Raw genomic sequence first — 115,343 nt, 5'->3', positions numbered from 1 at the left:
TATGGTGGCGGGCGGTGTAGCCCACGTTCTCCAGGTCGTTGTGCTTGCCCCCGGCGCGCACGCTGCGCTGCGACGAGGTGGCTCGCGTGTACGACCGCGATTCCTTGCCCGTGAAGACGTCCTTGAACTGGACCATGCCCGAATTGGTGAAGAGCAGGGTCGGATCGTTGCCCGGGACGAGCGACGACGAGGGAACAATGGTGTGTCCCTTGGACTTGAAGAATTGCAGGAACTGCTGGCGAATCTCGGAGGATTTCATCGTGGATGAAGCAGAATTTAGGGCGAATCGCCAATTATAGAGGGTTGGAGGAAATACGCGGGGAATGGGCTGGACGGCGGTTACCGGACACAGACGTAACCGATGGTCCAGCCTTCGGTTCCCTTCCAGACGCCGCCCGAGGACACGACGACGCTCTCATAGCCCGTCGGGCATGCGCACTGGCCGGTGCGGGGGTTGGCCGTGGAGATGCCCGTGTAATGGAAGCAGCCTAGCGGGTAATTCACGCTGAAGGCGCCCCCAAACCCGCCGCTGGCCTGCATCCAGACCCCCGATTCGCAGGAAAGCAGCTGCCCGGCGGCGGATTTGGCCAGAGCGCCGGGCTGCGCCCCGCAGGCGTGGCCCGGGACTTCCCGGGCGCCCACGTTGACGTATCCGCCCGCCTCCACGCTGCCAGCCACTGTCAGCCCGCCTTGCAGGTCTGGATCGCGCGTGTCGCGCATTTTCACGTAGCCGCTCAGGTCGGGCACCCCGGCGCCAGCGCCCGCCCACAGGGCAAGCGTGCCCGGCGCATGCGTGGGCGCGCCGGCGGCCAGGGGATTGGGAAACCCATACGCGGCGCCGCGCAGTTGGGCGGGCGCCTGCGGCCACACCGCCCCGCCGTAGCCATCCGTGGATGCAACGACGGATGCCATGGCGACTTCGTCCGGCACTTGCGACCCTTTTTTCAGCAGGGGCTTGTCGGCGTAGACGATGCCGTCCAACCGGCAGGGATCGCCCGGGCAGGTCTGGCTGCGCGCGATGTGGATGTCCGCGCCGAAACCCAGCGCCGACTGATTGGGAAAGTCGGCGGGCAACAGCCCCTGGGCGCGCAATTCCGCCAGGCTGGGTCGCAGGGCCTGCGCGAACAGCGGCTGGCCTTCGCCATCCAGAGGCGGCTTGCCTTCGGACAGGGCCTCGGCATGCCGCGACAGCATCTGCGTCACTGCCAGGCGGATCTGCGTCATCCAGACGCCCGTGGACCGGGCCGCGGACGCTTCGATGCGGTGAACGACTTCGTTGGAGGCCCAGATGGCCACGGCGGTGGCGATGGCCAGCGCCAGCGCCATGCCGATGAGCGAAAAGCCCCCCTGCCGCCGCCGGACGGCGGGCGGCCGCGGGCGCCATGCCGGCTTGCCTGGGGCGCAGCGAGGCGCGCTCATCTTGCAGTGAAAACGAAAGTGTTCACGTCGCCCTGGCTGCATTGCGCCTGCGCCTGTGCGGCGCGGTACGGCGTGGCGGGAGTGGCGATCGAGTCCTTGACGACCTTGGCGCCGCTGCTGCCGCTGATGGAAATGATTTCGGAGACCCGCTGCAGGACGGACGCCAGCGCCGGGCAGGCGGCATGGCTGACGTTGGTGAGCGTCAGGGTGAACGCGGACCCCATGCCCGCCCCGTCAACGGAGGCCGGTTCAACCTGGACCACACCGCTGCCGCTGGTGCCGCTGCCTCCCAGGCCGTGGGCCACGCTTGCCGCCGCGCCCGTTCCTTGCACAGACAGCACGGTGGAGTCGCGCAGCGCGTTGGCCAACGCACCGGTATCCAGTCCGGTGTAAGGCGTCACGCCGCCGCCCTGGGCGTTGATTTTCATGCTGGCGACGAAGCGCTGCAGTTCTTCGCCTACCTTCGGCACCTTGTTTTCTATGACGTAGCCGCCGATGGCCGGGATGCCGACGATCGCGATGAGCAGGACGATCGCTGTGACGATGGACACCTCCATCAACGAAAACCCCTGCTGCTTCCACCGGGCGCATCGAAACACTCTGACTCTTTTCATGAAGATCCTCTTTGATAAAAGCGCGCGGCGAGCCGCGCAGTTGCCGCCAACCGGCGATCCACTACTGGCTGGCATAAAAATTGGTCAACGCCAAGCGCAGCTCGTCGATCACCGCGTAGTGCCACAGCGTGATGCCCAGCACCGTGGACAACGAGGCAATCAGCAATGACCAGCGCAGCACCAGCGCCTGCCGCCGCACTCGGGCCAGCAGGCGGACCTCCACGCGCTGGCGCACGCGGGCCAGACCCGGCTCGACGCCCAGCGCATCCATCAGGTCCGCCATGTACCACCAGGTCTGGGCATCCAGCAGACCGGTGCCGAAGATTTCCGCGCCGCTGGCGCCGCCGTCGATCCGGCTCAGCATGGCCTGCAGGTGCGCCAGCAGCCACGGCGAGGCGTCGCGCGCCTGCACGGACAGCGCGTGGCGCAAACGCGTGTCGGCTGCGCCGTGCTGTCTGATGAGCACGGCCAGCAGCGATAGAAAGCGGATCGCCTGAAAATCGCGATACAGCCGCCAGAGCAGCCAGCGGTCGAGCACGGCGCGAATATCGCCAGTGAAGTTGGCGAGCGACCAGAGCGCCAGCATGACCGCGCCGAATATCAGGACAACCCACAGCGCAAGCCATTGCTTCAAGCCGCCGGCCAGCGCGAACAGGCCACGCGTGAGCGGCGCATAGTCTTCGGCGGGCACGGCCTGGAAAACCTGCTGCAGCCTAGGCACGCTGAAAAACGGAATGGCGCACAGCAATGCGAAAGCGACGATGGCGGCGATCACGCCCGTGGCCGCCGCCGACAGCAATGCCGACCAGGCCTCGGACGCCAACCTGACGGCGCGCGCCAGATCGCGCAGTGCAGCGGCCAGATCGCCGCCTTCCTCCTGCACGCAATTGAGCAACAGGCATTCGCCGTGCGGCAGCGTGTCTGACCACGCAACGCCCAAATCGCCGCCAGCGCCCAGATAAGCGGCGGCCCAATGCTGGCAGAGGCGCCCGCGCACGGTGTCAGGTCCGTAGCGGCTGGCGTCGTCCTCGAAGATGTCTCGCAGGCTCTTGCGCCCTTGCGTGCCTTCGACGACATCGGCCAGGTATTCGTAATAGTCCGCACGCTGCGCGCGAAATCGCAGCGCGTCCAGCCGCAGCCGGTGCTGGCCGGCCGACGACGCAGACCAGCGCGATGCGCGCGCTATGACGTCAGCCATGACGGACTCCCTTGGACACGGCCGCGCGGGTCGGCGCAGGCGCTGCGGCCAGCACTGAAACGGCCGCCACCGAACCCAGCGTCGGCAAGACGGGCAGTTCGAAGCGGCGCAACAGCGTGCGCGGATCGATTTCTCCGAGGCTCGTCCGGTACAAGGCGCAATCCAGCGCTCGCGCGCCGCGCAAGGCGGCATCGCGCCAGGCGCCGCCTATTGCGGGCTGGAACTGCTGCTTCAAGCCGTGGTTGTCGCGCCGCCGCACTTGCTCAAGAAAGCCCCGCACGCGGTCCGGCTCGATCATTTCGGCCGCGACACTGCGTCCCGCCGTGCCGTTCAGCTCCGGCATGTGGTCGCGCCGGCACGCGGGGCAGCCCGCCTCGTTCCTGACCTTGAGCAACGCCGCGTCCAGGTCGAAGGTGTCTTGCATCGCGCGCACCCAGCCGCGCCAGTCCCAACCTTGCGCCTGCCGCGCCGGGACGCCCGACCACAGGCTGTCCACCGGTAGCGCGCAACCGGGACACAGGCGTGGCAGCAGGGTCTGGTAGATGAGCAGTTTCAGGATGCCGGGCGAAGCCAGAAACTCTCGCGACACACCGATGGCGTCGGAGGCCAGGCGTTCGGGAATCATCGCGGCCGACCCGGCGTGCGTGGTGGCGTACAGGCTCACCCCAGAACTGGCGAGGTCCATGAAGGCGCGGCCCGTCTGGATATCGCGGACCTCGCCGATCAACAGGTCGTTCATGGCCGAGCGCTTGATGGTCTTGAGCTTGGCGTCCAGCGTGGGCCACGCCGCGTCCGCCAGCGCGCCGCTCAACGTGTTCTGCAGCGCGTTGCCGATGTGGTATTCCACGGGATCTTCAAGCGTGATGACCTTGCGTGTTGGCGAGATGCCTCGCATCAGCGCGGCGATGGTGGTGGACTTGCCCGAGCCGACCACACCCGCCAGCACGATGGCGCCGCCCTCGCGCTCGCGCGCCCGCAGCAACGTTTCGGCCTGAGCCGGCAGGTAACCCAAGGCCAGCAGGTCGCCGTTGACGGTCGCGTCCAGCCGCAGGATCCGCAGGCACACCGAAGGCCCCGCGTCCGCGGCCAGCGAGGCCCAGCGCAACACGATGGGCGCGGCGTCCACGGTCAGAGAAATGCGCCCCTGTTGCTCGAGCGCCGGATCGAACACCGCGCCGTTGCCGCCGCGCACGTCCATCCACGCCACGGCCAGGACCTCGAGCAGCGTGGCGCTGGAAAGACCCGCGAACCGCTCGGCGCCGACATACTCGCCGTGGATGGTGTAGCGGATGTCGCCGCCGTCGCGTCGCTGGTCCACGTTGATGTGCACGTCGCTGGCGCCCTGCACCACACCCCAGCGGATGATGTCGAGGAACAACGCAGCCAGCGCCGAGGCGCGTTCGGCCGGGTTGGCCTTTGCCAGGCGCCCCGGCCCGGACGCCGTGTACTGGCCTCGCGCGATCATCAGCAGAAGCGGCGCGGGAACGGCGTAGCGCGCGGGCCGCGCCATGCGGTAACCCGCTGCTTTCACCATCCGTTCGACCTCATCGATCGGGTCGCCAACGGTGTACTCCTTGACGGCGAAGATCGCAGCCTGGCCGCCTTCAAGCAACACCGGGCAGAGGCGGCCGGCCAGCGCCGCCAGATCGAACTGGCGGCTCAGCGCGCGCACGAAGGCCGGCTCCATGCCAGCAACGTCTTCAGGCGTATGCAGTTCGGGCGGGCAAGCAGGCAATGCCGAAGCGGGCAAGGTGTGCATCGTCATCACTGGCCCCTTGCTGCGTCCAGACACGCCGAGTGCTCGCGACCGTCGCGCTGCAGGCGAACGCAGGCGCCGTCGACGGCCAGCAGGCGATACGGCGCCATCCGTGCGCCGCCTGCCACGGGATCGGCACGGCCGGCCCGGTAGCGCAGCAAGGTGCCGTTGACGACGATGTCCACGTTCAAGGCGCGCGCCGTGCCGAATATCGCGGTCACGCGGATGTCGTCTGCGCCGTGTGCGACGGATGGCGCCGAGGCGCTCTTGCCTTCGCCCACTCCGCAAAGGCCCGGCACCCGGCAGTCCGCCAATGCGGCCGCGGCGTCCGCCCGCAACAAGGTGCGGACGGTCTCGACCTCTGGCCAGGGTTGGGGCGTCTGCGCGTGATCCGCAGCCCGGGCTTGGCCTGCCGACAGCGCCGCGGCGCTCAGTGCAATGCGGGCCAGCATGCGCCCGGTTGCGCGTCTGCGCTGGATGCAAAACTTATTCCTGTTCATAAAGATCCCCCTGCAATTCAGCGACAAGCGCACTCGCGACGAGGCTGGGCCGCGGTTGCGGCTGCACATTCACCACGAGGCGCGACCAGCGGGCAGCAGGCACTGGCCCCGGCAGCAACGCCATGGAGCGCAATGGCCCATGCAAGACCAGGCTGCGCCTGCGAACGAGTGGCGTCCCCCATCCGTCAGCGCTGCCGGGCGACGCAACGGCACGCGCCGCGGCAGGCAGCCGCGGCATCAGCGGCACGGCCGGCGACAGCGCAACGGAAGCGAATGCGGGACGCAGCCCTTGCAGTCCCCCTGCCACCCGCGTGTCCACGTGCAGCGACGTGGGCAATGCCAGGTCGGCCACACGGATGGGCGCCGACGCCACGCGCCAGGCCAGCGTGGCTTCCTCGAGCGGCTTGAACGACACCCGCCAGCCGGCGGGCAGCAGCGCGTGCAGCCCGTGATTGGTGGCAAGCGGGTGAGCCCTGGCGTATACGGCCGCGCAGTCCCATTGCTGCGCGGCGGCCTCGCATTGGGCGCGGCGCAGGGCCCAGCCCTGCACCTGCACAGGCAACGCCGCCACGCTGGCGAGCAGGCGCGTGAGGTCCGTGGCGGGATGGACCGTCGTGCCTTGCAGCATCGCCTCGTACGCATCGGCCATCGGGTCTCGAACCGCGGCGGGCTCGGGTGGGGCAGCCGGTTTGCGCGCGAACGGGGCGACGCTCGCGTTCCACAACGGTGGCGCGATGGCGGCAAGACCGATGCAGGCAAGAAATAGACGCAGCGCGGCAGGCAGTTCGGCCCAACGCGAAGGCAGCACCGTCAGCGCGGCGCCAGGCTCCGCAGTCTGCGCCAATGCCGCCCACACCTGATCCGGCGAATGTTCCGTCAGCGACGGACGCTGCGCGAGCAGCGCGCGCTGTTCCGACTGTGCATCGTCCAGCGAGTCGAACACCCTGTCCGTCTGCGACAGGACGGCGCCGCCATGTGCGGCAACCAGCCAATGGCGTCCATCCGGCAGGCGAACCAGACTATGGCCGCCCTCGGGATACAGCAGGGCGAACAACTGCGCGGCCGATTGCGGCGGCGTGGCGCCCGGTGACCGCGCGCGGCGCCAGGGCCGCGCCGCCCGCCGGCCCGGCCGCCCCCGCCCATACCCCGCGACCATCGCCGGCGATCCGCCCACAACGTAGTGCGTGGCGCGCAGGCGGCGCCCCCGGGATCGTGCGAGCTTGGGGACGTTGGAGCCGATGAGCGCAAACCATCGCAGGCCAAACGCCAGCACGCGATCCGCACCGGGGCATTCGATCAGCAAAAATTGAGGGGCCCGGTTCACGATCAATACCCTTCCTCGACCTGGGCTGTCACCAGGATGAGGGTGGTATGGCGTTCGGTGGCCGCACTGTCCAGCCCGCCGGCCACGAGCGGCAAGCCGGGGGCCAGCCGTTGGCGATCATGCTGATCCTGCTTGCGGTCAAAGCCGGCCACGATCATGGGTTGCCCTGGGCGCAGTTCGATCTGCTGCACCGTGCCACTGCCATCGATGGTGATCTGCTGCACCTGAACCTGATTGGCGCTTTCACCGAACGTGATCGTCTTCAGAGGCTGCGCGACCGCGTTGTCATACGCGATCGAAAGCAGGATCTGCCCGTCTTCCTGGATGTCCGGCACCAGCGTGAGGAATGAACCGACGGTTTCTTCCTTTTGGCTGATGGACACCGCAGGCAGCGATCCATTTGCGCCAGTGGAGGTCATGCCGGGCATTGCCGTGCTCTGCACGCGATCGATGTACGAGAACGTGGTTCGCACGGCGTGCGAGACCGGCCGGCGGTTCAAGGTGAGAACCGGGATCTTGCTATGCCGCACGACCGCCCCCATCGTGCTGAGCGCGGAGACGATGGCCTGCGAGCCCTGGAATGGCCCTTGGGCCGATGCGGCCTGAAGCAGGCCCGCGCCAGTGACGGGCACGCCCGGCATGGCCAGTCGTGCCGTTGCGCCCGCGGCCGCGTACAGCGCGTTCCAGTCCAGGCCGCCGGCGGCCTCGGAGCTGGCAATGAGGGTGATCTCCTCGAAAAGGAGGCGGACGCGGCGTGTCAGCGCCTTGTTCTCGCGCTCGAGGTAGCGCGCGACCCGGTCCAGCGCGTCGGGCGTATCGGTAACCACCAGCGCGGCCGCGCCTTCCACGGGCTCTGCGATCGCGCCGGATCGCGTGAGGAATGGCAGGATGTTTGCGCGCAGGATGGCCAGCGCGTTGTGCTCGCCCGCGGAGAGCGTGGTGTTGGATGTGCTTTCGAATCCCTCGCCTTCCGCGCTGCCGGACCGGCCGAGCCGCACGTCGACCTTGCTGGCCAACGTCAGCGCGCGCAGGTCGAAGACACGCGTTTCGGTGCGGTAGAACTCCAGCGCGTTGTGTTCGTAACGCCAGTGCACCGAGAAGCGTGCGGCCAGCGCATCGAGCAGATCGGCGAGCGGTTGCGGATCCGCGCGCACTTCGATGCGCGCGGGCGCGGCCAAGGCTACTGAGCCGCTGACGGCCAGACGCGGCAGGAAATGGTCTTGGGCAAGCAGCGCGTCCGGACGCACGCGCACCGCGATGCCGGTAGCGGCGGTCAGACGCTGTGCCAGCGTGGGCAGGTCCGCGTCGTCAGCCAGCATGAGTGTGGTTTTCACGTTCTCGCGCAATGCAGGCGGCAGCGCGACCTCGCGCGCAAGCGGTTGCGGCTTGCCCGCAAGCCAGGGCGTGGCGACTTCCTGTGCGGCGATGCGCGCCTGACGATCGGTCAAGCCGTCGGCATAGGCCGCGTGTCGGGAAGCGGCATCCGCATGCTGGGCGGTGGCCGCGCGTCGCATGTCGGTGACCCGTTCAGATACCGAGCATCCGGCGAGGACGCACGAGAGCGACACGCACGCGAGAGCCCTGCATTTGCGCAAACGAGCGGTGCAGACAAACAGGCTGAGGTTCATGCCGCGGCTCCTTTGGGCGTGGCCGCGCGTGAGCACGATTGCGCAAGCGGCACCACACGCAGAACACGGTTGCCGTAGAAACAAGGTTGCAGGGGCCGGTCCGCCAGTTCGGTTGCGCCAAGCAGGCCGCGCACGGCGGTCTTGAAGTCACCGGGAAATTCGGCCGTGGCAGCCAGCGGAATGTCGACGTCAACCGCCCAATGCTGCGGTTGGAAAGTCCAGCCGGCCGAGTCGGCCCAGCGTGCCAGGACGGCGCGCAGCGTGGCGTCGGGCGGTGCCGCGCGGAACGGGGCGGCTTGCGGGGCCACCAGCGCGCCGGCGTTCCCGGCCTCGTGCGCGGTCGGCGGTGCGATACCGGCGCCTTGGGTATTCAGCATCTGAGGGCCGCCCAGCGCGTGGCCGTCCGATCGCGCGGGCGTGTCAGCCGAAAGCGTGATGGCCGCGCTGGCATCTTGCGACGGACGCTGCGATGGATCGGGTCCTGCCGCCGTGGACAGCGCCAGGCGGGACGTGGGTGCCGGTTCGCGCGCCGGGTTGGCCGCGGCATGCGCGCGCCGGGCCCGCGCGGTCAACCTGCCGCCGCGAAAGGAAAGCCCATTCCATGCGCCAGCAACCACGACGTAGGGGTCGCGCCGTACGTACGGCAAGGGGTGCTCGCCACCGTCGCCCATGCTGAAGATGGCCGGCAACGGTTGGCCCGGCAAGAACTGCAACCAGGTCTCGCGGCCGTCGTCGAAGACCTGCAGCGGAGCAACGGCGGGATCGCCGGACAGTTGCCAATCGAAGCGGAACCCCTGAGAAGACGGGATGCCGGACTGCCAGGAAGATCCGCCCGCCGGACCGGGGCCCGACCACGAGCATGCGCCAAGGCAAGACAGCCCGGCCGCCAGGAAAAAGATTCGTACCATGCCTCACCGCGAACAAAGGGCGCATCGGAAGCGACACGCATGAGCGGCATGGTGGCCGAGCGCGGAAGGCGCCGCCAGACTGGCATGTACGTAGGGATGGATTCATCCCCACTGACGGAGCTACGAATTCAGGCGCAAAAAAAAGCCCGGTCCGAAGACCGGGCTTTGCTTGCCGCACGGATGCGATCAGCGCTGCGTGGCGATGGTGCGGGCCTGCGCGGCAGCGTTGTTCAGTGCGGCAACGGGCGGCACCTTGCCGTCAAAGGCGTCGGTGAGCTCCTTGTTCAGCACGGGCTCGATGCGATCGTAGTTGGCCATGCGGAAGCCGCGGCTGTTCTGGACGGGCTTGGCGCTCATCGAGGCGACAACAGCCTGCGCGCCCGGAATCTTGCTGTAGAACGACACGTCGGAAGCGCGGAACGCGGCTTCCGTCAGCGGCAGGTAACCCGTGCGCTGGTGCCATTCGGCTGCGACGACCGGCTTGGACAGCCATGCCAGGAACTGCGCGGTGGCTTTTTCCTGCGCCTGCGGGTGGCCTTCCAGCGCCCACAATGCCGAGCCGCTGACGAAGGGCTTGCCGCCTTCCTTGGTGACTTGCTCGTAGTAGGGCAGCGGCGCGACGCCGAAGTTCAGCGACTTGGTGGCCAGGAACTGGCCAAACGCGCCCGAATTGGCCGTCAGCACGGCGCATTCGCCCTTGGCGAACAGCTTGTCGTTGGCGTTGTCGCCGGAGTAGGCAGTGAACAGCAGCGAACGCTTCCAGCTCACCATCAGCGAGATGTGGCGCATGTACAGCGTGTCGAACTGCATGGCGGGGGCAGCGGACTTCTTGGTGACCGCATCCAGGCCATTGTTGTTGCTGGTGAACTGCTGGTTGTTGATGGGCGCCAGGTTTTCAAGGTGGACCGCGACCTGGTCGCTGGACGCGTAGGGGCAGTCGATGTCGGCCACGTCGCGCAGCTTCAGCAGTTCAGCCTGCAACGCGGTCCACGTGCGCGCCGGCTTGTTGGGATCGAGACCGGCCTTCTTGTAGGCGGCGGTGTTGTAGAACATCACGGGCACTTCGGCCATCCAGGGGAAAGCCAGCAGACGGCCCTTGCTGTCGCGCGTGAAATTGCTGGTGGCCGGGATGAACCAGTTCAGGTCCTTGATCGGATACTTGGCCAGCAGTTCGTACAGCGGCAGCACCGCCTTGTGCTGAGCCACGATTTCGGGCGAATGGTTATCGGACAGTTGCAGCAGGTTCGGGCCCTTCTTGGCCTTTACCGCGGAAACGGCCTCTTGTTCCAGGGCGGACGGCGAGGCGAAGCCGCGCAGCGTCACTTTGACGTCGTCCTGTTCCTTGTTGTATTGCTTGGCGAGCTTTTCGAACTCGGCCTTGTTTGCGTCTGTCAGGGTGTGCCAGACCTGGATCTCGACGGGTGCGGCATTTGCCACGCCGGCCATCGCCATCGCGGCGCCAAACACCCATGCGCGCCGGCTGGCGAACATCGCGCGGGCAACGCCCGCCAATTGCAGTTTCTTCATAGGTTCACAGACCAAGAAAAGGGAATTCCGGTTCTGGCCGCCGTCCACTGATCAGATCGGCCAATGCCCGGCCCGAGCCAACACCCATCGTCCAGCCAAGCGTACCGTGTCCTGTATTGATATACAAATTCGGAATGCGGCTGCGGCCAATGATGGGTACGTTCGAGGGGGTGGACGGGCGCAAGCCCGACCAATAGCTGACGCGCCCGAAATCGAGCGCGTCGGGAAAGAGTTCTTTGGCGAGGCGGGTCAAGGCCTCGCAACGGCCGGTATTCAGACTGCGGGAATAGCCGGACAGTTCCGCCGTGCCCGCCATGCGCAGCCGATCGCCCAAGCGCGAGAAGACGATCTTGTGGCTGCTGTCGGTCAGGCTGACGGTGGGGGTCGCACCCGGATTCAGCACCGGGAAGGTAGCCGAATAGCCCTTTGCCGGATACACGTTGCACGGGATTCCGAGGGGACGCAGCATCGCGGGGCTGAAGCTACCCATGGCGACGACATAGGTGTCGGCCGAGAGCGTGGCATACCGGCCATCGGGCTGGATGATTTCGATGCCCGTGACCGCGCCGCCCTGAGTCAGGAGCCGGGTCGCGCGCGTGTTGTATTGGAATTCGACGCCCGCGCGCGCGCAGTGTTCAGCCAGCGCGACGGTAAAGAGGTGTACGTCCCCGCTTTCGTCTTCGGGGGTGTAATCGCCGCCCACGATGGTGGCGCGATGCGGCGCCAGCGCGGGCTCGATGGCGATGACTTCGTCGGCGGTCACGACACGGCGTTCCACGCCGAAGTCGCGCATCAGGCCGGCGGCGCGCTGCGAGTTTTCGAATTCGTGGGGATCGCGGTAGAAATTCAGGATGCCGCGCTCGAGGTGGTCGTACTGGATGCCGAGTTCGGCGCGCATCCCGCGCAGCGTGGCGCGGCTGTATTCGGCCATGCGAACCATCGCCCGGATATTGGGAGCGAGCCGGCTGGGAAGGCATTCGCGCAGGAAAGCCAGACCCCACATCCATTGCCGCCAGTCGAGTTGCGGGCGGAACAGCAGCGGCGCGTCGTCGCGGAACATCCACCTGAGCAGCTTCATCGGCGCCTGGGGATTGGCCCAGGGTTCGGCGTAGGACACGGAAATCTGCGCGCCATTGGCAAGGCTGGTTTCCTGTGCGGGACCGGTGCAGCGGTCAATGACCACGACGTCATGACCCGCCTGGCTGAGCCACCAGGCGCTGGAGATGCCGATAATGCCGCTACCCAATACCGCTACTTTCATGCCTGCATCGCTCCTTGCATGCCGGTTGCGTGCGCGGACCCGATGTCCGCGTACCCCCGGCAGGCCGCTGCCAAAGCAGTTTACCTTGCCGTTTTGCAGCCGCCTAAGTAATAAAAAAACATATTACTTACGACCCGGCCTTCGCCAGATCGGCCTCGGACGTGAACGCGTCCGCGTAGAACTCTTCGGGTGGCAGGCCGTTCTGCGCGCTGAACTCACGGCGCGCGGCATCGACCATCAGCGGGGTGCCGCAGGCATAGACTTGATGCCCGGACAGGTCCGCAATGTCTTGCATCACGGCTTCGTGGACAAAGCCGGTGCGGCCGGTCCAGTTGTCTTCCTGCAGCGAGTTGGACACCACCGGGACGTACCGCAAGTTCGGCAGCTGGGCCGACCAGGATTGCGCCAGCGCGTCCATGTAAAGGTCTTGCGGACGGCGGCCGCCCCAGTACAGCGCGACGGGCCGGGTGATGTTCTTGTGGATCATGTGTTCGACGATCGCCTTGACCGGCGCAAAGCCCGTGCCGCTGGCCAGCAGCACGATGGGCTTGTCGCTGTCTTCGCGCAGGAAGAACGATCCGAAGGGCCCTTCCAGGCGCAGGATCTCGCGTTCCTTCATCTGCGTGTCGCCGGCGCCGAAGACGTGATCGGTGAAGAGCCCGCCCGGCATGTGCCGGATGTGCAGCTCCAGCGGGCTGCCGGTGTGCGGCGCGCCGGCCATCGAATAGCTGCGGCGGCGGCCGTCCTTCATAATGATTTCGACGTACTGCCCGGCGTAGTAGCGGAACTGCTCGGAGGCCGGCAGTTGCAGCTTCAGGACCGTGACGTCCGGCGCCACGCGCTCGATGGTCTGGACACGCGACGGCAGCTTGCGGATCTGGATGTCGCTGGCCAGCCGGACCTCGGTGGACTCGACCACGAGGTCGGACTCGGGGCGAGCCTGGCAGAAGAGCGTGTAGCCGTCGGCCAGTTCCTCGGGCGACAGGATCTGCGCGGGGTACTGGCCGGCGTCGAACTCCCCGGAAACCACTTTGCCCTTGCAGGTGGAGCACGCGCCGTTGCGACAGCTGTAAGGCAGGACGATGCCCGCCGCCAATGCGGCGTCGAGCACGGACTGGCCGGGCTCGACCGGGAATTGATGCTTGCTGGGTTGAATGATGACCTGGAAGCTCATGATGAAACGGTTCAGAGGCGACGAAGCGCTATCCGGGTAATGCCGGAAAGGCGCCCCGCCCGGCCCGGCGTCATGCCGGGAACTTTCGGATTTCCTTGACGCGGTTGGCGTCGTCCACCAGCACCACCTGGGGCTTGTGCGTGGCTGAATCTTCTTCGGACATGGGGCCGTACGTGCAGATGATCAGCAGGTCGCCCACCTGCGCCCGGCGCGCCGCCGCGCCGTTCAGCGAGATGGCGCCGCTGCCGCGCGCGGCCTTGATGATGTAGGTGTCGAAGCGTTCGCCATTCGTCACGTTGTAGAGTTCGATGCGTTCGAACTCGCGCATGCCGGCAGCGTCGAGGAGGTCTTCGTCGATGCCGCAAGACCCTTCGTAGTGAAGGTCGGCTTCGGTGACCGTGACGCGGTGCAGCTTTGCCCGCAGCATGATGCGTTGCATAAAAAATTCCTGGTTCCGCGGCCCGGACCGCGAAGTGTTGCATGGTTGATGCCCGGCATCCGGATTTGCCGTCGAAAGCCGGTATTCTATAATTTTTGCCGCAACGGGACGGCCCGTTGCTGCGCACAGTCAAACGGCTGGCGCGTTTTCCGGGGACGACCCCATTTATGCCGGCGGCTTGCCGGCAGCGTAACTTGGGAGTCGTGAATGACCTGGATCATCCTGGTATTGGCCGGCCTGTTCGAAATCGTCTGGGCCGTCGGCCTGAAATACACGCACGGATTCACCCGGCTGTGGCCATCCGTTGGCACCGTGGCCGGCATGCTGGCCAGTTTCTGGCTGCTGGCCTTGGCCATGAAAACCCTGCCGCTGGGCACCGCCTACGCCGTGTGGGTGGGGATTGGCACGATCGGCGCCTTCGTGGCAGGCATCGTGCTGTTCGGGGAATCGGCGAACTGGCTGCGCATTGCCAGCGTTGCGTTGATCGTGCTGGGTCTGGTTGGCCTGAAGCTGTCCACGTCATAAGGCTCAGGCCGCTCAAGGCATAAGGCTCAGGCCTAGCCCAGGCCCATCGGGGCGGCGCGTCAGAAATCCAGTTCGATCTCGACCGCGTCGCCCACCTTCAGCCGCGCGCCCGCCGGCGCATCCAGAATGGCGTTCTGGCCGAACACCACCCCGATGTCCAGATTGCGGTAACCCGCCAACGTGCGGCCCGGCTCCTCGTATTGCTTGGCCGTGCGCTGGTCGATGTCGGGAATCGAGCAACGCGTGCACGGCTTGACGAACGCCATGCGCACGCCAGCCGCCGTGATCATGGCGGTGTGGTCTTCCTCGAAGGCCTCCCATTCGCCTTCGACCACGATGTTGGGACGGAAACGGTCCATCGGCACCGGATCCGCCCCCTTGGCCTTCAGGCGGCTATTCAGGTCGTCCAGCGACGCCTGGTTGGCGATCAGCAGCGGAAACCCGTCGGCAAATCCGAAGCAGTGCTCGCCGACGAAAGCGTCGGCCAGATCGGGGTGTGCATCAACCCAGCGTGACACCCAATCGGGCTTGGCGTCGCGGCGCGCCGCGGCGTCCACCTTGAGCAGGCCGCACGGGGTCTGCAGAAACTGGGACAGCCACTGGGCGGCAGCCTCGCTTTCGCGCCGGGCCGTGGTGGTGTCGCTCCAGACGCCAACCGAGAGCGGCTCGCCGTGCAGACCCGACCCGTCCAGCGCGACGTCCAGGTCCGCCATGCCGGGCGCCGACAGCCGCAGCGCGTGCGCGGTGAGCGCCGTGCGGATGAGCGCCATGGCTGGCCATTGCCGCTGCGTCATGAACTGGCCCGCCGCGTCCACCACCATCCAGCGCCGGTCATTAGCCAGCCCCGACCGGTCGATGGGCGATTCGGTCAGGTCGATGCCCGCGCAGGATTTGACGGGATAGATATGCAGGCTGAGGATACGGGCGGACATGGCGGCGATGGCTCAACGGGTGACGGATGCCGCAGAGAATACAAGAAATGCGGCACGCCGGGCCGCCCGAAAGAGACAAAAAAAGCCCGGGACAAGCCCGGGCCAGATCAGGTGGCGGTTGCTCAGCCGCCCACCAGCTTCAAGGTGTCAAGCGGGGTCACCGCCTTGAACCCCTTGCGCGTCGCGATGTGCTCGGGACGCGGGGTCAGCCCGTACTTGGGCGGATTCAGGGTGTTCTCCATGCTGTTGTAGACCATGAAGACGTTGGACCGCGGCCACGGCGAAATGTTGCTGTTCGAGCCGTGCATGGTGTTGCAGTCGAAGAACACCACCGAGCCGGCCTTGGCCGTCATCGTGCGGATGCCGCCCTGCTCCACCAGCAGCTGCAGGCTGACGGGATCCGGGACCCCGTACTCCTGCTTCTTCAAGGACTGCTTGTAGTGCTCGTTCGGCGTCTCGCCGACGCACGAAATGAACTGGCGATGCGAGCCGGGCACCAGCATCAGCGGGCCGTTGCACTCGTTGTTGTCGGTCAGCAGCACCGAGCAGCTAAGCGCGCGCATCGACGGCATGCCGTCCTCGACGTGCCAGGTCTCGAAATCGGAGTGCCAATAGAACTCCTTGCCCTTGAAGCCCGGCTTCATGTTGGCGCGCGACTGGTGAATGTAGACCTCGGAACCGAGAATCTGGCGCGCCACGTTGACCAGGCGCGGATCCCGCACCAGGCGGGCCAGCATGGGATTGAGCACGTGCACCATGAAGATGGAACGCACGGCGTTGCTGCCCGGCTCGGTGATGGCCTCTTCGCGGCGCACAATGGACGGGTCGCGCGTCATGCGCTCGACCTCGGCCGACAGCGCACGCACTTCGGCCTCCGAGAACAGGTCTTCCAGCAGCAGGAAACCGTCGCGGTCGTACTGGCCCACCTGCTCGGTGGTCAGCGCGCTGGCGTACTTGCCGTCTTCATAGACGACGGGGTCCTGGCGGGAAATGATGGCGGAACTGCGATCCGTACGGGAGGCGTACGGATCCTGCGCGGGTGAGATCATGCGTACCTCCTTGTTCAGGCCGCGACCGCATCGGGTAGCGCGTAGACACCTTCCTTGTCGTGCACTTCCTGGCCGGTCAGCGGCGGGTTGAAGACGCAGATGACGCGCAGCGGCTCCTTGCCGCCGCACAGCCAGTGCTCGTCGTGTTCGTTCAGGGCGTAGACCACGCCGGGGCCCAGGTCGTACTTCTTGCCGTCGGCAATGGTCTCGATCGAACCGTCGCCCTCGATGCACCAGACGGCCTCGAGGTGGTTCTTGTAGTGAATGTGCGTGCGGCCGCCCGGAAAAATGGTGGTCTCATGGAACGAGAATCCCATGCCATCCTTCTTCAGCAGCACGCGGCGGCTGACCCAGGTGTCGGTACGGACTTCGTCGGCGGTGCCGATCACATCTTTGACATTACGTACGATCATTGACGTTTTCCTCCAAATTTCAGGATGCGGGCGGACTGCCCCTCATCGGCCAGCGCTTCTGCCACGCTGGCCTCGATCAGATCCAGGCCCTTGGCCAGCAGCTCTTCCTCGATCGTCAGCGCGGGCAGCAGCTTGAGCACTTCATCGTGCGCGCCCGACGTTTCGATCACGACGCCCTTCTTGAAGGCGCATTGGGCGATGCGGTTGGACAGCGCCGGATTGCCGTTGGAAACCAGACCCTGGATCAGGCCGCGGCCGCGAGCCGACAGGCCGGCGTTGGGATAGCTGTGCACCAGGTTTTCCAGCCAGTCGCCCACCAGGCGTTCCTTGCGCTGGATATCAGCGGTGAACGCGGCGTTGGTCCAGTAGGTTTCCAGCGCCTGGGTTGCGGTGACAAACGCGAGGTTGTTGCCGCGGAAGGTGCCGCTGTGGGCGCCGGGCTTCCAGATGTCCAGCTCGGGCTTCATCAGCACCAGCGACATCGGCAGGCCGAAACCGGATAGCGACTTGGACAGCGTGATGATGTCCGGACGGATGCCGGCGGTCTCGAAGCTGAAGAACGTGCCGGTACGGCCGCAGCCGACCTGGATGTCGTCCACGATCAGCAGCATGTCGTGGCGCTTGCACAGCTTTTCCAGTTCCTTGAGCCAGCGCAGCGTGGCCACGTTGACGCCGCCCTCGCCCTGCACCGTTTCCACGATGACGGCGGCCGGCTTGTCCATGCCGCTGCTCGGATCTTCCAGCATGCGTTCCATGTAGGCCATGGTGTCCACGTCCGGACCGAAGTATCCGTCGTAGGGCATGAACGTCGTGTTGCCCAGCGCGTAGCCGGCGGCGTCACGGAACTTCATGTTGGCGGTCGCGGCAAGCGAACCGCCGCTCACGCCGTGAAAACCGTGCGTGAACGAGATCACGTTGGGACGGCCCTTGACCTGGCGCGCGATCTTCAGCGCGGCTTCGACGGCGTTGGTGCCGGTCGGGCCGGTGAATTGCAGCGTGTATTGCCAGTTGCGCGGCTTGAGCAGCACGCGATCCACCGTCTCCAGGAAACGCTTCTTCGCGCTGGTGGCCATGTCCAGGCCGTGGACGACACCGTCCGCCTGCACATACTCCAGCAGCTTTTCCTTGAGAACAGGATTGTTGTGGCCGTAGTTCAGCGTGCCTGCGCCGCTGAAGAAGTCGATGTATTCGGCGCCATCCTCATCGATGAGCGTCGAGCCCCGGGCCTGATTGAATATCACGGGAAACGACCGGATGTAGCCCCGCACCTCAGACTCCATACGGTCAAAGATCTTCAAGTCCATGATTAATCCTCCCTTTTCATCTCATAAATTGACGGACGGCCTGATCCACCCGGGTGCGGCAAGCGCACCCGGACAGCAGAATCGTCCCGGTAAACCGATAAGACCGTCAGGCCTGTACCACCCCTACGGGGATGGCAAGGCGAACGGGCCTATCCTCAAGAGCATCTCGTCATCGTGATCCGCGCCGCCGAACAATTGCCGGTCGAAGAACGGCTGTTCGGAAACGTGGGCGCCCACCTCGGCGGCCAAGCCGGCGAAGGTGCGGCGCGAAGCCTGGTTGTCAGGCCCCACCGTGGTTTCAAGATAGCGGACATGCGCCAGGTTCTTGCGCTGCAAGAGTTCCCGGAGCATGGCGCGGCCAAGGCGTTGGCCGCGTGCGCGGGCGTGCACCGCAACCTGCCAGACGAACAGAACGTCAGGGCGGGACGGGTCCACATAGGCGGAAATAAAACCGTTGATACGTCCTCCGGCGCTTTCAGCCAGGACGCAGGTGTTGCGAAAGTGCTCGCACAGGAGCAGGTACGCGTAGAGGGAATTCAGGTCGAGTGGCGGGCACTCGGAAATGAGGCGGTGGATCGCGGCGCCGTCTTTGCGGTCGGGCAGACGCATGGTATGGGTCTGCGCGCTGACCGCCGGCGCCACGGCACTTGAGAGTGTGGGGGTGTCCAGTTCGTTTTTCTTCATGCGACGATTCCCGATTCTGGTGGTGCCCCGCCCGTGGGCACTTCTAGGATGGGCGACGACACGTCTCCATGCGTGTCGACTGCGGCCTGACCTTCCTGTTCCATGAGCGTCACGATGCGCTCCAGGGACAGGGTGATGGTGGCCTGTTCCAATTCCGGCAAGGCATTGAGCGCGTCAGCCAAATGCTTTTGCAGCGGCGACGGCGCGCCTTGCGCCAATTCACGTCCCGCCTCCGTGGCGGTGACAAATACGATGCGGCGGTCTTCACGGCCCCGCTCGCGGCGGATCAGCGCCTTGTCTTCCAGCCGATCCAGGATGCCGACCACCGTGCTGGGGCTGACGTGCATCTCGCGGCTGATCGCCGTGGCCGTCATGGGGCCATTGGCGATCACGGTGCGCAGGCACATCAGCTGCGGGGCAGTGATGTGGCTGACCGCGGACAACTGTCGCGAATGCAGCGCGATCGAACGCGTGATGCGGCGCAGGGCTCGCAAAATGCGCAGGTCGTACTGCTGAGATGTTTCGGATTTCGCGGCGTCAGTCATGGGTTGCGATGGGTTCGGACAAAATCATTTCTACACGAATGATATGCGCCCGATTTATTCGAGTCAAACAAAAACGCCGGCACGATGTAAATAAATGAACGCTGATTTGGCGAGGATGACGGCACTATGACTGGACTTGGCACCCAGCGGAGCCAACGTGGATGCGGCTCAGCGCGGGATCCGGCCCAAGTCTTACCCGGATAAAAAACATATGTTTTGTTCAAGATGTTTTATTTATCATATGTTTTTACGCGAACGAACGACGCTGCCCTCTCATGCCTCTGCCCTCCTCCCTGCTTGCTGCCCTACAGGAAAAGCTGGAACATCTGCCGCCCGAATTGCAGCGGGCGGCGAAGTGGGTAGTGGCCAATCCCGCGCAGGTGGGGCTGTGGTCGATGCGCCGGCAGTCGCAGGCGTTGGGCGTGGCGCCCGCCACGATGTTGCGATTGGCCCGTGCGGTGGGCTACGCCAGTTACGAGGATTTCCGCCGGCCGTTTCAGGACGCGCTGGCGGGACGCGACGAGCCGGGAATGCGCGACCGCGCCGCCGCCCTGCAGGCCGCGTCAAGCGACAACCCGGAACCGGGCCCGGGCACGTTGACCGACCTCCAAGTCCAGGCCCTGTCCTCGGTCTGCGCGCTGAACTCGACGCAAGCGTTCGACGCGGCCGTGCAGACCCTGCTGGACGCGCGTCAGGTCGGTTTCCTGGGAACGCGCTCGGCCTTCGGCATCGCGTTCCAGATGCGATATGCCTATCAGCTCGTGCGACGCAACAGCGTCCTCATTGACGGGCTGGGCGGCGCGCCCGCCGAGCAGGCGGACAACCTGGGCGCGGGCGACGCGCTGATCGTCATCTCGCAGGCGCCCTATCCCACGGCCACCGTCCAGCTCGCGCGCCAGGCGGCTCAGCGCGGTGTGGCGCTAGTGGCGCTGACCGACGATCCGCTCTCGCCGCTTGCGCTGGACGCCCGCCACACCCTGCGGTTTGCCCCGCCCGACCTCGACGGCGTGCGCGCGCAGCCCGCGCGCCAGGGGCCGGGCTCGTTCCTTCACACGACGGCCGGGCTCTTGGGACTGGCCGAACACCTGATCGCCCGCCTGACGGCCCGCGGCGGCCAAGCCGTGCTGGACAGGCTGGCCGAGGTGGAACAGCGCCTGCAAGCCGACAACGTTTACTGGAATGGCGCGCTCGCGCGCCGCCCGGGCCGGGCCTTCGGGCCGGCAACCTCCTCAACCTGACCTAGGAACTTCGCAGCATGAGCCAATCCCGCGTCCTGCATCGCTCCCTTCGCCATACGCCTGCCGTCGCCGTGCGCGGCCAGGGTGTCTGGATCCATGACAGCGCCGGCCGCGCATATCTAGACGGCTCCGGCGGCGCGGCAGTGTCGTGCCTGGGGCACAACCACCCCGACGTCCAGGCCGCGCTGCACGCGCAGGTGGACGCGCTGGCCTACGCCCACACCAGCTTCTTTACGACCGAGGTCGCGGAAAAGCTGGCGGCCCGGCTCGTGGCCGACGCCCCGGCAGGCACATCGCATGCCTACTTCGTGTCCGGCGGATCAGAAGCGGTGGAAGCGGCGCTGAAGATGGCGCGCCAGTATTTCGTCGAAATCGGCCAGCCGCAGCGCCGCCACATCATCGCGCGGCGGCAGAGCTATCACGGCAATACGCTGGGCGCGCTGGCGGTCGGGGGCAATGCGTGGCGGCGCGCGCAGTTCGCGCCGCTGCTCATCGAGGTCGAACACGTGTCGCCCTGCTATGCCTATCGCGACCAGCACAGCGGCGAGACCGCCGACCAGTACGGCGAGCGGCTGGGCAAGGAACTGGAAGCGGCCATCCAGCGCCTCGGCCCCGACTCGGTGATGGCATTCGTGGCGGAACCCGTGGTGGGCGCCACGTCCGGCGCAGTGACGGCCGTGCCCGGCTATTTCCGCCGGATCCGCGAGGTCTGCGACCGTCACGGCGTGCTGTTCATCGCCGACGAGGTCATGTGCGGCATGGGCCGGACCGGCACCCTGTATGCCGTCGAACAAGAAGGCGTGACGCCGGATCTCATCACCATTGCCAAAGGCCTGGGCGGCGGCTACCAGCCCATCGGCGCGGTCATGGCGCAGCAGCACATCGTGCAGGCCATGCAGCAAGGCAGCGGCTTTTTCCAGCACGGCCACACCTATCTTGGCCATGCGCTGGCCTGCGCGGCCTCGCTGGCGGTGCAGGACGTGATCCGGCGCGACGGGCTGCTGGAGCGGGTGCGGGTGATGGGCGCAGGCCTTGCGCAGCGGCTGCAGGAGGCGCTGGGCGACCATCCGCACGTCGGAGACATCCGTGGCCGGGGCCTTTTCATGGGCGTGGAACTGGTCCGGGACCGCGGCACCAAACAGACCTTCGATCCCGATCTGGCACTGCATGCGCGGATCAAGCGCGAGGCCATGGCGCGGGGCCTGATGGTCTATCCCATGGGCGGCACGATCGATGGCCGCCAAGGTGATCACGTGCTGCTTGCGCCGCCCTTCATCATTTCCGAGGACGAACTGGACCAGTTGACCGAACGGCTGACCGGCGCCATCGACGCCGCCATCGCGCAATCGGGCGACTAGACGCCGGCCGTTGAAGCGGAGTCAAAAGGCCCGCTTCGCGCAGGTTCGGTCAGCCTGGCGCCACGCGGCGCCAGGGCGGCCAGGCGCCGATCGTGAGCGCGCGCAGGAACCATTCGACGGGTCCGTAGGCGTGGCGCCGCAACCACCATGCGGACAGCGGCAGCTGGGCGGCAAAGATGGCCACCGCGGCAAGGAATGCGGCCAGGGGCGGCACAGCGGCATACAGCCGCAAGCCCCAGGCCGTGAAGAGGAATGCGCAGACGACCGACTGCATCAGGTAGTTGCTCAGCGCCATCCGTCCCGCTGGCGCCAGCCACGCCCCCAGGCGCTCGCCCGGCCCCGTGCGCAGCGCCAGCAGGAACGCCGCACCGTACGATAGGCTCAAGAGCGGCGCCGTGAAAAGGCCCACGGCCAATCCCGGCAGTTCCCACACCACGCGGGCCTGTGGCAAGGCGCTGGTCGCGTAGGCAGCGGCGCCGGCCAGGCCCGGTAAGAGGCCCAGCGCGCAGAGCAGCCCAAGCGCGCGGCGCGAGCGCCACGGGTCCGCCAGCGCATTACGCCGCCCCAGCGCATAGCCGGCCAGGAACATGGCAAAGACGAAAGGCCCCTGCACGAGCAGCACGGTGAACCAGATGGTTTCCGTGAGCTCTTTGATGTGCTGCGCGATCGTGGTGCCGATGGTGCCGCGATACGCCTCGATGGAGGCCAGCGCCTCGGCCTTGTACAGCGCGGCGTATCCAGCGGGCGCCGGATCCAGGAATGTCAGTGCGCCCAGGATCGCCCACACCGCCGACGCCAGCGCGATCAGCCACAGCGCCACGCGCAGCGCACGACCCGGATCCATGCGCCGGCACAGCAGCAACGCGAAGCCCAGCAAGGCATAGGTCACCAGGATGTCGCCCTGGTAGAACAGGATGGCGTGCGCAAAGCCCAGGACGGCCAGCCCCGCCAGCCTGCGCAGGAAGCGCGGCGCGAAGGCGGCATCGGCCTGTTCAGCGGCCGTCATCTGCAGGGTGAAGCTGTAGCCGAACAGGAAGGAAAATAGCAGGTAGAACTTGGTCTCGAATAACCAGGCGATCAGCCACCGGACCGTCACGTCGACCGGGCGCGAATAGACCGGGTCGGCCACGCCCCCGCCATAGAACGGAAAGGCGAACACGCCGATGTTGACCACCAGGATGCCGAAGAGCGCAAAGCCGCGCAGGGCATCGACGTGGGCAAGCCGCGGCCGGACGGCGTGGCCGCCGGTCATGCCCGCCCCCGGATCGCATACCGGCGGCGCAACACGCGCGCGCCGCCGGGCCTTTGCTGCGTCAGGCGGCGGGCAGGCCTCAACCCAGCACCGGAGACAGCAACGGCTGCTTGGGCCGCACGTCCAGTGCGCGCCCCTTGCGGGCCCGCTTGCCGACGTAGACCGCCAGGTCCGCACCCGCCAGGATGTCCTCGGTCATCTTGTTGCGGTAGATGCCGGTGGCGCGCAGCCCCAACGTGCCGATCGGCACGGTCTGATCGAGCTTGTCCGCGCCGTCCAGCCCCATCAGGATGGTGCCGCGTCCGCCGCCCGCCAGCGACTTCACTTCGTCCAGGCCGAAGACCAGGAACTTGCCCTTTTGCGACAGCAGCGCCAGTTGCTGGGCGCCGGCGAACAACGGCACCGGACGCAGCAGTTCGTCGCCCGTCTCAAGGGTGATGAACTGTTTGCCGGCCCGCTGGCGGCTGACCATGTCGGACAGCTTGGCCGCGAACCCGTAGCCGCCGCGCGTTGCCAGCAGCCACCGGCTGTCGGCCGAGGCCGCGATGGTGTGGACGATGCGCGTGCCCGATTCCAGGTCGATCATCGTGGTGACCGGCTGGCCGTCGCCACGCGCCGACGGCAGGCCGGACACCGGCACGGAATAGACCCGGCCGTTGTCGCCAACCGCGATCAGCGTGTCGGTGGTGCGGCACTCGAAGGCGCCGTACAGATCGTCGCCCTGCTTGAAGCCGAATTGCGCGGCGTCATGGCCGTGGCCCTGACGGGCCCGCAGCCAGCCCTTTTGCGAAACGATCACGGTGACAGGCTCGTCCAGCACCTTGGTTTCAAGCACGGCGCGCTCGGCCGTCTCGATCAGGGTGCGGCGCTCGTCGCCATATTGCTTGGCGTCGGCTTCGATTTCCTTGACCAGCAGGCGCTTGAGCGTCGTGGGGTTGTCCAAAAGTTCTTGCAGCGAGACCTGTTCCTTGCGCTTGTCGGCCAGTTCCTGCTCAATCTTGAAGCCTTCCAGGCGGGCCAGCTGGCGCAAACGCATTTCGAGGATGTCCTCGGCTTGCCGTTCGGACAGCTTGAAGCGTTGCATCAACGCGGCGCGGGGCTCGTCGGATTCGCGGATCGTCTGGATGACCTCGTCCACGTTCAGGTAGACGACCATGCGCCCTTCCAGCACGTGGATGCGGTCAATGACCTTGTCCAGGCGGAAGCGCGTGCGGCGCACCACGGTATTGGTGCGGAACGCCAGCCATTCGACCAGGATGTCGCGCAGGCCCTTCTGGCGCGGACGGCCGTCGGTGCCGATGCACACCAGGTTGACGCTGGCGCTGCCTTCCATGCTGGTCTGCGCCAGCAGCGTGTTGACGAATTCGTCGCGGTCGACCCGCGAGGTCTTGGGCTCGAAGACCAGACGAACGGCGGCGTCCTTGCCGGATTCGTCGCGCACCGCATCCAGCAGGTTCAGCATGACCGCCTTGGCCTGCGTCTGCTCCGGCGTCAGGCTCTTCTTGCCCGTCTTGACCTTGGGATTGGTGATTTCCTCGATTTCTTCCAGCACCTTCTGGCCCGAGGTGCCCGGCGGCAGCTCGTTGACGACCAGTTGCCACTGGCCGCGCGCCAGTTCCTCGAACTGCCAGCGCGCGCGCACCTTCAGGGACCCGCGGCCCCCACTGTAGATCTGCGCGATGTCGGCCGCCGGGGTGATGATCTGGCCGCCGCCCGCGAAGTCCGGGCCGGGGATCATGGCGTACAGTTCTTCGTCGGGCAACTGCGGCTGCTTGATGAGCGCCACGCAGGCCTGCGCGACTTCGCGCAGGTTGTGCGGGGGGATCTCGGTGGCCATGCCCACGGCGATGCCCGAGGCGCCGTTCAGCAGCATCACGGGCAGGCGCGCCGGCAGCATCTGCGGCTCTTGCTGGCTGCCGTCGTAGTTGGGCACGAAATCCACCGTGCCCTCGTCCAGTTCGTCGAGCAGCAGCTTGGCGATCGGCGTGAGGCGCGCTTCCGTGTAACGCATGGCGGCGGCGTTGTCGCCATCGCGCGAACCGAAGTTGCCCTGGCCGTCGATCAGCGGATAGCGCAGCGAAAAGTCCTGCGCCATGCGGACCATGGCGTCGTACGCCGCCTGGTCGCCGTGCGGATGGTACTTACCGAGCACGTCGCCCACGACGCGCGCCGATTTGACGGGCTTGGCGCCGGAGCCCAACCCCATTGCCTGCATGGCGAAAAGGATGCGGCGCTGCACGGGCTTCTGCCCGTCGCCCACGTCGGGCAGCGCGCGGCCGCGCACCACGGACACCGCGTAGTCCAGATAGGCCTGCTCCGCGTAGCGCGCCAGCGTGATGGCGGCGTTGCCATCGCCGTCGCCGCCGGGCGGATTGGAGTCGAACAGGCCGGGTTGATTGGTGTCGGTCATGTTGTATTCAGGTAGACAATTTCATCGAAACGGCGTCAATGCGCCTCAGGCGGACGGGGCCAGGAACTGCGTGTCGGCGACATGCGCGCGCATCTGGGTGCGCACAGCCTGCAGCGTGGCGGCGTCCTGCCCGCGCTTGGGGATGATCACGCCTTGCAACGTGCCCAGGATGACGTAGAGGTGCTCGGGGGTTTCCTCGACCCGCCGCACGTCGGACCACGCCATGTGCCCGGAGGCGGTGGCAGTGGTGTCCGTGACGCCGTCCGGCCCGAAGTCCAGCTCGTGCCGCCCCAGGTAAAGGGTGTCGGGCTGCTTGGCCAGCATGCGGCGCGTGTTCATCTTCACGAGGCCGGGCAGCACGTATTCGTACGCCAGGGCCAGCAACGCGAGGATGCCCAGGCCCACCGCCAGGCCCTGGAAATACACCGGCAGCAGCGCACCCCAGTTGGGCCCCTTGCCGTCCCAGGTCTGCCAGATCAGGTAGGCAAGCAAGGCCACGATCATCAGGACGCCGAAGCGCAGATGGGACCGGTAACGGCGGCGGCGCAGTTCCGGCCGTTTGTACACATAGGCGGCGAAATCCGCGTAGTCGTCGGCGGTCAGGTCGACGACCATGCGGGCTTGCCCGGGCACGGTCGCGGTCATCAGATGTCGAGCTCCGCCAGGTTGCCCTTTTCCTCGATCCACGCGCGGCGTTGCGAGGACTCGCCCTTGCCCATCAGCATGTCGAACATGCGGGTGGTGTCGTCGGGAGTCTGGTCGCCATAGCCCACCGGCAGCAGGCGGCGCGTGTCCGGATTCATGGTGGTTTCCCACAACTGCTCGGGGTTCATTTCGCCCAGGCCCTTGAACCGGCTGACGGCCCACGCGCCTTCGCGCACGCCTTCCTTGCGCAGCTTGTCCTGCGCGGCCTCGAGCTCGCCTTCGTCAAGACAGTAGATCTTGCGGGCGGGACGCTTGCCCTGCGCCGGCACGTCCAGACGGAACAGCGGCGGCTTGGCGACGTAGACGTTGCCGGCCTCGACGAGCTTGGGAAAGTGGCGGTAGAACAGCGTCAGCAGCAGCACCTGAATGTGCGAGCCGTCGACGTCCGCGTCCGACAGAATGCAGATGCGGCCGTAGCGCAGGCCGGACAGGTCGGGCGTATCGTTGGGCCCGTGCGGATCCACGCCGATCGCCACGGAAATGTCGTGGATCTCGTTGTTGGCAAAGAGGCGGTCGCGGTCGACCTCCCAGGAGTTGAGCACCTTGCCGCGCAGCGGCAGGATGGCCTGGAATTCCTTGTCGCGGCCCATCTTGGCCGAGCCGCCGGCCGAATCGCCCTCGACCAGGAATACCTCGGTGCGCGTGGCGTCGCTGGACTCGCAGTCGGTCAGCTTGCCGGGCAGGACCGCCACGCCGGAACTCTTGCGCTTTTCGACCTTTTGGGCGGAACGCTGGCGCGCCTGCGCCTGCCGGATGGCCAGTTCGGCAAGCTTCTTGCCGTATTCCACATTGCTGTGCAGCCACAGATCGAGCGCGCTCTTGGAGAACCCGCCCACCAGGCGCACGGCATCGCGGCTGTTCAGGCGTTCCTTGATCTGGCCCTGGAATTGCGGATCGAGCACCTTGGCCGACAGCACGAAGCTGGCGCGGGCAAAGACGTCTTCGGGCAGCAGCTTCACGCCCTTGGGCAGCAGGCTGTGCAGCTCGGCAAACCCCTTCACGGCGCCGAACAGGCCTTCGCGCAGACCGGACTCGTGCGTGCCGCCGGCCGGCGTGGGGATGAGGTTGACGTAGGACTCGCGCACCGCGTTGCCGTCCTCGGTCCAGGCCACGACCCATTGGGCGCCCTCGCCCTCGGCGAAGTTTTCGTGGTCGGCGCCGGCGTATTGCGCGCCTTCGAAGAACGGCACCATCAGCTCGGCGCCCGCCAGGGCCTCGGCCAGGTAGCCGCGCAGGCCGTCCTGGTACTGCCAGGTCTTGGTGTCCCCGGTTTTCTCGTTGACGAGCGTGACCTTCACGCCCGGCAGCAGCACGGCCTTGCTGCGCAAGAGGTGGGTGAGCTCGCCCAGCGGAATATTGGGGCTGTCGAAATACTTGGCGTCCGGCCAGACGCGCACGCGGGTGCCGGACTTCTTGCGGCCGCCCTGGTCGTAAGGCGCCAGGGGCTCGGCGACATCGCCGCCCTTGAACACCAGGCGGCTAACGGCGTTGTCGCGCCAGACGACGACTTCCAGGCGGGTGGCCAGCGCGTTGGTGACGGACACGCCGACGCCGTGCAGGCCGCCGGAGAAGGCGTACGCGCCGCCGCCGGCCTTGTCGAATTTGCCGCCCGCGTGCAGGCGCGTGAACACGAGTTCGACGACGGGCGCGTTTTCTTCGGGATGCAGGCCGACGGGAATGCCGCGGCCGTCGTCTTCGACGGACACGCTGCCATCAGCGTGCAGCGTGACCTGGATCTGTTTGCCGTAGCCGGCCAAGGCCTCGTCTGCGGCGTTATCGATGACCTCCTGCACGACGTGCAGGGGGTTTTCGGTGCGGGTGTACATGCCCGGGCGCTGCCGCACGGGTTCCAGCCCCTTCAGGACGCGGATGGACGCCTCGTTGTAACGTGGAGTGGCCAAGTTATCCCCAACATCTGTGGAAAAAAACCGACATTTTACGGACAAGCCTAGATTCTGCGCGGCTCCGGGTGGGATGCGCACGACCTGACCAGGTCCGATTTCGGTAGGATGATGACAGTCACAACCGCCGTTCCGGACTTTGACCGCCCGGATCGCGACAGCTGCGCCGCAACATCCTACACAAAATCCTGCAAACCCTGTTGTTATTAACAGTGGTATGCCTGTTGTTATTGACAGTGGTATGCTTGAGTCCATTCCACAAACAAGAACAACGGCAAGGCGCGTCTTAACGCGCCTTTTGCTGCCGAACCGAGAATCACCATCATGAGCGACCAAATCAAGAACGTCAGTGACGCCAGCTTCGATGCCGATGTGTTGAAATCCGGCCAGCCGGTGCTGGTGGACTACTGGGCTGCCTGGTGTGGCCCCTGCAAGATGATCGCCCCCATCCTGGAAGAAGTCGCCGCCGAATACGCAGGCCGCTTGACGATCGCCAAGCTGAACGTGGATGAAAACCAGGGCACGGCCACCAAGTACGGCATCCGCGGCATTCCCACCCTTATGCTCTTTAAAGACGGCCAGGCTGCCGCCACCAAGGTTGGCGCGCTGTCGAAGTCGCAACTCACCGCATTCCTGGACGGCGCGTTGTAAATCGCGTGCTGTAACCGAGGGCGCCGCCGCATAGGCGGCGCTCATTCAGTACCGCGCGAGCCCGTCCGTGGCGCGCCGCCAGAGCCCTCCTTTACTTTTCCCCCAACACCCACCGCGATGCACCTCAACGAACTGAAGGCGCTGCACGTCTCGCAGCTGCTCGAAATGGCCGCTGGCCTGGAAATCGAAAACGCCAACCGCCTGCGCAAGCAGGAACTGATGTTCGCCATCATGAAGCGGCGCGCCAAGCAAGGCGAGCAGATCTTCGGCGACGGCGTTCTTGAAGTCCTGCCCGACGGCTTCGGTTTCCTGCGCTCGCCGGAAACCTCGTATCTGGCCAGCACCGACGACATCTACATTTCTCCGTCGCAGATCCGCCGCTTCAATCTGCACACCGGCGACTCCATCGAAGGCGAAGTGCGCACCCCCAAGGATGGCGAGCGCTACTTTGCCCTGGTGAAGGTGGACAAGGTCAACGGCGTGGCGCCCGAGGCGATCAAGCATCGCATCATGTTCGAGAACCTGACGCCGCTGCACCCGAATCGCGTCATCCGCCTGGAACGCGACATCAAGAGCGAGGAAAACCTCACTGGCCGGATCCTCGACGTCTTCGCCCCCATCGGCATGGGCCAGCGCGGCCTGATCGTCGCCAGCCCCAAGTCCGGCAAGACGGTGATGATGCAGCACATTGCGCACGCCATCACCACCAACTACCCCGACGCGGTCATGATCGTCCTGCTGGTCGACGAACGCCCGGAAGAAGTGACCGAAATGCAGCGCACGGTGCGCGGTGAAGTCGTGGCCTCGACCTTCGACGAGCCCGCCACCCGTCACGTGCAAGTGGCCGAAATGGTCATCGAGAAGGCCAAGCGCCTGGTCGAAATGAAGAAGGACGTCGTGATCCTGCTGGACTCGATCACCCGTCTGGCCCGCGCCTACAACACCGTCGTGCCGGCCTCCGGCAAGGTGCTGACCGGCGGCGTGGACGCCAACGCCCTGCAGCGCCCGAAGCGCTTCTTCGGCGCGGCGCGCAACCTGGAAGAAGGCGGCTCGCTGACCATCCTGGGCACCGCGCTGATCGAAACCGGCAGCCGCATGGATGAAGTCATCTATGAAGAATTCAAGGGCACCGGCAACTCCGAAGTCCACCTCGAGCGCCGCCTGGCCGAAAAGCGCGTCTACCCGTCCATCAACCTGAACAAGTCGGGCACCCGCCGCGAAGAGCTGCTGATCGCCCCCGACCTGCTCCAGAAGGTGTGGGTGCTGCGCAAGTTCATTCACGACATGGACGAAGTCCAGTCCATGGAATTCATCCTGGACAAGATGCGCGCCACCAAGACCAACGCCGAATTCTTCGACATGATGAAGAAGAAGTAAGCGCACCGTCCGCGCCCACGAAAAAGCCGCCTTCGAGGCGGCTTTTTCGTGGGCGGCTGGCTCAGTGCTCGATGAACTCCGGCATCCGGCGCGGCGAGGAATTGGCCGGCCGGGGCGTCTGCTTGTCCGGTTCCTTGCCCGAGGCGTCGATGGGTTCGATGCGCGGGTCGTCCCAGCTTCCCGTGACGGCGTATTCCATCGTCATCGCGCGCGCCAGCGGCTGCTTGAGGAGCCACTGCGTGACGAACGCGCCCAGGCCGATCAGCGGGTTGACCGCCAGCGCGGTGACCATTGCCGCGCCGCTGGCGTCCAGATTGGGAATCACCACCGCCTTCATGTCCCAGCGCTCCTTGACGAGGTTCACGCCGCCCGCCAGGACGATTGCGGCCACCGGACCGTTGATCTTGTAGCCTTCGGTATTCAGCGTGCCGTCGGCCACCTTGACGTTGCCGCGGATGGTGTCGAACGGAAACCCGTCCCGCAGCAGGTTCGTGGGATTGACGTCCAGCCGCGCCAGCCGCTGCAGCGACTGCAGCGACAGCAGCTCCAACAGGCGCGCCGTGCGGGAGTTCACGTGCATGAAGCGGCCGTTGTCCAGGCTGACGACCACATCGCCCACCACGTCGGCGATATCGTGCGTCCACGGCAGGTTGCGCCAGGTCGCCTTGCCCTGAATCGTTCCCTTGCCGTTGGACACGACGTTCTCAAAGCCGATGCGGCTCATGAAGTCGCCGACGTTTTCCAGCTTGAGCACGGCATCGACGGTCAGCCCCCGGTTCGGCCCTTCAAGCCCCCAATTGCCCGTGGCGTTCAAGGCCGCCGAATCATTGGTGATGGACAGCTTGTCCAGCCGCCATTGCCGCCCCCGCTCCAGGTTGGTGCCCGTCACCTGCAGCGCCCCCAGGTTCTTGCCATACAACAAGAATTGATTGGCCTGCAGATCGATCGCGGGAATGTCGGACAGGTCGTTGCCGGAGGCCAGCGCCTTGTCGGCCTGGTTGGAGTCGCCCTCGCCCGCAATGGACAGATGCTTCAGGCGGGCGGTGATCTGCCCGGCGATGGCGCCCTGCGCCTCGCGCCATTCCAGCGTGCCTGCCGCCTGCCGCGATTCCAGTTCAACGCGCCAGCGCGCCGGCGCGGGGCGCGTGGCATACAGCGTCAGGTCATTGAGGGTGTAGCCGCTGGTGTGCAGCGCGCCGGCAGCCAGACTGATGCGCTCGGGCTGCGGCAGGATGGGCTTGGAAGGCGGCCGCCCCTTCGCGGGCGCCACGTTGAATCCCTCGGAGACGGCATCCCAGGCGTCCATGTCCAGTTCGGGCAGGCTGGCGTTAAGGCTCAGCCCGCGCTCCGGCAGGCTGGCCGGCCGCCCGATGCCCAGCGCGCCGCGCGAAAAGTAGGCGGCCGAACCCTCGGCGGGATCCCGTTCGAACAAGGCGTTGACGTTATCGCCCAGGCTGGCCGTCAGCCAGCGCCGGTCGCGGGCGCCGCGGTCCTGCGCCGGCGACCATTGCAGCTTCAGCAACTGCGCGGACTTGGCCGGCTTGCCGGCGGGCGCCGGCATGTCGATCGCCATGCCAACCAGGTCGGACTCGGCCGATATGTCGATGGCGCCGCCTTTCAGGTAAAGCAGCCGGCCTTTGTAGGCCGCGCGGCCGGTGAAACGCGACATCGATGCGGCGCGGCTCAACTGCGCCAGCCCGGTCCCCGACAGGGTGCCGTCAAAACGCAGCGCGTCCGTGCCTTGCGCCAGCGTGCCGTAGATGTTGGCGGGTCCGCCCAGGAATTGCGCCCGGATGCCCTTGGTCTGCACGCCCTTTTCTGAAAACTCCAGGTCACCGTGGATCTGGCTGAGCGGCGGGATCTCGGGCATGAAGGTAAAGGAATTGTCCGAGAAACGGATACGCCCCTGGACCTGAGTGTCATCGGTATTGAGCAGCGGCACCTTCAGGTCGAGCGGCATGCGCCAGTCGCCGGTGCCGTGGGCCTCGTCCAAGGCCCCGTCCAGCAGCTCGCCCAACGGAGAATTCGCGGCCAGCGCCAGATAGGCCGCCACCGGCCCCGAGGTGTCGCCGGTGACCCGCAGTTCCGAGTCATGCTCCATGTTGGGAATGGCCGCCTTCACGGCGCCCAACGTGACGGTGTGCCCCTTGCCGGTGTGCGCCACCGCGCCGCCCGCGCTGTCCAGCGCCAGGCTCACCTTGTCGATGCGGAAACTGCCCGACAGGTTTTCCAGCATCGGCCAGCCCTTGCGGTTCTCGCCCGCCGGCGCGTAGTCGACCTTCGCGCCGGAATACGCGCCGGCGATGACGAATTCGCCGGTGGCGCCCGGCGCACCGAACGGGAAGTCGTCCAGATCCCCCTTGAGCGTGATGGCCGCCGAATGCATCTGGCCGGCAGGCAAACCGGTCGCCAGCCATTCACGGGCGTCGGCGTTCACCTCGAGCGGCAGATAACGGTGGATGGCGGGCATCGACCCGCGCACCATCGTGCCGCGCACGTCGGCGCTGCCCGCCGCGGTCTTGCCCTCTTTGCGCCACTGGCCTTGCAGACGCACATCCATGTCTTCATTGGCCAGGCGCATCTGGGCCACGTCCACGAACCAGTTGTCCGCATCAGGCCCCTTGACCTGGGCGTCGAGCTCCAGGTCGTCGGCCCGCAGCGTCGGCGTCTCGAAGACGCCCGGAAGCGTCACGCGCAACTGGTGCACCGCGCCCTTGACCGTCACGTCGGCCGCGCCGGGGCTGCGCGCCATCGGCAGGCCATCGATCGTCACGAAATCGCCCGGCAGCGCGGCAATGCGCAACTGGCCCGAACCGCCCTGAAAGGCGGGCCCGTCCGGCGACGCGCGCCAGGACACGCCGCGCGCGGCGACGTCGCTCGTCAATTTGGTGAACTTGCCGTGGTCGAGCTGCCACCACGCGCGCGCGGCGATGCGGCCGGCTAGCCGGGCCACGTCGATCCAGGGCGCCCAGGCCAGCGGTTCCACGTCATCGACCTGGGCAAAGATCTGGCCGCTCCAGTTGGCGGGCTTCTTGGCGTCGGCGGCAAACAGGCTGCGGTTGAATTCGCCGCGCAGCTCCAGTTTGTGGGCCAGCGCCGGCCCCGCGGATGCCTGCAGCACGAACCGATGCGAGAGACTGCCGTTGCGCACCAGGAAGTCGACGCCTTCCAGCGTGAGCTCGGGCGCCTGGCGCAGTTCGTCCTGCCAGCGCAGCGTGGCGTCGCTGACCAGCAGCTCGCGCTGCGCCGCCAGCCAGCGCAGGCCGGGATGGTTCAGGTCGGAAGCGTGGTCGCTGGTATTCAGGTCGATATTCTGGCCAGCGACCCACAGATGGTTTGACGTGTCCCGCCGCAGCGTCAGTTCCGGCTTTTCGAGCCGCAGCCGCACCAGGGTGGGCGACAGGGACAGGATGCTGCGCCATGCCACGACCGCGGACACGGACGGCAGGCTCAATACCGGATCCGTCTCGTCGTCGTAGACCTGGACGGCGGCGAGATCGAGCCGGGGATTGAGCCCTTGCCAGTTGGCCTTGATCGCGCCGATCGTAACGCGGGCGCCCAACGCCTGGCTGGCGTAGGCTTCAATCTGAGGGCGCCACTGATCCACCCGCGGGAGGACCCAATAGCGCACGCCCAGAAACCCGATGGCGACAACGCCATAGACGGTCAGCGCGGCCCAGTACAGGCTGCGGAGCACTTTTTTTGGAACAGACACGGATCAGTGGGCAGGAGGAGATGTCTTGCAGTATCGTCCCCACTTATACCTGAAACACGTCCATCCGTCTGCCGCCCTTTGCACCATGTCGAAACCATCACTTATCGCCCCTGCCCTCGCCTGGTCCGGCCATCTGCGCCGCCGTCTGGACGCTCACCCGGATCTGGCCGCGTGGCTGGACGAGGCGGTGAAACAACCCGTCACACCGGCGTTGATGGCGCAATGGCAGAACGAACTGGCCGGCACGGCCGTGACCGGCGCCTTGCCGGTGGATGTTTGCCGCATGGTGCTGCGCAAGCTGCGCGAACGCGTCTTCAGCGTGCTGATCGTGCGCGACCTGTCCGGACAAGCCCCGCTTGAAGAAGTGGTGGGCGCCATGACCACGCTGGCGGACATGGCGGTGGCAGCCGCCTACCGCAGCGTGGCCGCCGAACTGGCGGCCGTGCACGGCGTGCCGCGCGACCCGGCCACGGGCAAGCCCCAGGAAATGCTGATCGTGGGCATGGGCAAGCTGGGCGGGTGCGAGCTGAACGTGTCGTCCGACATCGACCTCATCATGCTCTACGGCGAGGAAGGCGAAACCGACGGACCCCGCCGCATCAGCCATCACGAGTTTTACGGCCGCCTGACGCGCCGCATGATGCCGGTGCTGTCCGAGGTGGACGCCAACGGCCAGGTGTTCCGCACCGACCTGCGCCTGCGCCCGGACGGCGACGCCGGCCCGTTGGCCTGGAGCCTGGACGCGCTGGAGCACTATCTGATCGGCCAGGGGCGCGAATGGGAGCGTTATGCATGGCTGAAGGCGCGCCTGATGCCGGCGCAAGCCTTCGAAGACAGCGACAGCGCCGCGCAGGCCCGCCAACTTGAAAGCCTGCGCGTGCCCTTCGTCTACCGCAAGTACTTTGACTTCGATGCGCTGGCCGCGCTGCGCGCGCTGCGCGAACGCATCCGCCAGGACTGGCAGCGCCGCGCGTCGGCGCGCAATGGCATCGACAGCGCCAACAACATCAAGCTGGGCGACGGCGGCATCCGCGAGATCGAGTTCGTGGTGCAACTGGCGCAGCTGATCCGCGGCGGCCGCATGCCGGCGCTGCAAAAGCGCGGCTTGCTGGAAGCGCTGCATGCCGAATGCGTGGCCGGCCTGGTGCCGCAAGACGACGCCCGCCGGCTTGAAGAGGCCTACCGGTTCCTGCGCCGCACCGAGCACGCGCTGCAATATCGCGAAGACGAGCAGACCCATCTGCTGCCCGGCGACCCCGCCCTGCGGGCCGCCCTGGCCGAGGCGCTGGGCATGACGCCCGACGCATTCGAGAGCACGCTGGCCGCGCACCGCGACTTCGTGTCGCAGACCTTCCGCAACGTGTTCCGCATGGTGGGCATGGGCGAGGAAGAAGCGGCGCCTGCCCCCACGCCGGGCGAGGCGCCGTCCAGCCAGGAAGAACCCGATAGCGAAAGCGAGCTTACCGACCAGATCCGCCAGGCGTTTGGCCAGGACGCGGACGACCTGCTGCGCCGGGCCCAGACGCTGTCCGGCAGCCACCGCGTGCGCAGCCTGCCCGAAAGCAGCCGCCGCCGCATGGAGGTCCTGCTTCCGGCCGCGCTGCGCGCCGCGCTGCAGACGCCCGCGCCGCACGAGGCCGCGGTGCGGCTCTTTGACCTCATAGAAAAGATCGCGCAGCGCAGCGCGTACCTGGCGCTGCTGGCCGAATACCCGGACACACTGGCGCGCGTGGCGCGCATGGTGGCCGCCAGCCCCTGGGCCGCGCAGTACCTGACGCAACACCCATTGCTGCTCGACAGCCTGATCGACTGGCGCACGCTCTTTGAACCGCTCGACTTCGGCCAGATCGCGCGGCAGCTCACGGCGGACCTGGACGCCTGCCGCCTGCCGGACGGCGCCCCCGACATCGAGCGCCAGATGAACCTGATGCGCGACGTGCAGCGCCAGGCCAGCTTCCAGCTGCTGGCGCAGGACCTGGAGGGCGAGCTCACCGTTGAAAAGCTGGCCGACCAGTTGTCGGCGCTGGCGGATCTGTTGCTGACCGAGACCATCCGCCGCGCGTGGCCGCTCGTGAACAAAGCCGAAGGCGCCGAGCCGCGCTTTGCCGTCATTGCGTACGGCAAACTGGGCGGCAAGGAGTTGGGCTACGCCTCAGACCTGGATCTCGTGTTCCTCTTCGACGACCCGCGCGACGATGCCGCGGAGGTCTATGCCAAGCTGGGCCGGCGCATGTCGTCCTGGCTGTCGACCATGACCTCGTCGGGGCGGCTGTACGAGACCGACCTGCGCCTGCGCCCCGACGGCGACGCGGGACTGCTGGCGGTATCGATCGAAGCCTTCGAGGAATACCAGCACAAGCACGCCTGGGCCTGGGAACACCAGGCGCTGACCCGCGCGCGTTTCGCGGCCGGCGACGCCAACGTGGGTGCGCGTTTTGAAAAGATCCGCGAGGACATCCTGGTGCTGCCGCGCGACACGGCAGCGCTGCGCGACGAAGTGCTGGCCATGCGCGAAAAAATCAATGCCGGCCATCCGAACACCTCGGACCGCTTCGACTTGAAGCACGACCGCGGCGGCATGGTCGACGTGGAGTTCGTGACGCAATACCTGGTGCTGTGCCACGCGGGCACGCACCCGGTGCTGGTACGCAACCTGGGCAACATCACGCTGCTGCGCCTGGCCGCCGAAGTGGGGCTGATCCCGCCCGAGCTGGCCGCGCGGTCGGGCGACGCCTACCGCACCCTGCGGCGCGTGCAGCATCAGTTGCGCCTGCAGGGCGTGGAAAAGGCCCGCGTGGCGCCCGATCAGCTCCAGCCGGAACGCGCCGCGGTGCGGGAACTGTGGACAACGGTGCTGGGGTGACGGCAACTCGTCGTAAAATAAGGGTTTTTCCGCTTTTGCCCCACCGCCATGTCTGAACTCGTCCGCCCCAAACTCGACCTGCCCGCCGGCCGCAGCAAGGTGCTGATGCATTCGTGCTGCGCGCCCTGTTCCGGCGAGGTCATGGAGGCCATGACGGCCTCCGGCATTGATTACGCGATCTACTTCTACAACCCGAACATCCATCCGGTCAAAGAGTACGAAATCCGCAAGCAGGAGAACATCCGCTTCGCGGAGCAGCACGGCATCGAATTCATCGACGCCGACTACGACATGGACAACTGGTTCGACCGCGTCAAGGGCATGGAAGACGCCCCCGAGCGCGGCGAGCGCTGCACGGCGTGCTTTGACATGCGCTTCGAACGCACCGCGCTCTACGCTCACGAGCATGGCTTTGACACCATCACCAGCTCGCTCGGCATCTCGCGCTGGAAGGACATGAACCAGATCAACGGTTGCGGCGAACGCGCCGCCGCGCGTTACGACGATCTGATCTACTGGACCTACAACTGGCGCAAGGGCGGCGGTTCGGCCCGCATGATCGAAATCAGCAAGCGCGAGAACTTCTACCAGCAGGAATACTGCGGCTGCGTCTATTCGCTGCGCGATACCAACCGCCACCGCCGCTCGCAAGGCCGCGAGCGCATTCACATCGGCGTGAAGTTCTACGGCAAGGAAGACCTCATCAACCAGGAAAAGCTCTGATCAGCGGCTGATTAAAAAAAAGCCCGGCAGTCCGCGCATCGCGCGTCCTCCAGGCCTGTCGCGGCGCCCCACGGGGCGCCGCCTTGCTTTGTGGTGCGATCAGTACTGCAATCAGTCCAGCGTCAGCACCGTCGCGCCCGTCGTCTTGCGCGACGCCAGCGCCGTCTGCGCTTCGCCCGCCTGCTCCAGCGCGTAGCGCTGGTCGATGCGAACCTTGATCTTCTTTTTCAGCACCAGGTCGAACAGCTCTTCAGAGGCCGATTGCAGCTTCTCCAGCGTGTTCACGTGGATGCCCAGCGAGGGGCGCGTCACGTACAGGCTGCCCTTCTGGTTCAGCACGGCCAGGTTCACGCCTGCCACGGGACCGGATGCGTTGCCGAAGCTGACCATCAGGCCGCGCGGCTCGATGCAGTCCAGCGAGGTTTCCCACGTGTCCTTGCCCACGCCGTCATACACGACCGGCACCTTCTTGCCGCCCGTCAGCTCCAGCACGCGTTCGACCACGTTTTCGCGCGAATAGTCGATGGTTTCCCAGGCGCCATTTTCGCGAGCCAGTTCCGCCTTTTCGGGGCTGGACACCGTGCCGATGAGCTTGACGCCCAAGGCCTTGGCCCATTGGCAAGCGATCAGCCCGACGCCGCCGGCTGCGGCATGGAACAGGATGGTTTCGCCACCTTGCAGGCGGTAGGTCTGGCGGAACAGGTACTGCACCGTCAGGCCCTTGAGCATCAGCGCGGCCGCTTCGTCAAAGCCGATGCCCTTGGGCACCTTGACGACCTGCAGGGCCGGCACATTGCGGGCCTTGGCGTACGCGCCAATGGGGCTCTGGCCGTAGGCGACACGGTCGCCTTTCTTCAGGTGCTTGACGTCGGCGCCCACGGCGGTGACCACGCCCGCGCCTTCAAAACCCAGGCCATGCGGCAGCGGATGGGGATACAAGCCCGTGCGGAAATAGATATCGATGAAATTCAGGCCGGCGGCGTGCTGCTCGATCGTGACTTCGTTGGCGGCCGGCGGCGGCACTTCCACCTCGACCAGCTTCAGGACTTCGGGACCACCGTGCTGCTCGATACGAATTGCCTTGACGAGATTGCTGGCCATGCTGGCCTCCTTTCATTGGAAATAACGCGAATTGACCAAAATTGCAGACTTCACCGGGGGGATTGCCTGCCGTCCTGTCCCGCGGGCGCGCGGGCGGCGCCGCCGCCCATCAACGCAAACACCCCCGCCAGCACCAGGACGGTTCCGCCCATTTGCCACACCGTGATGGGCTCGTCCAGGAACCACGACGCGAGAAACAGCACCGACACCGGTCCCACCATGCCCAGCAGCGACGCGGTAGGCGCGCCGATCAGCGAGACCGCCCACATCAGCATGAACACCGGCACCACCGTATTCAGGGTGGCGTGAATGATCGAGTAACCGTAGACCGCGGCGGGCTGGATCAGCATCGATGGCGGATGCACGACGAAGAACTGGATGATGCAGGCCACGCACGACACGAGCATGGCATAGGCCACCAGCCGCGTCGGGCCAATCCGCTTGATCAGTTCCCCGGAACAGATGAGGTACACAGAATAGCTTGCGGCCGAGCCAAAAACGAACAAAGACCCTAACAGCACCTCGCTGCCCCCGCCGAAGGACAGATCGTGCGCGAACACCAGCACCACGCCCCCGTAGGACAGCACCATGGCCAGCCATTGCCGGCGTTCGATCGGGCGTTTGAACCAGAGGGCCGACAGCAGCACGACGAGCGAGGGAGACAGAAACAGGATCAGGCGTTCGAGGCTGGCGGTGATGTAACGCAGCCCCAGGAAATCCAGGAAGCTGGACAGGTAATAACCCAGAAGGCCCAGCACGCACACCTGCAGGCGTTCCTTCGTGGTCATCGTCACGATCTCGCCCCGCGCCGCGCGGCGCGACTGGCGCCACGCCACCACCGCGAAGAACGGCATCGCGAACAGCATGCGAAACGCGATCAGCGTGACCGCGTCGATACCGTAGCGGTAGGTGAACTTGACGACGATGGCCTTGGCGGAAAAGAGGATCGCGCCAAGCACCGCCATGGCGATCCCGGCAGCGCGGCTGGACGCCAGCGGGAGCGCCGTAAGCTTGGCAATACGATTCATGCGATGATTTTAAATTCACCGCAAAAATAATTGCACGCCTTCTCTGATGCAATCCGCTTCTTTCGCAGCATGACTCGACACCGCGCGCTCACCTATATTCATCTTGCCGCCGTGCTATTCGGCCTGACCGGCGTGTTCGGCGAACTGATCCAGGCCAGCGCCGCGGTCATCACGTTGGGACGGGCGGCATTCGCGGTCGTGTCGCTGGGCATCTTTGCGCGGATGCGCCGCAAACCGCTGCTGGGCGCGCTGACGCCGGCCCAGTTGTTCGTGCTGGTGATCGCGAGCGCGCTGCTCGCGGCGCACTGGGTCACTTTCTTCATTTCCGTCAAGGTGGGCGGCATCGCCATCGCGACGCTCGGCTTTGCCAGCTTTCCCGCGTTCATCACGCTATTCGAAGGACTCCTTTTCCGCGAGCGAGTCCGCCTGGCCGAATGGCTGCTGCTGGGTCTGGTGACCGCCGGGCTGGTGCTCGTCACGCCGTCGTTCGACCTCGCAGACCAGGGCACCATCGGGCTGGCGTGGGGCATTCTGTCCGGCCTGACCTTTGCTCTGCTCGCCTTGAGCAACCGCCGCTCGGCCTCCGGCATGGACCCGATGCAGGTGGCCTGCTGGCAAAACGTGGTGGTCGCATTGGTGATGGTGCCGTTCGCGGTCGGCCAGTTGCCCGCCGTGCACGCGCTGGACTGGTTCTGGCTGGCGCTCCTGGGCGTTTTCTGCACCGGGCTGTCCCATTACCTGTTCGTGTCCAGCCTGACCCGCCTGAATGCCCGCAGCGCGGGGCTGGTCATCGCCCTGGAACCCGTCTACGCCATCGCATTCGCCTGGATGCTTTTCAGCCAGCAGCCCACACCGCGCATGCTGGCCGGCGCCGCGCTGATCGTGGCGGCCATCGTGTGGTCGGGGCTGCGCAAGCAGGCGCCGGCGCCAGAGCCGGCCCCGAAAATACAGCCTTGACAATAACTGACTAGGCAGTAAAATTCGGCGCATGACTGTCGCGCCTTTCCCGCCCTCGCCCGTATCCTCCGAGCCATCCGACGCTCCCATCCATTACCGCAACGACACGCGGTGCATGGCGGAAGAGAACGCGGGCTACCTCATCAAGCTGGTCTACCACTCCCTGACCCGAATGCTGGACCAGGAGATGGCGCCCCTCGATCTCACCGCGATGCAATGGCGCCCCCTGGCCATGGTATTCCTGGGCCGCGCCGACACGCCCGCCGAACTGGCCCGCCTGAACGACATGGACACCGGCGCCATGACCCGCGCGCTGGACCGCCTGGAAGCCAAGGGCCTCCTGCGCCGTAACCGCAGCCAGGAAGACCGCAGGGTGGTCAAGATCGAACTGACCGAACTGGGCGAGGCCAAGGCCCGCCTCATCCCCGCCAACATCGCCCGTGCGCTGAACCACCACCTGCGCGGCTTCTCCACCGACGAAGTCACCCAGCTCATGCATTTCATGCGCCGGATGATCGCCAACGGGTCCGCCTCCGGCGCCGCCCCCGAGCGCTGACGCCACACCCCGAGCGGGAGCCGGGGTTTTTATTTGGCATAATCGTTGCCTAGGCAAATACAGATCAATCAATTACTTTCAGCTAACAGTCAGGATGAAACGCCTTTTATCTATCGCATTGGTGCTCGCCCTCACCGGTTGCGCGTTGATGGAGCCGGCGCCAAAGCCCGTCGCCGAGCTTGACGCCGCCAAACTCGGGCTGACCGGGCAGGCCACCGAATGGCCCGCCGCGCAGTGGTGGGAACGCTACGGCGATTCGCAGCTCAATGCGCTGATGACCGAAGCGCTGGCAAACAGTCCGTCGATGAGCGCCGCGCAGGCGCGCCTGGCCAAGGCCAACGCCGCTGTCGGCATCGCGCGCGCGCCGCTGCTGCCGCGGGTGGACGCAGGCTACACGCTCAATCGCGAACACTTGTCCAAGGACTACATCTACCCCGCGCCGCTGGGCGGCTCGGTCGTCAGCGACAACCGGCTGGCGCTTGATTTCAGCTATGAACTGGACTTCTGGGGCAAGAACCGCTCACGCCTGCAGTCCGCGGTGTCGCAGCAGGAAGCCGCCAGCGCCGATGCGCAGGCCGCGCGCAACCTGCTCGCCAGCGCCACCGTGCGCGCCTACCTGAACCTGCAGAACGCCTTCGCGCAGCGCGACGTGCTGAACCGGGTGATCGCGCAACGCGCCGAAGTGCTGTCGCTGACGCAGGGCCGCTATTCCGCGGGCCTGGACACCCAGGTCGAGGTCAAGCAGGCGGAATCGTCGCTGGCCTCCGGCAAGGTCGAACTGACCCAGACCGACACGACGATCGCCCAACTGCGTAATCAGGTCGCCGCGCTGGCCGGCGCCGGCCCGCAGCGCGGACAGGATCTGGTTCAGGTGACGCTGACCGCGCCGGCAGGCGTCGTGCCGGCCAGCGTTCCGCTCGACCTGCTGGGGCATCGCCCCGACGTCACGGCCGCCCGCTGGCGCGCCGAGGCGGCGCGCCATACCATCGACGCGGCCAAGGCCGAGTTCTACCCCAACGTGAACCTGGTCGCCTTCGTCGGCTTCCAGGCCATTGGCACCGGCAACCTGCTGGGCGCCGACGCCCGCATGGCCGGCATCGGTCCGGCGATCACGCTGCCCATCTTCCACGGCGGCGAACTCAATGCCAACCTGGCGGGCCGCCGTGCCGACGCGGACCTGGCGGTGTCGGACTACAACCAGACCGTGCTGGACGCCGCGCACCAGGTCGCCGACGCACTGGACGGCCTGCGCCTGCTGGATCAGGAAAAAGCCCAGCAACGCCAGGCGCGCGAGGCCATCGAGGCCGCCTACGCGCTCGCCGTCGACCGCTACAAGGCGGGCATGGGCAACTACATCTCCGTGCTGATCGCCCAGACCGGCGTGCTGACGCAGGCGCGCCTTGACACGGACCTGCGCATCCGCGCCTATCAGCTCGACGCCAACCTGGCCACCGCCCTGGGCGGCGGCTACGCGGCCCCGGCCGAGCCGGCCCCGAACTCCATTCATTGAACGATCCCGGATTCAGACGTCATGAACGCTGCCACTCCCACAACCCATCCCGCCCGTAAACGCCTGCTGCTGCTCGCGACCGGAGCCTTCATCGTCATCGCGATCGCCTATGGCATCTGGTGGGCGTTGTTCGGCGCGCACTTCGAAAGCACCGACGACGCCTACGTGCACGGCAACCTGGTGCAGATCACGCCGCAGGTGCCCGGCACCGTGGTCGCCATCGAAGCCGACGATACCGAAACCGTCACGGCCGGCCAGCCGCTGGTCCGCCTCGATCCCGCCGACACCGACGTCGCCCTGCAGCAGGCGCAAGCCAAGCTGGCGCAGACCGTGCGCCAGGTGCAGACCTATTACGTGCAGAACGATGCGCTGGCGGCCGACGTCGACCTGCGCAATGCCGACATCCTGCGCGCCCAGGCCGAGCTGACCCGCGCCCAAAGCGACGTCAAGCGCCGCCAGCAGCTCGCCAAGTCGGGCGGCGTCAGCGGCGAGGAAATCCTGCACGCCGAGGTCGCGCTCAAGTCGGCCCAGTCCGGCGTCGCGCAAGCCAAGGCGGCGCTGGCCGCCGCGCAGGCCAAGCTGGCGACCAACCAGGCCCTGACGCAAGGCACCACGGTGGCGAACCACCCCGACGTGCGCCAGGCGGCCGCCGAGCTGCGCAATGCGTGGCTGGCCCAGTCACGCACCGTGCTCCCCGCCCCCGTGGGCGGCGTGATCGCGCGCCGCACCGCGCAGGTCGGCCAGCGCGTTGCTCCCGGCGCCGCGCTGATGACCGTGGTGCCGCTGGACCAGGTCTGGGTCGAAGCCAACTTCAAGGAAGGCCAGTTGCGCAAGATGCGCATCGGCCAGCCGGTCAAGATGGTGGCCGATCTGTACGGCAGCTCGGTCACCTACCACGGCACCGTCGCCGGCCTGGACGCCGGCACGGGCAGCGCCTTCGCCCTGCTTCCCGCCCAGAACGCCACGGGCAACTGGATCAAGGTGGTGCAGCGCGTCCCCGTGCGGATCACGCTGGACCCCGAAGACCTCAAGCAGCATCCGCTTCGCGTGGGCTTGTCGATGGACGTGGAAGTCGACGTGGGCAAGGACGACGGCGCCCCGCTCACGCAAGTGGCGCGCAAGGAACCGGCCTGGTCGACCCGCGCCTTCGAACCCGCCCACAATGAAGTCGATGCGATGATCGCGAAGATCATCGCCGCCAACATCGCATCATGAGCACAGCCGCCCAGCCCGCGGGCGCCGGCGCGCCCCCCGACGCCGCCCGCCCGCCGGGAACCCATCCGCCTCTGGAAGGCGCGACCCGCATCATCGGGTCTATCGCCCTGTCGACCGCGGTCTTCATGAACGTGCTGGACACGTCGATCGCGAACGTCTCCATCCCCACCATCTCGGGCGACCTGGGCGTAAGCACCAGCCAGGGCACCTGGGTGATCACGTCGTTCGCGGTGGCCAACGCCATCACGGTGCCGCTTACCGGCTGGCTCACCCAGCGATTCGGCCAGGTGCGCCTGTTCCTGATCTCCACGCTGCTCTTCGTGCTGGCCTCCTGGCTGTGCGGCTTCTCGCCGTCGCTAGAGGCGCTGATCGCCTTCCGCGTGTTGCAAGGCGCCGTTGCCGGCCCGATGATCCCGCTGTCGCAGACGCTGATGCTGGCCAGCTTTCCGAAGTCCAAGGCGGGCATGGCGCTGGCGGTCTGGTCCATGACCACGCTGGTGGCGCCGGTGGCCGGCCCCCTGCTGGGCGGCTGGATTTCAGACAACTACACCTGGCCCTGGATCTTCTACATCAACGTGCCGGTGGGCCTGTTGGCCGCATGGATCAGCTGGCGCATCTACGGCAACCGGGAATCGGTCACGCGCAAGCTGCCCATCGACAAGCTGGGCCTCGTCCTGCTCGTGGTCTGGGTGGGCGCGCTGCAGATCATGCTGGACAAGGGCAAGGAGCTGGACTGGTTCGCCAGCCCCACCATCATCGCGCTGGCGGCGATCGCCTTCGTCGCCTTTGTCTTCTTCCTGATCTGGGAGCTCACCGACGCGCACCCCGTCGTGGACCTGCGCCTGTTCAAGGTCCGCAACTTCACGGTTGGCGCACTGACGCTGGCGGTGGCGTATGGCGTCTTCTTCGGCAACGTCGTGCTGCTACCGCTGTGGCTGCAAAGCAATATGGGCTACACGGCAACCTATGCGGGCCTCGTCACTGCCCCCGTGGGACTTCTGGCGATCCTGCTGACGCCCATCGTGGGCAAGATGCTGGCCACGCGCGATCCGCGGCAACTCGTCACGGTCGCCTTCCTGATCTTTGCGCTGGTCTGCTTCATGCGCTCGGGGTTCAATACGCAGACGGACGTGCGCACACTGATGATCCCGACGATCATCCAGGGTGCGGCGATGGCGGCGTTCTTCGTGCCGCTCACGTCGATCACCCTCTCGAGCATCGAGCCCTGGCGCATCCCGGCCGCGTCGGGCCTGTCGAACTTCCTGCGGCTGACGGCGGGCGCGTTCGGCACGTCGATCTCCACGACGTTGTGGGAAAACCGAGCCACCCTGCATCACGCGCAGCTGACCGAAATCGCCAAGCCTGGCCAACAGGCGTTCGACCAGACCATGAATACCTTGCAGAACGGCCTGGGCGTCTCGCACCAGCAGGCGCTTACGATGGTGGACGGGATGATCAACGCGCAGGCCTTCACCATGTCGGCGACGGACGTGTTCTATGCGTCGGCGATCATCTTCCTGCTGCTGACGGGCCTGGTGTGGTTTGCGCGGCCGCGGTCTTCCAAGGCGGGTAGCGGCGGCGCGGCGGAGGCGGCGGCGGGCGCGCACTGATCCGCGCGGCATGCCCCCATGAAAAAGGCGCCGCGAGAGGCGCCTTTTTCTTTTGATCCATGCGGCTCAGTCCCTGAGCAGCGTTTGCCAATCCTTGCGTTCGATGATGTCGGCCGACAGCGCGCTGACCGGAGACAGATTGAACACGGACACCCCACGCTCGCGCCACAGCGGCGACGCAAAGCGGAATGACGGCTCGATGAACTTCGGAAAGTTGCGCGTCAGCCGGCTGGTCTGCGGCTTGCCGCCTTCATCGTAGAAACGCAATCCGCCCTGCACGGTCAGGTCCAGCCCATGCACGTAGACCTCGCGCGCGCCGCCGGACATCAAGACCTGCAGCGCCGCATAGGCCACGGTATCGGCATCGAACACGCCCAGCGACGCATCGAAGCTGTAACCCAGCCCCTGCTTGGCGTCCAGCAGTTCAACATCAGGCGAGGCGGCGGCAATGCGCTTGAGCACTGCTGGCGCAACGCTGCGCTCGTAGGCGCGCCGGGAGATCAGCTCGATGATGCAGATGCGGCAGCGGATTTGCTCCTGTGGAATGCCCTGCATGATGTAGCGCAGAACCTCGGGAAACACATACAGCGTCAGGTCGCGCCCGACGATATCGCGCACCAGCTCAATGCGGTCCCGCACGAAGTTCTGGTCGATGATGCAGTAATACTTGAACTGCAGGTTGAACTTGCGCGACAGCGCGATGGAGCCATTGACGCCCATCGCCACGCCGATATCCATGCGGTCATACGGGATCTCGGAGATCGAAGGGCCGCTCAGGATCAGGTGCACCACCTTGTCGGCAGGGTCGTAGCCCTGCGACAAGGGAGTGATGCGCAATGAACGGCCGAATGCACGATAGGCGCTGATCGCGCCATCCTTGTCCCGCCAGATCCGCACGAACGGCCAAAGGTGCTGATTGTGCCGCTGCGTGCGCGAACGCAGCATGCGGAAAAGCTTGCGGACAAACCGGTCGGCCCGCCCGCCGCCCACGTGATCGGAGGGAGGAGAAAACATCGAGTCGTTCATCTACTAACCAGACAGGCCTGCCCGCAACTGCACTTAACCGCCCCGGACCAGCGAAGCAATGGCGTCACCGACCTCGGCTGTCGAAGCGTTGCCTTTCATATCCCGCGTCCGCGGGCCATCGGCCAGCACGGTTTCGATTGCCTTGACCACGGCGGCCGACGCGTCGGGATACCCCAAGAAATCCAGCATCAATGCCCCGCTCCAGATCTGTCCGATGGGGTTGGCGATGCCCTTGCCATAAATGTCCGGCGCAGAGCCATGCACCGGTTCGAAGAGCGACGGAAATTTCCGTTCCGGGTTCAGGTTCGCCGACGGCGCAATGCCGATGGTGCCCGTGCAAGCCGGCCCCAGGTCGGACAGGATATCGCCGAACAGGTTGGAAGCCACCACCACATCGAACCAGTCCGGATGCTGCACGAAGTGCGCGCACAGGATGTCGATGTGATATTTGTCCCAGCGCACATCGGGATAGTTCCCGGCCATGTCGGCAACGCGCTCGTCCCACCAGGGCATCGAGATGGAAATGCCGTTGGACTTGGTGGCGGCGGTCAGGTGCTTGCCGCGCTTTTGCGCCAGCTCGAATGCGAACTTCAGCACGCGCTCGGCGCCGATGCGCGTGAAGACGCTTTCCTGGATGACGACTTCGCGGTCGGTGCCCTCGAACAGGCGGCCGCCGCTATTGGAGTATTCGCCTTCCGTGTTCTCGCGCACGATGAAGAAATCGATCTCGCCAGGCTTGCGATCGGCCAGCGGCGAGGGCACGCCGGGCATCAGCCGCACCGGGCGCAGATTGATGTACTGATCGAATTCACGGCGGAACTTGAACAGCGAGCCCCACAGCGCCTCGTGGTCGGGCACCGTGGCGGGCCAACCGATCGAGCCGAAGAAAATGGCCTCGTGCTGGCCGATCTGGTCCTTCCAGTCGTCCGGCATCATCTTGCCGTGCTTGGCGTAGTAGTCGCAGCTCCAGTCGAAATGGTCCCACTGGAAGTCGATTCCGAACCGCGCCGCCACGGCATCCAGCACCTTCAAACCTTCCGGCACGACCTCCTTGCCGATTCCGTCTCCTGGGAGCACTGCAATTTTGTGTTTCTTAGCCACCGTGTCTTCCTTTGGTTTTCATTGATACATCGCCCGCAATCTTAGGCATAAATGTGCGCAACACAAATACCCCGCCCCCAAATGGGTGGCGGGAATGGACGGCGGCATGGGACGATCAGCGTCCATGCGGCTCAGCGCCGGCCCTTCGATCCCAGCAACGATCCCAGAATGCCGCGCGTCAGTTCCCGCGCGATGGACCTGGCCGAGCTTTTGGCGATGGTCTGCACCACGCCGTCGCGCTTGCCGCCGCGCGGTCCGGTCGATCCGAACAGCACGTCCTTCAGACTGTCCATCAGCCCGCCGCTGTCTGAGGCTGGCGGCTCGCCTGTCTTGGGGGCCGGCTGCCCCGCCCGGGCCGGCGCGTCCTGGGCGGCGCCCGGTTCGGCGGGAACCGCCGCGCGGCCCGCCAGGATTTCATAGGCGGACTCCCGGTCGACCGCCTTTTCATACTTGGCCGCCAGGGGGTTGCCCTGGCGCAGCGCCTGCCGCTCGGCGTCTGTGGCCGGTCCGATGCGGCTGCCCGGCGGCACGATGTACGCCCGCTCGGTCGGCATGGGCCGCCCCTTGGCATCCAGCAGCGACACCAGCGCCTCGCCCACGCCCAGCTCCGTGATGGCGGCCTCGATATCCAGGCCCGGATTGGGGCGCATGGTCTGCGCGGCGGTCTTGACGGCTTTCTGGTCGCGCGGCGTGAACGCCCGCAGGGCATGCTGGACGCGATTGCCCAACTGCCCCAGCACGGTGTCCGGGATATCCAGCGGATTCTGCGTCACGAAATAAACGCCCACCCCCTTGGAGCGGACCAGGCGCACGACCTGCTCGATCTTCGTCAGGAGCGCCTGCGGGGCGTCGTTGAACAGCAGATGCGCCTCGTCGAAGAAGAAGACGAGCTTGGGCTGGTCCATGTCGCCCACTTCGGGCAGCTTTTCGTAGAGGTCGGCCAGCAGCCACAAGAGGAAGATGGCGTACAGGCGCGGCGCCTGCATCAGCTTGTCGGCCGCCAGCACGTTGACGATGCCCCGGCCCTGCGCGTCCACGCGCATCAGGTCAGCCACGTCCAGCATCGGCTCGCCAAAGAACTTCTCCGCGCCCTGGGATTCCAGCGCCAGCAGGCCGCGCTGGATGGCGCCGACACTGGCCGCGGACACATTGCCGTAGCGGGTCTTCAGCTCTCCCGCCCGGTCGGCCACGTTCTGCAGCATCGCCCGCAAGTCCTTCAGGTCCAGCAGCAGTTGCCCTTCGTCGTCTGCCACCTTGAAAACCAGGGTCAGGACGCCTTCCTGCGTGTCGTTCAATTCCAGGATGCGCGACAGCAGCAACGGCCCCATGTCGGTGATGGTCGCCCGCACGGGCAGCCCCTGCTCGCCAAAGACGTCCCACAGCGCGACGGGGCTGGCGCCCCAGGCGGGTTCCGCCAGGCCCAGGTTCTTAAGACGTTCCTGCAGCTTGGGGCTGGGCACGCCGGCCTGCGAAATACCGGTCAGATCGCCTTTCACGTCCGCCATGAAGACCGGCGTGCCGATCCGGGAAAAGGATTCGGCCAGGACCTGCAGGGTGACGGTCTTGCCCGTGCCCGTGGCGCCGGTGATGCATCCGTGGCGGTTGGCCAGCGCCGGTAGCAGCGCCAACTCGGTCTGCGCGTTCTTGGCGATGACAAGGGGGGTGGGCATGAGCGGCTCCGGACCAGGGATCAAATGGATGCCCAAGTGTAGAGCCTGCCGCGCGGCTTGTGCGCGTGGCTATATGGACACAAGCGGCCCTCTTGCCGCACGGGAGGGCCGCCGGCACGGTAAAATGCCGTCTTTGCAGACACATTTTCCTGGGAAGCCATGGCCGGACACAGCAAATGGGCCAATATTCAGCACCGCAAAGGGCGCCAAGACGCCAAGCGCGGAAAGCTCTGGACCAAGATCATTCGTGAAATCACCGTGGCGGCGCGCGCCGGCGGCCCCGACCCGGACAGCAACCCCCGTTTGCGCATGGCCTGGGACAAGGCGACCGACGCCAACATGCCCAAGGACAACATCCAGCGCGCCATCCAGCGCGGCGCCGGCGGCGCCGACGGCGAGGCCTACGAAGAAGTCCGCTACGAAGGCTACGGCATCGGCGGCGCGGCGGTCATCGTCGACTGCATGACCGACAACCGCACCCGCACCGTCGCCGAAGTCCGCCACGCGTTCTCCAAGAACGGCGGCAACCTCGGCCAGGAAGGCTCCGTCGCCTTCATGTTCAAGCACTGCGGCCAATTCGTGTTCGCCCCCGGCACCCCCGAAGACAAGGTCATGGAAGCCGCGCTCGAGGCCGGCGCCGAAGACGTCACCACCGACGAAGAAGGCGTGATCGAAGTCGTCTGCGCCCCGTCCGACTACGCGGCCGTGCGCAAGGCCTTCGACGACGCCGGCCTGAAGGCCGAAGTCGACGGCATCGTCATGAAAGCCCTGAACGAAACCGAACTGGCCGGCGACGACGCCGTCAAGATGCAGAAGCTGCTCGACGCCCTGGAAAGCCTGGACGACGTGCAGGAAGTCTATACGACCGTCATTTTCGACGAAGCGCAGTAAATCTCCCTTTCCTGGCGCGCCGGCGGCTCCGCCCGCCTGCGCGCCTCTTCAGACTCACGCAACATGAAACTCCTGGTTATTGGCTCGGGCGGCCGCGAACATGCCCTCGCCTGGCGGCTGGCCCGCTCCCCGCGCGTACACAAGGTGTACGTCGCTCCGGGCAACGGCGGCACGCAACGGGCCGAGCAGATGGAGAACATCCCGCTCACCAATGCCGAGGAACTGGCCGACTTCGTACAGCGCGAGGGCATCGCCCTGACGGTCGTCGGCCCCGAGGCGCCGCTGGCCGCCGGCGTAGTCGACGTCTTCCGCGCCCGTGGCCTGAAGATCTTCGGCCCCACCAAGGCCGCCGCGCAGCTTGAAAGCTCCAAGGATTACGCCAAGGCCTTCATGGTCCGGCACAACATCCCGACCGCGCGCTACGAAACCTTCACCGACCCGGCCAAGGCCCACGCCTACATCGACCAGGAAGGCGCGCCCATCGTCATCAAGGCCGACGGCCTGGCCGCCGGCAAGGGCGTCGTGGTTGCCGCCACCCTCGAAGAAGCGCACGCCGCCGTCGACGCCATGCTGGGCGACGGCTCCATGGGCGAAGCCGGCGCGCGCGTCGTCATCGAGGAATGCCTGGTTGGCGAAGAAGCCAGCTTCATCGTCATGTGCGACGGCCGCAACGTGCTCGCCCTGGCCACCAGCCAGGACCACAAGCGCCTGCAGGACGGCGACCGCGGTCCCAACACGGGCGGCATGGGCGCCTACTCGCCCGCGCCCATCGTCACCCCCGAACTGCATCACCGCATCATGCGCGAAATCATCCTGCCGACCGTGCAGGGCATGACGCGCGACGGCATTCCGTATACGGGCTTCCTGTACGCCGGCCTGATGATCGCCCCGGGCGACGATCCCGACCGCGAAATCAAGACGCTGGAATTCAACTGCCGCATGGGCGACCCCGAAACCCAGCCCATCATGATGCGCGTCAAGAGCGACCTGCTCGACGCGCTCGAGCACGCCGTCGAAGGCACGCTCGACCAGGCCGACATCGTCTGGGACCGCCGCACCGCCCTGGGCGCCGTGCTGGCCGCCCACAACTACCCCAACACGCCGCGCACCGGCGACGTCATCCGCGGCCTGCCCGCCGATGCCGAAGACTGCATGGTCTTTCACGCCGCCACCCAGCTCGACGGTGAAGACATCAAGACCACCGGCGGCCGCGTGCTGTGCGTCACCGCCCTGGGCGACTCCGTCAAGATGGCGCGCGATCGCGTCTACGAAGCCATCGACCGCATCCACTTCGATGGCCGCCAGTACCGCACCGACATCGGCTGGCGCGCGCTCAAGCCCTCGCAGCAAAAGCCCAAGTCCAACGCATAAACGGAACCGCCCATGACCGCTCTGCCCGTCTCCGCCGTCCGGGACTACCTCACCGGCCTGCAAGCCCGCATCGTGGGCGCGCTGGAAACGGCCGAAGGCGGCCCCTTCCGCGCCGACGAATGGGTGCGGCCGGAAGGCGGCGGCGGGCTGTCGCGCCTGCTCGAAGGGGGCCAACTCTTCGAGCGCGCCGGCGTGCTGTTCAGCCACGTCAAGGGCTCCAAGCTGCCGCCGTCCGCCAGCGCGCATCGCCCGGAGCTCGCGGGCCGCTCGTGGGAAGCCATGGGCGTATCGATGGTGCTGCATCCGCGCAATCCGTACGTGCCCACCACACACATGAACGTGCGCATGTTCGTCGCGGCGGCGCGGCCCGGCCATGACGAGGCCGACGTCTTCTGGTTCGGCGGCGGCATCGACCTCACCCCGTACTATCCGTTCGAAGAAGACGCGCGCCATTTCCACACGGTATGCCGGGACGCGCTGGCGCCCCACGGCCCCGATTACTACCCGCGCTACAAGCGCTGGTGCGACGAATACTTCTTCCTCAAGCACCGCAACGAAACCCGCGGCATCGGCGGCGTCTTTTTCGACGACCTGAACGCCCCCGGGTTCGATGCGTCCTTCGCGCTGACCCGGTCAGTTGGCGACGCTTTTCTGGACAGCTACCTGCCTATCGTCGACAAGCGCCGCGGCATTGCCTACACCGAGCGCGAACGCGATTTCCAGGCCTACCGCCGGGGCCGTTACGTCGAATTCAACCTGGTCTTTGACCGCGGCACGCTGTTTGGCCTGCAATCGGGCGGCCGCACCGAATCGATCCTGCTGTCCATGCCGCCCATCGCGCAGTGGCGCTACGACTGGCAACCGCAGCCCGGCACGCCCGAAGCCGAACTGGCCGACTACCTGAAACCGCGGGACTGGGTTTGAAACGCATCGGCCTCTTGGGCGGCAGCTTCGACCCCGTCCACGTCGCGCATATCGCGTTGGCCCAGAACGCCTTGCAGTCGCTCGGGCTGACCCAGGTGCAGCTCATTCCCGCCGCCAACCCCTGGCAGCGGGCCGCGCTGAACGCCACCGGCGAAGAGCGCCGCGCCATGCTGGATCTGGCCATCGCCGGCCATCCGGGGCTGGCGGTCAACCCCATCGAAATCGAGCGGGGCGGCGCCACCTATACCATCGACACGTTGCGCGCGCTGCCGCAGGACGCGCGCTACGTGTGGCTGCTGGGCGCCGATCAGCTTGCCAACTTCTGCACCTGGCGCAATTGGCGCGACATCGCCAGCCTGGTCGACCTGGCCGTGGCCACCCGCCCCGGCACAGCCCTCAGCGCGCCGCCGGAACTGGCGCAGTGGCTGCGCGAACAGGGTCGCGTCCTGCAAGAGCTGCCATTTCCCCCCATGCCGGTATCGGCTTCCGAGGTCCGCCGGCGCCTGTCGCAAGGCGAATCCACTGACGGGCTGCTCGATCCATCCGTCGCGGCTTATATTGCGGCGCACAAACTCTACCGATAAACCCTCCCCGCCCGGCGCCACCGGCAAGCCGCCGTTGCCACTGCGCGGGTTATATTTGCAGCTATGGATATACAGAAACTCCAACGCGCCGTCATCGACGCCCTCGAAGACGTCAAGGCGCAAGACATCAAGGTCTTCAACACCACGCATCTGACCAGCCTGTTCGATCGCGTCGTGATTGCAAGCGCCACCTCCAACCGCCAGACGCGCGCCCTCGCGTCCAGCGTCGCCGATCGCGGCCGCGCCATGTCGCTCACCGGCATCACCATCGAAGGCGAAGACACCGGCGAATGGGTCGTCGTCGACCTGGGCGATGTCGTCGTGCACATCATGCAGCCGGCCATCCGCCAGTACTACAACCTCGAAGAAATCTGGGGCGGCAAGCCGGTGCGCGTGAAGCTCCTACCCGAATCGACCCGTCCCGCTCCTGTCGCCAGCGACAGCGGCAACGGTTACGACGACAACGAAGACTGAACGCGCCGTGAAGCTGATCGTCGTCGCGGTGGGCACGCGGATGCCGGACTGGGTGCAGACCGCCTGGGACGACTACGCCAAACGCCTGCCGGCCGACTGCGCGCTGGAGCTTCGCGAAATCAAGCCCGAGCCCCGCACCACCGGCAAAACGCCTGCCCAGATGATGGCGGCCGAGGCCAAGCGCATCGAGGCGGCCCTGCCCGCCAATGCGCTGCGCCTGGCCCTGGACGAACGTGGCCGCGACCTCACCACGATGGCGCTGTCGCAAAAGCTGGAACAATGGCGCGCCGGGGGGCAGGATGTCGCGTTTCTCGTGGGCGGCCCCGACGGGCTGGATCCCGCGCTCAAGGCATCCGCCAGCGGGCAGTTGCGCCTGTCTTCCCTCACGCTGCCTCACCCCATGGTGCGTGTGGTTCTGGCCGAACAGCTCTACCGCGCCTGGGCCATCATGACCAACCACCCCTATCACCGCGCCTGACCGCCGCCCCGCGGCGCCTGGCCTGCTCCGCATGACCGACACCGCCCACTCCCCCAGTTCGTCCCCGCGCCTGTATCTCGCCTCCGCCAGCCCGCGCCGCCGCGAGTTGCTGACGCAAATCGGCCTGGCGCACGAAGTCCTGCGCGTGCCCGCCCCGCCCGGCGAGGACGAGCCGCAACACCCCGGCGAAAGCGCCGCCGACTACGTACAGCGCACCGCCCGTGACAAGGCCTTGCGGGGCCGCGATTGGATGCGCACGCAAGCGCTGCCCGAACTGCCGCTGCTCGCGGCCGATACGACCGTCATCCTGGGGGGCGAGGTGCTGGGCAAGCCCGCCGACCGCGACGACGCCATCCGCATCCTGCGGGCGCTGTCCGGCACCGCGCACGAGGTCCATACCGCCGTGGCGGTCTGGAGCGGCCACCGCCTGCTCGAAGCGGTCTCCATCACCCATGTCCAAATGCGCGCCTTGCAAGAGGACGAAATTGGCCGTTACTGCGACAGTGGCGAGCCCTTTGGCAAGGCCGGCGCCTATGGCATTCAGGGCCTGGCCGGCACCTTCGTCTCGCGCATCGACGGCAGCTACACCGGCGTCATGGGTCTGCCCCTCTTCGAAACGGCCAACCTGCTGCGGGAGGCGGGCATCCAGGTGCCCTGATCTCCGTCCGCATCCCCAAGAAAAATCCCCCGTGCCGCGAGGCATCGGGGGATTTCTTTTTGACCCTGCGCATTGCCGCGCGCGGATCAGGCACGGGCGCGCTGGCGGAAATCCGCACAGCGCGCCCAGACGATCAGCTTTGCCGCGCAGGCTCGCCAAGGGCAACCTGGGTCTGCGGCGTGGCGGGCGTGCTGGCGCTGTCCAGCGCGGCATGCAACTGCTCCTGGTCCAGCTCGCCTTCCCAACGCGCGACGACCACCGTCGCGGTGGCATTACCCACCAAGTTGGTCAGGGCGCGGCATTCCGACATGAAACGGTCCACGCCCAGGATCAGCGCCATGCCGGCAACCGGCACCGACGGCACCACCGACAGCGTCGCCGCCAGCGTGATGAAACCCGCACCGGTCACGCCGGCCGCGCCCTTGGAGCTGAGCATCGCCACCAGCAGCAGCAGGATCTGGTCGCCCAGCGACAGCGGAATGTCGCAGGCCTGCGCAATGAACAGCGCTGCCATCGTCATGTAGATGTTGGTGCCGTCCAGGTTGAACGAATAGCCGGTGGGCACCACCAGGCCGACGACCGACTTCGAACAGCCGGCGCGCTCCATCTTCTGCATCAGCGTGGGCAGCGCCGCTTCCGACGAACTCGTGCCCAGCACCAGCAGCAGTTCTTCGCGGATGTAGCGGACCAGCTTGAGGATCGAGAAGCCGTTGTAGCGGGCAACCAGGCCCAGCACGACCACGACGAACAGCACCGACGTGGCGTAGAACGTGCCCACCAGCATCGCCAGGTTCACGACCGACTTGATGCCGTACTTGCCGATGGTGAACGCCATCGCGCCAAAGGCGCCGATGGGTGCGGCCTTCATCAGGATCGCCACCATCTTGAAGATGGGCTGCGCCAACGCCGTCATGAAGTTCAGGATTGGCTTGCCGCGCTCGCCCACGATGGCCAGCGAAATGCCAAACAGCACCGCCACGAACAGCACCTGCAGGATGTCGCCACCCACGAACGGGCTGAAGATCGTCGTGGGAATCACGTTCATCAGGAAGCCGGTGATGGTCGAGTCATGCGCCTTTGCGACATAACCGGACACAGCTTTTTGATCGAGCGTCGACGGATCGATGTGCATGCCGGCGCCGGGCTGCACGATATGGCTGACCACCATGCCGACGACCAGCGCCAGCGTCGAGAACACCAGGAAATACAGCATGGCCTTGCCGGCCACGCGCCCGACCTTCTTCAGGTCGCTCATTGCCGCGATGCCCGTGGCCACCGTAAGGAAGATGACCGGCGCGATGATCATCTTCACCAGCTTGATGAACGCATCGCCCAGCGGCTGCATCTGCTGGCCCAGCTCGGGTTTGAAGGCGCCAAGCAAGATACCCACCACGATGGCGAAAATCACCTGCACATACAGGATTTGATAGAACTTGAGCTTGCGCGCGGGCGCGCTTTGATCCACTTCGATCATTGGGATTGTCCCCACCAGGGCCCCTTGCTCCGCGCAGCGTGGCGCGTGCGACGTCGGGGCGTTTTCTCTTTTATGGCCACGCGATCCTGCCGCCAGCCGATTTCACCGCGCGTGATGCGTCGCGCGGCTTGGCGGTATATATGCAATACCCATGCCAGGCGGGAGCCAGCGTCATCGCCGCACATAAGCCATTGAAAATAAATATCTTTTGAAATCGCAGCCGGAATCTTCGGTCACTTAAAGCGGCGAAACTTCGCACAGAAACCCGCTAAAATGTGCGGAAAACCGCACACCATGACCGGCTCCACCTCCTCCCCCCTTTCCCCGCCCGCTGGACCGCGCAGGTTGCCCTGGCCGTGGCGCGTGGCCCTGGCGCTGCTGGCTGTCGCCGTGGTCACGTTCACGCTGCACGCGGCAACGCAGTGGGCGCGTGACGGCGCCCTTCGCGAGGCCGCCATCCAGGCGCGCAGCACGGGCCAGATAAATGCCGCTTTATTGCGCAACAACCTCGACAAATTCCGCGCACTGCCCTTCGTGCTGACTCAGGACGTCGACTTGCGCGCCGCACTGCAAGGCGGCAGCACCAGGCAAATCGAGGCCCTGGACGAGAAACTCGAATCCCTGAGCCGCGGGGTTGGCGCCTCCGCCATCTACGTTCTGGACAAGAAAGGTCTGGCCATCGCCGCCAGCAACTGGCGCGAGCCCGCCACTTTCGTCGGAATCGGCTACGAATTCCGCCCTTATTTTCAAGGGTCGGTCGCGCACGGCGCCGCCGAACATTTCGCGCTCGGCACGGTCAGTCACGAAGCCGGCCTGTATCTGTCGCGTCGGGTCGACGACGCGCAGGGCGTGATGCTGGGCGTGGTGGTCTTGAAGGTCGACTTCCGGGATCTCGAAGCCGACTGGCGTCAGGCCAACGCCGTCATCTTCGTCACCGACGAGCACGGCGTGGTGCTGCTCGGCAATATTCCAGATTGGCGTTTCAGAGTCCTGTCGCCGCTGCCGCCTGCGCTGGCGCAAACGCTGCGCACCAGCCTGCAGTTTGGCGACGCCAAGTTTCAGCCGCTGCCTGTCTCACCGCGCCTGCAAGCCGCCAGCAACGGGCAACTCGTCCGCACCGACGACGCCTTGCCCCGCGCCGCCGCGGGCACGCCTTTGCTGCACACCACCCTGCCGGTCACCGAATCGCCCGGCTGGACACTGCACCAGTTGTCCCCCATCCAGGCGGCCATGAACCAGGCCAGCGCCAATGCCCAACTCGGGGCATTGCTCACCCAAGGCGTGCTCGCGGCGCTGATCGGCGTGGTGCTTTACCGCCGCCACCGCAACCAGGAGCGGGCCGAGCAGCAAGCAGCCGTCCAGCAACAGCTCGCGGCATTGGTCGACGAGCGCACCGCGCAATTGCGCGACGTGAACGCCAAGCTAGTCGGCGAAATGGACGAGCGCCAACGCGCCGAAACGCAGCTTCACACCATGAAGGACGAACTGGTGCAGGCCAGCAAACTGGCATTGCTGGGCCAGGTGGCCGCCGGCGTCGCGCACGAAGTCAACCAACCCGTCGCCGCCATACGCGCCTACGCAGACAACGCCACCGAATTTCTGCGGCGCCACGACGAAGGCGCCGTCCGGGAAAACCTCGGCACCATCGCGGCATTGACCGATCGCATCGGCCACATCACCGGCGAGCTACGCGCCTTTTCGCGCAAGGCCGGTGCGACTGTCGGCCCGACGGATCTGATGGAGGCGCTCGAAGGCGCAATCCTGCTCGTTGGCCCGCGTGCCCGGCGCCAGGGCGTCACGCTGCAAAGCCCGCCCCGCAACCACAACTGCCGCGTCCAGGCGAACCGGGTCAGGCTTGAACAGGTGCTGGTCAATCTTTTGCAGAACGGGCTCGAGGCCCTCGAAGGCACGGAAAACGGCCGGATTGTCATCGCCCTGCAAGACCTGGGCGAATCCGTTCAGATACAGGTTCACGACAACGGTCCCGGACTCTCCGACGAGGCCCGCGCCCGCTTGTTCACCCCGTTTCACACGACCAAACCAGATGGCCTGGGCCTGGGCCTTGTCATCAGCCGCGACATCGTCGCCGAGTTCGGCGGCGAACTGCGCGCCGCGCGCGCAGGCGACGCCAGCTTGTCGTCTCCCCATGCGCCCGGCAGCGGCGCCTTGTTCATCCTGACCCTGCGCAAGGCGCCGGACCAGACCCACCGCACCGAGCACTCCACATGACGCGCGCCCCTGATCTCCAGCTCCCCGCCACGATCGTCTCCGACGACCCCATGCAGCGGCCAGTGGCCCCTCACGCCGTCTTCATCGACGATGACGACGAACTGCGCCGCGCCGCGCTCCAAACCCTGAAGCTGCACGGCATCTCGGTGGCGGCCCACGGCAGTGCCCGCGCCGCGTTACCGGCGTTGGACCGCAACTTCGATGGGGTGGTGGTCACCGACATCCGCATGCCGGACATGGACGGACTCGAACTCTTCCAGCGGCTGCGCAACATTGATCCCGATATCCCGGTCATCCTGATCACCGGCCATGGCGACATCGCCACAGCCGTTCAGTGCATGCGCGAAGGCGCGTATGACTTCCTGTCCAAGCCCTACCCCGCCGACCGCCTGGTCGCCGCCATCAGCCACGCCGCCGAAAAGCGGCGGCTGGTCCTCGAAAACCGCCGTCTCCGCGAAGCCGCTTTCAACGTCGAGGCCGACGAGGTGCCGTTCATCGGCACCACGCCCGCCATGCAACGCATCAAGCAGACGTTGCGCCATATCGCGGACGCCGACGTCGACGTGCTCGTCGAAGGCGAAACCGGCACCGGCAAGGAAGTCGTCGCCACAGCCCTGCACCGCCTGAGCCGCCGCCGGCACCGGCCGCTCGTCGCCATCAACTGCGGCGCCTTGCCAGAAAGCGTCATCGAAAGCGAACTCTTCGGCCACGAGCCTGGCGCTTTCACCGGCGCACAAAAGAAACGCATCGGCCGCATCGAACACGCCAGCGGCGGCACCTTGTTCCTCGACGAGATCGAAAGCATGCCGCTCGCCGTCCAGGTCAAGCTGCTGCGCGTGCTCGAATCCCGCCAGATCACCCCGCTTGGCAGCAACGAAGTCCGCAATCTCGACCTGCGCGTGGTCGCCGCCACTAAAGAAGACCTGGGCAGCCCCGCCATCCGCGCCAAGTTCCGCGAGGACCTCTTCTACCGCCTGAACGTCGTCACGATCCGGCTGCCCCCGCTGCGCGAGCGCCGCGAAGACATCCCGCTGCTCTTCGCACACTATCTCGGCCACGCCGCGCGCCGCTTTCATCGCGACATCCCTGACATGCCCGCCTCGATCCGTCAGCACCTCATGACGCACGACTGGCCCGGCAACGTGCGTGAACTCGCTCACTTCGCAGAACGCTTCGTGCTGGGCGTCCTCAATGGCCCGGCACCTGATACGGCTCCGGCGCCCGCCGGCTCGCTCAGCCTTCCCGAACGCATGGAAAACTACGAGGCACAGATCATCCGCGATGCCCTCGCCGCACACCGCGGCGACATCAAAGCCACGCTCGACACCCTGGGCATACCGCGCAAAACGTTCTACGACAAACTCCAGCGCCACGGCATCGACCGCCAGGAATACGTGGCCCCGCCTAGCGGCGCCATCTAGCGCAAGCCCCACACCGCAGTCATCTTCAAGACCCGCGCGGCGCACAGATCCCTTTACGACACCAAAAACAAAACCCCCTCGCGGCGCCAGCCGCGAGGGGGTTTTTAATTACTTTCCGGATACCGCATTCCCGGCACCGCATTTTCGATACTGGAATCCCAATGCAGTATTCCCGACGCCACAAAAACAAAACCCCGCAGGGGATACCTGCGGGGTTTTGAGCAATAAAAGCCTGACGATGACCTACTTTCACAGACGTCCGTCCACTATCATCGGCGCAAAGGCGTTTCACTGTCCTGTTCGGGATGGGAAGGAGTGGGACCACCTTGCTATGGTCGTCAGGCGTAACTGGTTGAGCAGTTGCGGGTTAGGCAACGGCTCCAATCTTGGAAGAAGCGCAACGCGTGGCGATCAGAGCCTGGGGCTCGATGATCAGCGCACGGTGGGGTGTAATTGTGTTGGCTGGCTGCTGACGGTGCAGCCAGTATTTTGTATTGAACGACACTTGGAACGCTATATCACCAGGTCAATAACCATCAGTGTTATAGGATCAAGCCTCACGGGCAATTAGTATCGGTTAGCTTAACGCATTACTGCGCTTCCACACCCGACCTATCAACGTCCTGGTCTCGAACGACCCTTCAGGGGGATCAAGTCCCCGGGATACCTAATCTTCAGACGAGTTTCCCGCTTAGATGCCTTCAGCGGTTATCTCTTCCGTACTTAGCTACCCGGCAATGCCATTGGCATGACAACCGGTACACCAGAGGTACGTCCACTCCGGTCCTCTCGTACTAGGAGCAGGCTCCGTCAAGTATCCAACGCCCACGGCAGATAGGGACCAAACTGTCTCACGACGTTTTAAACCCAGCTCACGTACCTCTTTAAATGGCGAACAGCCATACCCTTGGGACCGGCTACAGCCCCAGGATGAGATGAGCCGACATCGAGGTGCCAAACACCGCCGTCGATATGAACTCTTGGGCGGTATCAGCCTGTTATCCCCAGAGTACCTTTTATCCGTTGAGCGATGGCCCTTCCATTCAGAACCACCGGATCACTATGTCCTGCTTTCGCACCTGTTCGACTTGTCAGTCTCACAGTCAAGCACGCTTATGCCATTGCACTATCAGCACGATTTCCGACCGTACCTAGCGTACCTTCGAACTCCTCCGTTACACTTTGGGAGGAGACCGCCCCAGTCAAACTGCCCACCATGCACTGTCCCCGATCCGGATAACGGACCAAGGTTAGAACCGCAAACAAACCAGGGTGGTATTTCAAGGATGGCTCCACGTGATCTAGCGACCACGCTTCAAAGCCTCCCACCTATCCTACACAGGCCGGTTCACAGTCCAATGCAAAGCTACAGTAAAGGTTCATGGGGTCTTTCCGTCTAGCCGCGGGTAGATTGCATCATCACAAACACTTCAACTTCGCTGAGTCTCAGGAGGAGACAGTGTGGCCATCGTTACGCCATTCGTGCAGGTCGGAACTTACCCGACAAGGAATTTCGCTACCTTAGGACCGTTATAGTTACGGCCGCCGTTTACCGGGGCTTCGATCAAGAGCTTGCACCCCATCACTTAACCTTCCGGCACCGGGCAGGCGTCACACCCTATACGTCGACTTTCGTCTTTGCAGAGTGCTGTGTTTTTAATAAACAGTCGCAGCCACCGATTCTCTGCGACCCCATCATGCTAAGCGCGCAGGCGCTTCACACTACCGGGGTATACCTTCTCCCGAAGTTACGGTATCAATTTGCCGAGTTCCTTCTCCTGAGTTCTCTCAAGCGCCTTGGAATATTCATCCCGTCCACCTGTGTCGGTTTGCGGTACGGTCTCGTACAGCTGAAGCTTAGAGGCTTTTCTTGGAACCACTTCCGATCACTTCGCAAGCAATGCTCGCTCGTGCCATACCCTTGATTTACGCGCCCGGATTTGCCTAAGCGCCATCTTCGATACAGCAACAGGGACATCCAACACCCTGATGATTTTCCGCGATCCGTCCCCCCATCGCACTGTACGACGGTGCTGGAATATTAACCAGCTTCCCATCAGCTACGCATCTCTGCCTCGCCTTAGGGGCCGACTCACCCTGCGCCGATGAACGTTGCGCAGGAAACCTTGGACTTACGGCGAGGGGGCTTTTCACCCCCTTTATCGCTACTCATGTCAGCATTCGCACTTCTGATACCTCCAGCAGCCTTTACAAGCCACCTTCGCAGGCTTACAGAACGCTCTCCTACCGCGTGCACTAAAAGTGCACACCCGCAGCTTCGGTTTATCGCTTAGCCCCGTTACATCTTCCGCGCAGGACGACTCGATCAGTGAGCTATTACGCTTTCTTTAAAGGATGGCTGCTTCTAAGCCAACCTCCTGACTGTCTATGCCTTCCCACTTCGTTTCCCACTTAGCGATAATTCGGGACCTTAGCTGGCGGTCTGGGTTGTTTCCCTCTTGAGTCCGGACGTTAGCACCCGGTGCTCTGTCTCCCAAGCTGTACTTGCGGGTATTCGGAGTTTGCCATAGTTTGGTAAGTCGCCATGACCCCCTAGCTATAACAGTGCTCTACCCCCCGCAGTAATACTTGAGGCACTACCTAAATAGTTTTCGGAGAGAACCAGCTATTTCCAGATTTGTTTAGCCTTTCACCCCTATCCACAGCTCATCCCCTAATTTTTCAACATTAGTGGGTTCGGTCCTCCAGCACGTGTTACCGTGCCTTCAACCTGGCCATGGATAGATCATCTGGTTTCGGGTCTACACCCAGCGACTGAATCGCCCTATTCGGACTCGCTTTCGCTACGGCTTCCCTATTCGGTTAACCTTGCCACTGAATGTAAGTCGCTGACCCATTATACAAAAGGTACGCAGTCACCCCACAAGGAGGCTCCTACTGTTTGTATGCATACGGTTTCAGGATCTATTTCACTCCCCTTCCGGGGTTCTTTTCGCCTTTCCCTCACGGTACTGGTTCACTATCGGTCGATCACGAGTATTTAGCCTTGGAGGATGGTCCCCCCATCTTCAAACAGGATTTCACGTGTCCCGCCCTACTTGTCTTACGCTTAGTTCCACACACAGAATTTCGTCTACAGGGCTATCACCTGCTACGGCCGGACTTTCCATTCCGTTCGACTATCCTGCGCGCTAAAACGTAAAGGCTCATCCGATTTCGCTCGCCACTACTTTCGGAATCTCGGTTGATTTCTTTTCCTCGAGCTACTGAGATGTTTCAGTTCACCCGGTTCGCTTCCACTAGCCTATGTATTCAGCTAGGGATACTGCATTGCTGCAGTGGGTTTCCCCATTCGGATATCTGCGGATCAAAGCTTGTTTGCCAGCTCCCCGCAGCTTTTCGCAGGCTACTACGTCCTTCATCGCCTGTGATCGCCAAGGCATCCACCATATGCACTTAGTCGCTTGATCCTATAACGCTGTAGGCTATAGGACCTGAGTATTAGCGTTTGTGCCGTTCATAAGTTTCAAAGCAGTCTGAGGCTTGTCACCCCAGTCTTGAGAACTTGGAACAAAAATAATGCAATCACAACCCGTGCCCATCTTCATCAGCAACGCTGATTACTTGATGAACACATTTTCGTTGTGCTTCTTCCAGATTGTTAAAGAACAAATATAGCTGTTGGGTAAAACCCAACTCATAACGTCGTGACTGACGACACTATGAGTTGGCCTCTACATCGCCACCGGCGATCAATGAGAATCAATGGTGGAGGTGAACGGGATCGAACCGATGACATCCTGCTTGCAAAGCAGGCGCTCTCCCAGCTGAGCTACACCCCCATATTTCGCTTGCCGCGAAATACCTGGTGGGTCTGGTTGGATTCGAACCAACGACCCCCGCCTTATCAAGACGGTGCTCTAACCGACTGAGCTACAGACCCAAAACCTTCTCGGATCAGTAGTCAGGAAGCTGAAGACCTAGGGAAGATTCCCTCGACCCAAGCCTACAACTGATCCCAGCTATATCAAACAACCGATAAGAGTGGACGCTTAACACGAGCACGTAAGCTCTGAAAGGAGGTGATCCAGCCGCACCTTCCGATACGGCTACCTTGTTACGACTTCACCCCAGTCATGAATCCTACCGTGGTAATCGCCCTCCTTGCGGTTAGGCTAACTACTTCTGGTAAAACCCACTCCCATGGTGTGACGGGCGGTGTGTACAAGACCCGGGAACGTATTCACCGCGACATGCTGATCCGCGATTACTAGCGATTCCGACTTCACGCAGTCGAGTTGCAGACTGCGATCCGGACTACGATCGGGTTTCTGGGATTGGCTCCCCCTCGCGGGTTGGCGACCCTCTGTCCCGACCATTGTATGACGTGTGAAGCCCTACCCATAAGGGCCATGAGGACTTGACGTCATCCCCACCTTCCTCCGGTTTGTCACCGGCAGTCTCATTAGAGTGCCCTTTCGTAGCAACTAATGACAAGGGTTGCGCTCGTTGCGGGACTTAACCCAACATCTCACGACACGAGCTGACGACAGCCATGCAGCACCTGTGTTCCGGTTCTCTTGCGAGCACTGCCAAATCTCTTCGGCATTCCAGACATGTCAAGGGTAGGTAAGGTTTTTCGCGTTGCATCGAATTAATCCACATCATCCACCGCTTGTGCGGGTCCCCGTCAATTCCTTTGAGTTTTAATCTTGCGACCGTACTCCCCAGGCGGTCAACTTCACGCGTTAGCTGCGCTACCAAGGCCCGAAGGCCCCAACAGCTAGTTGACATCGTTTAGGGCGTGGACTACCAGGGTATCTAATCCTGTTTGCTCCCCACGCTTTCGTGCATGAGCGTCAGTGTTATCCCAGGAGGCTGCCTTCGCCATCGGTGTTCCTCCGCATATCTACGCATTTCACTGCTACACGCGGAATTCCACCTCCCTCTGACACACTCTAGCTCGGTAGTTAAAAATGCAGTTCCAAAGTTAAGCTCTGGGATTTCACATCTTTCTTTCCGAACCGCCTGCGCACGCTTTACGCCCAGTAATTCCGATTAACGCTTGCACCCTACGTATTACCGCGGCTGCTGGCACGTAGTTAGCCGGTGCTTATTCTGCAGGTACCGTCAGTTTCCCGGGGTATTAACCCGGAACGTTTCTTTCCTGCCAAAAGTGCTTTACAACCCGAAGGCCTTCATCGCACACGCGGGATGGCTGGATCAGGGTTTCCCCCATTGTCCAAAATTCCCCACTGCTGCCTCCCGTAGGAGTCTGGGCCGTGTCTCAGTCCCAGTGTGGCTGGTCGTCCTCTCAAACCAGCTACGGATCGTCGCCTTGGTGAGCCGTTACCCCACCAACTAGCTAATCCGATATCGGCCGCTCTAATAGTGCAAGGTCTTACGATCCCCTGCTTTCCCCCGTAGGGCGTATGCGGTATTAGCTACGCTTTCGCGTAGTTATCCCCCGCTACTAGGCACGTTCCGATACATTACTCACCCGTTCGCCACTCGCCACCAGACCGAAGTCCGTGCTGCCGTTCGACTTGCATGTGTAAGGCATCCCGCTAGCGTTCAATCTGAGCCAGGATCAAACTCTTCAGTTTAATCTCTGTATTTGTTTCGTATTCTTGGTCTGAATAAATTCAAACCAGGTCATACGTCGCTACTCAAAGGAAGTGAGGTATGTTCTTAAACTTGACGTCTAAGGCACTTCACTTCTAGTGAGCACTTGATTTCTTGTGCTTGCGATAAGGCCGAAACCCAATCGCTGCACTCGCATCAAGCGCCCACACTTATCGGTTGTTTAATTGTTAAAGAGCGGTACTGCTAAATTCTGTACTACTGGTTTCTGCCTTCAACTTCGACTAACTTCGCTTTCGCGTCGTCGCTGTCGCTGCAGCAGAGAAGCGAGATTATGAAGAAGTTTTTATCGCTTGTCAAGTCAGCTTCGCTTTTGCTTTACGCAGTTGCGTCGCTTGCTTGCGGCGACCTCTTCAGACCTCGCCAGGACTTTTGTCCTAGCCTAGCAGATATTGAAACTTCAGGGTAAACCCTAAGTTTTCAGTAACTGCCAAGTTCAAAACTATAGCACAATTTATGCAGATCTTGCAACTGGCTTCTGCCTGATTTGCGTCGATCCTTGCAATAACCGCTTGGCGCTCATTACTGATTGCCGCTGCGGCAGGTGAAAGTGGGTTGCCCCGTTACCTGTTGCACTTGCTTGGCTTCGCGTCTCAAAACTGTCTGAGCGGCGAAGGAGCGAGACTATAGCACAGAATTTTGGACTGTCACGCCAGTGTCGCAAATTTGTTGATGGAAAGGCAGTCAGGCTGGCGCCGACGCCCTGCTCCGTGGAAGGAGGCACGGGCCGTCAGTGGCCGCGCCTATATATATAGATAGCGGCAGCCCCTGCTTGTGGGACTAGTATGTACGTTTACTATTCGCCTGTAAGCCGCATCTGATTGGAGACAGATACCTCATGCCCCCTGCGATCGCCCTGAGCGAAGACATCCTGATCAACGTCACCCCGTTTGAAACCCGCGTTGCGCTGGTGGAACAGGGGTCGGTTCAGGAATTGCACGTCGAACGTAGCATCCAACGGGGCCACGTCGGCAATATCTATCTGGGTCGGGTCGTGCGGGTGCTGCCCGGCATGCAGAGCGCGTTCATCGACATTGGGCTGGAGCGGGCGGCGTTCATTCATATTGCGGACCTGCGCGAGAATCGCACCGAGCGCAGCCAGGGTTTGACGCCGACGCCAATCGAAAAGCTGATATTTGAGGGACAGACCCTCATGGTGCAGGTCGTGAAGGATCCGCTCGGCACCAAGGGCGCGCGGCTGTCGACGCAGATCAGCATGGCCGGGCGGATGCTGGTGTATCTGCCGCACGATCCGCACATCGGTATTTCGCAGAAGATCGATTCCGAGTCCGAACGCATCCAGTTGCGCGAACGTCTGCAAGCGCTGATGCCCTCGGACGAGAAAGGCGGGTTCATCGTGCGCACGCAGGCCGAGGGCGCCAACGACGCGGAGTTGACCGCCGACGTGGAATATCTGCGCAAGCTGTGGACGAGTGTCCAGGCGGCGGCCCGCACCCAGCCCGCCCCCGCGTTGTTGCACCAGGACCTGACGCTTGCCCAGCGCGTATTGCGCGACATGGTCGGCCCCGAGACCGGGTCGATCCTGGTGGATTCACGCACGACGACTGCCGCGATGCTGGAATGGGCGCGTGTGTACACGCCTTCGGTGGTTGACCGCATCAAGCATTACAGCGGCGAGCGCCCCCTGTTCGACACCGCCAACGTGGATGACGAGATTGCGCGCGCGCTGTCGCGCCGGGTCGACCTGAAGTCGGGCGGCTATCTGATCATTGACCAGACGGAGGCGTTGACCACGGTGGACGTCAATACCGGCGGGTTTGTGGGAGGCCGCAATTTCGACGACACGATCTTCAAGACGAACCTTGAGGCGGCACAGGCAATTGCGCGGCAGCTGCGGCTGCGCAACCTGGGGGGAATCGTGATCCTGGACTTCATTGACATGGAGGAACAGGAACATCGCGACACCGTGCTGGCGGAGCTGAAGAAGGCGTTGTCGCGCGATCGGACTCGCATGACCGTCAATGGATTCACGCAACTGGGGCTGGTGGAAATGACGCGCAAGCGCACGCGCGATTCGCTGGCGCACCAGCTTTGCGAGCCCTGCCCCATGTGCGAGTCGCGCGGCAATGTGCGTACGCCGCGCACGGTCTGTTATGAAATCCTGCGCGAGATTCTGCGCGAGGCACGGCAATTCAATCCCAAGGAATTTCGCATTCTTGCCTCGCAGGAAGTGGTGGACCTTTTTCTGGAAGAGGAAAGCCAGCATTTGGCGATGCTGGGCGACTTTGTGGGCAAGCGCGTGTCGCTGGAAGTGGAAGCGGCGTATTCGCAGGAGAAGTACGACATCATCCTCGTTTGACGGCATAAGAAGAATGCCTAGTCATCGGACCGACGGAAGAGCCGCGCCTGCAAGCGCGGCTTTTTTCATTGGGGCGCGGCAGGATGGGGGCCATCGGGAGGCCGAAATGGCGATATGCCTGCGCGCCCATTGATGCGCGCGTTTAAGCCGTGAACCGCGCTGGCGGCCGCTCTTCGCCAAGTCCGCATTCAGCGCGCGTGCGAGAGCAAGGACCCATACCCGAATCGCGAACAGGCTTCAACTCGATATGTGTGGATTTTGTGACTTAACAATTCGTTTGAAATGATTTCTGAAACGGATGGCGACAAGTAAGGGTTATCGATAAGCTGCGGGCGCTTTGCCGGGTCGGTTACCGCCCCGGCGCTTTTCCCTTAGTCATTCGGAGGTCATTGCAATGAAGTCCCTATTCCGTCCGTTCCTGGTTCTGGTCGCGGCCCTGCCGCTGATGCTGGCAGCCTGCGGCGACAAGGAGCCCGAGCAGCGCGCGGCGTTCACGCAGTTCCTGCAGACGCGCATCGTGGACAAGCCGGGCGTGCGTGTGCCGAAGCTGACGGAGGAAGAAAAGAAGTCCTTCGGCGACTACGCGGCCCACTACGCCATCATCACCGACTTCAATGCCGGCATGGATGCGTCGGTCAAGCCGCTGTCGGGGATCCTGCAGAAAGGTCAGGTGCGCTCGGTGAACGATATCGTCACGCGCCGCGAGGACCTGAAGTCCGTGCGTGCCGGTCTGAACGACATGAACGCGGCGCTGAAAGAGCATCGCGCCAAGGCCGACGCGGCTCACGCCCAGCTCAAGCAGCCTGAGGACCTGAAGGCCGTGTACGACAAGGCCTACGAGAAGACCATCACCCTGCCGGCCGACACCTTTGGCGACGTGCTGCCGCAGATCAACGCCACCTACGACGTCACCCTGAAGATCGCCGACTACGTGGAAGCGAACAAGTCGAAGATCGAGATCTCGGGCAACAGCGTGACGGTGACCGATCCTGCCGTGCAAGCCGAGCTGAACAAGCTGCTGCAAGAGATGAACGCACAGGCCAAGAATGTGCAGCAGGCACAGACGCGCCTGCAGGCCGTGATCATGGGCCGTTAAGCACCGCTCAAGCACACTGCGCCACGCATCACCCCGCCGTCACCGAAAGGTGCGGCGGGGTTTTTCTTGCCATGTCGATAATCAGGCTGGCGCCGACGCGACGCGATTGCGGCCCGCGGCCTTGGCCTGGTAAACGGCCGCATCGGCGGCTTCCACAAGGGCGGCCGAAACGTCGTCGCCTAGCGGCACGACCGTGGCCACGCCGACGCTGACGGTGACGATACCGCCTTCGTTGTCTTCATGCGGAATGGCCAGGTCCTCGACCGCGCGCCGGATACTTTCGGCGATGACCAGCGCCTGTTCGCGGCGCGTGTCGGGCAGCAGCACCACGAACTCTTCGCCGCCGTATCGGGCTGCCAGATCGCGAGGCCGGCGAGCCTTGTTCTGAAGCGCAAGCGCCAGCATCTTGAGCAGCGCGTCGCCTTCCTGGTGGCCATAGCGGTCGTTGTAAAGCTTGAAGCGGTCGGCATCCAGGAACAGCAGCGACAGCGGCGCGCGATCGCGACGCGCGGCCGCCCATTCCCGATCGAGTACCTCGTCAAAGGTGCGCCGGTTGGCGATACCGGTGAGTCCGTCCGTCTGGGCCTGACGCGCCAATTGCGCCTCGAACGCCTGCCGCCAGCGCATCTCGCGACGAAAGAGGAGGATCTGCGCCATCACCGATGCAAAGAGCGCCAAGGTCACGGGCACGATCAGGGCGGCGCGGCGCACCCAGGGTTCGAGCAGATCGTCGACGGCCAACGCCACGTCGATCACCAGCGGCGTGCGCTCGATGGCGTCGAACGCATAGAGACGATTGACGCCCTCGGGCGACAGCACGCCGACAAATGCGCGCAAGGCATCGCCGCCCTGGACAGCAAAGTCAGGGGCGGCGATCAGCGCAAGTGACGGGAATTTTTGCCCGGGAAGATGCCCGGGCACGCGCGGAAAGACAGCAGCCGGGCGCGGCGCGCCCGAGGCGGGGCTTTCAGGACAGCGCGGCGGCTGCGATGCGGAACGGGAAGGCCTTGGCCCCGCGTGCCTTGTCGGTCTCGCGGTGGGCGTTGATGGCCCAGGCGGGCCCTGCCCCGCCGGCCTGCGCCATCAATTGGCGGGTAAGCACGCCAGAGAATCCGCAACGAAGCGTCATGGCCTGACGCCGGGCAAGCTCGATTCCGATGGCGTGCGACGTAGTCGAATTACGGTCCGTTTGCAGCATGGCAGCCCCCTGGCAAAAGCGCTTCCTGAGTGAAGCGTCATTGCGGATTAATCTACCCTAGCTGTTTGATTTTGCGCGTGAAATGATGCGTAAAGTAATGCAAAGATCCGGAAATGCACGCCGAAAAATAGCCGTCAGGCGGATGGACTGGGCGCCGCGTCGCCGGTTTCGCGGTCCGGCCGGTCATTGATGCCATCCGGTTGGCCCGTCATATTTCCGTAAAGCAGTGACCGGCCGGCGAACAGCCCGCCTGCCACCTCGAGTTCGAAGCGTTCGGTGTCGCGTTGCCGTACGTCCTGAATGACCTCCTCGGCCTCGTCGGGCGGCACGCCGATGGCGCGCAACGCCGCTTCGCCGAAGACCAGCGCCGATTCCAGGGTTTCGCGGACCTGGAAATCCACCCCTTCGCGGGCCAGCGCCAGCGAATGGATGCGGTCATAGGCCCGCACCACGACGCGCACCAGCGGGAATTCGGACTTGATGAGATGCACCATGTGGGTGGCGGCGCGCGGGTCGTCGATGCACACCAGGATGGCGCAGGCGTTTTCGGCGCCGGCCGAACGCAGCATGTCGGCGCGCGTACCGTCCCCGTAATACACCTTCACGCCCCACTTTGCCGCGGCGCGGATCGCGTCGGTGTCGGTGTCCAGGATCGAGACCTTTACCCCGCGTGCCAGCATTGCCTGCGTCACGATCTGGCCGAAACGGCCAAAACCCACGATCAGCGCGCAGCCGTCCAGGTCGCGAGCCACGTCCACGCCATCCATGGACGGCTTGGGTTTGGGCAGGAGCCAGCGCAAGGCCAGGACGCATAGCGGGGTGAGCGCCATGGAAATGATGACGACCGCGGTCAGCACCGCGCCCGTATGCGCGTCGAAGATGCCTTTGTCGGCGGCTGCGCTGTACAGCACGAAGGCAAACTCGCCGCCTTGCGCCAGCAACGCGCAACGGGTGATGGCTTCGGCATGGGTGGCGCGCAGCAGGCGCGCCACGATGTAGACGCCCACGGATTTGACTGCCATGAAAGCGACGACGCCCGCCAGGATGAGCGGCCATTCCCGCGCCACGGCCAGGAGGTCCAGCGACATGCCCACGCCCAGGAAGAACAGGCCGAGCAGGATGCCGCGAAAGGGCTCGATATCGGCTTCGAGCTGATGGCGGAATGTGGATTCGGACAGCAGGACACCAGCCAGGAACGCGCCCATGGCCATGGACAGGCCGCCCAGTTCCATCAGCAACGCGGCGCCCAGCACGACGAGCAATGCAGCCGCGGTCATCACTTCGCGGGCATGCGCCGCGGCCAGAAGACGGAACAGTGGATTGAGCAGCCACCGGCCCGCGGCCAGCAGCGCCAGAATGCAGCCGAGCGCAATGGCGGCCTGCCACCACGGATTGGCTTCGCTGCCGCTGCTTGCGGGAGCCAGCAAGGCGGCCAGCGCCAGCAGCGGGACGATCGCCAGGTCTTCGAGAAGAAGGATGGAGACGATGCGTTGGCCCTGCGCGCTGGTGGTCTCGTCGCGCTCGGCCAGGATCTGCATCACGATGGCCGTGGATGAAAGCACGAAACCCATCGCCGCCATGAAGGCCGCGGCGCCTGACAGGCCGGCCAGCAACCCGACGCCGGTAAGCAGCGCACCGCAAACCAGCACCTGCGCGACGCCCAGCCCGAAGATTTCGCCGCGCAGCTTCCAGAGGCGCGACGGCTGCATCTCCAGCCCGATGATGAAAAGAAACATCACCACGCCCAGTTCCGCGACGTGCAGGATGGATTTGGGATCGGTGAAAAACCCGATGCCGAACGGGCCTATCGCCAGGCCGGCCGCCAGATAGCCCAGGACCGAACCCAGTCCGAGACGCTTGAACAAGGGGACGGCAATCACCGCTGCGCCAAGCAGAACGACGACGTTGAGGACTTGATTGCCTTCGGAAGGCAGGGCCATGGAGCGCTCCTGGTTGGCATGGCGGGCCGAAGCGCCTGGGACGCCGCCCAGCCCGCTATGCGCAGGCTGGGGCCATTTTCCGGCAAACCGCGGGATTGGCAAACAGGAACTTCGGCAATGAAAAGCCGCCCCGAGGGGCGGCTGCTGGGGAAAGACGTGTACGGTTTGGCTCAGTCTTCCCGGAACTGCATCTTGTAGAGGGATGCGTACAGGCCGTCGGCCGCCAGCAGTTCCGCGTGCGGACCCTGTTCGACGATCTTGCCGGCGTCCAGGACGATGATGCGGTCGGCGTTCTGGACGGTGGACAGGCGGTGCGCGATGACCAGCGTGGTGCGCCCCTTCATCAGGCGTTCCAGCGAGGCCTGCACCTGGCGTTCGGATTCGTTATCTAGCGCCGAAGTCGCTTCGTCCAGGATCAGGATGGGCGCGTTCTTGATGAGCGCGCGCGCGATGGCCAGACGTTGGCGCTGGCCGCCGGACAGGCGGGCGGCGTTCTCGCCCACGGGCGTGTTGATGCCTTGCGGCAGGCCTTCGACGAAGTCGAGCAGGTTGGCGGCGGCCAGCGCATCGCGCACCTTTTGCTCGCTGGACTTGCCCAATGCGCCGTAGCCGACGTTGGCGGCGATCGTGTCGTCGAACAGCACGACGTCCTGGCTGACCAGCGACAGGTGCGAGCGCAGGCTGCGCAGCGTGAGTTCATCGATGGGCACGTCGTCCACGAGGATCTGGCCGCTGTCGGCCAGCACGAAGCGGGGCAGCATGTTGACCAGCGTGGTCTTGCCGCTGCCCGAGCGGCCCACGAGGGCGACGGTCTGACCGGGTTCGACCACGAAGGAAATGTCATTGACCGTGTCGCGGTCGGCGTCGGGGAAGCGATGCGACACGCTGCGGAACTCGACCTTGCCGCGCACGGGCTCGGGCAATTCCTTGGTGCCGGTGTCGTTTTCCGGGATCTGGTCGATCAGGGTGAACACGCTTTCGGCCGAGACCAGCATCTTTTGCAGGCGGGCGGCCACGTTGGTCAGGCGCTTGATGGGGTCGAAGATCTGGGCCAGCGCGGCCATGAACGACGCGAAGCTGCCCACGGTGAGCGAGCCGCTGTTGGCCTGGCTGAGCGCCACGGCGATGACCGCGCCCACGGAAATCGAGATGCAGACCTGGGTCAAGGGCGTCAGCGCCGCATCGGCCGTGGCCGTGCGCATGGCAAAGCGGCGCAGGCGCCGGCTGACGAAATCGAAGCGGCCGCGTTCGACCTCGTAGCCGTCGAACAGCTTGATGACGCGCTGGCCGTCGATGCCTTCGCCGACCACGCGGGTCAGCTCGGCGTTCATGTTGACGGTTTCGCGGTTGATGCGGCGCAGGCGCTTGATGAAAAAGCGCGAGATCAGGACCGAGACCGGCAGCATGACCAGGATGATCAGCGTCAGCACCCACGACATGTAGAGCAGCACGCAGATCAGCGCGATGACCACCAGGGTTTCGCGCACCAGCACGGTGATGACGTCGGTGGCGTAGCCGGTGACGTTGCCGGCGTCGATGGTGAAGCGGTTCAGGAGGCGCCCGGTGTCGCCGCGCTTGAAGTCGGCGTCCGGCAGGCCAAGGAGGCGCTCGAACATGTCGCGCCGCATGCCCAGCAGCACGTTGTTGGCCACCCAGGCCAGCAGGTAGTCGCTGAAGAAGTTGCAGATGCCGCGCACCAGGATCAGGCCCACGACCGCCAGCGGCAGTGCCCACACGTAATACGGCTTGGCGCCGGAGAAGCCGCCGTCCAGGAGGGGCTTCATGATGACCGCCAGCACGGGCTGCGTGGCTGCGGCGCCTGCCATCAGGAGGACGGCCGCCAGCAAGCCCTTCCAGTAGGAACCGACCCGGCTGTAGATCCGGGTCCAGAGTTCGGATTTGACGGGCTGGGAGCCCGCTGGCGCATTCCGTGCGGCAGAATTCAAAGGGATCACTCGCTTTTCATACAATTGTGCCCAGGATTGTACCGGCTGCGCGTCTGCGCGCCGTCCCCGCCCCTTAGCCCTATCCGCGCCCGTGCGCCCTTCCATGTCCGATATCAGTTGCCTGTATGTCCGCCTGCCCAACTGGGTGGGCGATGTCTGCATGAGCCTGCCCAGCCTGCGCGCCCTGGCGGCAAGCGGCCTGCCCCTCGTCATCTGCGCCCGCCCCTGGGCCCGCGACCTGCTCGATGGCGTGGACAAACTGGATTTCGTCCCCATGCGCGGCAAGGTGGGACCGGACCGGGCGGCGGTCAGCGCGCACCGGCGGGGGCTGGGCGCGCAAGGCCGCCGCGCCCGGGGCCTGCTGCTGCCGGATTCCCTGTCCAGCGCGCTGGTGTTCCGGCTGGCCGGCGTGCCGTCGGCGGGGTACCGCGACGACGGCCGCAGCTTTCTGCTGCGCTGGCCGTTCGCCAAACCCGACCAGCCGATGCACGCCGTCGAATCCTGGCATCACCTGACCCGCGAGGCCCTGATCCGCTGGAATCTGCCCTGCGGTCCCGCCCAGCCCGGTCCGACGCTGGACCTGCCGCTGACGGCGGCGCATGAACGCGCGGCGGGAGAGGCTCTAGCTCAGGCCGGCCTGCAAGACCGGCCCTTCGTGCTGATTGCGCCCACCGCCACGGGCCTGCACAAGGGCAGGATCAAGGTGTGGCCGGGATTCGATACACTGACGCGCGCCTTGCAGGCCCGCGGCCATACCGTGGTAATGTGCCCCCCTCCGGCCGAAACCGACGAAGCCCGGCGCAATGCGCCGACCGCCCGGTTGCTGCCCCCGCTGGGATTGGGCGCCTTTGCGGCGCTGACCGCCCGGGCCGCGCTGGTGATTTGTAACGACTCCGGCGTGTCGCACGTGGCGGCGGCGGCGTCGGCGCGGCAGCTGACGCTGTTTGGCGTGACACAGCCGCAACGCACCGGCCCGTGGTCGCCGCGCGCGGTGTGCCTGGGCAGCGACCAGGCCTGGCCCTCGCAGGAAGAAGCAACACAGCAGGCCGAGCGCCTGCTGGATGGTACGCAGTAATCAGGACAGTCTCGAAATGACCTTTTCCAGCTATCTCACGAATCTGATCATTCCCTTGAATTTGTGCATCACCCTGGTGGTCCTTGGCCTGGTGCTGGGACTGTTCCGGCTTCGCAAGACGGGCCTCACGCTCGTCGCGGCAGGCTTGCTCTGGGCGCTGGCCTGGTCGTTGCCGGCGACGTCGCTGTGGGCGGGCGGCGCGCTGGAAAACCGCTATCCGCACAAGCCCGCCGCCGAGATGCCGACGGCCGACGCGATCGTGGTGCTGGGCGGCAATACCGCCAACGGCCGGGCCAATTGGTTCCTGCCCTATGACAAGGACACGGCCATCGTGCGCGTGGACGCCGCCGCCCAGCTGTATCTGGCCGGCCGCGCGCCCAAGGTGCTGCTGTCGGGCGGCGCGCTGGAAGGCGATGTCAGCGAAGCGCGCGGCATGGCGCATGCGATCCGCCAGCAGGGCGTTCCGGAGTCCGCCCTGATCCTGGAAAACGCCAGCCGCACCACCTATGAAAACGCCACGCTCACCGAAGACCAGCTCAAGGCGCGCGGCATCGGCAAGGTACTGCTGGTCACGTCCGCCTTGCACATGCCCCGCGCCATGGCGGCCTTTTCCAAGCAGGGCGTGGAAGTAATTGCCGCCCCCGCGCCGCCGCAGATCGTGGAGCCGGCCGACGGGTCGCTGTCGTTGTGGCTGCCCGATGAACGCACGTTCGACGCCAGCCGTTCGATCGTGAAGGAATACGCGGGTCTCTTTGTGTACTGGTTGCGCGGATGGGTATGAGCCTGACCGGCGCGGCACCAGCGTGCCGCCCGGGATGCGGCGCCTGCTGCATCGCACCGTCGATCACGCGGCCCATTCCGGGGATGCCGCAGGGCAAGCCCGCGGGCGTGCCCTGTGTTCAGTTGCTGCCGGACATGCGGTGCGCGATCTTTGGCGATCCTTCCCGCCCGGACTTCTGCGGCGGACTGCAGCCCCAGCACGAGATGTGCGGTCCCGACCGCGAACACGCCATCCACTGGCTGGCCGACCTGGAAAGGGCAACAGCGCCCTGCCATTGAAAAACGGGGCTCGACGCCCCGTTTTTCAATGGCGCTCCAGCAGCACCTGTTCGTACAAGGCCTCGTAGCGCGAGGCCACGGTTTCCCAGCTTTGGTCGCGGGCGATTTCCAGGCCGCGTGACGTCAGCGCCGCGCGCAGCTGCGGATCCGAACCCAGGCTTTCCAGCGCATGTGCCAATTGGGCGCCATCGCGCGGGTCCTGCAGGATGAGCGCATCCGTTCCCGCCGTGAGGTATTGCGCAAAGCCGCAATAGACCGGCGAACTGACGATGACCGGCAGGCCGTGCGACATGGCTTCCAGCGGCGCCATGCCGTAGCTGTCGTTCAGGGTCGGGTGCGTGTAGATGTCGGCCGCATTGAAATACTGGGCGACGTCCGGGGTGGGGTCGACCAGCGTGACGCGGCGGGCGACGTCTCCGGCGGCGCGTACGCGCTCGCGCGTGGGCTCGTCGGCGCCGACCACCAGCAGCCGGTAACGCGGAGGCAAGAGCGCCAGCGCGTCCAGCAAGGCGGGCAGGCCCTTGCGCAGCGGATTGCGCGCCACCAGCAGACAGCCGATCGTGTCCGCGTCCCAGCCGAGCCGCGCGCGCGTGGCCTGGCGGCCCCCGTTACGGTCGGGCGCGGGCAGCTTGACGCCCGGGGCGATGATGTCGACCGCGAGTTCTTCGCCGTAGCTGCGGTGCAGCTGGTCCATGATGAGGCCCGATACCGCCACCACGCGGCGCTGGGGCGTCTTGCGCACACGCAGCTTTTCCAGCATCAGGTAGGTAGCCAGCCGCGGGCTGAGCCAGGCCGTCAGGCGCTGCAGCGGCGTGACCCGGGTGATGCGGTTATAGCGGACCGGCGTCACGTGCATGACCTGGATTTCGCCCGCCCAGCCGTTCATGTGCGAATGGACGATGTCGAAGCGGCCGCGGGTGAGGCGGTCGGCGCGCCAGGCGAAATACAGCACCCGCGTCCAGCTGGGCAGCCAGCCGGGAAAACGCACGGGCAGGTATTCGAATGGCAGGTCGCTGTCGAAATCGCGGGCGACCACGGAGATGTCGTGGCGCTTGCCGAGGACACGCATCAACTCGACGCCATAGGCCTCGGCCCCCCCGAAACGGTTGCCGAAGCGATCAACCAACAGCGCGATGCGAAGCCGGCGTTCAGGAGCGCCGGCGGCTGTCTTCATACCGGGTGAGGCACTTCTGGAGGAATCGGACGATGTTGGTCGAGCGCGCCACGGTAACGCGCGGCAATCCGAAGGGATCGTCGGACGCCGCCGCCAGGCCGCGCTTGGTGAGCGTGGCGTTCTCGTAACCGGCCTCGCGCGCCATGGCCTGATGCTCGGGGCCATGGTCGCCATACGGATAACAGAACGCGGTGACGGGCGCGCCCAGCGCCTGTTCGAGCTCGTCCTTGGACTGGACGATCTGGCGCCGCGCTTCTTCGGCAGGCAGCTCGGGCAGGTGGACGTGATCCAGCGTGTGCGAGCCGACCTCGTTGCCGGCCTGCGCCCATTCCCGCATTTCCTGGACGGTCATCAGCGGCGCAAACGGGATCCCCTTTTCGAGGTCCCACACGTTGCCGCCGTCGAACTGCCGGGCCACGAAATAGTTGGTGGCGGTGAATCCCAGTTCGCTCAGTACCGGCATCGCGTTGTGATGCACATTGCGGAAACCGTCGTCGAACGTGATGCCGAAGACCTTTCCCTGGCGCTCGCCGCGGACGTAAGGCATGACGTCGCGCATGGACAATCCGCGATAGCCCAGCCGGCGCATCCAGCGCATCTGGCGGGCAAAGCTATCGGGATGTACCGTCAGTCCGCGAAACGGCGTGCCCTTGGGGTTGGGCTCGCCGATCTGGTGATACATAAGGATTGGAATAGACATAGCTCGACATTATATGGCTCAGCGTCCCGCGAGCGTGCGTTGGTATACATCCACCGTGGCAGCTGCGAAACGCTCCAGGTTGAAGTCGCGCAAACTGGTCTCGCGCGCTTTGTGGCCCATCAGACGCACCGCCTCCGGGTTGTCCAGCATGAATCGCAACTTGGCGGTCATGGCCGGGATGTCGCGCGCGGGCACGATCCAGCCATCCACGCCGTCTGTGACGTTTTCGGGCAGACCGCCCGCGTCACTGACAAGCGCCGGCAGTCCCAGTGCCATGATCTCGCGGCAGGCAAAGGACAACGCCTCGCGGTACGACAGCACGAATCCCGCGTGGCAGGACGCCAGCGCCGCGCGCACGTCATCGAGCAGCCCGGGAAACTTCACCTGATCGATCATGCCAAGCTCGCGCACACGCGCCAGCTTGGCCTCGGAGGGCGGATCGCCCGCCACCATCAGCAAGATGCGTGCCTTGTCGGCCGGCGGCAGGGCGGCCGCGGCTGCCACCAGGTCCAGCCAGCCCTTGTCGTAATCGGTGCCGCCCGCGCTGCCCAGCAGCAGCTTGCCTTGCCAGTCCGGGCCAAAGAAGAGTTCGCGCAGCTTGTCCAGGCTTTCGGGCGGCGGCGGGGCGAAGAAATTCGTATCGATGCCGTGCCGGATGGTCGTGATGGGGCGTTTGCGGTACGGGGACTGCTCCATCATGCCGCGGATGTAGTCGCTGACGGCGATGCCGTGATCGGTGGCCAGCGCCACCCGCAGCTTGTGCCCGAAGCTGGTCAGCGGGTGATCGTTGTGCTTGGTGAACACGATGCGCGGCCGGCGCCGCATGCCCAGCGTGGCCAGCATGACCTGCTTGTGATCGGCCGAGCCGTTGGCGTGGATGATGTCGAACTGGCCGTCGGCAATCAGGCGATGCAGCCTGGCGCGGTCCTTGAACCAGGACGAGGGGCGCGTCGTGTAGCGCATGTCCACCACGTTCACGCCGGGGATGGCCTTGGCGTAGCGGTACAGCCGGCTGGTCTCCGGCACCGCCACCGTGATCTCGTGGTCGCGGGCGAGCGCCTTGGCCAGGTTGATGATGTAGGTGACGTGCCCCCCGCCGTTGCCCGCGTGGAAGTTCGTGTAGAGGATCTTCACTTTTTGTTTTCTGCCAGGAACATCAGCTTCGAGTAACGGAAGAAGCTGCCCGCCGCCGCCGTCACGGCCAGCACGAGCCCGTGGCGGCCGTCCAGGAAGCCGCGGCGGATCAGGTAGATGCGCACGAAGGTCCAGAAGCCGTGGCCCAGCGCACCGAAGACCGACGTGCGCTTGCCCTTGGCGTACATCATGGCGGCCGCGTCGGACGAATACCGGTTGACCTTGTTGATCAGCGCGTCCAGGTTGTCGTACGGATAGTGGTTGAAATAGCCGCGCAACTGCAGGGGACGGCCATTGGCGGGCACCACGCGTTCGTGCACGGCGGCATCGGTGAAGCGCGCCGTGCCGCGCTTGAAAAGCCGCAGCACGTAGTCGGGCCACCAGCCGCTATGGCGGATGTCGCGGCCGCAGAAGTTGGACAGGCGCGCGATTTCGTAGGCGTCGGCCTTGGGCGCGCGCAGCACGTCCTGGATTTCCTGCGCCAGCTCGGGCGTGACGCGCTCGTCCGCATCGATCGACAGGACCCAATCGCCCGTCGCCAGATCCAGCGCGCGGTTCTTTTGCGGACCGAAGCCGGGCCAGTCAGGGGTGACTTCGACCCGCGCGCCCAACGCCCGCGCCAATTCCACGGTGCCGTCAGTGCTGCCCGAATCCACAACGATGAACTCGTCCGCAAACGACACGGACTTCAGGCAGGCGGCAATGTTGGCTGCTTCGTTCTTGGTGATGATGATGACTGATAACTTCATCCGCGATTCCTAAGACGCTTTTTCCAGGCCTTCCAGGCGTGATAGCGCGGGCCCCAGAAGGGGTCGCGCGACAGCCAGATCCGGCGGTTCAGCCAGGACCCGCCCTGATTGCGCACCGCGAAGCGGTAGATATGAGCGGGATCCGTGCCGGGGAGGTTCTGGCCGAAAGGGTCGGTAGTGTACAAGTGCCGGAAACCGGCCTGCCCGGCGGCGGCCACGTAATCGGCATCGAAATAGCCCTGCGGCCAGCAGAGGTGGTCGCTCACGCCGCCCAGCCTGCGGATCAGGGTTTCACGCGAATCCTCTAGATCCTGCGCGATGTGCTCGCGCTTGGCGTTCGTATCCGCGCCGCAGACCTTGTCCCAGCGGGTGTGCGTGTGGGTGTGGGAATGGAATTCGAAGGTGCCGGCAGCCTGCATGGCCTCGATCTCGCTCCAGCGCAGCATCGCCTCGTCGGCGCGGCCCGACGCCACGAGTTCCTTGCAGGCGTGGTGGTCGGGCGTGGGCGGCAGCGGGCCGCCCTGCCCCGCATGGGGCCGCACGGGGCCGTCGCCGATCCAGCCGGTGATGGTGAACAACACCGCGCGCATGCCATGACGGGCGAGGACGGGATGCGCGTGCACCCAGTTGTTCAGGTAGCCGTCGTCGAACGTGATCAGCACGGCGCGTTCGGGTACGGAGGCGCCGGCCAGATAAGCGGCAAACTGGGCCGTGGTGAGCGACTGGTAGCCGGCGCGCGCCAGGCGCGAGATCTGTGCCTCGAAGACGTCCGGCGTCGCGGCAATCATGCCGCCGGCCGGCGTGACGTGGTGGTACATCAGCACCGGCACATTGGGCGCATTCATGGGCGGCGCTCCGCCGGGCGGCGTTCCGCCAGCCAGCGCAGGTAGATGGCTTCCGTGGTTTCCGCCAGGCGCGCGGGCGAAAACACGCCCTCTTCCCAGACCATCTTGCGGCCGGCCTCGCCCATCGCACGGCGCAGGGCCGGCTCGTCGATCAGGCGCGCCAGCGCGGCGGTCAATGCGGCCGGGTCCTTGGGCGGGACCAGAAAGCCCGTCACGCCGTCGCGGAACATTTCGGACACGCCGCCCACGTTCGTGCCGATGACGGGCAGGCCGCTGGCCTGCGCTTCGACAAACACCGTGCCGGACGCTTCCTGCTGCGTGGCCAAGGCAAAGAGATCGAATCCCGCCAGCAGATTGGGCACATCGCGCCGCGTGCCCATCAGATGGATGCGGTCCTGCAGTCCGCGCTCGGCCACATACGCCTGGGTCTGCTCGAAGACCGGCGATCCGGCGCCGACGAACACCAGGTGCAGCTTCGGGCGCGTGGCCATCAGCGGCGCGATGGCGTCGATCAGGTCCTTGTGGCCCTTGGTGGCGCGCATGACGGCCACGCAGCCCACCACGACGTCGTCGTCGGCCAGGCCAAGTTCTCCGCGCAGGGTGGAGCGCTCGACCGGCGCGGGCAGCACGATGGGCGAATACACCGTCGCGATCTTTTCGGGCGGGACGCCGCGGGTGATGAGGTACTTGCGCACGTGGTCGCTGACGGCCGTGACGCGATGCGGCAGGACGGTGTACGACCACATCGACCCGACCGGATTGGACAGGTGGCGGGTGCGCACGATGAGCGGCGTGCCGGCCATGCGCCCGGCCAGGGCCGCGATGACCGTGTCGCGCCGGCTGTGGGTATTGAGCACGTCAAAGCGCCCGGCCTTCAGGATCTTGCGGACCGCGGCCACACCCTTCAGGTAGTTCACCGGCCCGGCCATGTCCACGGCGTGCACCGTGAAACCGGCATCGCGCAGCCGTTCCGTCAGCTGCGCGCGCGGCTGGCAGATCGCCTCGAGGTGATGCCCACGCGCACGCATGGCGTGCATTTCCTTGAAGATACGTCCTTCCTGCCCGCCGAAACTGGTGGCGGCTTCCGAATGCACAATACGCAGGCTGGGCATCATTAGTAAGTGACCTCCACGCCATCAGGCTTGGTCCAGTCGTTCAGGTTGGCCAGCAGCGTGTCGGCCATGCGCACGCGCCATTCCTCCCCGAGCCGGACCGTGCACAGGAAATTGTTCTTCGTGTAGACGATATCGACCGGCACCCCCGGAATGCCATTCTCGGGTTCGGCGCGGAAGGGATTGAGCATCTGACGCAGGCGGGCCGCGTCGGCAGTGCCATTGAGCTTGACGCGCAGGGACTTGGCGCGCGCCTCGCGCGCCAGCTGCAGGTCATATAGCTGTTCGGCGACGATGCGCATGCCGCCGGAGTAGTCGTCGTTGCTGACCTTGCCCTGCACGATGACGAGCTGGTCTTCGCGCAGCCGGTTGCGGTGCTTCTCGTAAAGTTCGTTGAAGACCGAGATCTCGACCTGCGCCGTGCCGTCGTCCAGCACGGCAAAAACCATCTTGCCGCGGCGGGTCATCATGACGCGCACGCTGGCCAGCACGCCGCACATCCATTGCAGGTCGCGCTGGGGCTCCACACGCGCAAGCTGCATCGGCACGATGCGGCGCACTTCGTCGCGCCACGCATCGAACAGGTGGCCGCTGTAGTAATAGCCCAGCGCGGACTTTTCTTCGGTCAGCTTCTTGTGCAGATCCCAGGGCGCGACCTTGGCCAGTTCGCCAGCGACCACGTCGCCGCTGTCGTCGCCAAAAAGCGAGGCCTGGTTGGCGCTGCGCGCGGCCTGCTCGGCCGCTTCCATGGCGGTGGGCACCGAAGCCAGCATGGCGGCGCGGTTGGGCTCGATGGTGTCGAACGCGCCCGCCTTGATCAGCGCTTCGATGGTGCGGCGGTTGACGGCCTGCTTGCTGACGCGGCGGCAGAAGTCGAACAGGTTCAGGAACGGGCCGCCTTCCTTGCGCGCGCGCAGGATGTCTTCGACCGCGCCCTGCCCCGTGCCCTTGACGGCGCCCAGGCCGTAACGCATCGTGCGCGGCGGCTTGCCTTTTTCGGTGTGCTTGTCGGCGACGGGCTCGAACCGGTAGCCCGAGTGGTTGACGTCGGGCGGCAGCACCTCGACGCCGTTGTCCTGGGCGTCGCGGCAGAAGATCTGGACCTTGTCGGTGTCGTCCATGTCGGAGGACATGGTGGCGGCCAGGAACTCGGTCGGGTGGTAGGCCTTCAGCCAGGCGGTTTGGTAGGAGATCAGCGCGTACGCGGCCGAGTGCGACTTGTTGAAGCCGTAGCCGGCGAACTTCTCCATCAGGTCGAAAAGCTTGACCGCCAGGTCGGGATCGTGGCCCTTTTCCTTGGCGCCCTGTTCGAACAGCTCGCGGTGCTTGGCCATTTCCTCGGGCTTTTTCTTGCCCATGGCCCGGCGCAGCAGGTCGGCGCCGCCCAGCGAGTAGCCCCCGATGATCTGCGAGATCAGCATCACCTGTTCCTGGTAGACGATGACCCCGTAGGTGCTCTTCAGGGTGGCTTCCAGGTCCGGGTGGAAATAATCGACGGCCGCGCGCCCGTGCTTGCGGTTCACGAAGTCGTCCACCATGCCCGATTCCAGCGGCCCTGGACGATACAGGGCCAGCATGGCGATGATGTCTTCGAACGTATTGGGCCGCAGCTTCTTGAGCAGCTCTTTCATGCCGCGCGATTCAAGCTGGAACACCGCGGTGGTGTTGGCGTCGCACAGGATCTTGTAGGCCGCCGGATCGTCCAGGGCCAGCGCCATGACGTCGAAGTCGCGCTTTTCGGCGTTGAACTGGCGCACGTAGCGCACGGCCCAGTCCAGAATCGTCAGGTTGCGCAGCCCCAGGAAGTCGAACTTCACCAGGCCGGCGGCCTCCACGTCGTCCTTGTCGAACTGCGAGACCGCGCTGTTCTCCTGCCCCGGCTGGCAGTACAGCGGGCAGAAGTCGGTGAGCTTGCCGGGCGCAATCAGCACCCCGCCCGCGTGCATGCCGATGTTGCGGGTCAGGCCTTCGAGCGGCTTGGCCAGATCGACCAGCGAGCGGACTTCTTCTTCCTGCTCGTAGCGGTCCTTGAAGGCGGGCTCGTCCTTGAGCGTGCGCTCCAGCGTCCAGGGATCCATCGGGTTGAACGGGATCAGCTTGGACAGGCCATCGCAGAACATGTAGGGCATGTCCAGCACGCGGCCCGCGTCGCGCACCACGGCCTTGGCGCCCAGCGTGCCGAAGGTCGCGATCTGGCTGACGGCGGCGCGGCCGTATTTTTCCTTGACGTAGTCGATAACCCGTTCGCGGTTGTCCTGGCAGAAGTCGATATCGAAGTCGGGCATGGAGACCCGCTCGGGATTCAGGAAGCGCTCGAACAGCAGGTCATAGCGGATGGGATCGAGGTCGGTGATGCCCAGCGCGTAGGCCACCAGCGAACCGGCGCCCGAGCCCCGGCCCGGTCCAACCGGCACGCCGTTGTTCTTACCCCAGTTGATGAAGTCCTGCACGATCAGGAAGTAGCCGGGAAAACCCATCTGGATGATGGTCTTGCACTCCCAGCGCAGCCGCTCGTAATACTGCTCGCGCTTGGCATCGCGCTCGGCGGGGTTCGGAAACAGGAACTCCATGCGCTTTTCCAGGCCCTGCTCGGAGAGCTGGACCAGGTAATCGTCGAGCGTCACGCCGTCCGGCGTGGGGAAATTGGGCAGGCGCGGCTTGCCCAGCACCAGGCTCAGGTTGCAGCGCTTGGCGATTTCGACCGTATTGGCCAGCGCCGACGGCACGTCGGCGAACCGGCGCGCCATTTCCTCGGAGCTGAGCAGGTACTGCTCTTTGGAGAACCGGCGCACGCGGCGCGGGTTGGCCAGGATCTCGCCTTCGGCGATGCAGACACGGGCCTCATGGGCCTGGAATTCGAATTCATCCAGGAACTGCACGGGATGGGTGGCGACCACCGGCAGGCCGGCTTCGGCGGCCAGCCGCATGGCGGCCTGGCAGTAGCCTTCGTCGCCGTCCATGCCGGCGCGCTGCAATTCGATGTAGTAGCTGCCGGGGAACATCAGCGCCCACTGGCGGGCCAAGGCCAGCGCCGAGACGGCATTGCCGGCCTCCAGCGCCTGCCCGACGTCGCCGGCCCGTCCGCCGGACAAGGCGATGAGACCGGCCTGCCCTTGCAGCCATTCGCGGCGGATTTCCGCGCGGCCCTTGCCCTGGTTCGTCAGGAAGGCCTTGGACAGCAGTTCGCAGAGATTCAGATAGCCCTGGTGGTTGCGCACCAGCAACAGCAGGCGAAATGGCTTGGCGGGGTCTTCGTCGTTGGAGATCCAGACGTCGCAGCCGGCAATGGGCTTGACCCCCGCGCCGCGCGCGCCCTTGTAGAACTTGATCAGTCCGAACAGGTTCGACAGATCGGTCAGGGCGACGGCGGGCTGGCCCAGCTTGGCCACACGCTTGATGAGGTCGGGGATACGCACCGTGCCGTCCACGACCGAAAACTCGGAGTGGACGCGCAGGTGAACAAATGGGGTCGGGGTCGTTACGGCTTCGGACATGGCGGAATTGTACCCAGCGGCCGACCTCCAGAGGGCAATCCTTTGAATCAGAATCCGGCAGGCCGCGCGCCCTGCTGGCTGATTGGCGTCGCCCGCTTGTGGGACAATACCGCCCATACCGCACCACCCCGATGCACGACGAGATCTACCTATGAAATGGTTAATACCCGGGATCTGGCTTGCCGCCATCCTGTTCGCGCACTTCCGCGGCCGCGTCAAGCTGCCGCTGGGCCGGCAGTTGCTGGACCACTCGGTGCTGCTGGCGCCGATCAACGCGTTCATGGTCCTGACGTCGCGGGTGCCCACCACCCCCTACCTGACCACCAGCGAAATCGCCGAACTGAAGGTGCTGGACGACAACTGGGAAACGATCCGCGAGGAAGCCATGCAGATGGCCGAGCTTCGCCGGATCAAGGCGGCCGACACCCATAACGACATCGGCTTCAACTCGTTCTTCAAGTACGGCTGGAAGCGCTTCTACCTGAAGTGGTACGACGCCCGCCACCCGTCGGCCGAAGAACTTTGCCCCAAAACTGTCGCCATCCTGAAAGGCCTGCCCAAGGTCAAGGCCGCCATGTTTGCCGAACTGCCCCCGGGCGGCCAACTGAATCCGCACCGCGACCCGTTTGCCGGGTCGCTGCGCTATCACCTGGGCCTGGCCACGCCCAACGACGACGGCTGCCACATCATCGTGGACGGCGAACACTACAGCTGGCGCGATGGCGAAAGCGTGGTGTTCGACGAAACCTACGTGCACGAGGCCTACAACAAGACGGACCAGAACCGGATCATCCTGTTCTGCGACGTCGAGCGCCCGCTGAAGTGGCGCTGGGCCGAGGCCTTCAACCGCTGGTTCGGCCGCAAGGTCATGTCCGCGGCCAGCTCGCCCAACGACGGCGGCGACCAGACCGGCGCCATCAACAAGCTGACCCACGCGCACTGGGTGATCGACCAGAAGCGCAAGGCGTTCAAGAAGTGGAACCGCACGGCGTACAAAGCCACGAAGTACGGGCTGATCGCTTTGGTGGTCGTCGGGTTTCTGGCGCTGTAACAACGCACGTGCACCGGTGTCTGACACCCGGACGGGCCCCTGGCAGGCGGGGCGCCGGCTCCAGGGTGTCAGACACCCAGCCTAGCGCTGCAGGGACTCCCAGCTTTTCATCAGGCGTTTCACCGACACGGGCATCGGCGTGCGCAGCTCTTGCGCAAAAAGCGCCACGCGCAATTCCTCGAGCAGCCAGCGGAACTCGTCCAGCCGGGGATCGGGCGCGCCCTTGAGCGCCGCCCGCGCCCGCTGGTACTGCGTGACCAGCGGCGCCATTTCCGCCACCAGCTTTGCATCCCGCGCCGGATTGGCGCGCAGCTTGTCGATGCGCGCCACCGCCGCCTTCAGGTATCGCGGAAAGTGCGACAACTGCGCGTACGGGGTGTCGCGGATGAACCATTTGGGCATCAGCGCGCCAAGCTGCTGCTGCAGGTCTGCGTAGGCCGCCGCATGCGGCTTGGCTTGCGGCAGCTTGCGCTGCAGCGCCGCGTATTCCGTCAGGACCGCACCCGCCAGCCGCGCGACTTCCTGGGCCAAGAGGCCCAGCCGGCCCTTGCCCTCGGCGCGGCGCGCTTCAAATTGCTGTTCGTTCACCGGCCACGGTTCGGCCAGGCAGGCCTGCCCCAGCGCGCAGTCGATGATCTGGTCGCGCAGTTCTTCCTGCGTGCCCAGCGTCATGTACAGCATGCTGATCTTGGTGAGATCGGTCAGGTTCTTTTCCAGGAACTTGACCTGTTCGCGCAGGCCCAGCCGGAAGAGCTTGAGCAGACCCGCGCGATGGTGCTTGCGCGCCTCGTCCGGATCGTCGAAGACATCCAGGTCGCAATGCGCGCCGCGGTCCACCAGCGCCGGATAGCCGATGACGGACTGGCCCCGGCGCTTGATCTCCATGATCTCGGGCAAGGGGCCGAACGACCAGGAAGTCAGGTTTTCGTGCGCCAGCGCCTGCGCGACCTGAGTGTCGCTGGCCGCCAGCTGCTGGAAGGTGGCCTGGGCCTGCTTGCCGAACTCGGCCCGCAGTTGCGCGAGGTTGCGTCCGGCGGCCAGCATGCGGCCGTGCTCGTCCACGACGCGGAAGTTCATGAACAGATGCGCGGGCAAGGTCTCGAGCTTGAAGTCGCCCACGGCCGGACGCACCTGCACCTGATCCCACATGTCGGCGATGATCGCGTCCACCAGCCCCTGCTGCGGATCGGCCTGGCGGTCGAACCAGCGGTCGTAGAAGCCGGCGGCGTAGTCGGGCAGCGGCACGCAATGGCGGCGCAGCTTCTGCGGCAACGACTTGAGCAGCAGGTGCACCTTTTCCTTCAGCATCCCGGGCACCAGCCACTCGCAGCGCGCGGGATCGATCTGGTTCAGCGCGAAAAGCGGCACCGACAGCGTGACGCCGTCTCGCGGCGAGCCGGGTTCGAAGTGGTAGTCCAGCGCCATCGACACGCCCTGCCACTCCACCTTCTTGGGGAAGACATCGGTCGTGACGCCGGCGGCCTCGTGGCGCATCAGCTCGTCGCGCGTCAGCATCAGCTTGGCGGCGGCCGCCTTGTCCAGGCCGCTTACCCACTTTTCCAGCGACGCGGTCTGCGAAATGTCGGCGGGCAGTTGCCGGTCGTAAAACGCGTAGATGAGTTCGTCGTCGACCAGGATGTCCGGCCGGCGAGTCTGGTGTTCCAGCTTTTCGATGCCCGCGATGAGCTTGCGGTTGTGCGCGACGAACGGCAGGCGCGTGTCGATTTCGCCCGGCACCAGCGCCTGGCGGATGAAGAGTTCGCGCGCATGCGTGGGGTTCACGCGGCCGTAGTGAATGCGCCGGCCGGTGTAAATGGCCAGGCCATACAGCGTGGCGCGCTCGTTGGCCACCACCTGCCCGGCCTTCTTTTCCCAGCGCGGGTCGGACCAGTTCTTGCGGATCAGGTGCGCGCCGACCTTCTCCAGCCATACCGGGTCGATGCGCGCCACGCAGCGCGCATACAGGCGGGTGGTCTCGACCAGTTCGGCCGCCATGATCCAGCGGCCGGCCTTCTTGGCCAGGCGCGAACCCGGATGGATGTGGAAGCGGATATCGCGCGCGCCCAGGTAGCTGCCGCCCTCATCGCTCTTGAACCCGATGTTGCCCAGCAGGCCGGACAGGAGCGCCATGTGCAGCTGTTCATACGTGGCTTCGGACTGGTTGACGCGCCAGCCCTGCTCGCCCACCAGCGCCGCAAGCTGCGTGTGCACGTCGTGCCATTCGCGCAGGCGGATCGGCGACAGGAAGTTCTGACGCAAGAGGCTCACCAGCTTGCGCTGCGAGGCCTTGTGCTGCACCTGCTCGCCATACCAGCGCCACAGCTTCAGGAACGAGACGAACTCGGACTTGTCGTCGCCGAACTTGGCGTGCGCGGCCTCGGCGGCCTCGCGCTCCTGCATGGGGCGGTCGCGCGGATCCTGCACGGACAGCGCCGAGGCGATGATCAGCATTTCGGCCAGGCACTGGTGTTCGCGCGCGGCCAGGATCATCCGGCCGATGCGCGGGTCGACCGGCAGCTTGGCCAGCTCGACGCCGGTGCGGGTCAGGACGAACGAGGCGCCCGTGCGGCCCGCATCCGTGTCGGGGTCGGACGCCAACGCCAGCTCGATGGCGCCCAGTTCCTGCAACAGGTGGTAGCCGTCGGCCACCGCCCGTCCCGGCGGCGCCTCGACGAACGGAAACTGCTCGATGTCGTCAAGCTTGAGCGACTTCATCCGCAGGATCACCGAGGCCAGCGACGAACGCAGCACTTCGGGATCGGTGAAGGCGGCCCGGTTGTTGAAGTCCAGCTCGTCGTAGAGCCGGATGCAGACGCCCGGCCCCACCCGGCCGCATCGGCCGGCGCGCTGGTTGGCGGAGGCGCGGCTGATGGGCTCGATGCGCAGCTGCTCGACCTTGTTGCGCCACGAATAGCGCTTGATGCGGGCAAGCCCGCTGTCGACCACGAAACGGATGCCGGGCACGGTCAGCGAGGTTTCGGCCACGTTGGTGGCCAGCACGATGCGCCGCGCGTTGCCGCGCGGGCGGAAGATCTGTTCCTGCTCGGCCTGCGACAGCCGCGCAAAGAGCGGCAGGACTTCCGTGCCAGCAGGATGGCGCTTGCGCAGCGCTTCGGCCGATTCGCGGATTTCGCGTTCGCCGGGCAGGAACACCAGCACGTCGCCAGGGCCATGCCGCGCGCATTCGTCGACGGCATCGACGATGGCGTCGATCAGGTCGCGCTCTTCGTCGCCCGACATGCGCTCGCGATCGCGGCCGGCCTTGTTGGGCGCGGGCGCGTCGTCGGCGGCGGCGGCGGGCTCTTCGCGCACGGGCCGGTAGCGCACTTCGACGGGATACAGGCGGCCGGAGACTTCGATGACCGGCGCGGGCTTGTCTTCCGAGGCGGCAAAGTGCTTGGCAAAGCGCTCGGCATCGATGGTGGCCGAGGTGATGATGAGCTTGAGGTCCGGGCGCCGCGGCAAAAGCTGCTTCAGGTAGCCCAGCAGAAAATCGATGTTCAGGCTGCGCTCGTGCGCCTCGTCGATGATGATCGTGTCGTGGCGGCGCAGGAGCGGATCGCGCTGCGATTCGGCCAGCAGGATGCCGTCCGTCATCAGCTTGATGGACGCGTTGGGACCGGTGCGGTCGTTGAACCGAACCTGGTAGCCGACAACTTCGCCCATGGGCGTGTTCAGTTCTTCGGCGATGCGCTTGGCCACCGACGTCGCCGCCAGGCGGCGCGGCTGCGTGTGGCCGATCATCTTCTGGCGGCCGCGGCCCAGTTCCAGGCAGATCTTGGGCAGCTGGGTGGTCTTGCCCGAGCCGGTCTCGCCGCTGACGATGACGACCTGATGACCGGCGATGGCGCGCGCGATCTCCTGCCGCCGCGCGCTGACGGGCAGGTCTTCGGGATAGGTGACGGCCGGAATGGGCCGTTCGGGACGAGGTGCGGCCAAGCGGCCTTCGGGCCGGGCCCGGGCGGGTTCCCGGGTGTCTTTCCGGGATTGTTCCCCGGGCTTTTCCGCGTCGCTGGCGCGCGGCGCCGGTTGCTTCGCCGCCCGCGGGCTGGAGGATTCAGGCATGTAGGATTTATCCGATTAGCCCGCCATTATAAATTTCTGGCGGACTTCGCGCGCGCGCCCCCTGCCCGGCCCGCCTCGGCTGTCCTACAGCAGCTTGCCCGGGTTCATGAGCTGGTTGGGATCGAGCGCCCGCTTGATCATCAGCATCAGGTCCATTTCGACCGGGGATTTGTAGCGGCGCAGCTCGTCGCGCCGCAACTGGCCCACGCCATGCTCGGCGCTGATGCTGCCCCCGCGCTGCGCCACCAGGTCATGCACGCGCCGGTTCAGCGCGGCGGTCAGCCGGGCATACTCGGCCGGCGCCACGTCCAGCGGCAGCAGCACGTTGTAATGCAGGTTGCCATCGCCGATGTGGCCGAAGTTGATGATGGGCAGCCCCGGAAAATCCGAGACCAGCGCCAGATCCGCTTCCTCCACAAACGCCGCCAGGCGCGAGATCGGCAGCGCGATGTCGTGCTTGACCGCCTTGCCCGCACGCACCTGCGCCTGCGAGATGCCCTCGCGCAGGCGCCACAGGGTCTGCACCTGCGTGTCGTTCATGGCGACGACGCAATCCTGGATGACGCCGGCCTCCAGCGCCGCCCCCAACGCGGCTTCCAGCAAAGCCGGCAGGCCGGCCGGTTCCGTGTCGGACAGTTCCACCAAGGCGTAATACGCGTGACGGCCGGCGAGCGGGCTGGCCGCGCCGCTGACGTGCGCCACCACCAGATCCAGGCAGCGCGCCGACATCATCTCGAACGCGGTCAGCCGTTCGCCGCAGACGCTCTGCAGGCGGCTCAGCAACCCCACGACCTGGGCGGGCGTCTCGGCCCCCACCCAGGCCGCCACGCGGCCCGCCGGCGCGGGATACAGCTTGAGCACCGCGCCGGTGATGATGCCCAGCGTGCCCTCCGAGCCGATGAACAGGCTTTTCAGGTCGTAGCCGGTGTTGTCCTTGCGCAGCCCGCGCAGGCCGTTCCAGACCCGGCCGTCCGGCAGCACCACCTCCAGTCCCAGCGCCAGGTCGCGCGTGTTGCCATAGCGCAGCACCGCGGTGCCGCCGGCATTGGTGGCCAGATTGCCGCCGATGGTGCAGCTGCCCTCCGCGCCCAGGCTAAGCGGAAAGAAGCGGCCCGCCTCGCGAGCGGCCGCCTGCACGTCGGCCAGCAGCACGCCGGCGTCGGCGCACAAGGTGTTGTTGACCGGGTCCACCTCGCGGATGCGCTTCATCCGGTTCAGGCTCAGGATCACTTGCGCGCCGCTGCCATCCGGCGTGGCGCCGCCGCTCATCCCGGTATTGCCGCCCTGCGGCACCACCGGCGTGCGGGTCTGGTGACACAGCCGCATGACCGCGGACACCTCCGTGGCGTTGCGCGGCCGCACCACCACGGGCGTGCTGCCCTGCCACTTGCCCAGCCAGTCGCGCACGTAGGGCGCCTGGCCGTCGGCATCCAGCACCAGTCCGCCATCGCCCACCAGATGCGACAGCCGCTCGATCAGTTCATGGTTGCGCATGGTGGCCTCAGGCGCCGTGCCAGTTCAGGCGGATGCGGCCGATCGCCATCGCCGCGGCAGCCTGGGTCGGCTCGACCACGGGCAGGCCCAGCTCGGCCTGCAACCAGCCCCGATAGGCGGCCATGCCCGCGCAGCCCAGCACCAGCACGTCGGCCTGATGTTCGTCGCGCAGCCGCGCGCCGACATGCAGCAGGCGCTCGCGCGTGCGGGCTTCGTCGGACAGTTCCACCACGCCCAGATCCAGCGGCAGCTCGGCCGCCACGCGGCCGGCCAGGCCGATTGCGCCGAACATCCGCCCGTGACGCGGCAGCGACTGGCGCAGGATCGCGATCACGCCAACGCGCTGGCCCAGCGTCAGGGCGGTCAGCATGCCGCATTCGCTGATGCCCAGCACCGGCTTGCGGGTGGCTTCTCGCACGGCATGCAGGCCCGGATCGCTGAAGCAGGCTATGACGTAGCCGGCGGCGGCGGCGCCGTGGTCGGCGTCCAGCTTGCGCACCAGGGCGGCCAGCGGCAGGGTCACGCTTTCGACGTCCAGCTGGGTCTGCACGCCTGCGGGGCCCTCGGCCAGCGTCAGGCACCGGATGCGCGGACCACCGGCCATGCGCAGCGGTTCCAGCGCCGCGTCGAACGCGTCCGTCACGGCCTGCGTGGAGTTGGGATTGATCACAAACAGGGTCTGTTCCATTCGTCCGTCCTGGTGTTGGCGACGCGCGGGCGCGGTCCGGGGCAAGGTACGGCGCCAGTCTAGCCGCGCACGGCCTGAGCATGTATTGTCAATTTGTGCGCTGCCCTTAACCCTTTGTTATGCTCGTCGCGTCAATTCGGAGCGGGCGCGCCATGCAACTGAATCTGCGGCAAATCGAAGTCTTCCGGGCGGTGATGACCACGGGCTCGATCAGCGGGGCGGCCAAGCTGCTGTTCGTCTCGCAGCCTGCGGTCAGCCGGCTGCTGTCGCACACGGAACAGCGCCTGGGCTTCGCGCTGTTCGAACGCATCAAGGGCAGGCTCTATCCCACGCCCGAATCCCGGCAACTCTTTCGCGAAGTGGAAACCGTCTATGCGGGCGTGCGCCGCGTGGGCGAGCTGGCCTCGGAACTGTCGGAGCGGCGCAGCGGCATCCTGCACCTGGTGTCCAGCCCCAGCATCGGCCACATGCTCGTGCCGCTGACGATCTCGCGCTTTCGCGAAACGCATCCGGACGTCAAGATCACCTTCCAGCCGCTTACGCAGCAGCCCCTCACGCAGATGCTGCTGGACAACCGCGCCGAACTGGGCGTCGTGATCCTGCCGGTCCAGCACCCCAACCTGCTGACCCAGCCGATCGGGCAGGCCAGGCTCGTCTGCATCTGCCCCTACAACCATCCGCTTGCCCATCGCTCGCTGCTGTCGATCGGCGACCTGCTGCCCTACCCGCTGATTTCCTACGGCGGCGACACGCCGTTCGGGATGCTGGTCGAGCAGATGTACCACGAGGCCGGCCAGACCCGCCGGCTTGCTGTCGAAGTGAGCTCGCCGCAGAACGCGTGCTCGCTGGTGCAGGCTGGCGCGGGCATCGCGATCGTCGATGAATTTTCGGTCAAGAGCCGCACGCAAGGCGACTTCGTGGTGCGTCCGATCGACCAGGCCAAGATCCTCACGGCGAGCCTGGTGCAGTCACGATTCGAGCCCCTGTCGCAGCTTGCGCAAGCCTTCGTGGACGTGCTGCGCCACACGCTGCAGGAGCAGGGTTTCGAGCTGTCGGCGCAGGTCCAGGCAAACCCTGCCAAGGGTAAACCTTGACTTAACCGGCTGTTATACCAAGGCAATAAAAAAGCAAGTGGAGTTCTAAAAGTTCCGCTTTAGGATGACATCGAAACGTCGTTCCCGATTTCGGTTTTCACGCATCCTGACGGAGAAAAGATGGCAGCCTCCATCGACGCCAAAGGCGTCTTCACCATTTGCCCCACGCCCTTTGACGATGCCCTGCGCGTCGATGCCGACAGCATCCGGACGCTGGTCGACTTCCTGCTGGAAACCGGCGTCACCGGCCTGGCCATCCTCGGGTTTCTCGGCGAGCTTCACAAGCTGTCGAACGCCGAGCGCAGGCTGGTCCTGGAAACCTTCGTCAAGCACACGAATGGCCGCGTGCCGGTGTGGGTCGGCGTGCGCGCCCACGGCATTGCCGGCGCCATCGAGCAGGCCCGCGAAGCTCAGGAACTGGGCGCCTCGGCCGTGTTCGCCGCCCCCCTGGACAACGCCAGCGATGCGCTGCTGTTCGACTATTACAAGGCGGTGGCGGACGCCGTGAAGATCCCGGTCGTGATCCACGACTTTCCGGATTCCTTCGGCACCGAGATCCGGCCCGAGGTGGTGGCGCGCCTGGGCCGCGAAGGCGGCGTGCACATGATCAAGATGGAAGAGCCGCCGGTGGGCCAGAAGATCAGCCGCATCCGCGAACTGGTGCCCGACGCGGAGATGGCGATCTTCGGCGGATTGGGCGGCGTGTACTTCCTGGAGGAATTGCAGCGCGGCGCGGTCGGCACCATGACCGGCTTTGCGTTTCCGGAGATCCTCGTCGCCATCTACGAACGTTACGCCAGCGGCGACCACGCCGGCGCCGCCGCGATCTTCGACCGCTACTGCCCGCTGATCCGCTACGAGTTCCAGCCCAAGATCGGACTGGCGCTGCGCAAATACGTGTACCAGCGCCGCGGCGCCATCAAGAGTCATGCGTTGCGCGCACCGGGGATGCGCATCGATCCGGTGACCGCGGCCGAACTGGAAGCCACGGTCGCGCGCGTCGGATTGTCCCTGGCCGCCACCGGCCGCCAACCCGTGCAAGGCTGAAAAGGAGCGCACGCATGGATCTGGGCATCAAGGGAAAGCACGCGCTGGTGTGCGCATCGAGCAAGGGTCTGGGCTACGCCTGCGCGCTATCGCTGGCGCGCGAAGGCGTGAATCTGGTGATGGCCGCGCGCACCGCGGCCACGCTGGACGCCGCGGCTGACGCCATCCGCCGCGAAACGGGCGCCTCGGTCGTCACGGTGGCCGCCGACGTCACCACCGAGGCCGGAAGACAGGCGCTGCTTGCGGCGTGCCCCGAGCCCGACATCCTGGTCACCAACGCGGGCGGGCCCAAGCCGGGCGACTTCCGAGAATGGTCGCGCGAGGACTGGATTGCGGCGCTGGACGCCAACATGCTGACGCCGATCGCGCTGATCCGCGCGACGGTGGACGGCATGATCGCGCGCCGCTTCGGCCGCATCGTGAACATCACGTCGGCCGCCGTGAAAATGCCCATCGACATCCTGGGCCTGTCCAACGGCGCGCGCGCCGGGCTGACCGGATTTGTCGCGGGCCTGGCGCGCCAGACCGTGCGTCACGGCGTCACGATCAACAACCTGCTGCCCGGCCCGTTCCTGACGGACCGCCTGCGCCAGACGGCCGAGCGCGGCGCGCGCGACAGCGGCAAGACGGTGGACGACGTGCTGGCTGCGCGGCTGGCGGGCATCCCCGCGGGCCGCTATGGCGACCCCGCCGAGTTCGGCGACGCCTGCGCCTTCCTGTGCGGCGCGCGCGCCGGTTTCATGACGGGGCAGAACCTCGTGCTGGACGGCGGCATCTATCCCGGCACGCTCTGACCACACATTCGCCCGGAAATCCCTATCCATGACCGACACCGCAGCATTCGATCTGACGATCCGCAACGGCCGCATCAGCACGGCCGCCGACACCTTCCATGCCGACATCGGCGTGCGCGACGGCGTGATCGTCGCGCTGGGCCAGGGCCTGCCGCCGGGCGCGCGCGACATCGACGCCGCGGGCCGCTGGGTGCTGCCCGGCGGCATCGACAGCCACTGCCACGTCGAACAGCTGTCGGGCATGGGCATCATGTGCGCCGACGACTTCTACAGCGCAACCGTGTCCGCGGCGTTCGGCGGCACGACCACCATCATCCCCTTCGCGGCACAGCATCGCGGCAACGCGCTGCCTGAAGTCGTGGCCGACTACGCCCGCCGCGCCGAGGAAAAGGCCGTCATCGATTACGGCTTTCACCTGATTCTGTCCGATCCCACGGAACAGGCGCTCAAGCACGACCTGCCCGCGCTCATCAAGAACGGCATCACGTCTTTCAAGGTCTTCATGACCTACGACCGCCTGAAGCTGGACGACTACCAGCTGCTGGACGTGCTGGAGGTCGCCGACCGCGAGGGCGCGCTGGTCATGGTGCACGCCGAGAACAACGACATGATCCGCTGGGTGGCGCGCCGCCTGGCCGAACGCGGCATGACGGCGCCCAAGTATCACGCGGTGGCCCACACGCCGCTGGCCGAAAGCGAGGCGACGAACCGCGCCGTGACGCTGGCCCGAATGATGGATGTGCCGATCCTGATCGTGCACGTGGCCGGACTGGAAGCCGTGCGCGTGGTGCATTCGTCGCAGGCGCTGGGGCTGCCGATCCACGCCGAAAGCTGCCCGCAATACCTGTTCCTGACGGCCGACGACATCGACGCGCCGGGACTGGAAGGCGCCAAGTTCTGCTGCAGCCCGCCCCCGCGGGATGCTGCCTCGCAAGAGGCCGTCTGGCAGGGCCTGGCCGACGGCACGCTGCAGATCTATTCGTCCGACCACGCGCCCTACCGCTTCGATGCCAGCGGCAAGCTGCCCAAGGGCGAGGCCACCACCTTCAAGGACGTGGCCAATGGCGTGCCGGGACTGGAAGTGCGCATGCCGCTGCTGTTCTCCGAAGGCGTGCTGGGCGGGCGCATTTCCATCGAACGCTTCGTCGCGCTGACCGCGGCCAATCACGCCCGCACCTACGGCCTGTATCCGCAGAAAGGCACGATCGCCGTGGGCGCGGACGCCGACATCGCCATCTGGAACCCGGAACGCGAAGTGACGATCTCCGCGTCCATGCTGCACGACAACGTCGGCTACACGCCCTACGAGGGCCGGACGGTGCGCGGCTGGCCCGAAGTGGTCATCAGCCGCGGCCGCATCGCCGTCGAGGACGGACAGTTGCACGTGGCGCGCGGCAGCGGCCGCTTCATCAAGCGCGGCACGCCGGAACCGGTGCTGCGTCAGCGACTGACCGGCAATCCCAACGCGCTGGTGCGCAAATACTTTTCGGCCGATAGCGCCGCCTGAGTCACTGAGCAAAGGATCACGGCATGAGCAAACGTCCCTTCGGCCTGGCGGTCGCGCAGATGGGTCCGGTGCAACCCGAAGAGACCCGGCGGCAGGCGGTGGCCCGCCTGCTTGAGATGATGCGCGAGGCGCACGGACGCGGCGCGCGCATGGTGGTGTTTCCGGAACTGGCGCTGACCACTTTCTTTCCGCGCTACTGGATGACCGAAGAAGAGGCGATGGCGCGCTATTTCGAAAAGGAGATGCCCGGCCCCGAGACCCGCGTGCTGTTCGACACCGCCCGGGAACTGGGCATCGGGTTTTATCTGGGCTATGCGGAAATCGCCTCGGACGGCCGGCGCTACAACACCAGCATCCTGGTCGACGCCAACGCTCGCATCGTCGGACGCTACCGCAAGATCCATCTGCCGGGCCACAGCGACCACAAGCCCGAGGCGCCCTTCCAGCACCTGGAAAAGAAGTTCTTCGAAGTCGGCAACGACGGCTTCAACGTCTGGGAAACGCTGGGCACGCGCATCGGCATGTGCCTGTGCAACGACCGCCGCTGGACGGAGACCTGGCGCGTGCTCGCGCTGCAGGGCGCCGAAATCGTGGCGCTGGGATACAACACGCCGTCATTGAACATCCACTGGAACGAACCGGTCCACTTGCGCATGTTCCACCACCTGCTCAGTCTGCAGGCGGCCGCGTATCAGAACGCGGTCTGGGTGGCTGCCGCAGGCAAGGCCGGCAACGAGGACGGCAGCCACCTGATCGCCGGATCGGCCATCGTCGCGCCCACGGGCGAGATCGTGGCGCAGGCGCAGGGGGAGGAGGACGAGGTGATTTTCTGCCAGGCCGATCTGGCGCTGGGAGACACCTTCAAGCAGCACATCTTCAACTTCGCCGCCCACCGGCGTCCGGAACACTACGGCTTGATCCTTGAGCGCGTGGGAACCGGACCCGCCCTGGGCAAGACGCCTCTTCCCTAAAGGACCTGCCATGACCCGCCTTCTCCGCACCCTGACTTTTGCCGGCCGCTGCGGCCTCACGTTGTGCCTGGCCGGCGCCAGCCTGGCCGCGGTTGCCGCCCAGCCGCTGACCACCGGCGTGGACGCCACGTTCGCCCCCCACGCCATGCCCAAGCTGGGCGGCGGCCTGGACGGCTTCAACATCGAACTCGGCCAAGCCATCGCCAAGCAGTTGGGCACGACGATCAAGATCGAGGGCACCGAATACGCGGCGCTGATTCCGGGGCTGAACGCCAAGAAGTACGACTTCGTGCTGGCGCCCACCACGGCCACCGAGGAACGCGCCCGCGCCCTGCTGTTTTCCGAAGGCTACCTGAACACGGACTATACCTTCGTGATCGGCAAGAACGGCAAGGAAATCAAGGGGCTGGATGACCTGAAGGGCCGCAAGCTGGCGGTCAACAAGGGGTCGGCCTACGAGAACTGGGCGCGCGACAACGCCGCCAAGTACGGTTTCACGTATGACGTGTACGCCTCCAACGCCGACGCTGTGCAGGCCGTGCAGGCCGGCCGCGCGGACGCCAACCTGGCGGGCAACACCGTGGCGGCGTGGGCGGCCAAGCAGAACCCGGCGGTGCGCACCAGCTACACGATCAAGACGGGCCTGGTGTGGGCGCTGGCGTTCCGGCTGGACGACCAGGCGGGCCGCGACCGCGTGTCGATGGCGCTCAAGTGCCTCAAGCAGGACGGCACGGTGTCCAAGCTGGCGCAGAAGTGGTTCGGCTTCACGCCTGCCCCGGGCTCCGCGGCGGTCACGGTGACGCCGGGCCAGGGCGTGCCGGACCTGCCGGGCTACGACGCCAAGCCGGTCGAGCTGCGCTGCAGCTGATTTTCCGGCGCACCGCCAACGACAGGGGGGAAGCCGCCACGCGGCCTCCCGCCCGCGCTTTGAGGAGCTTTCAATGGAAACGCCGATCCTGAAAATCGCCGGGCTGCACAAGTCCTATGGCGACAACGCGGTCCTGAAAGGGATCGACCTGGACGTGGGCAAGGGCGAGCTGGTCTTCATGATCGGCCCGTCCGGCTCGGGCAAGAGCAGCCTGTTGCGCTGCTGCAACCGGCTGGAGGAGCCGACAGCCGGCAGCATCCACGTCGACGGAGAGGAAATCACCGCCCCCGCCGCCGAGCTGAACCGCATCCGCCAGAACATCGGCATGGTGTTCCAGCACTTCAACCTGTACCGCCACATGTCCGTGCTGTCGAACATCACGCTGGCGCTGCGCAAGGTGCAGAAGCTGGCGCGTGCCGAGGCCGACCGCCGCGGCATGGAGGCGCTGGACCGCGTGGGGCTGGCCGACAAGGCAAAAGCCTATCCCGACCAGTTATCCGGCGGCCAGCAGCAGCGCGTGGGCATCGCGCGTTCGCTGGCGCTGCGGCCCAAGGTGGTGCTGTTCGACGAGCCGACCAGCGCGCTGGACCCGGAGCTGGTGGGCAGCGTGCTGAACGTGATGCGTGAACTCAAGCGCGACGGCATGACGATGATGGTGGTCAGCCACGAAATGGGCTTTGCCCGCGCGGCGGCCGACCGGGTCGTGTTCATGGACGGCGGGGTGATCGTCGAACAAGGCCCGCCGCAGGACGTCTTCGGCGCCCCCAGACAACCCCGCACGCAGGCCTTCCTGGCCAGCATGGCGGAACATGCCGCGTAACGCGGTTTGAAGAGTGCGCCATGGATCTGAATGCCCTGCTGTTCTCGTTCTTCAATGCGGAAGTCGCCTGGCGCTACCTGCCCGACATCCTGGCCGGCATGTGGGTCACGCTGCAACTGGGCGTGGCGGTGGCCGCGACAGGCGTGGCGCTCGGCCTCGTCCTGGCCGTGGTGCGCGCGCTGCGCATCCGGCCGGTGAATTTCCTGATCATCTGCTTTGCCGACATCCTGCGTGCGCTGCCGCCGCTGGTGGTGATCATGGTGCTGTTCTTCGCGTTCCCGTACATCAACCTCTCGATGTCGGCGTTCATGGCGTGCTGGCTGTCGCTGTCGCTGGTGCTGGCCGCTTTTGCCGAGGAAATCTTCTGGGCGGGCATCCTGTCCGTGCCGCGCGGCCAGGCCGAGGCGGCGCGCTCGACGGGGCTGAACTGGCTGCAGAGCATGGTGTATGTGGTGATGCCGCAGGCCATGCGGCTGACGGTCGCGCCGCTGACCAACCGCGTCATCGCCATCACCAAAAGCACCGCGCTGGGCTCTGTCGTGGGCTTGAGTGAAGTGCTCAACAACGCGCAATCGGCCAGCAGCAATGCGGGCAACGCCACGCCGCTGACCTTGGCCGCGGTGGCGTGCCTGCTGATCTTCCTGCCCGTGGTCGTGCTGGGGCGCTGGACCGAAACGCGCTTCAAGTGGAAGCACTGACAGGAAGCACTGACGGGAAGCACTGCGCGAACGCATCTTTACGAATACATACCGGGCGGGAAGCGAGGCTGATCACACCCGCCCGGCACAACAAGGGAGCCCGGAACGGGCCCCAGGGGAACCGCATGGACGAAATCCTGCAGAATTTCTTCAACCTGAACATCTATGTCAACGTCGCGCCTTACCTCTTGCAGGGCCTGGGCCGCACGCTGATGCTGTCGGCCATGGTGATCCCCGTGGGGCTGGCCTCGGGGCTGCTTATCGGGGTGCTGTCGGTCACGCTGAAGGCGCGCTGGTCGCGCGTGCTGCTGGCCATCTACATCGACTTCTTTCGCGCGCTGCCGCCGCTGGTGCTGCTGATCTTCATCTATTTCGGTGCGCCGTTCCTGGGGCTGGACCTGCCCAAATTGCTGGCGGTGGCCGTGGGCTTCATGCTGAACAACTCGTCCTACTACGGCGAGGTCTTTCGCGCCGGCCTGGAAAGCGTGCCGCGCGGCCAGATCGAGGCGGCGCGGTCCACCGGCCTGTCGGCCTGGCAAACGATGTGGCACGTTCAGATCCCGCAGGCCACGCGCAATGTCATGCCGGACCTCATCAGCAACACGCTCGAAGTGGTCAAGCTGACCACGCTGGCCAGCGCCGTGGCGCTGCCCGAGCTGCTTCGGGTGGCCCGCGACGCCCAGTCGCTGGTCTACAACCCGTCGCCCATCGTGCTGGCGGCGCTTTTCTACCTGGCGCTGCTGTGGCCGGTGGTGCGGCTGCTCAGCCGGCTGGAACACCGCCAGCTATCGCGGCATTGACGCGCGCCTTGCGGTCGGCTCGCCTGCCGGAACCGCAAAGCGCGACCACCTGTGGGGCGCCCGCAACAACGCCTGCCGCGCCCGCCGTGGGCGCGGCAGGCGCGAGCCCTATAATTCCGCCTAGCGCCGCCCCCGGGGCGGTGCTCTGCGCATGGCCCCTCGGCCCGCGCCGTCCCGCGACCCATAGGATCTTAAGCAACACACATCATGCCCGACCTGGAACCAGACACCGTCTCCGCCCTTGAAGCCCCTGAATTCGCCGCCGCGCAATTTGTGCGATGGTTCCGAGACGTGGCCCCCTACGTGCATGCGTTCCGAGGCAAGACCTTCGTGGTGGCGTTTGGCGGCGAACTGGTGCAGGCCGGCGCGCTGAACGCCCTGGTCCAGGATCTGTCCCTGCTCTCGTCGCTGGGCATCCGGCTGGTGCTGGTGCATGGCTCGCGGCCCCAGGTCAACGAGCAGCTGCGCCTGAAAGGCTACACGCAGCAGTTCGACCGGGGCCTGTCCCCCACCGACGCCGCCGCACTGGAATGCGCCAAGGAGGCCGCCGGCGAGATCCGCCTGGACATCGAGGCCGCGTTCAGCCAGGGGCTGCCCAACACGCCCATGTCGCACGCGCACATCCGCGTCATCTCCGGCAATTTCGTGACCGCGCGTCCGGCGGGCGTGCTGGATGGCGTGGACTACAAGCACACCGGCCAGGTGCGCAAGATCGACGTGGAAGCGCTGAAGTTCGCCATCGAGAAAGGCTCGTCGGTCGTGCTGCTGTCGCCGCTGGGTTTCTCGCCCACGGGCGATGCCTTCAATCTGGCGATGGAAGACCTGGCCACCAGCGTGGCCGTGGGACTGCGCGCCGAAAAACTGATCTTCCTGTCCAGCTCGCAAGGCGTGCTGAACGACGACGGCACGCTGGACACCGAACTGGCGCGTGTGGATGCCGACGCCCTGCTGGCGGCCGGCGAGCTGGACGAAGAGACCCATTCCTTCCTGCAATACGCCTCGCTCGCGGTCAAGCGCGGCGTGGCGCGCGCCCACCTGCTGCCGTTCCAACTGGACGGCAGCGTGCTGCTCGAGATCTTCACCCACGACGGCGTGGGCACCATGGTCGTCGAGGACACGCTGGACGACCTGCGCCCGGCCACCATCGACGACGTGGGCGCCATCCTCAGCCTCATCGAGCCGCTGGAAGCCGACGGCACGCTGGTGCCGCGCCCGCGCAGCGTGGTCGAGCGCGACGTCGAAAACTTCACCGTGCTGGAGCACGACGGCGTCATCTACGGCTGCGCGGCGCTGCATGACTTTCACGAGGAGCAGATGGCCGAAATGGCCTGCCTGATCGTGCACCCGGAATGGCAAGGGTCGGGCGAAGGCGAAATCCTGCTGCGCCACATGGAGTCGCGCGCCCGCGCGCTGGGCGCCAAGCGGCTGTTCGTGCTGACCACCCGCACCTCGCACTGGTTCATCAAGCGCGGTTTCGTGCAGGGCGGCATCACCGACCTGCCCCGCGAAAAGCAGACCAACTACAACCGTTCCCGCAACAGCCTGGTCTTCATCAAGAAGCTCTAAGACCGGCCTGCGGGGCCATTGCACCGCCAGCGGAAGGGGCTTGGCGCCCGACGCACGCCAAGCCCGCTAAAATGACGCGTTATTCATTTTTCCGGCAGCGAACCATGGCCCGTATCGTCAACTGTGTGAAACTGAAGCGTGAAGCCGAAGGACTGGACTACCCGCCCTATCCCGGTGAACTCGGCACCCGCATCTGGCAAAGCATTTCCAAGGAAGCCTGGGAAGACTGGAAAGGCGTGCAGACCCGCCTGGTGAACGAAAACCGCCTGAACCTGGCCGACGCCCGCGCACGCAAGTACCTGCAGCAGCAAATGGAACGCTATCTTTTCGAAGACGGCAGCGTCGAAGCCGACGGCTACGTTCCGCCCTCGGCCTGATCCGGCCCGCCCCCGCCGCGCCCACAGGCGCGGCTTGGCAAAGCCCCTCGCATGCGAGGGGCTTTGTTTTTGCGGCACGCCGGCATCCGTCCTGCCCGAGTGTCTTCCGAGCGTCAATCGCACACCGGCCAAGGCCTTAAGATTCAAAGAATGCCGACCGTATTAAAGCTGTCATGAAAGAAGAATCGCGCCCGCCCATCAGTCCCGACCCGTCCCCTGTCATCGCGCGTGCCTTGCAGATCGAACCCGACCGCAAGACCGGCACACTGAAAGATGTACGCCACGTCGTGATCCTGATGCAGGAAAACCGGTCCTTCGACCATTACTTCGGCACGCTGCCCGGCGTGCGCGGGTTCGCGGATCCGCATCCCGCGCCCACCCGCGCGGGCACGGTGATGACGCAGACCGATGGCCAGGCGCGATGCCGCCCCTACGATCTGCAGGCTGAGGTTCCCAGCGACAAGCCCGTCGGCTACATCACGCCGCATACCTGGGACGACTCGCAGCGCGCCTGGAACGACGGCCGCATGGACCAATGGCTGTCCGCCAAGAGCCGGCTGGGGCTGGGCGTCTACCGCAGCGCCGACGTGCCGTTTCAGACCGCCCTGGCCAACGCCTTCACGCTGTGCGATGCCTATCACTGCTCGATCCAGGCAGGCACCAATCCGAACCGGCTGTTCCTGTGGACCGGGACGAACGATCCGCTGGGCGCGGCCGGCGGACCCGCGCTGGTCAACACCTTTGACCGGCTGGGCCCCGCGGGCGAAGGCTACGCCTGGACCACGTACCCCGAGCGTCTGCAGGACGCGGGCGTGGACTGGCGCATCTACCAGGACATGGCGGACAACTACAACGACAATCCGCTCGCGGGATTCCGGCAGTACCGGCGGCAACACGAGGGCAGCGCCGGGGACGCGCCGCTGCGCGACCGCGCGCTGGCCACCCGCACGCTGGACGACCTGGCGCGCGATGTAGCGCAGGGCACGCTGCCCGCCGTCTCGTGGATCATCGCGCCCACGGCCGACTCGGAGCATCCCGAAGTTTCCTCGCCCCGGCGAGGCGGCGCCTATACCGAGCGGGTGCTGGACATCCTGACGTCCAGTTCCGACACCTGGAGCCGGTGCGTGCTGTTCGTCACCTACGACGAAAACGATTGCTTCTTCGACCACATGCCCCCGCCCGCGCCGCCAGCGCGACATCCGGACGGCGAGTCGGGCGGCCTGTCGACCGTGGAGCTGGACGGCGAATACCACGACGCGCGGCAGGGTCCCAGCGCGTCCACGGCCGACGATCCGGCGGGCATGCACGGGCGCGCCTTCGGCCTGGGGCCGCGCGTGCCGATGCTGGTGGTATCGCCCTGGAGCCGCGGCGGATGGGTCAATTCGCAGGTGTTCGACCACACCTCGGTCATCCGATTTCTGGAAATGCGGTTCGGCGTGGCCGAACCCAACATCAGCGCCTGGCGCCGCGCGGTGGCCGGCGACCTGACGACGGCATTCGATTTCGCTGGCGACCGGAATTCGCATCACCCGGACAGCAACCGCCACACCTGTCCCCTGCCCTACACGCTGGAGGCCGTGGGCCAGATGGCGGCCGACGGCGAACACTACCGCCTGACGCTGCGCAATCCGGGCAGCGCGGGCGCCGTGTTGCACGTGTACGATCGGCTCGCGCTGGCGCGCGCGCCCCGGCGCTACACGGTCGGTGCGGGCGCGCGCCTGGACGACGGCTGGAAGCTGGGCGCGGACCGCAGGTACGACCTCTGGCTATTGGGGCCGGACGGCTTTCACCGGCAGTTCCGCGGCGATGCGCGCGATGCGGGCACGCTGGAAGCGCAACTGGTGCCCGTCACCTCGGGCCTGCGCCTGCGGCTCGTGAACCAGGGCGACGCGCCCCAACCGGTGCGGGTGGAATCGCAGATGAACGATGGCTGGCGCGCGATGGCGCACGTACCCGCGGGCGGCGCGGTCGAACTCAAGTATGCGGGTTGCGAGGGCTGGTACGACCTGGAGGTCAGTGCGCCGGCCATGCCGGTCTTTGGACGCCGGCTGGCGGGCCGCATCGACGGCGGCAAGCCGGGTGTGCCGGATCCCCGGCTGTGCCAGGGAGCGGCGCTGCCGCTGTGAAGCGGCAGCCGGTCTTGCCGTTTACTGGTCCGAGGTATCCTCGGATTCTTCTTCGCCGCGCGCCAGGCGCTCGGTGTTCTTCACGCCGGTGTGGCGCACGTCGGCGCCCTTGACCATGTAGATCACGCGTTCGGACATGTTCTTGGCGTGGTCGCCAATGCGTTCGAGCGCGCGCGCGATGAAGATCATGTCGATGGCGCGCGAGATCGTGCGCGGATCTTCGATCATGTACGTGATCAGGTGGCGCAGCGCGCCCTTCCATTCCTTGTCGACTTCCTTGTCGCTGCGCACGACGGCGGCGGCCTGGATGGGGTCGAGGCGGGCGAACGCGTCCAGCGCCTGGTGCAGCATGTTGCGCACGTTGGCAGCCATGTGGCGCAGTTCGATCACGGGAATGTGGCGCAGTTCGCCTTCGTGGACGCGGCGGGCGACGGTCGCGACCTTCTCGGCCTCGTCGCCGGAGCGTTCCATGTCGGTCAGCATCTTGGACACGGCCATCAGCATGCGCAGGTCGATGGCGGTGGGCTGATGCCGGGCCAGGATGCGGCTGATGCTCTCGTCGATCTCGACTTCGTGGCGGTTGACTTCCTTTTCCCGCTCGCGCACCTTTTCAACCAGCGTCATGTCGCCGCTGGCCAGCGCATCGATCGCCTCCTGGATCATGGCTTCCACCACGCCGCCCATTTGCAAGAATTGCGAACGGACGCTTTCCAGATCGGCGTCGAACTGCTTGTTTGTATGCTCCGTCATCCGGGCTCCCTGCGTGGTTGATCTCATTGCATTGCCCCGAAGTTGAGAGAAGTTACGAGATGGGCCTGCACAACCGGCAAGGTTATGACCCAAGTGTGACAGGATTATGAATCGCGGCCCCGCCCCCCGCAAGGCGGTTCGGCGGGACCAGCCCTGGCCGCCGGAATCAGGCGCGGCGGTCCAGGCGGCGGATGCCGTTCTGGGTGGCCAGCAGGGCCACGTCGGCGCCGGACAACGCAAACAGGCCGCAGGTCACGACGCCCGGCAGGTTGTTGACGATGGCTTCGAACGCGGGCGCGTCCGAGAGGATGAGGCCCGACACGTCCAGGATGATGTTGCCGTTGTCGGTGACAAAGCCGTCGCGCAGGCGGGGCTGGCCGCCCAGCGCGGTCAGCGCGCGGGCCACGGACTCGCGCGCCATCGGGATGACCTCGAGCGGCAGCGGAAACTTGCCCAGCGTCTGCACCAGCTTGGATTCGTCGGCGATGCAGATGAAGCGCTCGGCCACCGAGGCCACGATCTTCTCGCGCGTAAGCGCCCCGCCGCCGCCCTTGATCATGTGCAGGTCGGCGCTGATCTCGTCGGCGCCGTCCACGTAGATGGGCATGGTCGAGACGTCGTTCAGGTCCAGCACTTTGAGGCCATGGCCGGCAAGACGAGCCGCGCTGCGCTCGGAGCTGGCGACCGTCCCGCCGATGCGGCCCTTGAATCGCGCCAGGCCGTCGATGAACAGGTCGGCGGTGGAACCGGTGCCCACGCCGATGATGACGTCCGGGCCGGCGACCTGTTCGACGAATTCCAGGGCCGCGTCGGCGGCTTGCTGCTTGAGTTCTTGCTGGGAGAGCATGGCGGTAGAAGTGCGGAAAAGTTGCTTGAGCCGGGAAATTTAGCATGCGGCGATGGCGGGCCAGGCGCGCGCCAGGATCGCCGGCGTGTCGACGCCCGGCGTGGCGACGCCAGCTGTATCGTCCCCCGCGCCCAGTTCGCCGAACATGCCGCCCGTCTCCCGCAGGCGGCTGGCGACGAAGGCCTGCGACACGGCGGCGGGCGCGTGCTCGATGAGCAGCGCCGCCTGCCACAGGCGCGCCAGCCCGGCGGCGATGCGGCGCGCGTGGAATTGCGCGTGCTCGCCATCCGCCAACATGGCGCGCCAACGCGCCAGCGCCGCGTCGAAATCCTGGTACTGCCCTGCGGCGCGGGCCAATTCGGCCTCCAGCGCCGGCAGCGCATCGGGTTCGCGTTGCAGCGCCCGCAACACGTCCAGCGCCATGACGTTGCCCGAGCCTTCCCAGATCGAATTGACGGGCGTTTCGCGGTAAAGGCGCGGCATCGGGCCTTCCTCGACGTAACCGTTGCCGCCCCAGACCTCCATGCACTCGGCCACGGCGGCAACCGCGCGCTTGCAGACCCACAGCTTGGCGGCCGGCGTGCCCACGCGCACCAGCGCGCGCGCGCCCGCGTCGGCGCGCTCGTCCACGGCACGCGCCAGACGCAGCGCCAGGACCATGGCCGCTTCGCTTTCCAGCGCCAGGTCGGTCAGCACATTGCGCATCAGCGGCTGGTCGACCAGCGGCTTGCCGAAGGCCTGGCGGTGCAGCGCGTGGTGCGCCGACTGCGCCAGCGCCTGGCGCAGCAGCGCCGCGCTGCCCAGCACGCAGTCCAGCCGCGTGGTGCCCGCCATCTCCAGCAGCACCGACAGGCCACGGCCGGGCTCGCCGACCATCACGCCCCAGGCATCCTCGAATTCGACTTCCGAACTGGCGTTGCTCCAGTTGCCCAGCTTGTCCTTCAACCGCCGCACGCGCACCGCGTTGCGGGGGCCATCCGGTATCCAGCGCGGAACGAAAAAGCAGCTCAGCCCCTCGTCGGTCTGCGCCAGGACCAGGTGGGCGTCGGCCTGCGGCACCGAAAAGAACCATTTATGCCCCACGAGCTGATACGCGCATCCGCGGCCGGGCGCACCCAGCGGCGCGGCGCGCGTGGTGACCGCGCGCAGGTCCGAGCCGCCCTGCTTTTCGGTCATGCCCATGCCGATCAGCGCGCTGCGCTTGGCGGCAAGCGGCGCGTCGCTGCCATCGAACTCCCGCGCGTACAGGGCCGGCAGCCACTGGCCGGCAAAGTCCACCACGCCGGCGGGCTCGCGTTGCAGCAGCGGCACGGCGGCAAAGGTCATGGTGGTGGGGCATAGCGTGCCGGCCTCGACCTGCCCCTGCATCAGATAGGCAGCCGCGCGCGCCACCTGCGAGCCCGGCGCGGGCTGCATCCACGCGCGGCTATGCAGGCCGCGCGCCATGATGCCGCTCATCAGCACGTTCCAGGCGGGGTGGAATTCGACGCGGTCCACGCGATGGCCGGCCCGGTCGAAGCTGACCAGGCGGGGCGGACAGCGGTTGGCCTCGGCGCCGGCGGCCAGCGTCTGCGCCCGGCCCAACCAGGCGCCGTGCGCGGCAAGATCGCCCGCCCAGGCCTCGGCGCCCTCGCGCCGCACGGCCTCGCGCAGCGCCGGATCGGTGTCGTACAGGGAATAGTCTTCCAGGGGTGGCACCTGGTTGAACACGGTATGCGTCGCAAACGATGACATGCGATCTCCCTGGTTTGGCCGGCCGGCGCGGGGCGGCGGCGCCCGGTGGCAGCTATCGGGCCATGGGCGCCGTCAAGGGCCAGGGCCGCAGCGTTTCGACCTGGGCAGCCAGCTCCAGCAATTGCGCCTCGGCGCCGAGCGGACCCATTACCTGGATACCGATGGGCAGCCCGTCCGCAGACATGCCGAAGGGGATCGAAATGGCGGGCATGCCGGTCAGGTTGGCCAACGGGGCGAATGGCGAATAGCCGATGACGCCCTTCTTGCCCAGACGGTAGGCCAGATAGTCGGCGTTGTCCATGGCGTAGCGCCCGATAGGCGCGGGCGGCAGCGCCAGGACCGGACTGAGGAACAGGTCGTAGCCCTGGGCGCCGTCGCGATGCAGGAAGCGCCCGATGCGGCGGGTGATTTCGTGGCAGGTGTCCACGCAGGCCACGTACTGCGCGCCCGAGATGGCGCGGGCGTACTCGCGCGCGCCGAGCGTGGTGGGCTGCAATTCGTCGGCGGCCAGGCGGCGGCCGCGCGCGGCGACAAAGCTGTCGATGGCGTTGGCGGCCGCGCTGGCGATCAGGGGCAGCATCGGCGACAGGACTTCCTCGGAGCCGACGGGCGGCGCGGCGGGCACCAGTTCATGACCCAGCGCGGCGAAGAACGCGGCGGCCTCGTCCAGCGTGGCGGCGACATCGGGATGGATCGCGCCGCCTTCGTAGGTGGTGTTGATGAACGCGATGCGCCGGCGGGGCGCCGCGCGCGGATCGGCGGCAACGCGGGCCACCACGCCACGATAGGATTGCGCGGGCTGGACGGGCGCCGCATAAGGCGCACCCACGTCCGCGCCCGCACTGATGTCCAGCGCCGCCGCGCAATCGCGCACCGACAGCGTCATCATGTGTTCGGTGGCCAGGCCGCCCCACCCTTCTCCTTTCAGCGGACCCAGCGGCATGAGGCCGCGCGAGGGCTTGAGCCCCAGCACGCCGCAGCACGAGGCGGGAATGCGGATCGACCCGCCGCCATCGCTGCCATGGGCGATGCGCACCATCCCGCTGGCCAGCGCCGCCCCGGCGCCGCCGCTGGAGCCGCCCGCGCTATGACCCTTTTTCCAGGGATTCTGCGTGGCCGGGCCATAGACCGGCGATTCCGTCGTGGGGCTCAGGCCAAGCTCGGCGCTGGTCGTGCGGCCAAACGGAATCAGCCCGGCGCGGCGATAGCGCTTGACGATGTCGGCGTCGAGGTTCCATTGGACCTTGCCGTACAGAACGGACCCCATCATGCTGGGCAGGCCGATGGCGGCCGTGGCCAGGTCCTTGAGCAGGGTCGGCACGCCCAGAAATGGCCGGTCGCGCAGCAGCGCCTGGCGTTGTTCGGACGTCAGCGACGCAAGTTCGGCGTCCATCGCCTCGGCCAGCCGCAAGCCGGCCTCGGCCTGCACGCCGCAGGCGGCGTTGATGGACGGATTGCGGGCCGCGACGCGGTCCACCGCCTGCTGCATGGCAACCAGCGCCGTGGTGGCGCCCAGAGCGATATCGGCGCCCAGCGCCGTCGCGTCGAGAGAAGAGGAATCATGGCGTTCGGCGATGCTCATGCTGACGATGCTCCAGGTATCGACGGCGAAGTGCCGCATGCATGAGGATATCGGCTGCGAGGGCGGGCAACAAGCACGCGCCGGGGCGGACGGGGCCCCGGACTTCGGTGTTCCCGCCTCAGACGCCGCCGGTGGACGGTGCGCGGGTCTCGTCGGTGTCGTCGTCGGGGTCGGCGGCGTCCGCCGCGCTGGCGCCCAGCAGACGCAGGGCATCGGCTTCGGGCAGGGCCTCCACGCCCTTCAGGTTGCGCAGCATGGCGCGCGTGCGGACCTCGGTCTGGCCGATCTTGTTGCTGGCGGTGTCCAGGGTCTTCTTGACGCTGGCCAGCGATTCGCCGAACTTGCCGAACTCTGTCTTGACGGCCCGCAGCACCTGCCAGACCTCGGAGGAACGCTGTTCGATCGCCAGCGTGCGAAATCCCATCTGCAGGCTGTTCAGCAGCGCGGCCAGATTGCTTGGCCCCGCCACGTTGACCCGCAGGTCGTGCAGCTTGTCCAGGAGGCCGGGGCGGCGCAGCACCTCGGCATACAGGCTTTCCGTGGGCAGGAACATGATGGCGAAATCGGTCGTGTGCGGCGGCGCGATGTACTTGCCGGCAATCAGCCGCGCCTGCACTTCGACCGCGCGGCCCAACGCGGCCCCGGCCGCCTTCACGCCTTCGGCGTCGGCCGCTTCCTGCGCATCCATCAGGCGCTCGTACTCTTCCTTGGGAAATTTGGCGTCGATCGGCAGCCAGACGGGATCCCCGCCATCGCCGCGCCCCGGCAGCCGGATGGCGAATTCGACGGCGGCATCGCTGCCCGGCACAGGCTTGACGTTGCTGGCGTACTGATCCGGCGTCATGTTGTCTTCGATCAGGCGCGCCAGTTGCACTTCGCCCCACGTGCCGCGCGACTTCACGTTGGTCAGCACACGCTTGAGGTCGCCGACCCCGGCCGCCAGCGCCTGCATTTCGCCCAACCCCTTGTGCACGGCTTCAAGACGGTCCGACACCAGCTTGAAGGACTCGCCCAGGCGCTGCTCCAGGGTGGCGTGCAGCTTTTCGTCGACAGTGCGGCGCATTTCATCGAGCTTGGCGCTGTTGTCCGATTGCAGCGACTGCAGCCGTTGATCGACCGTGGCGCGCACTTCCATCAGGCGCCGCTCGTTGATCTGGATGAGGCCCTGCAGTTGCTCCGAGAACCCCGCGGCAAAGCGCGCCAGCGATTCGGCGGACTCGGCGCGGGCGGCCTGCGCATCGCGCGACAGCCCCGCGCGCAGGTCGCCATGCGACTGCGCCAGCTCCTGACGCAGCCCTCGCGTGGATTCTGAAAACTCGCTGCGCAGGCCGCGCTGGCCTTCGGCGATGTCGGCGCGCAGCGCGCGCTCGGTTCTTTCCAGGCCTTCCAGCAAAGCCTCAAGGCGGGCGTCCGACGCGGACGGACGCAGCCAGGCCAGCACCGCGGCCACGAAGGCAAGCACCGCGCCACCCGCGGCGACCCAAAGCAGAATGTCGTTCAAGAAAGGGCTCTCCAAAGCGCGAATTGTAGGTCGCATTCTGCCCCCGTTTCCAGCCGGCGCGGCGGGCGCGAAGACGCGGCGGGAGCAACCGGATTAAACTGGCGGCCATCCGAATGAACCGCCCCGCTTCTTTGAACTCTGCCGACCGCCCCGCCAGCACGCCTCCCGTGTCATATCAATCCGTGTTCGGACCGCTGAACCTGGATTCGGCCACGCCGCTCGCGACCGGCGGGGACCGGCACATTTTCCAGCACCCGCATTCCCCGTCCCTGCTCGTCAAGGTCATGGATATGCGCGCACGGGCGATCTACCTGGAAGCGCGGCCGTTCAAACGCTGGTACAAGCAATATCAGCGCGAAAGCGCCTACCGCGTCTACCTGAACGAGATCTCGGAATACGTCACCACCACGACTCGCCCCTCCGGCGTGTGGCAGGTGCCCATGGCGCGCATTTTCGGTGTGGCGCAGACCTCGCTTGGGCTGGGACTGGTTGTCGAAAAGATCACGGACGAGGCGGGCAACATGGCGCCTACCTTGACCGAACTTGCCATGAAGGGTCAGTTTGACGAGGCCCTGCGGGCGCAGCTGGACGAATTCTTCGACGACCTGGCCGACGCGCACGTGGTGGTGCATGACATGTCCAGCAGCAACATCGCGGTGGGCCAGAACGCCGACGGCAAGAAGGGGCTGTACCTGATCGACGGCTTCGGCGTGCTGCCGCTGATCCCGCTGTATGCATGGAGCAAGCGCTTGAACCGCCGGCGCCTGCAGCGCAAGTACGCCGAACTGCGCGAATCGCTTGCCCGGCGCGTCCGCGAAGCCGGCCTCTAACCGCCGGCCGGCGCCTCGGGCAGCATGATGCCCTGCCGGTCCACCCACACATAGTCCTGTCCCGCGCGCTGGCCGCGCCGCAGCGGATTGCGCGTGCAGAAGGCGGCGTAGGCCGGATCCACGAACCGGTAGCTCAGGTGCTCGTCGCGCCCCGAGGGGATGCCCAGGCGCGTGGTGCAGATCAGATACGGCGGTGACTCGCCCACGTCTTCGACGTACAGGGCCTCGGGATCGAAGCGGCGCGCATCCCACTCGGGCACCTTCAGGCCCAGCGACCGGCATAGCAGGGTCTGCCCCGCGCAGAGCGCGCCCAAAGCCCGGGGCCGTCCTTGCGCATCGGGATTGAGCTCGCGCATCCGGTCCAGGGCTTCGGGGCCGGACAGCGCGTCCGTCCACGGATAGGCGGACTTGATCAGCACCGCGTTGCCGGGGCCGCCCGCGCTGAAGTTCAGCGAATCGCCCCCGCGGGCGTAATACATGTAGATGGTGCCGCCGTCCATGAACAGGGCGCGGCGCTTGTGGGTGTAGCCCAGCGAGGCATGGCTGCCCCGCTCTTCCAGATAGTAGGCCTCGGTCTCGATGATGCGGGCCGACAGCCACAGGCCGCCGACCCGGTGGCGGATCACCTTGCCGGGCAACTCGCGCGCAAGCTGGGCTGCATCGCGGTCGAAGAAGGCGTCCGGCAGGGCCCGGCCGGGCCCGCCCCCGGCCTCAGGCGAAACGTTCGCCGTAGCGCTTTTCACTGAAACCAACACTCACCTCGCCATCCGGCGTGACCGTCACCGGACGGCGCACCAACGCCGGGTATTCGGCGATCAGCTTGGTCCACTGGGCGTCGGTGTGCGCGGTCTTGCGGTCTTCGGGCAAATTGCGCCACGTCATCGAGGCGCGGTTGACCAGCTTTTCCCAGCCGCCGACCTGCTCGGCCCAGGATTTGAGCGTCGCGGCCGCCACCGGATTGTCGCGATAGTCGACGAAGGCGTGGTCGACGCCGTGTTCGGTGAGCCAGTCGCGCGCCTTCACGCACGTGCTGCACTTGGTCAGGCCATACAGGGTGGTTTGCGTCATTTGGATTCGGACTCCTTGCGCCATTGCATGCGGTTGGCGAGGATCACGCACGTGCCCACCGCCAGGATGAACAGGGTGGCCAGCGCGTTGATCTCGGGCTTCAGGCCCAGCCGCACCCGGGAGAAGACCTCCATGGGCAGCGTGCTGGATCCGGGGCCGGACAGGAACGACGCGATGACGACGTCGTCCAGCGACAGCGTGAAGGCGAGCAGCCAGGCCGACGCCAGCGCGGGCGCGATGAGCGGCAGCGTGATCTTGAAGAACACCGTGATCGGGGTGGCGCCCAGATCCAGCGCGGCCTCTTCCAGCGAGCGGTCCAGGTCGCGGATGCGGGTCTGGATGACGACGGCCACGAACGCCATGCACAGCGTCACGTGCCCCACCCAGATCGTGAACATGCCGTTCTGCTCGGGCCAGCCCAGCGCGCCGCGCACTTCGACGAACATCAGGAGCAGCGAGATGCCCAGCACGACCTCGGGGATCACCAGCGGCGCGCTCAGCATGCCGACGTAGAGCGCAAAGCCGCGAAAGCGCCCCATGCGGCCCAGCACGTAGCCGGCCCAGGTGCCGATGACGACCGCCGCGGTGGCCGTCAGCACGGCAATGCGGAACGACAGCCAGGCGGCGCGCAACAGCGCGTCGTCGTTGGCCAGCGAGTGATACCAGCGCAGCGAGAACCCCGTCCACGACGTGACGGACGGCGACTCGTTGAACGAAAACACCATCAGGCTGATGATGGGCACGTACAGAAAGAAGTAGCCCAGCCCCAGCACCACGGCGCGCAGCGTCTTGTTCGGACCGTTCATTTGCGGCCTCCCCCCTGCTGCTTGACCTGGCTGTACTGGAAGTACACCAGCGGCACGAGCAGCAGCAACACCATCACGCACGTCACCGCCGACGCCATCGGCCAGTCGGCGTTGTTGAAGAATTCATTCCACATCACGCGGCCGATCATCAGCGTGTTGGCCCCGCCCAGCATTTCCGGGATCACGTATTCGCCGACGGCCGGGATGAACACGAGCATGGCGCCCGCGATCACGCCCTGGCGCGACATCGGGACCGTGATCTGCCAGAACGCCTGCCAGGGTTTGGCGCCCAGGTCATAGGCGGCTTCCAGGAGGCGCAGGTCCATCTTCACCAGCGTCGCGTACAACGGCAGGATGAAGAACGGCAGATAGGCGTAGACCATGCCGATGTACACGGCCAGGTCGGTGCGGTAGATCTCGAGCGGACTGGAGATCAGGCCCAGGCTCTGCAGCAGGTTGTTGAGCAGGCCGTCGTTGCGCAGGATGCCCACCCAGGCATACACGCGCAGGAGCAGCGAGGTCCAGAACGGCAGGATCACCGCCAGCAGCAGCAGGTTGCGCACGCGCGCCGACGAACGGGCAATGTAGTACGCGATGGGATAGCCGATCAGCACGCAGACCAGCGTGGTGATGCCGGCGATCTTGACCGAGCTGAGGTACGTGCGGAAATACTGGTTTTCCGTGAACAGCAGGATGTAGCCGCGCAGGTGCAGGCTGAACTGGATCGCCTCGTCCTGGAACTGCGCCAGCGACGTATACGGCGGGATGCCGAACTTCATTTCGGCAAAGCTGATCTTCAGCACCAGCAGGAACGGCACCAGCAGAAACAGCACCAGCCAGGCGAACGGCGGCACCACCGCCAGTGCCCGGCCCGACGGGAGCCAGTCGCGGGGCGAAAAACGGATCATGACGCAAGCACCGTCGCGCTGTCGGCGTCCCAGCTGACGAAGATTTCTTCGTCGATGCCCGGCGCATCCATCTGGGCAAGGAGCCGGCTGGGCACGCTGGCCTCGACCGTCTTGCCGGAATCCAGGCGGATCTGGTAGAGGGCGTAGCTGCCCATCCAGGCCATGTGGCTGACCATGCCGTGCGCCCAGTTGTAGTCGCCATCGGGCTGCTCGCGCGACACCAAGAGGCGCTCG

At 65.8% G+C, this 115,343-nt stretch carries 94 protein-coding genes, 2 tRNA genes and 3 rRNA genes (2 of these 99 cut by a window edge); 40 read left to right on the top strand and 59 right to left on the bottom strand.

All coding sequences use genetic code 11. The features are described 5' to 3' along the window. From alaS to panD, 13 genes are all read right to left on the bottom strand, one after another. Nucleotides 1–259, bottom strand: partial view of an alanine--tRNA ligase gene (gene alaS, locus QEP15_RS08275; RefSeq protein ID WP_056315663.1) — the start only. Its footprint begins 2,366 nt before the window's first position; 259 of the gene's 2,625 nt are visible here — the first part of the coding sequence; it begins with the start codon at nucleotides 257–259; its stop codon lies beyond the left edge, outside the window. Nucleotides 260–339: 80 nt separating this feature from the next. Then, nucleotides 340–1,419 carry a prepilin gene (locus QEP15_RS08270; protein WP_227741200.1) on the bottom strand — a complete coding sequence of 360 codons (1,080 nt, stop codon included), beginning with the start codon at nucleotides 1,417–1,419 and terminating at the stop codon, nucleotides 340–342. Next, nucleotides 1,416–2,033 carry a type 4 pilus major pilin gene (locus QEP15_RS08265; RefSeq protein ID WP_056315659.1) on the bottom strand — a complete coding sequence of 206 codons (618 nt, stop codon included), beginning with the start codon at nucleotides 2,031–2,033 and terminating at the stop codon, nucleotides 1,416–1,418. The genes QEP15_RS08270 and QEP15_RS08265 overlap by 4 nt, the downstream gene beginning before the upstream one ends. 61 nt (nucleotides 2,034–2,094) lie before the next feature. Next, entirely contained in the window at nucleotides 2,095–3,231 is a 1,137-nt protein-coding gene (locus QEP15_RS08260) for a general secretion pathway protein (protein ID WP_280148646.1), read from the bottom strand. Further along, on the bottom strand, nucleotides 3,224–4,996 hold the full coding sequence (locus QEP15_RS08255; RefSeq protein WP_280148645.1) for an ATPase, T2SS/T4P/T4SS family: 1,773 nt from the start codon (nucleotides 4,994–4,996) through the stop codon (nucleotides 3,224–3,226). The genes QEP15_RS08260 and QEP15_RS08255 overlap by 8 nt, the downstream gene beginning before the upstream one ends. After that, on the bottom strand, nucleotides 4,996–5,439 hold the full coding sequence (locus tag QEP15_RS08250; protein ID WP_280148644.1) for a hypothetical protein: 444 nt from the start codon (nucleotides 5,437–5,439) through the stop codon (nucleotides 4,996–4,998). The genes QEP15_RS08255 and QEP15_RS08250 overlap by 1 nt, the downstream gene beginning before the upstream one ends. Nucleotides 5,440–5,473: 34 nt before the next feature. Then, nucleotides 5,474–6,811 carry a hypothetical protein gene (locus QEP15_RS08245; RefSeq protein WP_280148643.1) on the bottom strand — a complete coding sequence of 446 codons (1,338 nt, stop codon included), beginning with the start codon at nucleotides 6,809–6,811 and terminating at the stop codon, nucleotides 5,474–5,476. Nucleotides 6,812–6,813: 2 nt separating this feature from the next. After that, a complete protein-coding gene (locus tag QEP15_RS08240) occupies nucleotides 6,814–8,439 on the bottom strand; it encodes a hypothetical protein (protein ID WP_280148642.1) in 1,626 nt (541 codons plus the stop codon). Further along, a complete protein-coding gene (locus QEP15_RS08235) occupies nucleotides 8,436–9,347 on the bottom strand; it encodes a TrbG/VirB9 family P-type conjugative transfer protein (RefSeq protein WP_280148641.1) in 912 nt (303 codons plus the stop codon). The genes QEP15_RS08240 and QEP15_RS08235 overlap by 4 nt, the downstream gene beginning before the upstream one ends. A gap of 186 nt (nucleotides 9,348–9,533) precedes the next feature. Then, entirely contained in the window at nucleotides 9,534–10,874 is a 1,341-nt protein-coding gene (locus QEP15_RS08230; RefSeq protein ID WP_152383912.1) for an extracellular solute-binding protein, read from the bottom strand. 4 nt (nucleotides 10,875–10,878) lie between these two features. Then, nucleotides 10,879–12,135: a D-amino acid dehydrogenase gene (locus QEP15_RS08225; protein WP_280148640.1), complete on the bottom strand. Its 1,257-nt coding sequence runs from the start codon at nucleotides 12,133–12,135 to the stop codon at nucleotides 10,879–10,881. A gap of 127 nt (nucleotides 12,136–12,262) precedes the next feature. Further along, nucleotides 12,263–13,309 (bottom strand): CDP-6-deoxy-delta-3,4-glucoseen reductase, encoded by a 1,047-nt coding sequence (locus QEP15_RS08220; protein WP_280148639.1) that lies wholly within the window; start codon nucleotides 13,307–13,309, stop codon nucleotides 12,263–12,265. Between the two features lie 70 nt (nucleotides 13,310–13,379). Further along, nucleotides 13,380–13,748 carry an aspartate 1-decarboxylase gene (gene panD, locus QEP15_RS08215; RefSeq protein ID WP_050446262.1) on the bottom strand — a complete coding sequence of 123 codons (369 nt, stop codon included), beginning with the start codon at nucleotides 13,746–13,748 and terminating at the stop codon, nucleotides 13,380–13,382. A 207-nt stretch (nucleotides 13,749–13,955) separates the two neighbouring features. Here panD and sugE point away from each other — a divergent pair, with 207 nt between their 5' ends. Beyond that, a complete protein-coding gene (sugE, locus tag QEP15_RS08210) occupies nucleotides 13,956–14,273 on the top strand; it encodes a quaternary ammonium compound efflux SMR transporter SugE (RefSeq protein WP_280148638.1) in 318 nt (105 codons plus the stop codon). A 59-nt stretch (nucleotides 14,274–14,332) separates the two neighbouring features. On the opposite strand, the gene QEP15_RS08205 is transcribed toward sugE, so the two are convergent. From QEP15_RS08205 to QEP15_RS08180, 6 genes are all read right to left on the bottom strand, one after another. Further along, a complete protein-coding gene (locus QEP15_RS08205; protein WP_280148637.1) occupies nucleotides 14,333–15,205 on the bottom strand; it encodes an MOSC domain-containing protein in 873 nt (290 codons plus the stop codon). 122 nt (nucleotides 15,206–15,327) lie between these two features. Then, nucleotides 15,328–16,254: an ectoine hydroxylase gene (thpD, locus tag QEP15_RS08200; protein ID WP_056315639.1), complete on the bottom strand. Its 927-nt coding sequence runs from the start codon at nucleotides 16,252–16,254 to the stop codon at nucleotides 15,328–15,330. Nucleotides 16,255–16,268: 14 nt separating this feature from the next. Next, nucleotides 16,269–16,667, bottom strand: coding sequence for an ectoine synthase (locus tag QEP15_RS08195; RefSeq protein ID WP_008165124.1), 399 nt, complete (start codon nucleotides 16,665–16,667; stop codon nucleotides 16,269–16,271). After that, nucleotides 16,664–17,971, bottom strand: coding sequence for a diaminobutyrate--2-oxoglutarate transaminase (ectB, locus tag QEP15_RS08190; RefSeq protein WP_128827927.1), 1,308 nt, complete (start codon nucleotides 17,969–17,971; stop codon nucleotides 16,664–16,666). Before ectB ends, QEP15_RS08195 begins: the two co-directional genes overlap by 4 nt. A 123-nt stretch (nucleotides 17,972–18,094) precedes the next feature. Then, on the bottom strand, nucleotides 18,095–18,655 hold the full coding sequence (ectA, locus tag QEP15_RS08185) for a diaminobutyrate acetyltransferase (RefSeq protein WP_280148636.1): 561 nt from the start codon (nucleotides 18,653–18,655) through the stop codon (nucleotides 18,095–18,097). Then, nucleotides 18,652–19,200 (bottom strand): MarR family winged helix-turn-helix transcriptional regulator, encoded by a 549-nt coding sequence (locus tag QEP15_RS08180; protein ID WP_062842049.1) that lies wholly within the window; start codon nucleotides 19,198–19,200, stop codon nucleotides 18,652–18,654. The genes ectA and QEP15_RS08180 overlap by 4 nt, the downstream gene beginning before the upstream one ends. Before the next feature lie 275 nt (nucleotides 19,201–19,475). Here QEP15_RS08180 and QEP15_RS08175 point away from each other — a divergent pair, with 275 nt between their 5' ends. Beyond that, a complete protein-coding gene (locus QEP15_RS08175) occupies nucleotides 19,476–20,438 on the top strand; it encodes a MurR/RpiR family transcriptional regulator (RefSeq protein WP_280148635.1) in 963 nt (320 codons plus the stop codon). A 17-nt stretch (nucleotides 20,439–20,455) separates the two neighbouring features. Continuing rightward, a complete protein-coding gene (locus QEP15_RS08170) occupies nucleotides 20,456–21,796 on the top strand; it encodes an aspartate aminotransferase family protein (RefSeq protein ID WP_280148634.1) in 1,341 nt (446 codons plus the stop codon). A 49-nt stretch (nucleotides 21,797–21,845) separates the two neighbouring features. Here QEP15_RS08170 and QEP15_RS08165 read toward each other — a convergent pair whose 3' ends face one another. The 4 genes from QEP15_RS08165 to QEP15_RS08150 all read right to left on the bottom strand — a co-directional run bounded on the left by QEP15_RS08165 (nucleotide 21,846) and on the right by QEP15_RS08150 (nucleotide 28,064). Beyond that, nucleotides 21,846–23,048 (bottom strand): DUF418 domain-containing protein, encoded by a 1,203-nt coding sequence (locus QEP15_RS08165; RefSeq protein WP_280148633.1) that lies wholly within the window; start codon nucleotides 23,046–23,048, stop codon nucleotides 21,846–21,848. Nucleotides 23,049–23,127: 79 nt separating this feature from the next. After that, on the bottom strand, nucleotides 23,128–25,458 hold the full coding sequence (gene parC, locus QEP15_RS08160; RefSeq protein WP_280148632.1) for a DNA topoisomerase IV subunit A: 2,331 nt from the start codon (nucleotides 25,456–25,458) through the stop codon (nucleotides 23,128–23,130). Nucleotides 25,459–25,503: 45 nt separating this feature from the next. Further along, nucleotides 25,504–26,103, bottom strand: coding sequence for a YcxB family protein (locus QEP15_RS08155; RefSeq protein ID WP_062842054.1), 600 nt, complete (start codon nucleotides 26,101–26,103; stop codon nucleotides 25,504–25,506). Beyond that, a complete protein-coding gene (locus tag QEP15_RS08150) occupies nucleotides 26,103–28,064 on the bottom strand; it encodes a DNA topoisomerase IV subunit B (RefSeq protein WP_056315617.1) in 1,962 nt (653 codons plus the stop codon). Before QEP15_RS08150 ends, QEP15_RS08155 begins: the two co-directional genes overlap by 1 nt. Nucleotides 28,065–28,388: 324 nt before the next feature. Between QEP15_RS08150 and trxA the strand changes: the two genes are divergently transcribed. Beyond that, on the top strand, nucleotides 28,389–28,715 hold the full coding sequence (trxA, locus tag QEP15_RS08145; RefSeq protein WP_056315616.1) for a thioredoxin TrxA: 327 nt from the start codon (nucleotides 28,389–28,391) through the stop codon (nucleotides 28,713–28,715). A 117-nt stretch (nucleotides 28,716–28,832) separates the two neighbouring features. Beyond that, on the top strand, nucleotides 28,833–30,092 hold the full coding sequence (gene rho, locus QEP15_RS08140; protein WP_043541410.1) for a transcription termination factor Rho: 1,260 nt from the start codon (nucleotides 28,833–28,835) through the stop codon (nucleotides 30,090–30,092). A gap of 61 nt (nucleotides 30,093–30,153) precedes the next feature. On the opposite strand, the gene QEP15_RS08135 is transcribed toward rho, so the two are convergent. Beyond that, on the bottom strand, nucleotides 30,154–33,789 hold the full coding sequence (locus QEP15_RS08135; RefSeq protein ID WP_280148631.1) for a YhdP family protein: 3,636 nt from the start codon (nucleotides 33,787–33,789) through the stop codon (nucleotides 30,154–30,156). Between the two features lie 103 nt (nucleotides 33,790–33,892). On the opposite strand from QEP15_RS08135, the gene glnE reads away from it, so the two are divergent. Both glnE and QEP15_RS08125 read left to right on the top strand, forming a co-directional pair. Beyond that, nucleotides 33,893–36,670, top strand: coding sequence for a bifunctional [glutamate--ammonia ligase]-adenylyl-L-tyrosine phosphorylase/[glutamate--ammonia-ligase] adenylyltransferase (gene glnE, locus QEP15_RS08130; protein ID WP_280148630.1), 2,778 nt, complete (start codon nucleotides 33,893–33,895; stop codon nucleotides 36,668–36,670). A gap of 48 nt (nucleotides 36,671–36,718) precedes the next feature. After that, entirely contained in the window at nucleotides 36,719–37,393 is a 675-nt protein-coding gene (locus QEP15_RS08125) for an epoxyqueuosine reductase QueH (protein WP_280148629.1), read from the top strand. A gap of 111 nt (nucleotides 37,394–37,504) precedes the next feature. On the opposite strand, the gene QEP15_RS08120 is transcribed toward QEP15_RS08125, so the two are convergent. Together QEP15_RS08120 and QEP15_RS08115 are read right to left on the bottom strand one after the other, a co-directional pair. Continuing rightward, nucleotides 37,505–38,494, bottom strand: a complete 990-nt coding sequence (locus QEP15_RS08120) for a quinone oxidoreductase family protein (RefSeq protein ID WP_056315608.1) — start codon at nucleotides 38,492–38,494, stop codon at nucleotides 37,505–37,507. A gap of 50 nt (nucleotides 38,495–38,544) precedes the next feature. After that, nucleotides 38,545–39,522 carry a DMT family transporter gene (locus QEP15_RS08115; RefSeq protein ID WP_280148628.1) on the bottom strand — a complete coding sequence of 326 codons (978 nt, stop codon included), beginning with the start codon at nucleotides 39,520–39,522 and terminating at the stop codon, nucleotides 38,545–38,547. Between the two features lie 69 nt (nucleotides 39,523–39,591). Here QEP15_RS08115 and QEP15_RS08110 point away from each other — a divergent pair, with 69 nt between their 5' ends. From QEP15_RS08110 to QEP15_RS08090, 5 genes are all read left to right on the top strand, one after another. After that, complete coding sequence (locus tag QEP15_RS08110; protein ID WP_280148627.1) at nucleotides 39,592–40,479, top strand: DMT family transporter; 888 nt, start codon at nucleotides 39,592–39,594, stop codon at nucleotides 40,477–40,479. 31 nt (nucleotides 40,480–40,510) lie between these two features. Next, entirely contained in the window at nucleotides 40,511–41,035 is a 525-nt protein-coding gene (locus tag QEP15_RS08105; protein WP_280148626.1) for a MarR family winged helix-turn-helix transcriptional regulator, read from the top strand. Nucleotides 41,036–41,129: 94 nt separating this feature from the next. Next, on the top strand, nucleotides 41,130–42,545 hold the full coding sequence (locus QEP15_RS08100) for an efflux transporter outer membrane subunit (RefSeq protein WP_152383896.1): 1,416 nt from the start codon (nucleotides 41,130–41,132) through the stop codon (nucleotides 42,543–42,545). A 21-nt stretch (nucleotides 42,546–42,566) separates the two neighbouring features. Further along, complete coding sequence (locus QEP15_RS08095) at nucleotides 42,567–43,760, top strand: HlyD/EmrA/EmrK family protein (RefSeq protein ID WP_152383895.1); 1,194 nt, start codon at nucleotides 42,567–42,569, stop codon at nucleotides 43,758–43,760. Beyond that, on the top strand, nucleotides 43,757–45,370 hold the full coding sequence (locus QEP15_RS08090) for a DHA2 family efflux MFS transporter permease subunit (protein WP_226848607.1): 1,614 nt from the start codon (nucleotides 43,757–43,759) through the stop codon (nucleotides 45,368–45,370). Before QEP15_RS08095 ends, QEP15_RS08090 begins: the two co-directional genes overlap by 4 nt. A gap of 66 nt (nucleotides 45,371–45,436) precedes the next feature. On the opposite strand, the gene QEP15_RS08085 is transcribed toward QEP15_RS08090, so the two are convergent. The 3 genes from QEP15_RS08085 to QEP15_RS08075 form a co-directional block, all read right to left on the bottom strand. Then, a complete protein-coding gene (locus tag QEP15_RS08085) occupies nucleotides 45,437–46,396 on the bottom strand; it encodes a hypothetical protein (protein WP_175157082.1) in 960 nt (319 codons plus the stop codon). Between the two features lie 33 nt (nucleotides 46,397–46,429). Next, nucleotides 46,430–47,497, bottom strand: coding sequence for a tartrate dehydrogenase (locus tag QEP15_RS08080; protein WP_056315592.1), 1,068 nt, complete (start codon nucleotides 47,495–47,497; stop codon nucleotides 46,430–46,432). Nucleotides 47,498–47,628: 131 nt separating this feature from the next. Continuing rightward, nucleotides 47,629–49,167, bottom strand: a complete 1,539-nt coding sequence (locus tag QEP15_RS08075) for a helicase HerA-like C-terminal domain-containing protein (protein WP_062842065.1) — start codon at nucleotides 49,165–49,167, stop codon at nucleotides 47,629–47,631. Between the two features lie 159 nt (nucleotides 49,168–49,326). Here QEP15_RS08075 and QEP15_RS08070 point away from each other — a divergent pair, with 159 nt between their 5' ends. The 7 genes from QEP15_RS08070 to QEP15_RS08040 all read left to right on the top strand — a co-directional run bounded on the left by QEP15_RS08070 (nucleotide 49,327) and on the right by QEP15_RS08040 (nucleotide 54,547). Then, on the top strand, nucleotides 49,327–50,058 hold the full coding sequence (locus tag QEP15_RS08070) for a YebC/PmpR family DNA-binding transcriptional regulator (RefSeq protein ID WP_056315585.1): 732 nt from the start codon (nucleotides 49,327–49,329) through the stop codon (nucleotides 50,056–50,058). Between the two features lie 63 nt (nucleotides 50,059–50,121). Further along, a complete protein-coding gene (gene purD / locus QEP15_RS08065) occupies nucleotides 50,122–51,429 on the top strand; it encodes a phosphoribosylamine--glycine ligase (RefSeq protein ID WP_056315584.1) in 1,308 nt (435 codons plus the stop codon). 12 nt (nucleotides 51,430–51,441) lie between these two features. Next, nucleotides 51,442–52,353: an oxygen-dependent coproporphyrinogen oxidase gene (gene hemF, locus QEP15_RS08060; protein WP_128827914.1), complete on the top strand. Its 912-nt coding sequence runs from the start codon at nucleotides 51,442–51,444 to the stop codon at nucleotides 52,351–52,353. Next, nucleotides 52,350–52,937, top strand: coding sequence for a nicotinate (nicotinamide) nucleotide adenylyltransferase (nadD, locus tag QEP15_RS08055; protein ID WP_152383892.1), 588 nt, complete (start codon nucleotides 52,350–52,352; stop codon nucleotides 52,935–52,937). The genes hemF and nadD overlap by 4 nt, the downstream gene beginning before the upstream one ends. 63 nt (nucleotides 52,938–53,000) lie before the next feature. Continuing rightward, a complete protein-coding gene (gene rsfS / locus QEP15_RS08050; RefSeq protein WP_056315579.1) occupies nucleotides 53,001–53,411 on the top strand; it encodes a ribosome silencing factor in 411 nt (136 codons plus the stop codon). 7 nt (nucleotides 53,412–53,418) lie between these two features. Beyond that, nucleotides 53,419–53,889, top strand: a complete 471-nt coding sequence (gene rlmH, locus QEP15_RS08045; RefSeq protein WP_056315576.1) for a 23S rRNA (pseudouridine(1915)-N(3))-methyltransferase RlmH — start codon at nucleotides 53,419–53,421, stop codon at nucleotides 53,887–53,889. A gap of 31 nt (nucleotides 53,890–53,920) precedes the next feature. Beyond that, the gene (locus QEP15_RS08040) at nucleotides 53,921–54,547 is read left to right on the top strand and encodes a Maf family protein (RefSeq protein WP_253858125.1); all 627 of its coding nucleotides are present in this window, start codon (nucleotides 53,921–53,923) and stop codon (nucleotides 54,545–54,547) included. Between the two features lie 133 nt (nucleotides 54,548–54,680). On the opposite strand, the gene QEP15_RS08035 is transcribed toward QEP15_RS08040, so the two are convergent. Next, nucleotides 54,681–56,021, bottom strand: a complete 1,341-nt coding sequence (locus QEP15_RS08035) for a dicarboxylate/amino acid:cation symporter (RefSeq protein ID WP_217617797.1) — start codon at nucleotides 56,019–56,021, stop codon at nucleotides 54,681–54,683. A gap of 294 nt (nucleotides 56,022–56,315) precedes the next feature. Here QEP15_RS08035 and QEP15_RS08030 point away from each other — a divergent pair, with 294 nt between their 5' ends. Next, nucleotides 56,316–58,250: a sensor histidine kinase gene (locus QEP15_RS08030; RefSeq protein WP_280148625.1), complete on the top strand. Its 1,935-nt coding sequence runs from the start codon at nucleotides 56,316–56,318 to the stop codon at nucleotides 58,248–58,250. A gap of 50 nt (nucleotides 58,251–58,300) precedes the next feature. Further along, the gene (locus QEP15_RS08025; RefSeq protein ID WP_280148894.1) at nucleotides 58,301–59,671 is read left to right on the top strand and encodes a sigma-54-dependent transcriptional regulator; all 1,371 of its coding nucleotides are present in this window, start codon (nucleotides 58,301–58,303) and stop codon (nucleotides 59,669–59,671) included. A 230-nt stretch (nucleotides 59,672–59,901) separates the two neighbouring features. Here QEP15_RS08025 and rrf read toward each other — a convergent pair. From rrf to QEP15_RS08000, 5 genes are all read right to left on the bottom strand, one after another. After that, nucleotides 59,902–60,014 (bottom strand): 5S ribosomal RNA (rrf, locus tag QEP15_RS08020). Nucleotides 60,015–60,217: 203 nt separating this feature from the next. Beyond that, nucleotides 60,218–63,102, bottom strand: a 23S ribosomal RNA gene (locus tag QEP15_RS08015). A gap of 296 nt (nucleotides 63,103–63,398) precedes the next feature. Beyond that, nucleotides 63,399–63,474, bottom strand: a tRNA-Ala gene (locus QEP15_RS08010). A gap of 24 nt (nucleotides 63,475–63,498) precedes the next feature. Further along, nucleotides 63,499–63,575: transfer RNA gene (locus tag QEP15_RS08005), tRNA-Ile, on the bottom strand. Nucleotides 63,576–63,707: 132 nt separating this feature from the next. After that, a 16S ribosomal RNA gene (locus tag QEP15_RS08000) occupies nucleotides 63,708–65,238 on the bottom strand. Together the 16S, 23S and 5S rRNA genes with 2 tRNA genes alongside form the textbook arrangement of a ribosomal RNA operon. An 893-nt stretch (nucleotides 65,239–66,131) precedes the next feature. On the opposite strand from QEP15_RS08000, the gene rng reads away from it, so the two are divergent. Then, entirely contained in the window at nucleotides 66,132–67,595 is a 1,464-nt protein-coding gene (rng, locus tag QEP15_RS07995) for a ribonuclease G (protein WP_056320252.1), read from the top strand. Between the two features lie 394 nt (nucleotides 67,596–67,989). Continuing rightward, entirely contained in the window at nucleotides 67,990–68,691 is a 702-nt protein-coding gene (locus QEP15_RS07990; RefSeq protein ID WP_056320219.1) for a DUF3053 domain-containing protein, read from the top strand. 81 nt (nucleotides 68,692–68,772) lie between these two features. Here the strand turns inward: QEP15_RS07990 and QEP15_RS07985 are convergent, their stop codons facing one another. From QEP15_RS07985 to msbA, 4 genes are all read right to left on the bottom strand, one after another. Continuing rightward, nucleotides 68,773–69,528 carry a diguanylate cyclase gene (locus QEP15_RS07985; RefSeq protein WP_254636905.1) on the bottom strand — a complete coding sequence of 252 codons (756 nt, stop codon included), beginning with the start codon at nucleotides 69,526–69,528 and terminating at the stop codon, nucleotides 68,773–68,775. 130 nt (nucleotides 69,529–69,658) lie between these two features. After that, nucleotides 69,659–69,889 (bottom strand): hypothetical protein, encoded by a 231-nt coding sequence (locus QEP15_RS07980; RefSeq protein ID WP_062838401.1) that lies wholly within the window; start codon nucleotides 69,887–69,889, stop codon nucleotides 69,659–69,661. 134 nt (nucleotides 69,890–70,023) lie between these two features. Further along, nucleotides 70,024–71,829 (bottom strand): monovalent cation:proton antiporter-2 (CPA2) family protein, encoded by a 1,806-nt coding sequence (locus QEP15_RS07975; RefSeq protein WP_152383887.1) that lies wholly within the window; start codon nucleotides 71,827–71,829, stop codon nucleotides 70,024–70,026. A 170-nt stretch (nucleotides 71,830–71,999) separates the two neighbouring features. Beyond that, nucleotides 72,000–73,775 carry a lipid A export permease/ATP-binding protein MsbA gene (msbA, locus tag QEP15_RS07970; protein WP_056320209.1) on the bottom strand — a complete coding sequence of 592 codons (1,776 nt, stop codon included), beginning with the start codon at nucleotides 73,773–73,775 and terminating at the stop codon, nucleotides 72,000–72,002. A gap of 103 nt (nucleotides 73,776–73,878) precedes the next feature. On the opposite strand from msbA, the gene QEP15_RS07965 reads away from it, so the two are divergent. The 3 genes from QEP15_RS07965 to QEP15_RS07955 are packed head-to-tail and all read left to right on the top strand — an operon-like array spanning nucleotide 73,879 to nucleotide 75,909. Then, the gene (locus QEP15_RS07965; RefSeq protein ID WP_280148624.1) at nucleotides 73,879–74,850 is read left to right on the top strand and encodes a glycosyltransferase family 9 protein; all 972 of its coding nucleotides are present in this window, start codon (nucleotides 73,879–73,881) and stop codon (nucleotides 74,848–74,850) included. 16 nt (nucleotides 74,851–74,866) lie between these two features. Next, on the top strand, nucleotides 74,867–75,631 hold the full coding sequence (locus QEP15_RS07960; protein ID WP_062838404.1) for a YdcF family protein: 765 nt from the start codon (nucleotides 74,867–74,869) through the stop codon (nucleotides 75,629–75,631). Next, nucleotides 75,628–75,909: a YkgJ family cysteine cluster protein gene (locus QEP15_RS07955; protein WP_152383885.1), complete on the top strand. Its 282-nt coding sequence runs from the start codon at nucleotides 75,628–75,630 to the stop codon at nucleotides 75,907–75,909. Before QEP15_RS07960 ends, QEP15_RS07955 begins: the two co-directional genes overlap by 4 nt. 25 nt (nucleotides 75,910–75,934) lie before the next feature. On the opposite strand, the gene QEP15_RS07950 is transcribed toward QEP15_RS07955, so the two are convergent. Genes QEP15_RS07950 through dnaE form a run of 7 tightly spaced genes read right to left on the bottom strand, consistent with a single transcriptional unit; the run spans nucleotide 75,935 to nucleotide 85,117 of the window. Beyond that, nucleotides 75,935–77,083, bottom strand: a complete 1,149-nt coding sequence (locus QEP15_RS07950; protein WP_152383884.1) for a glycosyltransferase family 4 protein — start codon at nucleotides 77,081–77,083, stop codon at nucleotides 75,935–75,937. Next, on the bottom strand, nucleotides 77,058–77,783 hold the full coding sequence (locus QEP15_RS07945) for a polysaccharide deacetylase family protein (RefSeq protein ID WP_152383883.1): 726 nt from the start codon (nucleotides 77,781–77,783) through the stop codon (nucleotides 77,058–77,060). Before QEP15_RS07945 ends, QEP15_RS07950 begins: the two co-directional genes overlap by 26 nt. Before the next feature lie 18 nt (nucleotides 77,784–77,801). Beyond that, the gene (locus QEP15_RS07940; protein ID WP_217618532.1) at nucleotides 77,802–78,917 is read right to left on the bottom strand and encodes a glycosyltransferase; all 1,116 of its coding nucleotides are present in this window, start codon (nucleotides 78,915–78,917) and stop codon (nucleotides 77,802–77,804) included. After that, entirely contained in the window at nucleotides 78,914–79,666 is a 753-nt protein-coding gene (locus tag QEP15_RS07935) for a glycosyltransferase family 2 protein (RefSeq protein WP_056320194.1), read from the bottom strand. The genes QEP15_RS07940 and QEP15_RS07935 overlap by 4 nt, the downstream gene beginning before the upstream one ends. Beyond that, entirely contained in the window at nucleotides 79,663–80,511 is an 849-nt protein-coding gene (locus QEP15_RS07930) for a polysaccharide deacetylase family protein (RefSeq protein WP_152383881.1), read from the bottom strand. Before QEP15_RS07930 ends, QEP15_RS07935 begins: the two co-directional genes overlap by 4 nt. Then, a complete protein-coding gene (locus QEP15_RS07925; protein WP_152385446.1) occupies nucleotides 80,508–81,623 on the bottom strand; it encodes a glycosyltransferase family 4 protein in 1,116 nt (371 codons plus the stop codon). Before QEP15_RS07925 ends, QEP15_RS07930 begins: the two co-directional genes overlap by 4 nt. A gap of 2 nt (nucleotides 81,624–81,625) precedes the next feature. Beyond that, nucleotides 81,626–85,117, bottom strand: a complete 3,492-nt coding sequence (gene dnaE, locus QEP15_RS07920; protein ID WP_280148623.1) for a DNA polymerase III subunit alpha — start codon at nucleotides 85,115–85,117, stop codon at nucleotides 81,626–81,628. A gap of 151 nt (nucleotides 85,118–85,268) precedes the next feature. Here dnaE and lpxO point away from each other — a divergent pair, with 151 nt between their 5' ends. Further along, complete coding sequence (gene lpxO / locus QEP15_RS07915; RefSeq protein ID WP_056320184.1) at nucleotides 85,269–86,168, top strand: lipid A hydroxylase LpxO; 900 nt, start codon at nucleotides 85,269–85,271, stop codon at nucleotides 86,166–86,168. An 81-nt stretch (nucleotides 86,169–86,249) separates the two neighbouring features. On the opposite strand, the gene hrpA is transcribed toward lpxO, so the two are convergent. The 3 genes from hrpA to QEP15_RS07900 form a co-directional block, all read right to left on the bottom strand. Continuing rightward, nucleotides 86,250–90,233, bottom strand: a complete 3,984-nt coding sequence (hrpA, locus tag QEP15_RS07910; RefSeq protein ID WP_280148622.1) for an ATP-dependent RNA helicase HrpA — start codon at nucleotides 90,231–90,233, stop codon at nucleotides 86,250–86,252. Between the two features lie 84 nt (nucleotides 90,234–90,317). After that, the gene (locus tag QEP15_RS07905) at nucleotides 90,318–91,727 is read right to left on the bottom strand and encodes an FAD-binding oxidoreductase (protein ID WP_142049791.1); all 1,410 of its coding nucleotides are present in this window, start codon (nucleotides 91,725–91,727) and stop codon (nucleotides 90,318–90,320) included. Between the two features lie 7 nt (nucleotides 91,728–91,734). Further along, nucleotides 91,735–92,415, bottom strand: a complete 681-nt coding sequence (locus tag QEP15_RS07900) for an aspartate/glutamate racemase family protein (RefSeq protein ID WP_056320180.1) — start codon at nucleotides 92,413–92,415, stop codon at nucleotides 91,735–91,737. Nucleotides 92,416–92,567: 152 nt separating this feature from the next. Here QEP15_RS07900 and QEP15_RS07895 point away from each other — a divergent pair, with 152 nt between their 5' ends. The 12 genes from QEP15_RS07895 to QEP15_RS07840 all read left to right on the top strand — a co-directional run bounded on the left by QEP15_RS07895 (nucleotide 92,568) and on the right by QEP15_RS07840 (nucleotide 105,083). Continuing rightward, nucleotides 92,568–93,509, top strand: a complete 942-nt coding sequence (locus tag QEP15_RS07895; protein WP_056320178.1) for a LysR substrate-binding domain-containing protein — start codon at nucleotides 92,568–92,570, stop codon at nucleotides 93,507–93,509. Nucleotides 93,510–93,629: 120 nt separating this feature from the next. Continuing rightward, nucleotides 93,630–94,556 carry a dihydrodipicolinate synthase family protein gene (locus tag QEP15_RS07890; protein ID WP_152383878.1) on the top strand — a complete coding sequence of 309 codons (927 nt, stop codon included), beginning with the start codon at nucleotides 93,630–93,632 and terminating at the stop codon, nucleotides 94,554–94,556. Nucleotides 94,557–94,570: 14 nt separating this feature from the next. Further along, complete coding sequence (locus QEP15_RS07885) at nucleotides 94,571–95,350, top strand: SDR family oxidoreductase (protein WP_056320173.1); 780 nt, start codon at nucleotides 94,571–94,573, stop codon at nucleotides 95,348–95,350. Between the two features lie 28 nt (nucleotides 95,351–95,378). After that, a complete protein-coding gene (gene hydA, locus QEP15_RS07880; RefSeq protein WP_152383877.1) occupies nucleotides 95,379–96,857 on the top strand; it encodes a dihydropyrimidinase in 1,479 nt (492 codons plus the stop codon). Nucleotides 96,858–96,880: 23 nt separating this feature from the next. Beyond that, the gene (locus QEP15_RS07875; protein WP_280148621.1) at nucleotides 96,881–97,828 is read left to right on the top strand and encodes an N-carbamoyl-D-amino-acid hydrolase; all 948 of its coding nucleotides are present in this window, start codon (nucleotides 96,881–96,883) and stop codon (nucleotides 97,826–97,828) included. 10 nt (nucleotides 97,829–97,838) lie between these two features. Then, nucleotides 97,839–98,696, top strand: coding sequence for a transporter substrate-binding domain-containing protein (locus tag QEP15_RS07870; protein ID WP_062838416.1), 858 nt, complete (start codon nucleotides 97,839–97,841; stop codon nucleotides 98,694–98,696). Nucleotides 98,697–98,769: 73 nt separating this feature from the next. Beyond that, nucleotides 98,770–99,516 carry an amino acid ABC transporter ATP-binding protein gene (locus QEP15_RS07865; RefSeq protein ID WP_056320163.1) on the top strand — a complete coding sequence of 249 codons (747 nt, stop codon included), beginning with the start codon at nucleotides 98,770–98,772 and terminating at the stop codon, nucleotides 99,514–99,516. Between the two features lie 20 nt (nucleotides 99,517–99,536). After that, nucleotides 99,537–100,214, top strand: a complete 678-nt coding sequence (locus QEP15_RS07860) for an amino acid ABC transporter permease (protein ID WP_062838417.1) — start codon at nucleotides 99,537–99,539, stop codon at nucleotides 100,212–100,214. A 125-nt stretch (nucleotides 100,215–100,339) separates the two neighbouring features. Further along, complete coding sequence (locus QEP15_RS07855; RefSeq protein WP_056320158.1) at nucleotides 100,340–101,014, top strand: amino acid ABC transporter permease; 675 nt, start codon at nucleotides 100,340–100,342, stop codon at nucleotides 101,012–101,014. A gap of 207 nt (nucleotides 101,015–101,221) precedes the next feature. Further along, complete coding sequence (gene argA / locus QEP15_RS07850; protein ID WP_056320155.1) at nucleotides 101,222–102,580, top strand: amino-acid N-acetyltransferase; 1,359 nt, start codon at nucleotides 101,222–101,224, stop codon at nucleotides 102,578–102,580. A gap of 104 nt (nucleotides 102,581–102,684) precedes the next feature. Beyond that, the gene (locus QEP15_RS07845; RefSeq protein ID WP_056320154.1) at nucleotides 102,685–102,957 is read left to right on the top strand and encodes an oxidative damage protection protein; all 273 of its coding nucleotides are present in this window, start codon (nucleotides 102,685–102,687) and stop codon (nucleotides 102,955–102,957) included. A 173-nt stretch (nucleotides 102,958–103,130) separates the two neighbouring features. After that, nucleotides 103,131–105,083, top strand: coding sequence for a phosphocholine-specific phospholipase C (locus QEP15_RS07840; protein WP_280148620.1), 1,953 nt, complete (start codon nucleotides 103,131–103,133; stop codon nucleotides 105,081–105,083). A 21-nt stretch (nucleotides 105,084–105,104) separates the two neighbouring features. On the opposite strand, the gene phoU is transcribed toward QEP15_RS07840, so the two are convergent. The 5 genes from phoU to QEP15_RS07815 all read right to left on the bottom strand — a co-directional run bounded on the left by phoU (nucleotide 105,105) and on the right by QEP15_RS07815 (nucleotide 111,497). Next, complete coding sequence (phoU, locus tag QEP15_RS07835) at nucleotides 105,105–105,833, bottom strand: phosphate signaling complex protein PhoU (RefSeq protein ID WP_056320149.1); 729 nt, start codon at nucleotides 105,831–105,833, stop codon at nucleotides 105,105–105,107. Between the two features lie 166 nt (nucleotides 105,834–105,999). Continuing rightward, nucleotides 106,000–106,680: a ribose-5-phosphate isomerase RpiA gene (gene rpiA, locus QEP15_RS07830; protein WP_280148619.1), complete on the bottom strand. Its 681-nt coding sequence runs from the start codon at nucleotides 106,678–106,680 to the stop codon at nucleotides 106,000–106,002. A 39-nt stretch (nucleotides 106,681–106,719) separates the two neighbouring features. Beyond that, nucleotides 106,720–108,414, bottom strand: a complete 1,695-nt coding sequence (locus tag QEP15_RS07825; RefSeq protein ID WP_280148618.1) for an isovaleryl-CoA dehydrogenase — start codon at nucleotides 108,412–108,414, stop codon at nucleotides 106,720–106,722. A gap of 52 nt (nucleotides 108,415–108,466) precedes the next feature. Beyond that, entirely contained in the window at nucleotides 108,467–110,035 is a 1,569-nt protein-coding gene (locus QEP15_RS07820) for an amidase (RefSeq protein ID WP_227741193.1), read from the bottom strand. 79 nt (nucleotides 110,036–110,114) lie between these two features. After that, nucleotides 110,115–111,497: a DNA recombination protein RmuC gene (locus QEP15_RS07815; protein ID WP_226848587.1), complete on the bottom strand. Its 1,383-nt coding sequence runs from the start codon at nucleotides 111,495–111,497 to the stop codon at nucleotides 110,115–110,117. A gap of 113 nt (nucleotides 111,498–111,610) precedes the next feature. Here QEP15_RS07815 and QEP15_RS07810 point away from each other — a divergent pair, with 113 nt between their 5' ends. Next, a complete protein-coding gene (locus QEP15_RS07810; RefSeq protein ID WP_174245383.1) occupies nucleotides 111,611–112,327 on the top strand; it encodes a PhoP regulatory network YrbL family protein in 717 nt (238 codons plus the stop codon). Here the strand turns inward: QEP15_RS07810 and QEP15_RS07805 are convergent. The 5 genes in view from QEP15_RS07805 to QEP15_RS07785 are tightly spaced (each overlapping or abutting the next) and all read right to left on the bottom strand, a layout consistent with a single transcriptional unit that may run on beyond the window. Continuing rightward, complete coding sequence (locus QEP15_RS07805; RefSeq protein WP_280148617.1) at nucleotides 112,324–113,070, bottom strand: DNA-3-methyladenine glycosylase; 747 nt, start codon at nucleotides 113,068–113,070, stop codon at nucleotides 112,324–112,326. The two genes, QEP15_RS07810 and QEP15_RS07805, sit on opposite strands and share 4 nt — an antisense overlap. Next, nucleotides 113,039–113,395 (bottom strand): Spx/MgsR family RNA polymerase-binding regulatory protein, encoded by a 357-nt coding sequence (locus QEP15_RS07800; protein WP_056320131.1) that lies wholly within the window; start codon nucleotides 113,393–113,395, stop codon nucleotides 113,039–113,041. The genes QEP15_RS07805 and QEP15_RS07800 overlap by 32 nt, the downstream gene beginning before the upstream one ends. Then, the gene (locus QEP15_RS07795) at nucleotides 113,392–114,201 is read right to left on the bottom strand and encodes an ABC transporter permease subunit (RefSeq protein ID WP_056320129.1); all 810 of its coding nucleotides are present in this window, start codon (nucleotides 114,199–114,201) and stop codon (nucleotides 113,392–113,394) included. Before QEP15_RS07795 ends, QEP15_RS07800 begins: the two co-directional genes overlap by 4 nt. Continuing rightward, the gene (locus tag QEP15_RS07790; protein WP_062838427.1) at nucleotides 114,198–115,109 is read right to left on the bottom strand and encodes an ABC transporter permease subunit; all 912 of its coding nucleotides are present in this window, start codon (nucleotides 115,107–115,109) and stop codon (nucleotides 114,198–114,200) included. The genes QEP15_RS07795 and QEP15_RS07790 overlap by 4 nt, the downstream gene beginning before the upstream one ends. Continuing rightward, nucleotides 115,106–115,343: the end of an ABC transporter ATP-binding protein gene (locus tag QEP15_RS07785; RefSeq protein WP_056320123.1), read on the bottom strand. It continues 890 nt past the right edge of the window; 238 of the gene's 1,128 nt are visible here — the last part of the coding sequence; its start codon lies off the right edge, out of view; it ends in the stop codon at nucleotides 115,106–115,108. Before QEP15_RS07785 ends, QEP15_RS07790 begins: the two co-directional genes overlap by 4 nt.

Source organism: Achromobacter mucicolens (genome assembly GCF_029866465.1).
GTDB lineage: Bacteria > Pseudomonadota > Gammaproteobacteria > Burkholderiales > Burkholderiaceae_B > Achromobacter > Achromobacter mucicolens.
The sequence above is the reverse complement of the archived record's forward strand: the minus strand, read 5'-3'. Positions and strand labels throughout refer to the sequence as shown.

Bases quoted from the DNA above. Each gene is read 5' to 3' on its own strand.
- glnE (WP_280148630.1), top strand. From the start codon at position 33,893: ATGTCGAAACCATCACTTATCGCCCCTGCCCTCGCCTGGTCCGGCCAT.
- ectB (WP_128827927.1), bottom strand. From the start codon at position 17,971: ATGGACTTGAAGATCTTTGACCGTATGGAGTCTGAGGTGCGGGGCTAC.
- purD (WP_056315584.1), top strand. From the start codon at position 50,122: ATGAAACTCCTGGTTATTGGCTCGGGCGGCCGCGAACATGCCCTCGCC.
- phoU (WP_056320149.1), bottom strand. From the start codon at position 105,833: ATGACGGAGCATACAAACAAGCAGTTCGACGCCGATCTGGAAAGCGTC.
- QEP15_RS08270 (WP_227741200.1), bottom strand. From the start codon at position 1,419: ATGAGCGCGCCTCGCTGCGCCCCAGGCAAGCCGGCATGGCGCCCGCGG.
- QEP15_RS07960 (WP_062838404.1), top strand. From the start codon at position 74,867: ATGACCTTTTCCAGCTATCTCACGAATCTGATCATTCCCTTGAATTTG.
- QEP15_RS08070 (WP_056315585.1), top strand. From the start codon at position 49,327: ATGGCCGGACACAGCAAATGGGCCAATATTCAGCACCGCAAAGGGCGC.
- QEP15_RS08225 (WP_280148640.1), bottom strand. From the start codon at position 12,135: ATGAAAGTAGCGGTATTGGGTAGCGGCATTATCGGCATCTCCAGCGCC.
- QEP15_RS07890 (WP_152383878.1), top strand. From the start codon at position 93,630: ATGGCAGCCTCCATCGACGCCAAAGGCGTCTTCACCATTTGCCCCACG.
- QEP15_RS07825 (WP_280148618.1), bottom strand. From the start codon at position 108,414: ATGTCATCGTTTGCGACGCATACCGTGTTCAACCAGGTGCCACCCCTG.
- QEP15_RS07800 (WP_056320131.1), bottom strand. From the start codon at position 113,395: ATGACGCAAACCACCCTGTATGGCCTGACCAAGTGCAGCACGTGCGTG.
- QEP15_RS08170 (WP_280148634.1), top strand. From the start codon at position 20,456: ATGAGCCAATCCCGCGTCCTGCATCGCTCCCTTCGCCATACGCCTGCC.
- QEP15_RS08100 (WP_152383896.1), top strand. From the start codon at position 41,130: ATGAAACGCCTTTTATCTATCGCATTGGTGCTCGCCCTCACCGGTTGC.
- QEP15_RS08110 (WP_280148627.1), top strand. From the start codon at position 39,592: ATGACTCGACACCGCGCGCTCACCTATATTCATCTTGCCGCCGTGCTA.
- QEP15_RS07895 (WP_056320178.1), top strand. From the start codon at position 92,568: ATGCAACTGAATCTGCGGCAAATCGAAGTCTTCCGGGCGGTGATGACC.
- QEP15_RS08085 (WP_175157082.1), bottom strand. From the start codon at position 46,396: ATGAACGACTCGATGTTTTCTCCTCCCTCCGATCACGTGGGCGGCGGG.
- QEP15_RS08035 (WP_217617797.1), bottom strand. From the start codon at position 56,021: ATGATCGAAGTGGATCAAAGCGCGCCCGCGCGCAAGCTCAAGTTCTAT.
- QEP15_RS07810 (WP_174245383.1), top strand. From the start codon at position 111,611: ATGAACCGCCCCGCTTCTTTGAACTCTGCCGACCGCCCCGCCAGCACG.
- panD (WP_050446262.1), bottom strand. From the start codon at position 13,748: ATGCAACGCATCATGCTGCGGGCAAAGCTGCACCGCGTCACGGTCACC.
- QEP15_RS08230 (WP_152383912.1), bottom strand. From the start codon at position 10,874: ATGAAGAAACTGCAATTGGCGGGCGTTGCCCGCGCGATGTTCGCCAGC.
- QEP15_RS08255 (WP_280148645.1), bottom strand. From the start codon at position 4,996: ATGACGATGCACACCTTGCCCGCTTCGGCATTGCCTGCTTGCCCGCCC.
- QEP15_RS07935 (WP_056320194.1), bottom strand. From the start codon at position 79,666: ATGAAGTTATCAGTCATCATCATCACCAAGAACGAAGCAGCCAACATT.
- QEP15_RS07795 (WP_056320129.1), bottom strand. From the start codon at position 114,201: ATGAACGGTCCGAACAAGACGCTGCGCGCCGTGGTGCTGGGGCTGGGC.
- QEP15_RS08155 (WP_062842054.1), bottom strand. From the start codon at position 26,103: ATGACCGCGACCGTGCCCGGGCAAGCCCGCATGGTCGTCGACCTGACC.
- QEP15_RS08025 (WP_280148894.1), top strand. From the start codon at position 58,301: ATGCAGCGGCCAGTGGCCCCTCACGCCGTCTTCATCGACGATGACGAC.
- rpiA (WP_280148619.1), bottom strand. From the start codon at position 106,680: ATGCTCTCCCAGCAAGAACTCAAGCAGCAAGCCGCCGACGCGGCCCTG.
- QEP15_RS07955 (WP_152383885.1), top strand. From the start codon at position 75,628: ATGAGCCTGACCGGCGCGGCACCAGCGTGCCGCCCGGGATGCGGCGCC.
- argA (WP_056320155.1), top strand. From the start codon at position 101,222: ATGCCCGACCTGGAACCAGACACCGTCTCCGCCCTTGAAGCCCCTGAA.
- QEP15_RS07845 (WP_056320154.1), top strand. From the start codon at position 102,685: ATGGCCCGTATCGTCAACTGTGTGAAACTGAAGCGTGAAGCCGAAGGA.
- QEP15_RS07855 (WP_056320158.1), top strand. From the start codon at position 100,340: ATGGACGAAATCCTGCAGAATTTCTTCAACCTGAACATCTATGTCAAC.
- QEP15_RS08240 (WP_280148642.1), bottom strand. From the start codon at position 8,439: ATGAACCTCAGCCTGTTTGTCTGCACCGCTCGTTTGCGCAAATGCAGG.
- QEP15_RS07945 (WP_152383883.1), bottom strand. From the start codon at position 77,783: ATGTCTATTCCAATCCTTATGTATCACCAGATCGGCGAGCCCAACCCC.
- QEP15_RS08175 (WP_280148635.1), top strand. From the start codon at position 19,476: ATGCCTCTGCCCTCCTCCCTGCTTGCTGCCCTACAGGAAAAGCTGGAA.
- QEP15_RS07990 (WP_056320219.1), top strand. From the start codon at position 67,990: ATGAAGTCCCTATTCCGTCCGTTCCTGGTTCTGGTCGCGGCCCTGCCG.
- QEP15_RS08165 (WP_280148633.1), bottom strand. From the start codon at position 23,048: ATGACCGGCGGCCACGCCGTCCGGCCGCGGCTTGCCCACGTCGATGCC.
- QEP15_RS07840 (WP_280148620.1), top strand. From the start codon at position 103,131: ATGAAAGAAGAATCGCGCCCGCCCATCAGTCCCGACCCGTCCCCTGTC.
- QEP15_RS08030 (WP_280148625.1), top strand. From the start codon at position 56,316: ATGACCGGCTCCACCTCCTCCCCCCTTTCCCCGCCCGCTGGACCGCGC.
- QEP15_RS08115 (WP_280148628.1), bottom strand. From the start codon at position 39,522: ATGAATCGTATTGCCAAGCTTACGGCGCTCCCGCTGGCGTCCAGCCGC.
- hemF (WP_128827914.1), top strand. From the start codon at position 51,442: ATGACCGCTCTGCCCGTCTCCGCCGTCCGGGACTACCTCACCGGCCTG.
- QEP15_RS07820 (WP_227741193.1), bottom strand. From the start codon at position 110,035: ATGCGGCACTTCGCCGTCGATACCTGGAGCATCGTCAGCATGAGCATC.
- QEP15_RS08075 (WP_062842065.1), bottom strand. From the start codon at position 49,167: ATGCCCACCCCCCTTGTCATCGCCAAGAACGCGCAGACCGAGTTGGCG.
- sugE (WP_280148638.1), top strand. From the start codon at position 13,956: ATGACCTGGATCATCCTGGTATTGGCCGGCCTGTTCGAAATCGTCTGG.
- QEP15_RS07860 (WP_062838417.1), top strand. From the start codon at position 99,537: ATGGATCTGAATGCCCTGCTGTTCTCGTTCTTCAATGCGGAAGTCGCC.
- QEP15_RS07875 (WP_280148621.1), top strand. From the start codon at position 96,881: ATGAGCAAACGTCCCTTCGGCCTGGCGGTCGCGCAGATGGGTCCGGTG.
- QEP15_RS07870 (WP_062838416.1), top strand. From the start codon at position 97,839: ATGACCCGCCTTCTCCGCACCCTGACTTTTGCCGGCCGCTGCGGCCTC.
- QEP15_RS07905 (WP_142049791.1), bottom strand. From the start codon at position 91,727: ATGCGCAACCATGAACTGATCGAGCGGCTGTCGCATCTGGTGGGCGAT.
- QEP15_RS08180 (WP_062842049.1), bottom strand. From the start codon at position 19,200: ATGACTGACGCCGCGAAATCCGAAACATCTCAGCAGTACGACCTGCGC.
- hydA (WP_152383877.1), top strand. From the start codon at position 95,379: ATGACCGACACCGCAGCATTCGATCTGACGATCCGCAACGGCCGCATC.
- QEP15_RS07965 (WP_280148624.1), top strand. From the start codon at position 73,879: ATGTCCGATATCAGTTGCCTGTATGTCCGCCTGCCCAACTGGGTGGGC.
- parC (WP_280148632.1), bottom strand. From the start codon at position 25,458: ATGACCGACACCAATCAACCCGGCCTGTTCGACTCCAATCCGCCCGGC.
- QEP15_RS07950 (WP_152383884.1), bottom strand. From the start codon at position 77,083: ATGAAGACAGCCGCCGGCGCTCCTGAACGCCGGCTTCGCATCGCGCTG.
- QEP15_RS07930 (WP_152383881.1), bottom strand. From the start codon at position 80,511: ATGAATGCGCCCAATGTGCCGGTGCTGATGTACCACCACGTCACGCCG.
- QEP15_RS08205 (WP_280148637.1), bottom strand. From the start codon at position 15,205: ATGTCCGCCCGTATCCTCAGCCTGCATATCTATCCCGTCAAATCCTGC.
- QEP15_RS08220 (WP_280148639.1), bottom strand. From the start codon at position 13,309: ATGAGCTTCCAGGTCATCATTCAACCCAGCAAGCATCAATTCCCGGTC.
- QEP15_RS07900 (WP_056320180.1), bottom strand. From the start codon at position 92,415: ATGGAACAGACCCTGTTTGTGATCAATCCCAACTCCACGCAGGCCGTG.
- QEP15_RS07885 (WP_056320173.1), top strand. From the start codon at position 94,571: ATGGATCTGGGCATCAAGGGAAAGCACGCGCTGGTGTGCGCATCGAGC.
- QEP15_RS07865 (WP_056320163.1), top strand. From the start codon at position 98,770: ATGGAAACGCCGATCCTGAAAATCGCCGGGCTGCACAAGTCCTATGGC.
- QEP15_RS07790 (WP_062838427.1), bottom strand. From the start codon at position 115,109: ATGATCCGTTTTTCGCCCCGCGACTGGCTCCCGTCGGGCCGGGCACTG.
- QEP15_RS08040 (WP_253858125.1), top strand. From the start codon at position 53,921: ATGACCGACACCGCCCACTCCCCCAGTTCGTCCCCGCGCCTGTATCTC.
- QEP15_RS08105 (WP_280148626.1), top strand. From the start codon at position 40,511: ATGACTGTCGCGCCTTTCCCGCCCTCGCCCGTATCCTCCGAGCCATCC.
- rsfS (WP_056315579.1), top strand. From the start codon at position 53,001: ATGGATATACAGAAACTCCAACGCGCCGTCATCGACGCCCTCGAAGAC.
- QEP15_RS07980 (WP_062838401.1), bottom strand. From the start codon at position 69,889: ATGCTGCAAACGGACCGTAATTCGACTACGTCGCACGCCATCGGAATC.
- lpxO (WP_056320184.1), top strand. From the start codon at position 85,269: ATGAAATGGTTAATACCCGGGATCTGGCTTGCCGCCATCCTGTTCGCG.
- QEP15_RS08250 (WP_280148644.1), bottom strand. From the start codon at position 5,439: ATGCTGGCCCGCATTGCACTGAGCGCCGCGGCGCTGTCGGCAGGCCAA.
- thpD (WP_056315639.1), bottom strand. From the start codon at position 16,254: ATGATCTCACCCGCGCAGGATCCGTACGCCTCCCGTACGGATCGCAGT.
- QEP15_RS08125 (WP_280148629.1), top strand. From the start codon at position 36,719: ATGTCTGAACTCGTCCGCCCCAAACTCGACCTGCCCGCCGGCCGCAGC.
- trxA (WP_056315616.1), top strand. From the start codon at position 28,389: ATGAGCGACCAAATCAAGAACGTCAGTGACGCCAGCTTCGATGCCGAT.
- QEP15_RS08090 (WP_226848607.1), top strand. From the start codon at position 43,757: ATGAGCACAGCCGCCCAGCCCGCGGGCGCCGGCGCGCCCCCCGACGCC.
- QEP15_RS08235 (WP_280148641.1), bottom strand. From the start codon at position 9,347: ATGGTACGAATCTTTTTCCTGGCGGCCGGGCTGTCTTGCCTTGGCGCA.
- hrpA (WP_280148622.1), bottom strand. From the start codon at position 90,233: ATGCCTGAATCCTCCAGCCCGCGGGCGGCGAAGCAACCGGCGCCGCGC.
- QEP15_RS08120 (WP_056315608.1), bottom strand. From the start codon at position 38,494: ATGGCCAGCAATCTCGTCAAGGCAATTCGTATCGAGCAGCACGGTGGT.
- ectA (WP_280148636.1), bottom strand. From the start codon at position 18,655: ATGAAGAAAAACGAACTGGACACCCCCACACTCTCAAGTGCCGTGGCG.
- QEP15_RS08265 (WP_056315659.1), bottom strand. From the start codon at position 2,033: ATGAAAAGAGTCAGAGTGTTTCGATGCGCCCGGTGGAAGCAGCAGGGG.
- QEP15_RS08260 (WP_280148646.1), bottom strand. From the start codon at position 3,231: ATGGCTGACGTCATAGCGCGCGCATCGCGCTGGTCTGCGTCGTCGGCC.
- QEP15_RS07975 (WP_152383887.1), bottom strand. From the start codon at position 71,829: ATGGCCCTGCCTTCCGAAGGCAATCAAGTCCTCAACGTCGTCGTTCTG.
- dnaE (WP_280148623.1), bottom strand. From the start codon at position 85,117: ATGTCCGAAGCCGTAACGACCCCGACCCCATTTGTTCACCTGCGCGTC.
- QEP15_RS07925 (WP_152385446.1), bottom strand. From the start codon at position 81,623: ATGCCCAGCCTGCGTATTGTGCATTCGGAAGCCGCCACCAGTTTCGGC.
- rho (WP_043541410.1), top strand. From the start codon at position 28,833: ATGCACCTCAACGAACTGAAGGCGCTGCACGTCTCGCAGCTGCTCGAA.
- QEP15_RS08195 (WP_008165124.1), bottom strand. From the start codon at position 16,667: ATGATCGTACGTAATGTCAAAGATGTGATCGGCACCGCCGACGAAGTC.
- QEP15_RS08095 (WP_152383895.1), top strand. From the start codon at position 42,567: ATGAACGCTGCCACTCCCACAACCCATCCCGCCCGTAAACGCCTGCTG.